We start from the raw sequence: 106,441 nt of genomic DNA on the forward strand, positions 1-106,441 counted from the left end.
CTGCCCGGCCTCGACGCCCGCACGGTCGCGCTGATCCGCACACGGGCGCTGGGCGAGCCGGACGTGGGGTTCGACGACGGGACGGGGAGCGTGCACGGCACCGACGAACCGTGGCGGCCCTGGCGCTCGTACGCCCGTCAGCACCTGCGCGCGGCCGGAGTGTCCGGCTCCGTCGCGTAGGTCGCGTAGGTCGCGCGGGGCGCGGACGGCGTCGGCCGGCGGGCGCGGGGCGGGTCCGTCTGGGAACGTCGGAACATGATCCGTCTCGCCCGTCTGCCCCGGGAGCGGTGGTCGGCGTTCGTGCCCGCGCTCGCCCTGGTGCTGCTCGCGTTCACCTGGGGGCGCTCGCTCCCCTCGGCCCTGGTCGCGCTGGTGGCCTGCTTCCTGGCCGGCGCGGTGCTGGCGGCGGTGCACCACGCCGAGGTCGTGGCGCACCGGGTGGGGGAGCCGTTCGGCTCGCTGGTGCTCGCGGTCGCGGTGACCGTCATCGAGGTCGCGCTGATCGTCACCCTGATGTCGGACGGCGGCGACAAGAGCGCCACGCTCGCCCGCGACACCGTCTTCGCCGCCGTGATGATCACCTGCAACGGCATCCTCGGGGTCTGCCTCCTCATCGGCGCCCTGCGCGGCAGACTCGCCGTGTTCCACCCCGAGGGCACCGGCGCCGCCTTCGCCACGGTGACCACGCTCGCGGGGCTCAGCCTGGTGCTGCCGACCTTCACCACCAGCAAGCCGGGTCCGCAGTTCTCCCCGGCCCAGCTCGTCTTCGCCGCTCTCGCCTCGGTGGCGCTGTACGGGCTGTTCGTCGCCACCCAGACCGTCCGCCACCGCGACTACTTCCTGCCGGTCACCCAGCGGGGCGAGGTGCTGGAGGAGGAGCACGCCGATCCGCCGTCCGCCCGTACCGCCCTGATCAGCGTCGGGCTGCTCGCGGTGGCCCTGGTGGCGGTCGTGGGCCTGGCCAAGGGCGTCTCGCCGACCATCGAGCGCGGGGTGGCCGCCGCCGGGCTGCCCGCCTCCGTCGTCGGTGTGGTCATCGCCCTGCTCGTGCTGCTGCCCGAGACCATCGCCGCCTCCCGGGCCGCTGCCCGCGACCGGGTGCAGACCAGCCTCAACCTGGCGCTCGGCTCCGCCATGGCGAGCATCGGGCTGACCATTCCGGCGGTCGCGCTCGCGTCGGTCTGGCTCTCGGGACCGCTGGTGCTCGGCCTCGGCGCCAGCCACATGGTGCTGCTCGCGCTCACCGTCGGCGTGGGCATCCTCACCGTCGTCCCGGGCCGCGCCACCCCCATGCAGGCCGGGGTCCACCTGGCGCTCTTCGCCGGCTATCTGGTGCTCGCGGTCAGCCCCTGAGACGGGCGGCCGGAGCGCGGCCGCTACTCCCCGTCCAGGCCCCAGCTGTGGATCGTGCCGGGGTGGATGCGGATCAGCTCCTCGCTGAAGTGCGGGCCCAACGCGTGCGGCCCGGTGAGCAGTTCGGCCTCGCCCCGGACCTCCACGCCCCGCACCCGCCACGGCCGTACGCTCACCACGTCGTCGACGACCAGCGCCAACCGGGGGTTCACCAGCAGGTTGCGCCACTTCTTGGTGGTGCCGAGCGCGTACCCCCCGATCAGGATCGTGCCGTCGTCCTGCGGGAAGAACCCCACCGGGTTCGCCTGCGGCTGACCCTTGGGGTCGACGGTCGCCAGCCGCCCCAGCCGCTGGGTCTTCAGATACGCGCGCTCGGCCGCGCTGAATTCGGTCATGCCCCAGCGTCACACGCGGGGCCGCCGGAGGTCATCGGCTCCCGGAAGCAGGGTGTCCGGGTCGCGGGACCCGCGTCCACGGCCCGTTCAGGCCCAGATCACCACGCCCGCCCAGACCCCCACCACCAGCAGGCACGCCAGGAGCTCCACCAGGACCGAGTACCCGCCGGACCGCAGCACCGTGCGGGCCGACGACCAGCCCGCCCCGTGGCTGCCCAGCCGCACCCGTTCCGCCCCGTACAGACCGGCGAGGAACCCGGCGGCCCCGCCGACGACCGGCAGCAGGAAGAACCCGGCGATCGCCGCGAGACCCGCGGTGAGCAGGGAGCGGCGCGGCGCGCCCGCCGCCTTGAGGCGCCTGGGCGGCATCCTCAGCTTGAGCGCCTGGGCGAGCAGCAGCAGGCCCGTCGCCCCGGCGAGCACCGCCCAGGCCGTGCCGCTGGTGTCGGTGAGCGCCCACCACGCCACGGCGGCCCAGACGATCGCCGGCCCGGGCGCCCCGGGCACCAGCACGCCGAACAGGCCGAGGAGCATCACCAGGCCCATCACCAGGAGCAGCCATACGCCCACCTGTTCAGCGTGCAGCAACACAGACGTCCGTGCAGGCCGGGGGAGGGGCGTACGTCCTTCCTCACGCCGGACGCGACCCGCCGCTACCGGGCCACCCAGCCGCGCTCGTAGGCGTGCCAGCCCAGCTGGAGCCGGGTGGTGACGCCGGTCAGCTCCATCAGGCCCTTCACCCGGCGCTGGACGGTCCGCAGCCCCAGGCCGAGCTGCTTGGCCACGCTGGCGTCGGTCATCCCGGCCAGCAGCAGCGACAGGATCTCCAGATCCGTGGCGTCGGGCCCCGACGCCTCCTCCCGTACCGCCGAACCCGCGAGCCGCAGGGGCAGGGCGTCCCGCCACACCGCCTCGAAGAGACCCATCAGCGACTCCAGCAGACCGCTGGCGTGCACCACCAGGGCGGCGGGCTCGGCGTCCCGGCCGGTCAGCGGCACCATCGCCAGGCTGCGGTCGGCCACCATCAGCTTGGTGGGCACCCGCTCGACCGTACGCACCTGCTCCTCGCGCCCGAGCGCCACGGTGACCTCGGTGATCCCGGTCGGCAGCGCGAGCATCTCGCGCTCGATGACCACCCGGTAGGCGACGCCCCGGGCCGCCGCCCGCTCCTCGGACTCGTTGTCCACGCCGGTCACCGCGACCGGATGGCCGGTGACCAGCGCGCACACCTCGTCGGTCGCGCCGAGCTGGAGCTGGTGGAAGCGGTGGGCGACCGCGGAGGCGCCGGTCACCACCTCCACCAGGTCGTGGACGGCGGGCTGGGCGGCCTCGGCCCGGTACTCCTCGGCCAGCACCGCCGCCGCCAGCTCCGCCCGCTCCAGCTCGTGGCGCTGCTGGGTGAGCAGGGCGCCGAGCGCGACACCGGGCGGGGCCGCCACCCACCGCCCGGTCCGTGCCGAGGACTGGGCGGCCAGGCCCTGGCGCTCCAGGCGCCGCAGCGCCCGTTCCGTGTCCGGCTCCGGCAGCGCCAGCCGGTGCGCCAGATCCGCGACCTCGGCCGCGCCCAGCGCCACCAGCGTCCGGTACGCCGACTCCTGCGTCTCGTCCAGGCCTATCGCTCCGAGCACCCTCGTCCGCCCCTCTCACGGCCGCGTCCACGTGTGGCGGGAAACGGCCACGGCGTGAACCCGCCTCACAACATCGTCCCCGCACCTTCCGTCGCTCTGCCAAGCTGGCGCAACCGCAGGACCAACAGCCGTCGGCAACAGGGCATTTGCGCGTTTTGCGCGCGGAGTGCTTTGTTCCGTATTCCTCCGCGGAGAGCGATGCGCCCGTTATGGCGTACGACTCCGGGAGCGGCGACCGCGACCGTCCTGTGAAGGGGCGGGCGGTCGGTGGGCTGCCCCGCGCAGAGCTTCGCCGGGCGGCCCTCTCGTGGGGGGAAGGGCCGCCCGGCGGAGGCGCGTCGACTCGTGTCCCCGTACGGGGTGCGGATTTGTGTGCTGACCACTTTTACCCGTTCCACGGTTTTCGTGCGGCCCGTGCGGTGGACAATAGGGGCATGAGTCAGCAGGGGGAGAGGCGCACCTCGGACGACGACTGGTGGACTCGCCTGTACGACGAGCCCGCCCCTGACAGCGCGCCCGCGACCGCGGGCGACACCCTCGACGACCGCTTCAAGTCCGTTGCCCGGGCGGTGAGTCCGCCCGTACCGGACCCCCGGTCGCCGCAGGACGGTTCCGCGCCGTGCGCGTCGCGCGTGCCGGATCGGCCCGCCGCACGGGACGCGCACGACCCCGCCGGCCCCGCGCCCGACCCGGCGGAGCCGGCCCCCGCCCCCAACGGGCCACCGCCCAGGGCCCCGTGGCAGCCGCCCGGCGGCACGGCGCCGCCCGGCTCCCGCCGAACGGCCGGGTGGTGGGAACCCGCCGACTCCCTTCCCCCCCTGGCCCCGCCCCCACCCGGGTACGAGCCCGCCCTCCCCCCGCCGCCACCCGGACCGGCGGCCGGTGAGAACCCGGGCGAGCCGCCACCGCCGCCTCCACTGGAGCCGTCCACCGCCGAGGCCCCGGCCGGGCCGCCACCGCCACCATCCGATCCGTCCACCGCCGAGGCCCCGGCCGGGCCGCCACCGCCGCTCCCACCCGATCCGCCCGCCGCAGAGGCCGCGGCCGGGCCGCCCCCGGCGCCGCCCGATCCGCCCGCCCCCGCCCCCGCTCCCGCCCCCGTCGCCGCACCGTCCGAGGCGCCGCCCCAGCCTCCCGCGCCGCCCCAGCCTCCCGCGCCCCGGGTGCGTGTCGGTCATGTGGGGGACCGGCCGCCCACCTACGACGCCGAACCCACCGCGCTGCCGGCCGCACGGCCCGACGGCCTCGGTGAGCTGGTCGCGGACACGGTCCTGGACGGCGCCCGGTACGGCGCGTACGTCCTGCGCGCCGCCTCCGTACGCGGCGACTCCGCCCGCTACCGGGGCGAACCCCGGCGCGACGCCCTGCTGACCGCCCGGTTCGGCAACGGCGAGGACGCGCTGGTCCTGGTCGCCGTCGCCAGCGGGACGCGCACCTTCGAGGGCGCACACCTCGCCGCCGCCGACGCCTGCCGCTGGATCGGCGGCGCCATCGGGCGCAGCCACGCCCGGCTCGCCGACGACATCAGGGCCGGGCGCCGGGGCGACCTCAAGTCGGGACTGCACCGGCTCACCGACCGCAGCTACGGCCGGCTGCGCGCCCGCGCCGCCGAACTGGGCGCGGAGCCCGAGGAGTACACGGCGGGCCTGCGCTGTCTGCTGCTCTCCGCCGACCCCGGCTGCCGCACCCGGGTCTTCTTCGGGGTCGGTCCCGGCGGCCTGTTCCGGCTGCGCGGGGGAGTCTGGCAGGACATCGAGCCCGCCGCGCCCGAGCCGGGCGAGATCAGCGGCGCACCCGTCGTCGGCTTCGGCTCACCGCCCTCGGAGACCGCCGAGGGCGACCGGCTCACCATGGACCTGCACACCGTCGAGCCCGCCCGCCCGTACATCGACCCGCCGCCCCCGCCCGCCGAACCCTTCCGCTTCCGTGCCTCCGTCGCCCGCCCGGGCGACACCCTGCTGCTGTGCGGCGGGGGGCTGGCCGAGCCGCTGCGGGGCGAGCCCGCGCTCGCCAAGGAGCTGGCCGAGCGGTGGACCGGGCAGGAGCCGCCCGGGCTCCCCGCGTTCCTCGCCGACGTCCAGCTCAGAGTGAAGGGGTACGCCGACGACCGTACGGCGGTCGCCGTCTGGGAGGCGTGAGACGGCGGCCCGTGGATGAATGGGAGCCATGGCCAAACAGAACGTGGCAGAGCAGTTCGTGGACATCCTCGCCCGCGCGGGGGTGCGGCGGATGTACGGCGTCGTCGGCGACAGCCTCAACCCCGTCGTCGACGCAATCCGCCGCACCCCCGGCATCGACTGGATCCAGGTCCGCCACGAGGAGGTCGCCGCCTTCGCGGCCGGCGCCGAGGCCCAGCTCACCGGCACCCTCGCGGCCTGCGCCGGCTCCTGCGGCCCGGGCAACCTCCATCTGATCAACGGCCTCTACGACGCCCACCGCTCGATGGCCCCGGTCCTCGCCCTCGCCTCCCAGATCCCCTCCTCCGAGATCGGCCTCGGCTTCTTCCAGGAGACCCACCCCGACCACCTGTTCCAGGAGTGCTCGCACTACTGCGAACTCATCTCCAGCCCGCGGCAGATGCCCCGGCTGCTCCAGACGGCCATCCAGCACGCCATCGGCCGGGGCGGCGTCAGCGTCGTCGCGCTGCCGGGCGACGTGGCCTCGGAGCCCGCCCCGGAGAAGGCCGTCGAGCACGCGCTGGTCACCGCGCTGCCGTCGGTGCGCCCTGGCGACGCGGAGATCGACAAGCTCGTACGGCTGGTGGACGGGGCCAAACGGGTGACGCTCTTCTGCGGCAGCGGCACCGCGGGCGCCCACGCCGAGGTCATGGCGTTCGCCGAACGCGTCAAGGCCCCCGTCGGCCACGCGTTGCGCGGCAAGGAGTGGATCCAGTACGACAACCCGTACGACGTCGGCATGAGCGGACTGCTCGGATACGGCGCCGCCTACGAGGCCACCCACGAGTGCGATCTGCTCATCCTCATCGGCACGGACTTCCCGTACAACGCGTTCCTGCCCGACGACGTGAAGATCGTGCAGATCGACGTCCGGCCCGAGCGGCTGGGGCGGCGCTCCCAGCTCGCCCTCGGGGTGTGGGGCGACACCAAGGAGACGCTGCGCTGCCTGACCCCGCGCGTGCGGGAGAAGACCGACCGGCGCTTCCTCGACAAGATGCTGAAGAAGCACGCCGACGCGCTGGAGGGCGTCGTCAAGGCGTACACCCGCAAGGTGGACAAGCATGTGCCGATCCACCCCGAGTACGTGGCCTCGGTCCTCGACGAACTCGCCGACGACGACGCGGTGTTCACCGTCGACACCGGGATGTGCAACGTCTGGGCCGCCCGCTACCTCTCGCCCAACGGCAGGCGCCGCGTGATCGGTTCGTTCAGCCACGGTTCGATGGCGAACGCGCTGCCGCAGGCGATCGGCGCCCAGTTCACCGACCGCCGCCGCCAGGTGATCTCGATGTCCGGCGACGGCGGGTTCTCGATGCTGATGGGCGACTTCCTGACCCTGGTCCAGTACGACCTGCCGGTGAAGATCGTGCTCTTCAACAACTCCTCGCTCGGCATGGTGGAGCTGGAGATGCTGGTGGCCGGGCTGCCGTCGTACGGAACGGCCAACCACAACCCCGACTTCGCGGCCATCGCCCGCGCGGCCGGTGCCTACGGCGTACGGGTCGAGAAGCCCAAGCAGCTCGCGGGGGCCCTCAAGGACGCCTTCCGGCACAAGGGGCCCGCCCTCGTCGACGTGGTCACCGACCCCAACGCGCTCTCCATCCCGCCGAAGATCAGCGCCGAGATGGTGACCGGGTTCGCGCTCTCCGCCGGCAAGATCGTGCTGGACGGCGGAGTCGGCCGGATGCTCCAGATGGCCCGTTCCAATCTGCGCAACGTGCCCCGGCCGTAGACCCGTAGGGCAGGTGTCCACCCGGCGGCCCGGCGATGAGGCGATGCGCCCTGGTCGGCGCGTCTGCCCGCCCAACGGTCGTACGGCGTGCGGGACCGCGGGCGTCGACCGCTCCCCACACGGGAATCGAGGGCGGGCGGCCCCCTTCGCCCTGTGAGTCGCCTGTGGGTAAGGGGCGCTGCCTTGGAGCACCCTCCTCAGCCGCGACCTGGCCGCATCCGGACCCCCGGCCGTGGAACCGCTCCCGGGGTGTATCCCGTCGGTTGTTGCGGAATCACCATGCGTGACGGGGGGTCACCGGGGCATGCATCCCGTGAGGGTGTTCGAGACGGAAAGGGACGTGACGACGTGCGGGTGGGGGCTATGACTGAGCGTCAGGGAGGGGGCGGGCCCGAGACGAGCGGGACGTTCCGCGCCACGGGGGCGCGTGCGCTGCTCCAGGGGCAGCTGCGGCACAGGGTGGGGCGGTCGGACCTTACGGCGGTGGCCGAAGTGCGGCGCGCGCTGAGGGAGTTGCTGGGGCACTGGAAGCACAGCGGACCGGTCGAGGTGGCCGAACTGCTCACCTGCGAGCTGGTGACCAACGCGCTCATACACACCGACCAGGGAGCCGTGGTGACGGCCACCGTGGCTCCGGCGGGGCTGCGCGTCGAGGTGCACGACTCCACCCCGGAACTCCCCGAACCGTACGTACCGTCCGCCGACGACGGTACGCACGGCCGGGGCCTGCTCCTCGTGCAGGCGCTCGCGGACGCCTGGGGCGTTCGCGCGCACGAGGCGGGCAAGGTGGTCTGGTTCGAGCTCGGCAACGGGACGGCCTGAGACCGCTCCCGCCACCGGCGTCCGGCTGGGCCCACGGGCCGGGCTCAGCCGAACTGCTGCTCCAGATCCTTGAGCTTGCGCTCCAGATGGTCCAGGCGCGGCAGCGTCTGGGTGTCGTCCTCGGCCGTGAGGTCGACGGTGCGGGACGCCGCCGTGGACTCAGCGTCCATGACGGCCTGAAGGGAGGGCCGGTTGCGAAGAGGCAGCTGTCCCGGCTCTGGTATGGCGGGCTCCGCGACAGCCTTCGGCTGCCCGGAGCCCGCGCCCGCGGCCATGGACGGGACATCGACCTGACGGCCGCCCGGCCGCACCCGGCCCATGTTCCGGCCCTGCCGGCTCAGCGCCTTCAGATGGGCCCGCTCCAGCTTCTCCTGCTCGCGCCGCCGGAGCCGGTTCTGCTCCTTGGCGCGCCGGTCCTCGCGCACCTCCTCGACCGCCTCGTCCAGCGTCCGCACCCCTTCGAGGAGCATCAGCGACCAGGCGCCGAAGGTCTCCCTCGGGGCCCGCAGCCACCGGACGATCCGGATCTGCGGCAGCGGGCGAGGCACCAGGCCCTGCTCGCGCAGCGCCGCCCGGCGGGTCTGCTTCAGCGCGCGGTCGAAGAGCACCGCCGCCGAGAGCGACATCCCCGCGAAGAACTGCGGGGCGCCCGCGTGGGCCATGCCGCGCGGCGCGTGCACCCAGTTGAACCAGGCCGCCGCGCCCGCGAACGTCCACACCAGCAGCCGTGAGCCGAGTGCCGCGTCGCCGTGGCTGGCCTCGCGCACCGCCAGCACCGAGCAGAACATGGCGGCGCCGTCGAGGCCGAACGGGACGAGGTACTCCCAGCCGTCCGTCAGGCTGAGGTTCTGCCGGCCGAAGCCGACCAGACCGTGGAAGGAGAGCGCGGCGGCGACGGCCGCGCAGCAGAACAGCAGCACATAGGAGGCGGTGCCGTAGACGGCTTCCTTGCGGCGCCGGCGCTCCTCACTGCGTTCCCAGCTGTCGTCGCCGGACGCGCTCTCACCCGCGCGCCTGCCACGCGTGAGGACGACCAACGCCACGACGACCCCCACGATCATCACGCCGCCCGGAAGCAGCCAGTCCAGAGATATGTCGGTCAGTCGCATGCGGTGTCCCTTGAATCACGTAAGGCGTTCCGGGCGCCATAGTGCTCCTGCCGCGCGCGGCCGCAGGCGTTTTCGGGGGAAGAGGCCGCCATTGGCGTCCGGTGGCATACGGATAGGTGCGATCTGCTCGAACTGGCGTCGCCAGGTGGGGAGTTGGGTTCGAATCCGACTCACCCGTACGGGTGGCGTGGGCTCAGGACGCGGCGCTCAGCCTGGCCACTCGGTCCGCGTCGCACGTACGCGGGCAGGTGACGCAGGTGTCCTCGGGGCGCAAGGTGTAGAAGAGGCAGCAGCTTGCCCGGTCGCGGGTCGGCAGCGGCTCGCCGGACGGTCCGCTCAGCTCGCGGAAGCCCGCGGCGCCCACATACGGCCGGGTGGAGCCGGGCAGCAGCCGCTCCAGCTCGGCCATGCCCCGGCGCTCCTCGCCGAGCAGCGCCGCCACGTACCACAGGCCCTCGACGACCTCGTCGGTCGCCATGCCCCACAGCGCCCGCCGGCCGCGCCGCATCCGGGGTCCGAAGCCGTCCAGCACCGGGCCCAGGTGCTCGGCGACGGCCGCGCGGACCTCGGCGCGCAGCGCCTCCTCGTCCGGGACGACCCGGGCGCCGGGCAGCGTCGCCGCCGGGTCCCCGGGCAGGCAGGCGAACTCCCGCACCCGCACGCTCAGCCGTCCCAGCGTGCGCTGGAAGGACACGGCCTCGACGGGCACCCGTGGCACCCGGCGGTGCAGGAACCACGGGACCGTGATCAGCAGACAGGCGGGCCAGGCGTAGCGGTGGAAGCCGAAGGAGGCGATGACGTCGGGGCGGGCCCGCTGTCCGTAGTCGCGCAGGACCTGCTCGTCGTCCCAGCCGAGGAAGGTGTCCAGGGCGTCCCCGCCGGAGGCGAGCTGGTCCGCGCCGACCCAGCCCGAGGACCGGGGTGCCCGCTCGCCGTCCGCCAGCTCCTGGACCCGGACGCCGGGGTAGACGTCGGCGAGGCGGGCGTAGGACGCGGCCAGGGGGCTCGGGAGCAGCGTCGACACAGTCATGCAGGGACCACCGAATCGCGATCGTTTGCAGGTAAGGCTTACCTTAGCGGATGCGCGCGATGTTTGAACTGTCGCTTTGTCCGCCTATGGTGCTGGGGGAATACCGAGCGGTAGGAGGGTCTGGGGTGGAGCGGGGCAGAGCGCGCGAGGCGGCGGCAGCGCCGTCCGGGGCCGCCCGTGTGCCCGCACAGACCCGGGAGGCCTCGGCCGTACGGGCGGTCTCCGCCGTACGGGAGGCGTCCGCGCGCGGTGAGCACACCCACAGCGAGCCGCCCGCGCCCCGGGTCCGCCGGCACTCGGTGCGCGGCCAGATCCTGGAGGCGCTGCGGGCCGCGCTGGTCGACGGCGAGCTGGTGCCGGGCGAGGTGTACTCGGCGGTGGTGCTCGGCGAGCGCTTCGGGGTGTCCGCCACCCCGGTCCGCGAGGCGATGCAGCGCCTGGCCTCCGAGGGGGCCGTCGAGGTCGTCCCGAACCGGGGCTTCCGGGTCACCGAGCGCACTCCGCACGAGCTGGCCGAGCTGGCCGAGGTGCGCGCCCTGATCGAGGTGCCGGTGATGCTCCGGCTCGCCCGGACCGTGCCCGCCGCCCGCTGGGCCGAGCTGCGGCCGCTGGCGGAGGCGACCACGCAGGCGGCGGCGGTCGGGGACCGGGCGGGGTACGCGGAGTCCGACCGGGCCTTCCACCGGGCGGTCCTGGCGCTCGCCGGGAACCGGCAGCTGCTCCAGGTGGCGGAGGATCTGCACCGGCGCTCGCAGTGGCCGCTGACGGCGGCGCCGGTCGCCCGCCGGGCGGACCTGGTCGCGGACGCGGCCGAGCACCTGGCACTGCTGGACGCGCTCACGGCCCAGGACCTGACGGTGGTGCAGGCGCTGGTGCGGGAACATTTCACGGGGTCGGCGCTTTGAGGCTGGGCGCGGCGGGGTGCGTTCCGCTGTGTACCGGCTGCGGGTCCGTCGTGCCTGCTCGCGCAGTTCCCCGCGCCCCTGGGCACCCCGCCGCAGCCGGAACACCCAGCGAAGCCACAGACAGACGTCCGGGGACACGAGAAACTGCGCGCCCAGCCGTCCACCGGGCCGGAGGCGACCGGGGCTTTCAGGGGCGCGGGGAACTGCGCGACCTGCCGCCGCCCGCCCGCAGGCGGACGGGGGTTTTGAGGGGCGCGGGGAACTGCGCGAGCAAGCGGGCACGGTCCGCAGACGACCGGGGGCTTCAGGGGCACGGGGAACTGCGCGACCAGGCCCCGGCCGCCCGCAGGTGAACGGGGGTTTTGAGGGGCGCGGGGGACCGTGTGGCCCAGCCACCCCCGGCCCGCCGGCGAACCGCGCCGCTCAGGTCGTCGCCGGGGACGGGGTCAAGTGGGTGGCCAGCCACGTCGGGACGCCGCCCAGGAGGCGGAACAGCCGTGCCGCCTCCGTGCGCAGACGGGTCGCCTCCGGCTCGGGCTCGGCCTCGGCCAGGGCCGCGAGCGCCGGGGCCGTACCGACCAGGTAGCCCAGCTCCTCCCGGATCCGCAGCGACTCCGCGAAGCCGTGCCGCGCCTCCGCCAACTCCCCGTCCCGCAGGGCGAGTCCGGCCAGATGGCGCCAGGTGAAGGAGAGCAGCAGGGTGTCACCGTGCGCGGTGGCGCCCGCGTGCGCGCGGCGGTACGCGGCACGGGCCGCCTGCGGCGCGTCCGCCACGTTCTCGGCGAGCAGCCCCCGCCGGAAGTCGAGCAGCGCCCTCCCCTTCGCCGCCGGGGCGATCAGCGCGGCCGCCCGGCCCAGCGCCGAGCGGGCCTCGTCGGCCCGGTCGCGCACCCCGAGCAGCGTCGAGGCGTACGCCAGCTGGCCCCGCTCGCACGCCGCCGCGCCGCGCTCCTCGTCGTCCCCGGCCACCGCCTCCGCCCCGCGCAGCGCCTCCTCGGCCTCGGCCCAGCCGTCCCCGGTGTACAGGCACCGCTCGGTGAGCAGCGCGGCCCGCTGGAGCGCCGCGGCGGGCTCGGCGCCGTGCGGTTCGAGCAGGGCGGCCGCGTCGGTCCAGCAGCCGCGCGAGCGCAGCCGCCACACGGCGGTCTGCAGTGGATGGAGCGGATCGAGCGGATCCCCGTTCTCCGCAGTCGTTCCGGAATCAGACATGGCGGAGTACGCCACGTTGCCCTCCCCGAGCGCGCCATCGAGCCGTTGAGTCCGAGCTGTTGGTTCGTGTGGCGAATCTCAGCACGGATTGGCACGCCGGGCCAAGGGCCACGCGTGAATTCCTTCACAAACGGCGAATTGCGGTACGTCGCGGTGGTGTTCCCGGTCCGTCGCGCCGCCCGCGCGCCCCCTCAGCTCATCCGCAGGGCCAGGAAGAAGTCCAGCTTGTCCTCCAGACGCGAAAGATCACGCCCCGTCAGTTGCTCGATCCGGCCGACCCGGTAGCGCAAGGTGTTGACGTGCAGATGCAGGCGCGTGGCGCAGCGGGTCCAGGACCCGTCGCAGTCGAGGAACGCCTCCAGGGTCGGGATCAGCTCGGCCCGGTGGCGCCGGTCGTAGTCGCGCAGCGGGTCCAGCAGACGGGCGGTGAAGGCGCGGCGCACGTCGTCCGGGACGAACGGCAGCAGCAGCACGTGCGAGGCCAGCTCGTGGTGGCCGGCCGCGCAGACCCGGCCGGGGCGGGCGGCGGCGACCCGGCGGGCGTGCCGGGCCTCCTCCAGGGCCCCGCGCAGCCCCTCGGCGGAGTGCACCGCGGCGCTGACACCCAGTGTCAGGCGCCCGTCGTCGGCGAGGCCCGCCGAGAGCGGTGCCTGCACGGCCGCGAGCAGCGCGTCCGCGTGCAGCCCGGCCTCCGTGCCCTCGGGGCCGGCCGCGGGCAGCGGCACCAGCGCGATGGCCTCGTCGCCCGCGTGGGCGACCGCGATCCGGTCGGAGGAGTCGGAACCCGCCACGGCCGGGTCGACGAGGATCTCCTCGAGGAGGGCCTGGGCGACCGGGCCGCCCGCGACCTCCGCGGCGGCTGCCGCCGCCTGGCTCCAGTCGACCCGGGCCACGATGACCTGCCAGTGCGGCGCCGAACCGAGGCCCGGCAGCAGCACGGGGGCGGCGACCCGCAGCCGGGCCGCGATCTCGGCGGGCGCGGCCCCGGTCTGCACCAGCTCCAGGACCTCCTGGGCGAGCCGGCGGCGTACCGTACGGGCCGCGTCGCGGCGGTCGCGCTCCACGGCGATCAGCTGGGTGACGCCCTGGAGCAGGTCGAGCCGGGCGGCGGGCCAGTCGGCGGCGTCGGCCTCGACGGCGAGCAGCCAGTCCGACAGGACCGTCTCGCGCACGTCACGGGCGGCGGGCGCCGCCCCGCGCCCGCTGTGGCGGATGGGGAAGAGCGAGTACGTGGTGCCGTGGACCACGGCCCGGTGCGGGCCCCGGCGGCCGGTGCGGGTCGCGCCGAGGTGTTCACCCGCGAGAGTGGCGGCGACGGCCGGGGCGAGCGGCTCGCCCGCGCCCGCGATCTGCCGGCCGGTGGGGGAGAGCACCCAGGCCCGCAGGTCCAGGTCGGAGCCGAGCAGGTCCAGGACGACCTCCGGGCCGCCCCCCGCGGGCCCCGACGTCATCAGCCGCCGGTGCCGGTCGACCACGGCCGCCAGATCCCCGGCCCGCTCGCCCGACACCTGGCGCACCACGTGCTCGGTGATGGTGGCGAAGGCGACCGACTCGTTCACCGCGAAGAGCGGCAGCCGGTGCTGTGCACACGCACGGATCAGGTCATCCGGGATCGCGCCCAGCTCGGCCTCGCCGGCCGCCAGGCCCACCACCCCGGCCCCGGCTAGGATCCTCACGAATGGCTCGGAATCGTCGGCGTCGCGGCGCCAGGCGAGGCCGGTGAGGACCAGCTCGCCACCGGAGAGATACCGGCTGGGATCGCGCAGGTCGGTGGTCATCACACCGCGTACGGTGCGGTCCAGCTCGTCGTCGCCGCCGAGCAGCCGCAGCCCCAGCGCGTCGGTCTCCAGAAGTGCGCGCAGCCGCATCGCGTGTCGCCGCCGATCTGTCTTGTTGTTGCCGGTGGAAAGCGGTGGGGTTACTGAGCACCGCCTTTCATACGAATCTACAAGACGTAGATGGAGACCAGCCAACTCCTTCATGGTTTCGGTGACTGCACCCGGCGGAGTGAGGCTTGTGTACTGGGGCCACACCGCGTTAACAGCACATGAACGACTTCATCAGCCAAGGGCCGGCCGTCCCCGGGACCCGCGCGAACGACCCCGATTGAGAAGAAGAGAGCCACTCATGGACTTCCTTCGCCCCGCCAGCTGGGAGGAGGCGCTCGCCGCCAAGGCCGAGCACCCCACGGCTGTGCCCATTGCGGGTGGCACCGATGTGATGGTCGAGATCAACTTCGACCACCGCCGGCCCGAGTACCTTCTGGACCTGAACCGCATCGAGCTGCTGCGCGCGTGGGAGACCGGCGAGGAGACCGTACGGCTCGGCGCGTCCGTGTCGTACACCCAGATCATGGAGAACCTGCGGGCCGAGCTGCCGGGCCTGGCGCTCGCCTCGCACACCGTCGCCTCCCCGCAGATCCGCAACCGCGGCGGTGTCGGCGGCAACCTCGGCACCGCCTCCCCGGCCGGTGACGCCCACCCGGCGCTGCTCGCCGCGGGCGCCGAGGTCGAGGTCGAGTCGGTGCGCGGCTCGCGGCTGATCCCGATCGACGCGTTCTACACCGGTGTGAAGCGCAACGCGATGGCGCCGGACGAGCTCATCAAGACCGTCCACATCAAGAAGGCGGACGGCCCCCAGCAGTACTCCAAGGTCGGCACCCGCAACGCGATGGTCATCGCGGTCTGCGCCTTCGGCCTGGCCCTGCACCCCGAGACGCGGACGGTCCGCACCGGCATCGGCTCCGCCGCCCCGACCCCGGTCCGGGCGAAGGCGGCGGAGGAGTTCCTGAACGCCGCGCTCGACGAGGGCGGGTTCTGGGAGAGCGGCAAGATCATCACTCCCTCGATCGCCAAGCAGTTCGCGGAGCTCGCCTCCGCCTCCTGCAACCCGATCGACGACGTACGAGGCACGGCCAAGTACCGCCGGCACGCCGTGGGCATCATGGCCCGCCGCACGCTCGGCTGGACCTGGGAGCAGTACCGCGGCACCGGCCGCTCGCTTGAAGGAGCTGCATAACCATGCGCGTCAATTTCACGGTCAACGGCCGCAAGCAGGAAGCCGACGACGTCTGGGAGGGCGAGAGCCTCCTCTACGTCCTGCGCGAGCGCATGGGCCTTCCGGGCTCGAAGAACGCCTGCGAGCAGGGCGAGTGCGGCTCCTGCACGGTCCGCCTGGACGGCGTGCCGGTGTGTGCGTGTCTGGTCGCGGCCGGCCAGGTCGAGGGCCGCGAGGTCGTCACCGTCGAGGGCCTGGCGGACTGCGCCAAGCACCGCGAGGAGACCCACCCGGGCGGCGCCTGCGCCTCCGGCTCCTGTGGCACCTCCATCGACGCCGCCCAGCGCTGGCAGGCCAAGCCCGCCGACGGCCGCAGCAGCGAGACCGGCGAGCTCTCCCCGGTCCAGCAGGCGTTCATCGACGCCGGAGCCGTCCAGTGCGGCTTCTGCACCCCGGGTCTGCTGGTGGCCGCCGACGAGCTGCTGGAGCGCAACGCCTCCCCGTCCGACCAGGACATCCGCGAGGCACTCTCCGGCAACCTCTGCCGCTGCACCGGTTACGAGAAGATCCTCGACGCGGTCCGCCTCGCGGCCGCCCGTCAGGAAGAGGCGGTCTGACGATCATGGCCACCACTGGTACTCCCACCAACATCACCCAGGGTTCGAAGACCAAGGGCGGCATCGGCGAGTCGACGCTGCGCCCGGACGGCACCCTCAAGGTCACCGGTGAGTTCGCGTACTCCTCGGACATGTGGCACGAGGACATGCTCTGGGGCCAGACCCTGCGCTCCACGGTCGCCCACGCCGAGATCAAGTCGATCGACATCTCCGAGGCCCTCGCGATGCCCGGCGTCCACGCCGTGCTGACCTACGACGACCTGCCGGCCGACGTGAAGAACTACGGCCTGGAGATCCAGGACACCCCGGTCCTGGCCCACGGCAAGGTCCGCCACCACGGCGAACCGGTGGCGCTGGTTGCAGCCGACCACCCGGAGACCGCGCGCCGCGCCGCCGCCAAGATCAAGATCGAGTACGTGGAGCTGCCGGTCATCACGGACGAGGCGTCCGCGACCGCGCCCGGCGCGATCCTGGTCCACGAGGGCCGCGACGACCACCACATCGGCCATGTGCCGCACCCCAACATCGTGCACCGCCAGCCGATCGTGCGCGGGAACGCCGACGAGGCCGCCAAGCGCGCCGACGTGATCGTCAGGGGCGAGTACACCTTCGGGATGCAGGACCAGGCCTTCCTCGGCCCCGAGTCCGGTCTGGCCGTACCGTCCGAGGACGGCGGCGTCGAGCTGTACGTGGCCACCCAGTGGCTGCACTCGGACCTCAAGCAGATCGCCCCCGTCCTCGGCCTGCCCGAGGAGAAGGTCCGGATGACGCTCTCCGGCGTCGGCGGTGCCTTCGGCGGCCGCGAGGACATCTCGATGCAGATCCACGCCTGTCTGCTGGCGCTGCGCACCGGCAAGCCCGTCAAGATCGTCTACAACCGGTTCGAGTCCTTCTTCGGCCACGTCCACCGCCACCCGGCGAAGCTCTCCTACGAGCACGGCGCCACCAAGGACGGCAAGCTCACGCACATGAAGTGCCGGATCGTCCTGGACGGCGGCGCGTACGCGTCGGCCTCCCCGGCGGTCGTCGGCAACGCCTCCTCGCTGAGCGCCGGCCCGTACGTGATCGACGACGTCGACATCGAGGCCATCGCGCTCTACACCAACAACCCGCCCTGTGGCGCCATGCGCGGCTTCGGCGCGGTCCAGGCGTGCTTCGCCTACGAGGCCCAGATGGACAAGCTGGCGGCGAAGCTGGGCATGGACCCGGTCGAGTTCCGGCAGCTGAACGCCATGGAGCAGGGCACGATCATGCCGACCGGGCAGCCGGTCGACTCCCCGGCCCCCGTCGCCGAACTGCTGCGCCGCGTCAAGGCCCGCCCGCTGCCGCCCGAGCAGCAGTGGGTGACCGCCGGCGAGCAGGCCGACGTCCGCGCGCTGCCCGGCGGCCTGTCCAACACCACGCACGGCGAAGGCGTCGTCCGGGGCGTGGGCTACGCGGTCGGCATCAAGAACGTCGGCTTCTCCGAGGGCTTCGACGACTACTCCACCGCCAAGGTGCGCATGGAGGTCGTCGGCGGTGAGCCGGTCGCCACCGTGCACACCGCGATGGCGGAGGTCGGCCAGGGCGGTGTCACCGTCCACGCGCAGATCGCCCGTACCGAGCTCGGCGTCACCCAGGTGACCATCCACCCGGCCGACACCCAGGTCGGCTCCGCCGGTTCCACCTCGGCCTCGCGCCAGACGTACGTCACCGGCGGCGCGGTCAAGAACACCTGCGAGCACGTCCGCGAGGCCGTCCTGGAGATCGGCCGCCGCAAGTTCGGCTCCTACCACCCGGCCTGGGCGACGGCCGAACTCCTCCTGGAGGGCGGCAAGGTCGTCACCGACGGCGGCGAGGTCCTCGCGGACCTCGTGGACGTCCTGGAGGACGAGGCGGTGGAGCTGGAGCTGGAGTGGCGCCACCGTCCCACCGAGGCGTTCGACCTGCGCACCGGCCAGGGCAACGGCCACGTCCAGTACTCGTTCGCCGCGCACCGCGCGGTCGTCGAGGTGGACACCGAGCTCGGCCTCGTCAAGGTCGTCGAGCTGGCGGTCGCCCAGGACGTCGGCAAGGCGCTCAACCCGCTGTCCGTCGTCGGCCAGATCCAGGGCGGCACCACCCAGGGCCTGGGCGTGGCGGTCATGGAGGAGATCATCGTCGACCCGAAGACCGCGAAGGTGCGCAACCCCTCCTTCACGGACTACCTCATCCCCACCATCCTCGACACGCCGACCATCCCGGTCGACGTGCTCGAACTCGCCGACGAGCACGCCCCGTACGGGCTGCGCGGCATCGGCGAGGCCCCGACCCTGTCGTCCACCCCGGCCGTCCTCGCGGCGATCCGGAACGCGACGGGTCTGGAGCTGAACAGGACCCCGGTCCGCCCCGAGCACCTGACGGGCACCGAGTCGTCCTGACCCCCCGAACCCTCCGGGCGGTGCGTGCCACTCGGGAACGTCACACTTCCCGGCCGCCCGCACCGCCCGGAGCACGGAAGTACCGCACCGCTCGCGGTCCTTCACCCGCACCACCTGTATCACCGGCACCACCACCAGCAGCACCCGTACCACCGGCATCACCAGGCAGTACCCGGATGACCAGCACCACCCCGCACTGCGGTACCGGAAGGTACCGGTACCCCCGCAGCCGCGGAAACGTTCGTCTCGGGCCGTCCCCCGGGTCGTGCAGCCCACGCACCATCCCAAATCCCGCAGCTTGTCCGACGGAGGTCTCCGTCCGATGCGGGTGCCCCTGTGAACCTTGGGAGTAGGCACCATGACCCAGCAGTCTGTGGAGCCGAAGACCACCGCCGAGGAGGCGGGCTCCGGCTCGCGCGTCCCCGCCGGCAGGTCTTGGCTCGACCGGTACTTTCACATAACGGACAGAGGATCCACGGTCGCGCAGGAGGTGCGCGGCGGCATCACCACCTTCATGGCGATGTGCTACATCCTCCTGCTCAACCCGCTGATCCTCTCGACGCCCGACGTCGACAAGCACACGCTGGGCCATGCGGGCCTGGTGACGGCCACCGCCCTCGCGGCCGCGGCCAGCACCCTGCTGATGGGCTTCATCGGCAAGGTCCCGCTCGCGCTGGCCGCCGGACTGAACGTCTCCGCGGCCCTGACCACCCAGGTGGTCCCCAACATGACCTGGCCGCAGGCCATGGGCATGTGCGTCATGTACGGCGTGGTCATCATGCTGCTGGTCGTCACCGGCCTCCGCGAGATGATCATGAACGCCATCCCGCTGCCGCTCAAGCACGCGATCACCATGGGCATCGGCATGTTCGTCGCCCTGCTCGGCCTGGTGAAGGCCGGATTCGTGGGCAAGGGCCAGGGCGGCCCCGTCACCCTCGGCGCCACGGGCGAGCTGGTCGGCTGGCCGGTCTTCTTCTTCGCGGTGACCCTGCTCCTGATCTTCGCCCTCCAGGCGCGCAACATCCCCGGCGCGATCCTGATCGGCATCGTGACCGGCACGGTCCTCTCGCTCGCGGTCACCAAGATCGCCGGCCTGGACGACAAGGACTGGGCCGGGCTCGCCCCGGGCCTGGACGGCAGCGCGGTCGCCAAGCCCGACTTCGGACTCTTCGGCGACGTGGAGTTCGGCGGCTGGGACCAGATGGGCGCCATCGGCGTCGGCATGATCGTCTTCACCCTGGTGCTTGCCGGCTTCTTCGACGCGATGGCCACCATCATCGGCGTCGGCCAGGAGGCCAAGCTCGCCGACGACAAGGGCCGGATGCCGGGCCTGTCCAAGGCGCTGTTCATCGACGGCGCGGGCGGCGCGATCGGCGGCGTCTCCGGAGCCTCCGGCCAGACCGTCTTCATCGAGTCCGCGACCGGCGCCGGCGAGGGCGCCCGTACCGGCCTCTCCTCGGTCGTCACCGGCCTCTTCTTCGCGGCCTGCCTCTTCTTCACCCCGCTCACCCAGTTGGTCCCGGCCCAGGTGGCCGCCGCCGCGCTGGTCGTGATCGGCTCGATGATGATGAGCGCGGCGCGGCACGTGGACTGGAACGACCGCTCGGTGTCGATCCCGGTGTTCCTCACCGTGGCCCTGATGCCGTTCACGTACAACATCACCGCCGGTGTCGGCGCGGGTGTCATCTCCTACACCGTCATCAAGGCGGCGCAGGGCAAGTGGCGGGAGATCGGCGGGTTCATGTGGGCCCTGTCCGGAATCTTCCTCGTCTACTTCGCGCTCAGTCCCATCGAGAACTGGCTGGGCGTCAAGTAGGCCACGAGCGGGGCGTACGACCGGACGCCCTCCACCATCCTCTAAGGAGACCGAACATGCTGGACATCGCCGAGGAGCTGAACCGGTGGGTCGAGCAGGGCCGTGACTTCGCCGTCGCCACCGTGGTGGCGGTCGGCGGCAGCGCGCCCCGCCAGCCCGGCGCGGCGCTCGCCGTCGACGGCGAGGGCACGGCGATCGGTTCGGTCTCCGGCGGATGCGTGGAGGGTGCGGTCTACGAGCTGTGCCGACAGGCGCTGGAGGACGGCGAACCCGTCCTCGAACGCTTCGGCTACAGCGACGAGGACGCGTTCGCCGTCGGCCTGACCTGCGGCGGGATCATCGACATCCTGGTGACCCCGGTGCCGGCCGGCTCCCCGTCCCGGGCGGTGTTCGCCGCCGCGCTCGCCACGGCGGCGAGCGAGGGGGCGGCGGCGCTGGCCCGCGTCACGGACGGCCCGTCCGACCTGGTGGGCCGCCCGCTCCTGGTACGGCCCGACGGTACGTACGAGGGCGCCCTCGGCGGCCACCCCGAGCTCGACCGGACCGTGGCGGACGAGGCACGCGCCATGCTGGACGCGGGCCGCACCGGCACGCTGGTGCTGGGCGCGGACGGCCGGCTGTGCGGGCAGCCGCTCACGGTCCTGGTCGAGTCGAGCGTTCCGCCCCCGCGCATGATCGTCTTCGGCGCGATCGACTTCGCGTCGGCGCTGGTACGGGTGGGGAAGTTCCTGGGGTACCGGGTCACGGTGTGCGACGCGCGGCCCGTGTTCGCCACGCCGGTCCGCTTCCCGGAGGCGGACGAGATCGTGGTGGAGTGGCCGCACCGCTATCTGGAGTCGACCGGGATCGACTCCCGTACGGTGCTGTGCGTCCTCACCCACGACGCGAAGTTCGACGTCCCGCTGCTCGAACTGGCGCTGCGGCTGCCGGTGGCGTACGTGGGCGCGATGGGATCGCGCCGCACGCACGAGGACCGCAACGCGCGACTGCGCGAGGTGGGCGTGACGGAGCTGGAACTGGCCCGCCTGCACTCCCCGATCGGCCTCGACCTCGGGGCTCGCACACCGGAGGAGACCGCACTGTCGATCGCGGCGGAGATCGTGGCGAGCCGGCGCGGGGGCAGCGGGGTCCCGCTGACGGGCGCGCACACCCCGATCCACCACGAGGCGGTAGCCCTCCGCAGAGCAATCGGAGCGTAACCTGCGGCCACGAAACGAGGGGGGCCGAAGGCCCTTTTCAGGGGCGCGGGGAACGGCGCGAGCAACCCCCACCGGCCGGCGGGTGAACGCGAAGCGAGGGGGGCCGCAGGCCCTTTTCAGGGGCGCGGGGAACTGCGCGACCAGCCCCACCGGCCCGCAGGCGGCCACGAAGCGGGACGCGGGCCGCAGGACCGGGGGAGCCGGGGTGCCGCGGGGGTCAGTCCTCCGGGTGCGCCACCGCGTCCCCCACCCCCGTCCGCGCATACAGCACCACCCTCCCCGCCCGAGCCCTGCTCACCAGCCCCGTCCGGTACAGCACCGCCAGATGGTGGGAGACCGCGCTCGGCGTGACGGACAGCCGGCGGGCCAGTTCCGTCGTGGACGCGGGGCCGTCCAGGGCCAGCAGCAGCGCCGCCTTGGGCGCGCCCACCAGCGAGGCGAGGGCCCCGGGCGGACGCGGCGGGCGGGACTCCCACAGCGTCCCCACCCCCCGCGCCGGATACGCGATCGTCGGCGGCTCGTCCGGCCCCACCGGACTGATCGCGTGCTGGGCGAACAGCGTCGGCACCAGCCACAGCCCCCGCCCCTCCACCGCCGCCCCCAGCTCCAGGTCCCGGTGGACGAACAGCGTCAGCTCACCGCCCCGCCACTGTGCCGTCCGGTCGAGCGAGGTGAGCACCGCCGCCGCGCCCTCGCGGGCCAGCAGCCGCGCCCTCCACACCATGTCCGCCTCCAGGACCGCCCGCATCCGCGGCCAGTGCGGCGCCATCGCCAGCTCCCAGTACGCCTCCAGCACCCGCGCCACCGCGTCCCGCAACCCGCGCGGATCGGCGGCCAGTTCGGCCAGGCGCGGCGGCAGGGCGCGCCCCGCGTAGGCCCTCCGGACGTCCGCCAGCGCCTTGGCGGGCGCCGTCCGCCGTACCCGCCGCAGCTCGTCCCGCACGTCCGGCAGCGGCGAGTCGGGGCGCGGGGTGAGGAAGTCCGGGATCCAGCCGCTGCCGCGTACGGTCAGCTCCCCGAGCAGCGCGGTGTCCAGGCCCGGGGCATCGGCCAGCGCCGCCCGCGTCCGGCGCACCCACGGCAGGTGCAGCGCGTACTTGTCGGCGCGTCGCAGCGCCCACAGGCTGGTCGCGGTCTCCAGCAGCGGTGAGCAGGCGAAGCGCATGTCGGCGAGGTCGTCGACCCCCAGGCGGTAGCGGAGCATTGAGCCCCAGCCTAAATCTCTGTCGGTGCGCGGCGGAAGGCCGTTGGCTGGGGGGCATGTCCTCCTCCTCTTCCGGGGCGGCAGCTCTGCTGCCGCCCCGCGGTCCGCTGCGCGCCTACGCGCTCACCACCCTCGTCGACTGGATCGGCAACGGCCTCTTCCACACCGGCGCCGCCCTCTTCTTCACCCGGATCGTCGGGCTCGGCGCCACCCAGGTCGGCCTCGGCCTGACGGTCGCCGCCCTGCTCGGTCCGGCCGTCACCGTCCCGGCCGGAAAGCTCGGGGACCGGTTCGGGCACCGCCGGGTGTATCTGGCCACCGTCGTCGTACGGGCCGTCGCCTTCGCCGGGTACCTGTTCGTCGACGGCTTCGCCGGCTTCCTCGCCGTCGTCTGCGCCATCGCGCTCGCCGAGAGCGCGTCCCGGCCGGCCCGCGGCGCCTACCTGGCCCGGATCGCGGACTCCTCGGCCCTGGTCGCGGCCAGCGCGTACACCCGGGTGATGCTCAACATCGGCTTCTCGCTGGGCAGTCTGGGCGCGGGCGCCGCCCTGGCCGCCGACTCCCGTACCGGATACACCGTCCTGGTCCTCGGCAACTGCGCCTCGTACGCGGTCGTCGCCGTCATCGTGGCCCGGATGCCGGACGACGGCCCGCGCCCGGCCGCGCTGCCGGACGCCGAGCGTCCCCCACACCGCCCCGCCGCCCTGCGCGACCGCCGCTTCCTCGCCCTCGCCGCTCTCTCGGGGCTGCTCTACATCAACGCCGACGTCCTCAGCCTCGGCGTCCCGCTGTGGATTTCCACCCATACGCACGCGCCCACCTGGTCGGTCGCGGTGCTGATGCCACTCAACACCGCGCTGGCGATCCTGCTCCAGGTGCGGGCCGCACGCGGCAGCGACACCGTCGCCGGGGCGGCGGTCGCGGGCCGGCGCGCCGGGTGGGCGCTGCTCGCCGCGTGCGCGGTGACGGCCACCACGGCGGCCCTGCCGCCGGTGGCCGCCGTGCTGGTGCTCGCGGTGGGCGTGGCCTTGCTGACGGCGGGCGAGCTGCTCTCCTCGGCGAGCGGCTGGGGCGTCTCCTACGGCCTCGCCGACCCGCACCGCCAGGGCGAGTTCCTGGGCGTCTGGAGCCTCGGCTCGGACCTGGCGAGGGCGGGCGGACCGCTGCTGGTCGCGGCCCTGGTCACCCACGCGGGAGTGGCGGGCTGGCTGCTCCTGGGCACCCTGTTCCTCGTGGCGGGAACGGTCACCGGGCCGATCGCCGCGCGCGCGGAGCACGCCGCGGCTACGCGTCCTCGGGCGGAGTGTCCGACGTCGGCGAATACGGCTTGATGTCGAGCACCGGGGTGCCGTTGACGAGGTCCACCCCGTCGAAGTGCAGGACGTTGCCCTTCACCTCGCGGACGCGGACCAGGCTCAGACCGATGCGGTTGTGCCGGTTGGGCGTCCGGGTGGCGTAGACGCCGGTCGTGCGCCCGCTCCCCTCCCAGCCGCGCGGCACCACCCGCAGCGGTGCGGCCTCCTCGTCGGTCTGGTCGTGCAGCCAGGTCAGCAGCCACACGTACCAGCCCTCGGCGATGCCGTCGAGCCCTCCCGCGTACGGCTCGTAGAGCACGACGCGGCCCTGGTCCCCGTACGCCAACGTCGCCTGCGGCGGCGTCTGCTGGGGGAGGGCGTACTCCGTCACGACATGGCCGATCGGCGACAGCGGCACCACCGCGTCGGCGCCGAGAGGGGTGGTCGGCTGGGACACCACGGATCTCCTCACACTCCGGAACCACGACAACCAAGGAGAACGACAGCACATGCCGAACGACACTCCGCACGGAACCGGCGCGGGATGCCTGAAACGCGCCGGTCGTGCGCGAAGTCGAGAGACAGATGCCTGACAATCAATAACGCTGACAATATAGTGGGCAGCCGGTAGGTACGGCCCGAGCCGTCGGGCCGGTCCGAGGAGGCAGCCCGTGAGACTGAGTCCGCCGTTACCCGACCCGCCGGGCATAGCCGCCGCCGTGCTCTGGCTCCCGTCCCGCCGTCTGGAGACCGCCCGGGCGGTCGCGGCCGGGCGGCTCGACCAGGAGACCGCCGACCGGCTCGGCTACCGCGCGCTGAGCGAGAGCCCGGACCGGGCGGCTCCCGAGATGGCCGTGCTCGCGGCCCAGAAGGCGCTCGCCGACGCGGGCTGGTCGGGCGACGACCTCGGCCTGGTCGTCCACTCCTGGATCTACCACCAGGGCCATGACTTCTGGTCCGCGCCGCACTACGTGGCCCACGGCATCGGAGCCCGCCACGCCACCCCCCTGGGGGTGCAGCAGACCTCCAACGGCGCGGTGGCCGCCCTGGAGGTCGCCGCCGGCCGCCTGGCGCTCGACCCCTCGGTCAACCGGTGCCTGGTGACCACCGCCGACCGATTCGTCCGGCCCGGCTTCGACCGCTGGTCGGGCGACATCGACGTGGCGTACGGGGACGCGGCCACCGCCCTGCTCCTCGACCGCGACGCGGGCCCCTACCGGCTCCTGGCCATCGCCTCGGTGAGCGTCCCCGAGTACGAGGTGCTCTACCGGGGCGACGACGCCTTCACCCCCGCGCCGCGCGCCACGTACCCCACGGTCAGCGCCCGGCGCACCAAACTCGTCTTCCGGGCGGGCGGCGGCTGGCCGAGGTTCGTCGCAGTCCTGCGCCGCTCCGTGCAGCGCGTGGTGCTCGACGCCATCGCGGACGCCGGGCTCACCCCGGCCGACCCCCGGCTGCGCTACCTCGTCCTGCCCCGCCTCAGCACCGGCGCCCTCGGCCAGTTCTACGGGCCCTCCGTGCACGAACTGGCCCTGCCCCACACCGAACTCCTCGACCTGGGCCGCGACACCGGGCACCTCGGTGCCGGGGACGTCGTGGCCAACCTCGCCACCCTCCAGGCCGACGACCGGCTCGCGCCGGGCGAGGTGGCGCTCTTCCTGAGCGCCGGCAACGGCTTCACCTGGTCCTGCGTCGCCGTTTCCCACGAATAGCCCCCGTCCGGTCACACCCGGCGGGCGCGGAACGTCTTTTCCGTGCGGGATTCCCGTACGGGTCTTTCGCGCAGCTTCCCCACTGAGAGGTGCAGTCGAGTGACGATGCGAAACGAGGCCCTGGTCATCGGCGCGGGTGTGGCCGGACTGACCACGGCGGTATGTCTGGCCGAGCGCGGCTTCACGGTCCGGGTCGTCGCCGAGCGCGCGCCCCGGCTGACCACGTCGGCCGTGGCGGGAGCGATCATCGGCGGTCCGGCGATCGCCGACGAGAGCGAGGCGGAGGCCAAGTTCGCGCCGACCGCCATCACCCGCCCCTGGCACCAGGTCAGCCTGGCCGAGTTCGGCGCGCTGGCCAAGCAGCCGGACAGCGGCGTCCGCCTGACCCGGGGCCGCCTGGTGAACCGGCAGGCGGCCGGCGGTCATGAGTGGGCCGCCCATCTGCCCGGCTACACGCCGTGCGGCGAGGAGGAGAGCGGCGGGTTCCCGGTGGCGTTCCGGGTCGATCTGCCGATCGTGGACATGCCCGTCTACCTGGACCATCTGGCCGCCCGGGTCACGGCCGCCGGGGGCGGCGTCGACGTGGGCACGGTGGACTCGCTGGAGGAGGCCGCCGCCCAGGCACCGCTCGTCGTCAACTGCACGGGTGTGGGGGCGCGCGCCCTGGCCGACGACCCCGAGGTGTTCCCGGTCCGCGGCCAGCACGTGATCGTGGAGAACCCGGGCATCGAGGAGTTCTTCTTCGAGCAGAACCCGGGCCCCACCTCCACCAGCTACTTCCCGCACGGGCGCCGCCTGGTGTGCGGCGGGACCGCCGAGCGCGAGGTGTGGAGCATGGACCCGGACCCGGCGCAGACCGAGGAGATCCTGGCACGCTGCGCCGCCGTGGAGCCGCGCATTGCCGGGGCGAAGGTCACCGGCGTCGAGGTCGGCCTGCGGGCGTCACGGCCGCGGACCCGCCTCGAAGTGGAGCCCCTCGGCTCCGCGCGGGTGATCCACAACTACGGTCACGGCGGCATCGCGGTCGGCCTCTCCTGGGGCTGTGCCCAGGACGTCCTGCGGCTGGCGCTCTCCGGCGCCACCGCCGAAGTCGTCTCATGACGGCGGCCCCGGCGGCCGGCCCGGGTCCGCAGACCCTCCCGGCCGGTCCGACCGTCCTGCTGAAACGGCTCGACGCCCTCCTGGAGGGCTGGGGGACCGACAGCGGCGCCACGCCGATGATCATGCCACCGCTGCTCCCGGTCGCCGACCTCTCCCGCCTCGACGTGTACGAGAACTTCCCGCACCAGGCCCTCGTGGTCAGCACCCTGGACCTGACGCGCCATCAACCAGGCGCGGCGTACGAGCGGTTCACCGCCGACGACCTGGAACCGGCGCTCTTCGGCCTCCCCTCGGCCGCCTGCTTCGGCGTCTACCTCCACCACGAGGGCCGCGCCCTTCCCGACGGGACGGCCGTGACCGTACTCGGACGCTGCTTCCGCCGCGAGGAGCACTACGACGGGCTGCGGCGCCTCCTCGGTTTCCACATGCGCGAGATCGTGGCGCTCGGCTCGGCCGACTTCACCCAGGAGCATCTGCGCCGGTTCGAGGAACGCGTCACCGCCCTCACCGCCGCCCTCGGCCTCGCCGTGCGCAAGGAGGCCGCGACCGACCCCTTCTACGACCGGGGCGGGCAGCGGGCGCTGCTCCAGCGCCTCTCGCCCGTCAAGCACGAGTTCCTCGTCGACGACCTGGCGATCGCCTCGCTCAACGTCCACCGCAACTTCTTCGGCGAGCGCTGCCGGATCACCCTGGAGGGCACGGGGAGCCCCGTCCACACCAGTTGCGTGGCCTTCGGCCTGGAGCGCTGGCTGTCCGTGCTGTACACGCGGTACGGGAGCTGGGAGGCGGCGACGGAGGCCGTGGAGAAGGCCGCCGCCGCCCTCGGGACCGGCGGGGGCGAGCGGTGAGGGCGCCGGCCGCCGGGCTGGCGGAGGTCGTCGCCTGGATCTCCCGGCGCCACCCGGAGGCGGGCGGCATCGGCCCGGAGGACGACCTGATCGAGAGCCGGCTCGTCGACTCGCTGGGCTTTCTGGAGTTCATCGCGCTGATCGAGCGGCTCAGCGGGCGGCCGGTCGACATCGAGAACCTCGACCTCGACGACTTCCGCTCGCTGAGCCGGATCGAGCGGGCGTTCTTCAGTGGGCCGGACCCTCGGCCGTCGGGTCGTAGCTCGGCGGGCTGATCAGCGGGTACACCTCGTAGTCCAGGTGCAGCCCGGCGGGGCTGCGGTAGAGCAGCTGCATCAGCTGCTCGTGCGACTCCACGTCGTAGACGTTGAGCCCCGCCGAGGCGCCCACCAGGATCCAGCGGTCCCTGATCAGCCCCTTCTCCTGGAGCTCCTGCGTGTAGCGGAAGCCCTCGGCGAGCTTCTGCTGGAACTCCTCGATGCCGATGCCGACCGGGGCCCGTTTGGCTATCACCGCGAACAGCGCCATGGGTGCTTCTCCTTCAGTTGAGTGGGTTCGGGGCTTCCTGGTCCACGGGCGGCCCCGCGGGCATCCGCTGGGCCCGGTCCGAGCGCTCGAAGCGGGCCCGGGCGAGAGTGCCGACGACCGATGAGATCGCGGTCGCGGCGGCCGCGACGGCGAAGAGCGTCCCGAAGTCGCCGCGCCCCGCGAGCGGGCCGACGGCGGCTGTGCTGACGGCGGCGCCGGTGAAGACCGAGCAGGCGACGAGCGCGGCGGCGCTGCCGCGTGCCTCGGGTGCGGCCGCCTCCAGGACCCATGCCTGGAGCGCGGACTGGCCGACGGCGAGGGCGAGTCCGGCGAGGGCGCCGGCGATCAGGATGCCCGGCACCGACTGGGTGAACGCGGCCGTGAGATAGCCCACGAAGAGCAGACCGGTGCCCCAGCCGAACATGCCCGCGCCGGTCGCGCGGGTGTCGAAGGCCCTGACGACGACACTGCCGCCGATGGCCGCCACCCCGTACGCGCTGGTCACCAGGCCCGACATCAGGGCGCTGCTGCCGTGCTTCTGCAGGGCCGCGTTGAAGAAGTTGAACAGGCCCATCATCGCCGCGCCCTCGACGAAGGCGAACGGGATGAGGAACCGGAACCAGCCGTCCCCGAGCACTTGGGCGAACCGCTCCCGCACGCCGGGGCCCTCGGCGCCCTTCGCCCGGGGCGCCTCCGGCAGCAGGGTGTACACCACGGCGAGCAGGGGCGCGGCCACCGCCGGGATGAGCAGGGGCGAGCGCCAGTCGAACAGTTCGGTGAGCGCGCCCGCGACGACGGTCGCCAAGGCGGCGCCGACCGCGCTGGAGGACATGATCGCCGCCATGGTGCGCTGTCGGCGCTCCATCGGGATGTGGTCGCCCACGTAGGCCACGGTCACCGGGATGAGGGCGGCGGCGAAGCCGCCGGCGACCGCCCGGCCCGCGATCAGCAGCGCCGCGTCGGGCGCCAGGGCCGCCGCCAGATCGGCGAGGCCGAGCCCGAACAGCGCGGTCCGCAGCACGCGCACCCGCCCCACCCGGTCCGAGATCGCGCCGTGCACCGGCTGCATGATGCCGACCATCGCCAGATAACCGGTGAGGGCGAGCGTGGTGGTGCCCAGACTGACGTCGAAGTCCTTGGAGACGGGGACCAGGACCGGGTTGATGACGACGAGGTCGAAGTCGAGCAGGAAGAACCCCGCGCACAGGATGGCCACCACCGCGCGGTCGCCGGGCTTCCCGTCCGTTGGCTGCCCTCTCATCGGGCCACCGCCCGCACCGCGACGCAGGACCAGTTGAAGCCGCCGCCCAGGCTGAGCAGCAGCGCCACCTCGCCCGCCGCGAGCCGTTGGCCGGTGTGCAGGGCCGCCAGGTTGGCGGCGGAGTCCCCGGCGCCCAGATGCCCGGTCCCGCCGCCCAGGTTGAGGATCTCCGCGTGGCGCAGGCCGACGCGGGCGACGGCCGGGTGGAAGAACTCCTCCAGCGGGCCGGAGCCGAGCCGGGGGAGGGCGAGGAAGCGCAGGCGGGGGTCGTCCGGGGCGAGCCCCGCCTCCCCGAGCGCGGTGCCGACCACGTCGAGGACGGCCTCGGTGAGCGCCGCCGTGAACCCGGGCTCGGCCCCCGAGGCGACGAAGGCGCGTTTGGTGCGCCGCACGTCGACCCGGGGCAGGGTGCGGGGCATCGAGCTGAACTCGTCGTCGCCGCGGTGCATCGTCTCGTACTCCGAACGGGCCACGGTGGCCACCGAGAGCAGCTCGTAGGGGCCCTCGGAGCGGTCCAGGAGCAGCGCGGTCCCGGCGTCGCCGTAGACCAGCTCGTAGTCGCCGAGCCAGCGGTCGAAGGCGGGCGGCAGGAAGCGGTCGCCGGTGGTGACGGCGGCGCGGGCCACGGACGGGTCGGCGATCATGCGGGCGGCGGCCACTTCGAGTGCGGCGGCTCCGCCGTTGCACATCTGCTGGACGCCCACGGCGGGCACGGCCGAGGCACCGATGTGGTGGGCGACGTAGTTGGCGGGGGCCCAGAAGTCATGGCCCTGGTGGTAGGTCCAGGCATGCGCGACCAGGCCGAGGTCCGCCCCGTCCCATCCGGCCGCCGCCAGCGCGTCGGTGGCGGCGAGGACCGCCATCTCCGGGGCCGCGTGGTCGGGGCTGACGGTGACCTCGCGGTAGCCGAGGCGGGTCGCGGTCTCCTCGTCGACCCGGCCGGCCGCGAGGGCGGCCTCGGTGGTCTCGCGCCGGTCCGGGAGCCAGAGCGTCGCGGCCGCGATCCGCAGCGGCGTGGTCAAGGGCGGGGACAGACGCACTGGGTCCTCCCGGAAAGGCCCCGGAGGGCATCGTCAGTGATGCGGATTATCAGCGAGAGTCTTCCCCTCCCCGGGATGCCGCGTCAAGGGCCGAAAGGCGCAAGTCGCGGGCCCCGGAAGGCCCTCACGCGCCCCTGCGGGACCCGCTGTGCGCGGAGGGCGAGCACCGGCCCGTTCCCCGGGTCCGCCGCCAGCCCTTTCTGTCCGTATCTGCCAGGTTATGCCCGAAGCCCTCGTCCGCGGCCGATTGTGCGCGGTCCCGGCGGGCCGCGCCGCCCGCTCCCGCACCCCCTCGCGCGCCGCCCGTACGGCGGTCCGCGCGCCCGGCACGCCCCGCCACCCGCGCGATGCCCGTCGGTCGGTGTCCACCTGTGCAACTGGCGGGGAATAGAAGCGTCCGCAGGAAGTCCTGTGTTAAACAGAGCGCAACTCGTCCTCGACTGGCGAGAGTTGACCGGAACAGCACGCATTTACCCGTCCGCTGCCGCAGCGGAGTGTCGCTTACACAGAGGTGATGCATGGACGACCTGGCCGGCACCACGAGCACCGACTTCTCCCTGAGCGCCCGGGAGATCGAGCAGTTCCACCGGGACGGATACATCGGCCCGTTCGACCTCTACGAACCCGACGAGATGGAGAAGAACCTCCGCGCCCTGCGCCCCAAGCTGCTCAACACCAAGCGGGCGATCTACGGGCAGGAGAAGGCGGTCTCCGGCGTCACCAACCTCGCCAACTACGACCGCCACCTCGACGTCGACTTCCTCGCCGACCACATCACCCGCCCCGAGATCGTCCACCGGGTCGCCAGCCTCCTCGGCCCGGACGTGCTCTGCTGGCGCACCGAGTTCTTCCCGAAGTACCCCGGGGACGAGGGCACCGACTGGCACCAGGCCGACAACTTCTCCAACGTGGCCGGATCCAAGCACCCCCAGATCGTCTGGCCCGAGGACTCGGAGTTCGGCGGGACCATCACCGTCTGGTCGGCGTTCACCGACGCCAGCGTGGAGATGGGCTGCCTCCAGTTCATCCCCGGCTCGCACCGGACCATGAACTACGACGAGTCCAAGGTCATGACGTACGACGCCGACTCCATCGGCAAGGTGGAGAAGGGCGGCGTCCGGCGCGGCTTCTTCGGCTACGACTACCGCCAGCTCCAGAAGGACCCCAACTGGAGCCCGGACGAGTCCCGGGCCAAGTCGATGGTGCTCAAGCAGGGCCAGTTCATCGTCTTCTGGTCGACCCTGATGCACGCCTCGCACCCGCACGCGGGCCTGACCGACCACATGCGGCTGGGGTACGCGGCCCGCTATCTGCCGACCCAGGTACAGGTCTACCCGTTCTCGGACGCCCTGGAGGAGTTCGGCGGCGAGGCCAGCCTCGACAAGTTCGGCTGTGTGCTGGTGTCCGGCGAGGACCGGTACAAGCACAACCGGTTCGTCGACCGGACCGTCAACGGCACGCCCTTCCGGCCCGCCCGCTGACCCGGCACGGCCACTCCTGCTCCGACGTCGCCACATCCCGAGGGGTGTCTGCGCTGGAAAGACTCAACGGGACCCGACTCACCGGCACCGAGGAGGCGTTCGCCCTCCACCGCCGGATCAACCGGACCGCCACCGACTATCCGCGGGACAGCTCGGTGCCCGCGCTCTTCGCCGCGAGCGCCGCGCGCCGCCCCGACGCGCTCGCGGTGGTGCAGGACGAGCGCGCGTACACCTACGCCCGGCTCGACCGGCTCTCCAACGGCCTCGCCCGCCGCATGCTCGCCCAGGGCTTCACCCCGGGCTCGACCGCCGGAGTCTGCCTGACCCGCTCGCCCGAGCTGATCGTGGCGCTGCTCGCGGTGCTCAAGTGCGGGGGCGTCTATCTGCCCTTCGACGCCGGCTGGCCCGACGAGCGGCTGCGCGGACCGCTGGCGCGGGCCGACTGCCGCTGGGTGCTGACCGACCGCCCCGGACAGCTCGCCCGGCGGCTCGGCGCGTGCCACGTCCTGCCGGTGGACGAGGGGTTGGAGGAGTGCGGGACCGCCCCGGGTGTCGAGGTCGGCGGCGACGCGCTCGCGTACGTCAACTTCACCTCCGGTTCCACCGGCAGCCCCAAGGGCGTCGCCATCCGGCACCGCAGCATCGCCCGGCTCGTCCTCGGCGCCCGCTTCGCCCGGCTGGAGGCGGACAGCCGGCTGCTCCAGCTCGCGCCGGTCACCTTCGACGCCGCCACCTTCGAGATCTGGGGCGCGCTGCTCAATGGCGGTACGTGCGTGCTCTACCCGGAGGGCCTGGTGCGGCTCTCCCGGCTCGGGCGGGTCATCGACGACCACCGCGTCACGGTCGTCTTCCTCACCACCGCCCTGTTCAACGCCGTGATCGACGAGGCACCCGGCGCCCTCGACGGCACCGAGACCGTCCTCATGGGCGGCGAACTCCACTCGATCCCGCACGTGGCGGCGGCGCTGCGCCGGTACGGGCCGGGCCGCCTCGTCCACGTGTACGGACCCACCGAGGCCACCACCTTCGCCACCTACCACCCGATCGACCGGCTCATCCCCGACTCGGGACTCCTGCCGATCGGCACCCCGATCCAGAACACCCGGCTCTACGTGACCGACGGCACCACCCTGTGCGAACCCGGCCGGACCGGTGAGATCTGCCTGGCGGGCGACGGGCTCTCGCCCGGCTACCTCGGCATGCCCGAGCTCACCGCCGAGCGGTTCGTCGACCGGGAGATCGACGGCGTCCGCGAGCGGCTCTACCGCACCGGCGACCACGGCACCCTGCTCCCCGACGGCTCGCTCGTCTTCCAGGGCCGCGAGGACGACCAGGTGAAGATCAACGGCTTCCGCATCGAGCTGGGCGAGGTCGCCCACCACCTCGACCGGCACCCGGCGGTACGGCGCAGCCACGTCGCGGTGAGCACCGAACGCGGCGAACGGTCCCTGGTCGCCTTCGTGGTGGCGGACGGGGCCGTCACCTCCGCCTCGCTGCGCCACCATCTGCGGACCCTGCTCCCCGCGTATCTGGTACCGGCCCGCATCCACCTGTGCGAGGCGCTGCCGCTGACCGCGACCGGCAAGGTCGACGGCCGCGCGCTGCTCGCCGCCCACGACCCCCACACCCCACCACCCGCCGCCCCGGCCGCCCAGCCGGTGGCCACGCGGGACTGACCGGACGGAGGAGAAGGCCATGACTTCCCAGGACTCCCAGGCGGCGCTCGGCACCGAGCCCATGACCGCGACCGAGGAGGCGATCGCCGACATCTGGCGCGGTCTGTTCGGCATCACCGACGTGGCCGTCGGCGACGACTTCTTCGAGCTCGGCGGCAACTCCCTCACCGCCATCAAGTTCCTGTCCCGGGTGGAGGAGCGCTTCGCCGTCGACGTGCTGCTGCCCGAGACGCTCTACGAGGACGCCCGGCTGAGCAGCCTGGCCAAGGCTGTCGACGAGGCGATGGCGTAGGCCCGCCGTGCGCCCGACGCCCCGTGCCGCCGCGCCGCCCCGGACCCCGGCGGGCGAGCCGTTCGCCCGGTTCTCCGGCGACGCCCCGGCCGCCCTGCGGCTGTTCTGCTTCCCGTACGCGGGCGGCGGCACCCAGGTCTTCCGCGACTGGCGGACACGGGTGCCGCCGAGCGTGGCGGTGACCGGTATCCGGCTGCCGGGACGCGAACAGCGCTTCCGGGAGAAGCCGTTCGACTCCTGGCCGCAGGCGCTCGGGGCGCTCGCCGAGACCCTGGCCCCCGAGACCGCGCGCGGGCCGTACGCCTTCTTCGGCCACAGCCTGGGCGCCCGCCTCGCCTACGAACTCACCCACCGGCTCATCGCCGAGGGCCACCGCCCGCCCGAGCTCCTGGTCGTCTCGGCGTGCCGGGCGCCGGGCGTGCCGGCACGCACCCCGCCCATGCACACCATGGACGGGCCCACCCTGCACCGGCGGCTGCGCGAGATGAACGGCGTCCCGCCCGAAGTCCTCGCCAGCCGCGCCCTCATGACGCTCCTGGAACCGGTGCTTCGCGCCGATCTGCGGCTCGCCGAGACCTGGCAGCCCACGCCCGGGCGGATCTCCGCGCCGATCCTCGCGCTGTGCGGCGAGGACGACGACATCGACCCGTACGAGTCCATGGTGGCCTGGAAGCACCACACCACCGGGGAGTTCACGATCCGCGCCTTTCCCGCCGGGCACTTCTTCCTGCGCGACGAGGAGGAGGCCGTGCTCGCGACGGTCTGCGGACGGCTGGGGCCGGGGGACGTGCGATGACCGACCTGCTGAGCGATCCCTCGGCTCACCTCACCCCCGTGCACGAGGAGTTCCGCGCCTCCGTCCGTACGTTCTTCCGCAAGGAGGTCGTGCCGTACGCGGCGGAGTGGGAGCGGCGCCGCGCGATGCCCCGCTCGGCCTGGCACGCCTTCGCCGCCGAGGGCCTCCTCGGCCTCAACCACCCCCCGTCCGTGGGCGGCGCCGGACTCGACCTCTTCCACTCGGTGGTCTTCCTGGAGGAGCTGGGCCGCGCCGGGTTCGGGGGAGTGCGGTTCGCGGTGGCGCTCCACGCCTACATGGGTACGAGCTATCTCGCCACCAACGGCTCGCCCGAGCTCCAGCAGCGCTATCTGCGCCCGGCCGTGGCGGGCGACCTGATCGCGGGCCTGGCGATCACCGAACCGCAGGCGGGCTCGGACCTCGGACGGCTGGAGGCGACGGCCGTCGAGGACGGCGACCATCTGGTGGTCGACGCCGAGAAGCGCTTCGTCGTCAACGGCGGCTTCGCGGACTTCTTCGTCACGGCGGTACGGACCGGCGAGCCCCGGTCCCGCGCGGGTCGGAGTCATCTGTCCCTGCTGGTCGTGGACCGCGCCGCCGAGGGGGTCCACGTCCGGCCCAACGACTCGATCGCCTGGCGTGCCTGCGCGATGGCGGACGTGAGCATGCGCGGGGTGCGGGTGCCCAAGGAGAACATGATCGGCCGCCGCAACTCCGGCTTCGTCCAGATCATGAAGAACATGCAGCTGGAGCGGCTCGCCGCGGGGATCTCGGCGGTCGGGGACGCGGCCCACTGCCTGGATTTGACGTGGCGGCACCTCAAGGGCCGCGCCATGTTCGGCTCGACGCTCAGCGCCCAGCAGGCCGTCCGCCACACGATGGCCGATCTGCTCACCGAAGTGGAGGCGGCCCGTCGGCTCACCCACCACGCGGCCTGGAGTTACGCCCGCGACCCGCTGTCGATCACGGCCTGCTCGATGGCTAAGCTCAAGGCCACCGAAGTGGCCCGGACCGTGGCCGAGGAGTGCCGCCATCTGCACGGCTCCGAGGGCTTCCGGGAGGGCGCGCCGATCGTCCAGACCGTGCATGACGCCCAAGCCGCCACCGTCGCCGCCGGAGCGAGCGAGGTCATGCGCGACATCGTCGTACAGAGCGGATACGAGGAGTTGCCGTGACCACGTCCGAGACGGAGGCGACGGGCGCCGGCGGTCCACCGAGCCCCGGACCCGGTCCGGTGCGGCCCCCTGGCCTGGCGTCCGAGCTGGTCAGGGCCGGGACGGTCGGGCTGATCGCCGCGTTCGTGGGCTTCTCCAGCTCGTTCGCGATCGTCCTTGAAGGCCTCACCCGGGTCGGCGCGAGCCGCGCCGAGGCGGCGTCCGGGCTGATGGCGCTCTCCGTCGCGATGGGCGCCTGCGCGATCTTCCTCAGTCTGCGGCTGCGGATGCCGGTCAGCGTGGCCTGGTCGACGCCCGGCGCGGCGCTGCTCGCCGGCGCGGCCACGGTCGACGGCGGATTCGCCGCCGCGGTCGGCGCGTTCCTCGTCGCCGCCGCGCTGATCGTGGTCACCGGACTGTGGAAACCGCTCGGCCGTGCCGTCTCAGCCATCCCGAAACCCCTGGCCAACGCCATGCTCGCGGGCATCCTGCTGCCGCTGTGCCTGGCCCCCGCCAAGGCCGTCCAGGAGAAACCGGCGCTGGGCCTGGCGATCGTCGGCGTCTGGGCCGTGGTGGGCGCCTTCCGGAAGCTGTACGCGGTCCCGGCGGCGGTCGTCGTCGCGGTGGTCCTGATCACCGCGACCACCCACATATCCGCCGCCGACCTCGGCCCCCTGTGGCCCGAACCGGTCCTGGTCACCCCCCACTTCACCGCGGCGGCCGTGATCGGGATCGCGCTTCCGCTGTACGTGGTGACGATGGCCTCGCAGAACATCCCGGGCATCGCGGTCCTGAACGTCAACGGCTACGAGCCCGAGCCGGGCCCGCTGTTCGGCTGGACCGGCGCCTTCGGCCTGGTCGCGGCGCCCTTCGGCGGTCACGCCGTCAACCTCGCGGCGATCACCGCCGCCCTGTGCGCCGACGAGAACGCCGGCCCCGACCCGCGCAAGCGCTACCGGGCGGCGGCCATCGGCGGCGGCGCCTACATCCTGCTCGGCCTGGGCGCGGGAGCGGCGGTCGCGTTCGTCGGCGCGGCCCCGCCCACCCTGATCGAGGCGGTGGCAGGCCTCGCGCTGCTGGGCGCGCTCGGCAACTCGCTGGTGGGAGCGGTCACCGACCCGGGCGACCGGGAGGCGGCGGTGGTCACGCTGGTGGTGACCGTGTCGGGCGTGCAGTTCTTCGGGATCAGCGGCGCGTTCTGGGGTCTGCTGGCCGGGGGCGCGCTGTACGCGGCGAAGAGGCGGCTGCCCGCGAAGTGAGGCACCACGGCCGGCGTGCGCTCACCGGTCCGGGAAGAGATGCGCCTCGATCGCCTCGTTGTACTTTTGGAGCGCGAACTCCTGCGTACCGAAGCAGTGTTCCTCGTGGGCGCCGCTGGTCAGGCCGATCTGGATCTCCCGGTAGATCTCCAGGTCCTCGTACTGCACCTGATACGTCAGCTGCCGGTTCTCCTCCCACTGCGCGGCACTGCCCTCGCCCACCGATCCCCTCGGCACGATGAGACGCAGTTTCACGAGCGTACGGGTCGGGCCGAGCGGGTGGCTGGTGATCCACAGGAAGTGGTCCGACTGGTGCAGCACCGTCTCGTTCGGGAAAATCGTGTGGATCACGTTCGCCACCGACAGCAGACGCCGTTCGGAGCGTTCCGTCCTCGTGATGAAGTTTATCGACCGCTTGGGCAGGATCGAGCGGAGATGGGGCCCGAACGCGTCGAAGAAGAACGTGCTGTTCTCGAAGAGCGGGTTGGCGCTCTTCGCATGCAGGAACGGGAAGTGGTAGCCCTCGAGCGTGCCTTCCACGACCAGTTTCCAATTGATCTCCCATTCCTGGCTCTCGGCGCCGTAGATCTCGTACGACGCCAGATCGAGATCCGCGATGTCGGGCCGGAAGTCGCCCAGGAACGCGTCGAGGTCGGCGCGGCCCGGATTCTCCTCGGGCATCAGCCAGACGAATCCGTACGCCTCCACCGCCGGGAGCGCCACCAGATTGCGCTTCCCCCGCTCGACTCCGGGGAAGCAGCGCGGGCTCGGGATCGCGGCGAGGGTACCGTCCAGGTCATAGCGCCAGGCGTGATAACCGCAGGTGAACTGTTTGCGCAAGCCGGACGGCTCCTTCTCCAGACGCGCCCCGCGGTGCCGGCAGGCGTTGAGGAGGACATGCGCCACACCGTCCTGGTCGCGGCTGACGATCAGCGGCCTGCCGAAATGCTCCAGGGTCGTGAAGGCGCCCGGTCCGGGAATCTCCGAGGTGTGCACCAGCATCGAGGGCAACCGGGTGAAAATGCGGTCGAGTTCCGCCCGGTACCACTGCGGGGAGTGATAGCGGTCTACACTCACCCGGGTGTCCGAGTCGGTCAGCGGGAGCCGTTTGTCGCGCAGATGCTCCAGGGCACGGTCGAGAATCCGGAGTTCCTCGTCGCGATCCATCCGTCAACTCCCTCCAAGTCCCGCACGCACAGAGGTGATCATCGGGCGGGGTTCGGGTGCGGCGCAATTCTATAGGGGTTCCTTTGTGGTGACGAGGGTTGTTCAATGTCAAAAAAAGCGCGGTTGAACGGCGGTTGTGCCGATCGGTGAATCGCCGGTAGAACGGCGGGACAGCGGAACACCCTGCGGCCCGACAGGAGTGCCTCGACGTGCCGACGCATCGCGTACTCGCCCAAGCCGGGGCACCCCCCACCGCACGGTTCCTCCTCGCCCTCGCCGTCGTCCTCGCCGTGGCGTTCGCGCTGTCCCGGCTGGCCCGGCGGCTGCGGCAGCCCGCGGTGATGGGCGAGATCGTCGGCGGCATCCTGCTCGGCCCCAGCCTCCTCTCCCTCCTGCCGGGCCACCTGGAGACCAGGCTGGTCCCGCCCTCGACCCTGCCCTCCCTCCACCTCCTCTCCCAACTGGGCCTGGTCCTCTTCATGTTCGGCGTCGGCTACCAGTTCGACCTCCGGCATCTGCGCACCCCCAGCGCGAAACGGCAGGTGGCGGCGGTCTCGCTGACCTCGGTGGCGCTGCCCTTCGGGCTCGGCGTGGGCCTCGGGTACGGGATGCACTCCTGGCTCGACCAGTCCGAGCTCCGGACGCACGGGCCGCTGGGCCCGGCGCTCTTCCTCGGCGCGGCGCTGTCCATCACCGCCTTCCCCGTCCTCGCCCGCATCCTGGCCGAACGCGGCCTGTACAAGGACCCGTTGGGCGCGCTCTCCCTCGCCTGCGCGGCGGTCCAGGACTTCCTCGCCTGGTGCATCCTGGCCGCGGTGGTCGTGGTGGTCCGCGCGAGCGGGCCGTGGCCGCTGGCCCGGATGGTGCTGGAGTCGGCTCTGCTGCTCGCCGCGCTCGTCCTGCTCGTACGCCCGGGCCTGGCCTGGCTCCTCGACCCGGCCAGGCCGTGGGCGGGCCCCGCGCTCACCCACGCCGTCCTCGTCGTCGGCGTCCTGCTGACGGCCGTCGCCACCGAGGAGATCGGCCTGCACGCCGTCTTCGGCGCGTTCGCCTTCGGGGCGGTCGTCCCGCACCGCCACATCGACGAGAGCGCCCCGCAGGTGCCCGAGCGGATCGAGCAGACCAGCCTGCTGCTCCTGCCGGTCTTCTTCACCGTCACCGGCATGTCCGTGGACGTCTCCGGCCTCGGCGCCCGGGGCCTGGTCATGACGGGGGCCGTCGTGGTGGCGGCCTGCGCCGGCAAGTTCACCGGCGCGTTCGGCGCGGCCCGCCTGACCGGCGCGACCCCCCGCGAGGCGACGGCCCTCGGGGTGCTCCTGAACTGCCGGGGGCTGACCGAACTGGTCATCCTCAACGTGGGCCTGGGCCTGGGCGTCATCGATACGCGCCTGTTCACGGCGATGGTGCTGATGGCGGTCGCCACGACCCTGATGACGGGCCCGCTCCTGGAACGGGTCCGCCCGTCGCGGCCCCCGGCCCCCCGGGGCACACCCGCGGACCGACCGCTCCACGACCCGGCCTGACGCCGCCGTCAGGTTCCTCTCCGCCCAGGCCGCGGCGACATCACACAGGCCGGACCATGGGTGTCCGGCTCGCGGCGATCATCACGGAGACCACCATCCGCGCCGCCGGAGGGCGCGTGGGGCGCGGGCTTCGATAGGCTCGGCGCCGTAAGCGCCGGGTAAAGGGATATGCGGGGGCAAACAGTGTCGGATCAGCAGCATCAGTCGAGCCATGGCGGAACGGACGGGCCCGCGGCGGATGCGGGAGTGTTCCAGCCGCTGGCCGAGGACGACCCGCGTTCCGTGGCCGGATATCTGCTCAGCGCCCGGCTCGGCGCCGGCGGCATGGGCAAGGTGTACCTCTCCTACACGCCCGGCGGGCGTCCCGTCGCCATCAAGGTGATCCGGCCCGAGTTCGCCGAGGACCCCGACTTCCGCCGCCGCTTCCAGCAGGAGGTGCGGGCCGCGCAGCGGGTGCAGGGCCTCTACACCGCGCCCGTGGTCGACAGCGACACCGACGGCCCGCACCCGTGGCTGGCCACGGCCTACGTCCAGGGGCCCTCCCTGCACGCGGCCGTCGCCGCCCACGGCGCGATGCCGGTGGGCACCGTGCTGCTCCTGGTGGCCGGGATCGCCGAGGCGCTCCAGGTCATCCACCAGGCGGGCATCGTCCACCGCGACCTCAAGCCGTCCAACGTGCTGCTCGCGGTCGACGGGCCCCGCGTCATCGACTTCGGCATCGCCCGCGCCGCGGACGCCACCGCGCTCACCGGCACCGGCGTCAGCGTCGGCACCCCGTCCTTCATGTCGCCCGAGCAGGCGGCCGGGACGAGCTGCACGGCGGCGACCGACGTCTTCGCGCTCGGCCAGATCGCGGTCTTCGCCGCGACGGGCTCCGCGGCCTTCGGCGACGGTTCCTCGCACGCCGTCCTCTACCGCATCGTGCACGAGGACCCGGACCTGTCCCGCCTCCCGGACGAGCTGCGCGAGATCGTCACCGCCTGCCTCAGCAAGGACCCGGCCCGCCGGCCGTCCCCCGCCCAGGTCATCGAGGCGTGCGGCCGGGCCTCCCAGGACCCGGCGCTGCGCCGCCCGGAGGGCTGGCTGCCCTCCTCGTACGCGGCCGACCTCACCCAGGCGGCCGCCCCGACCCCGCCTCCGCAGCCCGCCCACCCGCCGACGCAGGCGTCCCCGGCCACGCCCCCGGCGTACCCCCCGACGCAGGCCGCCCCGCACACCCCGCCCGCGCACCCGCCGACCCAGCCCGCCTATCCGCGGCCCGTACAGCCCTACCCCGCACAACCCCACTCCGTACAGCCGCAGTACGTCCACCCGCCCGCCCCCGGGACCGTCACGGACCGTTCGCCGGGGGCGGGGCCGGCGCAGCCGGCCCGCAAGCGGAACCGGGCCGTGCTGGTCGTCGCGGTCGCGGTCGCCGCCGCGCTCGTCGGCGTCGGCGGATACCTGGTCAGCCAGCTCTCCGACGGCGACTCGAACGCGGACAAGCCCACCCAGGGGGGCAGCGACAAGAACAGCTCCCAGCCCGGCAGTTCCACCCCGGGAACCGGCGCCGGCGGCGCGAAGAGCAAGCCCCCGGCGACGCCGCAGGGGGCCGTGTACAAGAACATCAGCATCACCCGCGGGTACTCGGTGAAGTTCGCCGACGAGCCGCCCCAGCCGCAGAAGATGGACGTGTTCTACGAGGGCGACTTCGGCTACGCGGAGGACATCATCAACGGGGACGCCCTCGCCACCAACCAGTCCAAGAACACCATGGCCCTGCTGGAGCCCGGCGAGCCCGGAACCCTGGACGGCTGCCGCTCCAACACCCGGTACACCACGTCGATCACGAAGGACAAGGTCGGCAAGGGTGCCCGCATCTGCGTGAAGACCGGCTCCGGGCACTACGGCCTGGTCACCGTGCTCGGCTTCGCACCGAAGGAGTCGGCGAGCCAGTTCGTCGGCGTGGACCTCACGGTGTGGCGCAACGTCCCCACGTCCTGAACGAGCGGGGGCCGGGCGGCGGGCGCGGCCCCCGGCCCCGCGCCCGGGGCCCCTCGCCGTCAGGCCGGGCTCAGCGGATGGGCCGCCGTGGCCGAGCGCGGCGGCCAGGCGCGCGGGGCCAGGATGCCGAGCACATAGGCGCGGGCGACGAGGGCCGGGCGGGTCGCCGCGCCCAGGAGGTCCCGCAGACGGCTGAGGTGGTAGTCGACCGTCTGCCGGGACAGCTTCAGCGAGGTGGCGATCTCGCCGTTGCTGCTCCCCGCCGCCAGCAGCGACAGGATGCGGACCTGCGCGGGGGTCAGTGACGGATGGGCCTCGTGGGCGAGGCTCTGGTGGGTGACGACGGCCCACACGTGCCGGGCCCGCGCGGCGGAGTGGCCGACCGTCGTCAGATGGATCTGCGCGCGGCGCTGCCGGCCCCGGGTGTCGAGCAGCACCGCCGAGGTCTCCACCCGTCTGGTGCGGCGCGCTATGAGCCCGTCCCACCTGCGGTGCAGCCGCTCCAGCCCCGGGTCGGGGGCGAGCAGGGTGTGCGCGCGGCGCCCGACCAGCTCGGGCAGGCTGAGATGGAACAGCTCGGCCGCCGCCGTGCTCGCCTCGACCACCCGCCCGTTCGCCGACAGCAGCGCGCAGGGCAGACCGCTGTGGTCGCGCAGCGCCTGGAGGCTGTCCTCGGCCGCCTGCCACTGGAGCATCGCGCGCAGCCGGTCGGTGATGTCCACGTAGATCCCGGCGACGCAGGTCCGCGCGTTCTCCCGGACGGGGAACCGGTGGCCCACCGCCCGTCCCGCGCTACCGTCCGGACGCCGGTAGTCCAGGGTGTGGCGCACCGGCGTCCCCCGGCTGAGGACCTCCTGGTCCAGGGCGCGGAAGTGGACGGCCTCGGCGGGTGCGTCGAAGTCCTCGATGTACTTGCCGACGAGTTTGTCCGGAACGGTCCCGTAGAGGTGCGCGTAGGCGTGGTTGGCCCACAGGTAGCGGCCCTCGCCGTCGCGGATGAACGCGGCGGCCGGGGCGAGGTCCGCGAGACCCGCGAAGGCGGCGTACCGGCGCGGCAGCCCGGGACGGGCGTCGGCCTGCGCCGTGCCCGGGTCGGCGAAGATCCCGCCGCCCCGCTCCCGCACCTGCCACGGCTCGTCGACCTCCCCCCAGAACACCGGGAAATGTTCGAGCAGCGCCTTCAGACTGGCGTCTTCCACAGCGGTCCCTCCCTCCCTGTGCGACCCGTACGTCACTGGCTGACGCAGAGTCACAACGCGATGCGTATCCCGTCCCGATCCCGCGCATGCTCGGTTCTCGGCCGAAGTGACGGCCGCCCCCGCACCCCTCGCCGCCCCCGTCCACCACCCCGAACAGGAGTCGGTATTCAGGCATTTGCCTGAATACCGGATGGCCCTGATGGCGTTTGGAACGCCGGTCGCGTGGTCCTCTTGAGTAAGCGGGTGAACACGCCCCGAACACGACCGGGCGGCTTTCCCGCACCCGGCACGCATCACCGATCCGTACGACGCCCCGTACGCCCCCCGCGTACAGCCGTTACGGACACGGACGAATGGAGACGAACTTCAGTGAGCAAGGTGCTGTTAGTGCATGCCAAGGGTGGTCCGCCGCTCGGTCACGTCCTGTCCCGGACGGCCGCGAGGGCGGAAGTGCACCTGCTGGCGCTCAGCGCTCTTCCTCCCGTCGTGGCGGACTCCGCCCGGAGACTGTGTGCCTCGGTCGTGACGGCCGACGCGCACCGCTCCGACCTGGTCTCGTTGATCGTCTCACGGGCCCGGACCGTGGGCGCGGACGCGGTGCTCACCTTCTCCGAGTACGCGGTCGTCGCCGTCGCCGAAGCCTGCGAGGCGCTCGGTCTCGCGGGGCCCGGCGCCGCCTCCGAGCTCGCCCGCGACAAGCGCCTGATGCGCCGCACCTGGCGCGAACACGGCTTGTCGCAGCCCGAGTTCCGCTCCGTCGCCACGGAGGCCGACCTCTACGAGGCGGCCCGCGCACTGCCCTTCCCGCTGCTCCTGAAAGCGGCCTGGAGCGCGGGCTCCACCGCGCACCAGATCATCCGCTCCCCGCACGAGGTCTCCGCCGCCTGGCGCCGCTCGCGCGAAGTGATGGCCGAGTCCGCCCAGTTGGGGTACGCGGAGCTGCATGTGGCCGAGGCCCAGGGGCACTACGTCGTCGAGCAGATCGTGACCGGCACCGCCTCCGACTGGTTCGACGACCCCGGCTGGGGCGACTACGTCAGCGTCGAGGGCGTCGTCGCCGGCGGTGTCTTCCACCCGGTCTGCCTCAGCGGCCGGATGCCCACGGTCGAGCCGTTCACCGAGCGCGCGAGCATCACCCCCGCCCTGCTCTCGGCGGACGCCCAGGACCGTGTCGTGGCGTTCGCGCGGCAGGCCGTCGACGCCCTGGGCCTGCGCGACTGCGGCACGCACACCGAGATCAAGCTCGGCGCGGACGGGCGCATGTGGCTGATCGAGACGGCCGCCCGGTTCGGCGGCGCGATGACGGTGCCGCAGATCGAGGACGTCTTCGGACTCGACCTCGTCGGTATGCTCGTCGACCACCTCCTGGGCCGCCCGGTCGCATGGCCCGAGCAGGCCCTCACCCCCGCCGACGCGCACGGCGCGGCCGGCTCCCTCGTCGTCCTCGCGGTCGACGGCAGCGGCGAGGCCTGGCGCGACCGCAGGGTCTGGGACTTCCCGGCCGTCGCCGAGCGGGTGACCCTCAGCCGGGGCAGCGAGCTGTCGGTGGTCGCGGAGAGCTCCCTCCCGGACGGCAGCGTCGTCCCCGTCTACGACCCGGCCGCGGGCGCCAACACCATGGCGGCCCTGTGCCTGCTCTCCGCCACCGACGCGCGCACGGTCCTGCGCGACTTCGAAGCGCTGGTCGACGCGCTGCCGCGGGTCCTGCCCGCCGTACGACCCGAGGAGGTCTCCGTATGACCGCCCTGCTCACCGGAGCCGCCGAACCGGCCCTGGACCGTACGGTCGTCGGCGAGAACCTCTCCCTGCCGCTCTTCCGCACCCTCTCCGGGGTCCTGGCCGGCCACCCCTACCTCAAGGTCGTCGTCGACCGCGCCGAGAACACCTGGCACCTCCTCGACACGGCGGCGCACCCCTTCCACGTCAACTACATCGCCACCCGCGTCCTCGGCATGACCCTGGAAGAGCTGGACGCGGACCTGGACGGCTTCAACGCCTCCGTCTACATGGACCCCGACCGCCGCTTCCTGCTCGGCGTGCTCTCCCTGCACACCGACGAGGACGCCGAGGCCCGGGGGCGCACCTTCCTCGTCCTGGAGACGACCGAGGCCGACACCATGGACGGCCCCCTCCTGGAGTTCTTCTACGAGTACGTGCGCGAACGGGTCGACGGACGGCTCCCCCTCCTGCTCAAACCCGCCAACCACGGCCAGGAGGAGGAGCTGGCGGCGATCAGCGAACGGCGTGTCCCGCGCATCCTGAGCCACGAGCTCTTCGGCTCCAGGACCCGCACCCCGCTCAACCCCGGCGAGGTCACCGGACGGCTGCGCTACTTCCGTACCCACGAGGAGTACGCGGCGGCCGAGGCCGAGCTCGGCTGGGCGGACATCGTGGCCATGCCGTGCCTGCCGGACGACGTGCCCCGGGTGGCCGGGTTCCTCAACACCGCCCCCATCACCCCGCTCTCGCACACCAACGTGCTGGCCTCCGGCTGGGGCATACCCAACGCCATCGTGCTCGACCTCGACCAGCTCGTCGAGCGGGACGGCCTCGACGGCGCCTGGGTGCGCTACCGGGTGGGGGAGGACGAGATAGCGCTGGAGCGGCTGGAGGACGAGCCGGACCTGCGCGCCCCCGCCTGGCACCAGCAGCGCATACGCCTGGCGCCGCCACTGCTCGAAGACGCGCCCGTGCTGTCCCTGCACCGGCTGCGCGCCGCGGACCGCGACCGGTACGGCACCAAGGCGGCCAACCTCGGCGAGCTGCACCACGTCCTGGACAGCCGCACCGCCGACCTGACCGCCTTCTACGGACGCCCCCGCCCGCCCCGCGACGACCTCTACGGCCACCTCGCCACCCGCCTCGGCCTCAGCTCCGCCTCCACGGGCGAACTGCGCTCCGCGGCGGCCGGCTTCGTGGCCCGGACGGTCGGCGCCCCCGAGGGCGTGGCGCTCCCCTTCTCCCTCCAGCAGCACTTCCTCGCCTCCTCGCCCGCCATCCAGCAGGGCATCGGCAAGCTCAAGATGGCCCTCGAACTCGACGCCACCGACGTCCTGGACCCGATCTGCCTGCAACTGCAGCAGCTGATCCGGCACACCCCCGTGCCCGAGTCCGTCACCCGGCAGATCACCCAGGCCTTCGCGATCCCGCCGGACGCCCACGGCCGCCTGGTCGTGCGCTCCTCCTCCAACGCCGAGGACCTCCCCGGCTTCTCAGCGGCGGGCGTCTACGACTCCGTCACCACCGTCCACGGCACCGGCGAACTCCTGGACGCGGTACGCCAGGTGTGGGCCTCCCTGGTGTCGCCCCGCAGCGTGCGCCTGCGCCACCAGGTCGGGATCTCCCTCGACGACACCTACATGGGCGTGATCATCCAGGAGTACGTGCCGGCCTCCATCGGCGGCGTCCTGGTGACCTGCGACCCGACCCGCCGCGAGGACTTCCGCAACGTCTACCTCAACTGCTCGCCCGGCTCCCCGGAGCGCGTGGTCGAGGGCTCGGTGCTGCCGCAGCAGTACCTCTACAACGTGGTGGAGGGCGGTGGCCGCACGGTCGCCCTGGGCTCCTGGGGCGACGGGCTGCCCGCCGCCACCCGCGCCCGGCTCGCGGACCTCTCGCTGACCGGGCGGCTGCTCCAGTCGCACTTCAGCGCGGACGACCTGGACCGGCCGCTGGACATCGAGTGGCTGATGACGGAGCGGGGCGACTTCCGGCTGGTCCAGATCCGCCCCTACGCGCTGTGAGCGCGGGCCTCGCGGACGCGCCCCCCGGCAAGGGGGCGCTGACGCCCGCCGCCCGCCGGATCATCCGCCTCAACTACGGCTTCCAGCTGCTGTTCAACCTGCTGTGGTGGATGCCGGTGTTCTACGCGTACCAGAAGGAGGCCGGGCTCTCGGACGGCCAGATCTTCGGTATCCAGAGCATCTACTACGTGGCGTTCTGCCTGTTCGAGATCCCCACCGGCCTGATCGCCGACCGGATCGGCACCCGCAACTGCCTGCGGGCCGGGGCGGTGGTGATGACGGCGGCGAACCTGGCGCCGGTGGTCGCCGCCTCGTACACCGGCTTCCTGGTCCACTTCCTCGCCATCGCGCTGGGCCGTTCCCTGACCTCGGGAGCGGCGAGCGCCTATCTGTACGACGGGCTGCGGGCCGAGAAGTGCGACGCGCACTATCTGAAGGCGGAGGGCACCGCTCGGGCCCTGGGCCTGGCGGCGAAGGTCGTCTGCTGGCCGCTGGTCGGCCCCCTGATGAGCCTCGCCCACGCGGCCCCGTACGTCCTCAGCGCCGCCAGCGCCGCGGGCTCGCTGGTCTGCGCCGTCGCCCTGCCCCGGCTCGCCGGAACGGGCACCCGTACGGAGAAGGCGACCGGCCGCGGGGACGGCGGGCGCCGGGGCGGCGCGTTCCTGCGGGACGCGGGCGCCGCCCTGCGCTGCGTGGTGTCCTCGCCGTGGCTGGCCCTGGTGATGGTGCAGGGCGTGGCGGTCTTCACGCTCTCCCGGATCTGCCAGGTCAACCTCTTCCAGCCGATCCTGCTGGACCACGGGGTGGGGGAGGCCTCGCACGGCTCGGTGCTGGCGGCGATGACGGTCGCGGAGGCGATCGGCTCGGCGCGCCCCCAGTGGCTGAGCCGCCGGCTGCCCCCGGTGGCCTGGGTGTCGGTGCTCAGCCTGGCGCTGGCGGGCACCCTGGCGGCCATGACGCTCGGCGGCCCCTGGGCGGTCGTCGCCCTGCTCTGCCTGTTCGCCGCGGCGACCGGCTTCGCGTACCCGGTGCAGCGCAAGCTGATGAACGACGCCGTACCCGCCGGCGCCCCGCGCGCCACGCTGCTCTCGATCGAGAGCCTCGTGGACCGCGCGGTGTGCGCCCTGGCGGCGGTGGCGGTCGGCGCCTACGTCTCCGCCGGCCGCCTGGACGCCCTGCTGTGGCACAGCGCGCTGGCGACCGTGGTGCTGCTCGGCGTGGTCCAGCTGCTGCTGCGCAGCCGGGCGGTGGGCCGGGACCGCGCCGGGGCGGGAACCCCGGCGGCGGACCCGAAGGACACGGACAGGTCGGACGACCGCCCTGCCGACGAGGCGGTACGGGTGACGGGAGGAGGCGTACGCAGGCCCCCGGGCGCCTAGCCGTGCCGCGCTCGGAGGCGGCTCAGAGCGGCCACCGCCGAAGGAGTTCGACGAACCCGACCGGCAGGAACGCCGGCCGTCGGGGCTGCCCCACCTGGTAGGGCAGATACCCCAGCGAGCCGGCGACCTGCACCTCCTGGGCCGTCTCCGCCTGGTAGACGACGCGGCACCGTCCCGAGTCGGCCTTCGCGCGCTGCCACAGGGCGGGCGCGGGCTTGCGCTCCGCGTCGGTACGGGGGGTGAGGATCCGGTCGCCGAAGTCGCCCCAGGCGAAGGGCGCGGAGTCCCGCCAGGCGGTGTCGACCTCCTTCTTCAGTCTGGCGGCACGCTCGGCGTCGGTCGCGCCCCACGTGGGCGGGACGTTGGTGATCAGACCGATGCCGATGTGGCGCAGGCGCAGGGAGCGCAGATAGGCGGCCGCGCCGGGCTGGTAGCCGATGCCGCCGTCGTCGGCGGTGTGGACGAGGGTCTCGCCCAGGTCGAACCAGACGACGGGGCAGGCACGCGCGGGACCCAGGGGCGCCTCCGCCCGCACGTCTGTGGGCGCTGCCGCGCTCATGGCCGTGCAGAGCACGGTGGACGCCAGGGCCGCACCGAGCGCGAGGCCCGCTCGGCGGCCCCGGCCGGTGGAGGTGGATCGGTTCATGGCGTCGTCACCCTTCGTTTTCGTCCAGTGCGTACTACGAGGATGCGCGATTGTCCGGTCCATGACACATAAAGACGCGAATTCGCTGGGCCGCGTCCACCGGAACTCCGGTGTGGCTCCGTCCGTGTTCTCGGTGTTCTCGGTGTGATCCGTGTGCTCCGTGTGCTCCGTGTGCTCCGTGAGTGCGTGCCCCGCCTCAGACGAGCTCGGGCTGCGGTCCCGCCACGAGCGCGGGCGCCGCCTTCGGCTCCCACTCCCTGGTGGTCCGCAGGTACCCGTAGACCACGGAGGCCAGCGCCAGAAGGAGGAGGGGCCCGAACACCCATGGATGCGCGGCCATCCGCATCGGCAGCCAGCGGTACGACACGAGGAGCGCGGCGAAGACCGCCGTGCCGTAGGCGACGAGCTGGACGCCGGACCGGTCCCAGCCGCGGTCGTACGTACGCAGCCCCGCCTCGACGGTGAGCGCGAAGACCAGACCGGCGACGAGGTCCACGCCGTAGTGATAGCCGAACCCGAGGGTGGCCGTGAGCGTGGCCACCAGCCAGAACGTCCCCGCGTACCGCATCGGCCGGGGAGCCTGGCGGGAGTGGATGAAGATCGCGGTGGCCCACGCGGTGTGCAGGCTGGGCATGCAGTTGCGCGGGGTGAGTCCGTCGTACAGCACGGGGTGCGGGGTGGTGATCGGCGCGGGGGTGTGCGGCCACAGGTTGGCCACCGCCCACTCCACACCGCCGGTGCCGGAGGCGCCCGGGCCGTAGGCGAAGACCGGCCCGACCACCGGGAAGACCATGTAGACGGCCGGCCCGAGGAGGCCGATCACCAGGAAGGTGCGCACGAGGTGGTGGCGGGGGAAGCGGCGCTCGGCGGCCACGTTGCGCAGCTGGTACACGGCGACGACGATCGCGGCCACCGCGAGCTCGCCGTAGACGAAGTGGAGGAGATGCGAGCCGACCGAGCCGGTGGCCTCGACGGCCCGGCCCACCAGCCACGACGGGCTGCCCAGCGCGTGGTCGGCCATGGCCACGTAGGGGTCGAGCACCTTCGGGCGGCTCTTCGACGTGATGAACAGCCAGGCGTCACCGGTCTTGCGCCCGGCCACCAGCAGCAGCCCCAGGCCGACACCCTTGAGCAGCAGGACGCGTTCCGGCCCGGTCCGCCGCGTCAGCGCGAAGACCGCGCAGCCCAGCATGACCCACAACGCGCCATTGCCGAACAAGTGCCCCTCGGGCACCTCGGCCCCTGCGGCCCACCGCCCCAGGACGAAGAGGACGTCGATCCCGATGGCGGCTCCGAGCGCGATGAACCGCTGCCGCCAGGTGAGCACCACCATCATCAGCGCCAGCCCGCCGTAGAGCGGCCCCGGCTTCGGCGGGAACACGACCTCCCGCGCCTGGACGGTGATCGGCCCCGACGCACCGTAGTGACGTGACATGACCTCCACGGCGAGCAGGAACCCGAGGGTGATCACACCCGCCACGGCCCACAGAACCACGCGCGGCCGGCGCCAGGGGCGCCTGGGGTCGGACGTGGAGCTGCGGTCTATTCGCGAGGACATCTGCGAGATTATAGGTATCAACGGTTCGGCCGACTTTGCTGGTGCTGACGGTGGGGCGCCACCCTCCGCACGGGGCGGATGAGCCGCGGGCTGGTCGCGGGGTCGATCATCCCACCGGGGCGGCGGGCGGTTACGGCCGGTCTCGCCGATCGAAGACGACGTACGGGCTCACGCACCTGCCCCATGGTCGCCGTTACACACCCACGACCTCCTCTTCGCGACCTGGGCGACTTCGGACTCACCCTGTGCCGGACCAGCCCCAGGAGGAAAGAGCCGCATCCCGTGACCGCGATGCCCTTCTCCCGACGATCAGGGCACTCCCGCTCGCGGCTACAGCCAGTCCCGCCGTTTGAAGATGAAGTACAGGCTCACGCACACGGCGGCCATCAGCAGGATCGCGAAGGGGTAGCCGGCTGCCCACTTCAGTTCCGGCATGGTCTCGAAGTTCATGCCGTAGATGGTCCCGACCAGGGTCGGGGCGAACAGGATCGCCGCCCACGACGAGATCTTCTTGATCTCCTCGTTCTGCTCGAAGCCCGCCTCCGCCAGGGCCCGCATCTCCGCGTTCTGCTGCTGGGTCACCAGGGTCGCGTTGACCGTGAGGATCTCCGTGAGGGCCTGGCGGAAGCCGTCGACGCGTTCGCTGGTGTGGGTGACGTGGTCGGCCACGTCGCGGAGGTAGCGTTGGAGTTCCTCGTCCGTGCGGTACTTGGCGAAGCCCGCCATGAGGCCGTGGAGCATGCCGACCAGGGGGCGCGTGGCGCGCTGGAACTCCACCATCTCGCGGGAGAGTTCGTAGATGCGGCGGGACACCTCGGGGTCGCCCCGGAAGACCTCCGTCTCGATCTCGTCGATGTCGTTCTGGACACCGGAGACGACCGGGGCGTACCCGTCCACCACCGCGTCCAGGATCGCGTACAGCACCGCCTCCGGGCCCAGGGCCAGCAGCTCGGGGGTCTCCTCCATGCGGCGCCGTACCGCCGAGAGGTCGGGGGCGGCGCCGTGGCGGACGGTGATGAGGAAGTCGCGGCCGATGAAGACGTGCAGCTCGCCGAAGTCGACCTCCTCCGGCGCGTCCAGATAGCGGGCCGCGCGCAGCACCACGAAGAGGGTCTCGCCGTACCGTTCCAGCTTGGGGCGCTGGTGGGCCTCCAGCGCGTCCTCGACCGCCAGCGGGTGCAGGTCGAACTCCTCGGCCAGGGAGTGCAGTTCGGACTCCGACGGGCGGTGCAGGCCGATCCACGCCATGCCGTCGGGGGTCTCGCGCAGCCGGCGGAAGGTCTCCGCGAGGGTGTCGGGGGACGAGACCCGGCGGCCGTCCCGGTACAGCGCCGAATCCACCACGCTGCGGTGGTCGTTCCGTACGGGATCGGCGGCGTCCGGAGTCGTGGGCGTCGGGGGCGGTGGCGCCGGAGCGCTCGGCGGCGGGGGCGGCTGGCGTCGCCAGGCGTGCTTCCTGCGGGGTGCGGAGCCCTCCGGGCCCCGTCCCCGGCCGGGAGGCTCGGAGGCTGCGGAAGGCGCGGGCCTGTCCAGGTGTCTTCCCCTCTGCGACGCGTCGGACCTTTCCGGGTCCCTTCCCCGGTCGGTCATGGCCCCACCTCCCGCACCGTCCGCCGCCCGAACCGTCTCGTCCCGTCTCGCCCTGCCCGTCCCGGTGCAGAATATACGGACTAAATGGCGCAGGCTTGGCGTTTCGGACACCCATGGGGATGCCATCGGGGGCGCACACATCGCGCTCATCGCGCCCATCGCCCCTACCGCGCCCATCGCGGACAGGATCTGTCCTCCATGCGCGCTAGCGTGCCCGTATGGCCTCACCGACCACCACCCTCCGTGCCCTCAACCGCGCCACTCTCGACCGCCAGCACCTCCTGCGCCGCACCTCCGCGCTCTCGCCGAAGGACGCCGTCGCGCATCTCGTCGGGCTCCAGGCGCAGAACGTGAAGCCGCCCTACTTCGCGCTCTGGTCCCGTCTCGCCGGGTTCCGGCCCGAGCAGCTCTCCGCGCTCATCGAGTCCCGCGAGCTCGTACGGATCGTGACCCTGCGCTCCACCATCCACCTCCACACCGCCGACGACGTCCTCACCCTGCGCCCGCTCGTCCAGGCGGCCCGCGACCGCGAGCTCAAGCAGTTCCGGGGGCAGCTGGAGGGTGTGGACCTGGAGCGGCTCGCCGGGATCGCGCGGGCGCTGGTCGAGGAGCGGCCGTACACGATGAAGGAGCTGCGGGACGTCCTCGGCCGGGAGTGGCCGGACGCCACGCCCACCGCGCTCTCCCTCGCCGCGCGCTGTGTGCTGCCGCTCGTGCAGGTCACCCCGCGCGGGCTGTGGGGCCGCAGCGGCCAGGTCGCGCTCACCACCGCCGAGCACTGGCTGGGTCGGGCGCCGGGGCCGGTCCCGGCGCCCGACGACACCGTGCTGCGCTATCTCGCCGCCTTCGGGCCCGCCTCCGTCAAGGACATGCAGACCTGGGCGGGACTGACCCGCCTGGGCGAGGTCTTCGACCGGCTGCGCCCCCGGCTCCTCACCTTCCGCGACGAGAACGGCGTCGAGCTCTTCGACCTCCCGGACGCGCCCCGCCCCGACGAGGGCACCCCGGCCCCGCCGCGCTTCCTGCCCGAGTTCGACAACCTGCTGCTGTCGCACGCCGACCGTACGCGGGTGATCCCGGCCGCGTACTGGGGGCGTACCTGGAAGGGCAGCCAGGCCTTTCCCACCCTGCTCGTGGACGGCTTCCTCGCCGGGGTGTGGCGCCTGGAGGAGAAGCCGAAGGAGGGGCGTGCCGTGCTCACCGTCCAGCCGTTCGGGACGCTGGGGCGGGCCCGGCGCGCCGAGGTGGCCGAGGAGGGCGAACGGCTGCTCGCCGCGATGACCCCGGCCGGCCTCACCTCGTACGACGTCCGCTTCGAGGAGGAGGAAGGGGAGGCGGGGGAGGCGGGGAAGGAGGGGAGGAGGTGACGGGTGGTTCCCGGTTGCCTCCTCCCTGCGTCCGCGAGGCAGGCGTCAGTTGACCAGAGCCGGGGCCGCCGTGACAGCCGTCCCCACGGGCGCCACCGCGCTCGCCGCGCTCGTCGCACCCGTCGCGCGCCCCGCATCGCCCATGTGCAGGTGGGGGTCCCAGCCGCCCCGGCGCGGGCAGGGCTGGCCGAGCGGTTCGGCGCGTATGGCCGCCGGCGACGGGGCCGTCATGTGCGGGTCGACCGTCACCGTGGTCACGCCGAGCGGCGCCGCCAGCGAGCGCAGCGCGGGCTCCGCCAGCCGGATCCAGCGCTGGCCGGGCCCGAGCACCGCGTACAGCCGCTCGGGACTGGTGAAGCCGACGGCGGTCCGTACGCCCAGCGGGGTGCGCCAGAACCGCAGCTGGCGTCCCCCGGCGGAGCCGAGCCGGACCGGTACGTACAGCGGCGCCGCCGGGCGGCGTTCGTCGGGGTCGGCTTCGTCGAGGGTGAGGGTGTCCATGGTGGTGTCCTCCGGTGGGGAAGTGCGGAGCCGGTCCGCGCGGGCCGGGCCCGTGCGGGGCGAGCCGCGCGGTCCGGGGCCGTGCGGTGCGGTGCGCCGTCGCGCCGCTGTGCGCGACGCGCTTCGACGTTATGCCCGCCCGGACCGCCGGAGGCCGCCTCCTGACGCCGTGTTGACCCCGTTCCGGCTGAATTTGACGGCTTCCTGGCACGCTCACCCGCAGCGCGTCTCCCCCGTTCGGGTTGGGGTCGGGCGGGTGGGCGAGGGGGAGGGGGCGCCAATCCGCCGGGGTCCCTGCCGGTCCCCGGGGGAGGGCGGAAGGGCGCGCGGGCTTCCCCCGCACCCCTCGGCGGGGGTAAAGAGACCTGGTCACGCACCGCACGGTGGTAGAGCGTGGCCAGGCAACGAGGAGGGCACATGGACGCACGTGGCGCCACGGAGGAGTTCCGGGCCGCACGGGACTTCCTGCTGGAGCACCGGGAGGACTACGCGACGGCCTGCCGGGGCTTCACCTGGCCGCGCCCCGAGCGGTTCAACTGGGCGCTCGACTGGTTCGACGTCATCGCCGAGGGCAACGCCGCCACCGCGCTGCACATCGTCGAGGAGGACGGCAGCGAGACCACCCTCTCGTACGCCGAGATGTCCCTGCGCTCGGACCAGGTCGCCAACTGGCTGCGCGACCGGGGCGTACGGGCCGGGGACCGGGTTCTCGTGATGCTCGGCAACCAGCAGGAACTGTGGATGACCGCGCTGGCCGCGATGAAGCTGCGGGCCGTCGTCATCCCCGCCACCCCGCTGCTGGGCCCCGCCGACCTGCGGGACCGGATCGAACGGGGGCGCGCCCGGCAGGTGATCGTACGGGCCGAGGACACCGCCAAGTTCGCCGACGTACCGGGGGATTACACCCGGATCGCCGTGAAGCCGCGCGGCGCCGACCCGGTTCCCGGATGGCTGGACTTCGACGACGCGTTCGGGACGCGGGCGCGGTTCGAGCCGGACGGGGACACCCTGGCCGACGACCCGCTGATGCTCTACTTCACCTCCGGCACCACGGCCCGCCCCAAGCTCGTCGAGCACACTCACGTCTCGTATCCCGTCGGCCACTTGGCCACCATGTACTGGATCGGTCTCCAGCCCGGCGACGTGCATCTGAACATCTCCTCGCCCGGCTGGGCCAAGCACGCCTGGTCGAACCTCTTCGCCCCGTGGAACGCCGAGGCCACCGTCTTCATCCACAACTACACGCGCTTCGACGCCGCCCGGCTCATGGCGGCGATGGACCGGGCGGGCGTCACCAGCTTCTGCGCGCCGCCCACGGTGTGGCGGATGCTGATCCAGGCGGACCTGAGCGCGCTGCGGAACCCGCCACGCGAGGTCGTCGCGGCCGGCGAGCCGCTCAACCCGGAGGTCATCGAGACGGTCCGGCGCGTCTGGGGCCGGGTCATCCGGGACGGCTTCGGGCAGACCGAGACGGCCGTGCAGGTGGCCAACACCCCGGGCCAGCCGCTCAAGACCGGGTCGATGGGCCGCCCGAGCCCCGGCTACCGGGTGGAGCTCCTGGACCCGGTGACCGGCGAGCCCGGCGCGGCCGAGGGCGAGATCGCCCTCGACCTCTCGGCCCGCCCGGTCGGGCTGATGACCGGCTACCACGGCGACCCGGAGCGTACGGCGGAGGCGATGGCCGGCGGCTACTACCGCACCGGCGACATCGGCTCCCGCGACGAGGACGGCTACATCACCTACGTGGGCCGCGCGGACGACGTCTTCAAGGCCTCCGACTACAAGATCAGCCCCTTCGAGCTGGAGAGCGCGCTCCTGGAGCACGAGGCGGTGGCGGAGGCGGCCGTCGTGCCCGCGCCGGATCCGCTGCGGCTCGCCGTGCCCAAGGCGTACGTCGTGCTGGCGGCGGGCTGGGAGCCCGGCCCGGACACCGCGAAGGTGCTGTTCGCGCACTCGCGCGCGGTCCTCGCCCCGTACAAGCGCATCCGCCGCATCGAGTTCGGCGAGCTGCCCAAGACGGTCTCCGGCAAGATCCGCCGCATCGAGCTGCGCGAGGCGACGGCGGCGGGCTCGACGGCCGAGTACGACGAGGGGGACCTGCGATGACCGCGCTCTCCTACGCCCACGGCACCAGCGGAACCCCGCTGCTCGGCGACACGATCGGGGCCGGTCTGGACCGGGCCGTCGCCGCCTGGCCGGACCGCGAGGCGCTGGTCGACGTGGAGTCCGGGCGGCGCTGGACGTACACGGAGTTCGCCGCGGCCGTCGACGAGCTGGCGCGCGGACTGCTCGGCAGCGGGGTCGCCCGGGGCGACCGGGTGGGCATCTGGGCGGTGAACTGCCCCGAGTGGGTGCTCACGCAGTACGCCACGGCGCGGATCGGCGCCGTCATGGTGAACATCAACCCGGCGTACCGGGCGCACGAACTCGCGTACGTCCTGAAGCAGGCCGGGATCTCGCTGCTGGTCGCCTCGCGGGCGCACCGCTCCAGCGACTACCGGGCGCTGGTGGAGCAGGCACGTCCGGAGTGTCCCGGGCTGCGGGCGGTGCACTACATCGGGGACGCTTCCTGGGACGCGCTGACGGCGGCGGGGAGTTCCGTGACGCGGGGTCAACTGGCGGCGCGCGCCGCCGAGTTGTCGTGCGACGACCCCATCAACATCCAGTACACCTCGGGGACCACCGGCTTCCCCAAGGGGGCGACGCTCTCCCACCACAACATCCTCAACAACGGCTACTTCGTGGGGGAGCTGCTCTCCTACGGCGACCAGGACCGGATCTGTGTGCCGGTGCCCTTCTACCACTGCTTCGGCATGGTGATGGGCAATCTCGCGGCCCTCTCGCACGGCGCCTGCGTGGTGATCCCGGCGCCGTCCTTCGACCCGGCGGCGACGCTGCGGGCGGTGGAACGGGAGCGGTGCACCTCGCTGTACGGGGTGCCGACGATGTTCATCGCGGAGCTCAACCTGCCGGACTTCGGCTCGTACGACCTGTCCTCGCTGCGTACCGGGATCATGGCGGGGTCGCCGTGCCCGGTCGAGGTGATGAAGCGGGTCGTCGCCGAGATGAACATGGCGGAGGTGTCCATCTGCTACGGCATGACGGAGACGTCCCCGGTCTCCACGCAGACACGCGTCGAGGACGACCTGGAGCGCAGGACCGGAACGGTGGGACGGGTGCTGCCGCACATCGAGGTCAAGGTGGTGGACCCGGTCACCGGCGTCACGGTGCCGCGCGGCGAGGCGGGCGAGCTGTGCACCCGCGGCTACAGCGTGATGCTCGGCTACTGGGACGAGCCCGGGCGGACCGCCGAGGCGATCGACGCGGGGCGGTGGATGCACACCGGGGACCTCGCGCTGATGCGCGAGGACGGGTACGTCCAGATCGTCGGCCGCATCAAGGACATGATCATCCGGGGTGGCGAGAACGTCTATCCGCGCGAGATCGAGGAGTTCCTCCACGCCCACCCGAAGATCGCGGACGTCCAGGTCGTGGGCGTGCCCGACGAGAGGTACGGCGAGGAGATCCTCGCGTGCGTGATCCCCCGCGACCCCGCGGATCCGCCCACGCTCGAGGAGATCGCGGAGTTCTGCCGCGACCGCCTGGCGCACTACAAGGTGCCGCGGCGGCTGCGGATCCTGGCGGAGTTCCCGATGACGGTGAGCGGCAAGGTGCGGAAGGTGGAGCTGAGGGAGGGGTACGGGGAGTAGCGCGGCGCGCCGGGCCCCCGTCCCGCCGCCGGTCTCGGGGGCACGAGGGGCGGCGGGGGCCCGGCGGCTCCCGCCGCCACTGGCTCAGGGGCCCGTCGCCACCAGCTCGTCCGCCGCGTCGTTGACCGGCTGGGGCGTGCCCGTCAGGTCCATCACGAACAGCGGCAGGGACAGCTCGTCGCCGCGGGCGCGGGCGTCCTTGGTGTATCCGGCGAGCGAGAAGTAGACGCCGGTGCAGGAGGTGCTCAGCGCGTTCAGCCACAGGCACTCGACCGCCCGCAGCGAAGCCGGTCGCGTGGTCGGGTCGACCTGGGCGACCAGGCCGGGGCCGCGCAGATCGATCCCGGAGGCGGGGCGTGCCTCGGACTGAAGGACGTCGCGGAAGCCGAGCCACTTCAGATAGAGCGCGGCGGCCGTCACCGCGTCCCTCGCGGTCCGGATCGTCACCGGCCGGAACGCCGGGCGCGGGGGAGCGGCGGTCGGCGGGACCGGGATGTGCAGGGGCAGCGGGGCGGGCGGGGCGCTGACCGGCTGGACCGGGATCCGCAGCACCGCGCCGCACGAGCACCCGAGCTCCGGCTGCGGCCACTGGTCCTGGCGCCCGCACGCCTCGCAGCGCACGACCACCCAGTCGTCGCTCCAGGTGCGGTGGGTGATCGGCTCGACCGCGCCTCCGCGCTGGAGCGGCGGTACGAGCGGGGCGCCGCAGGGGCAGGGGTAGGTGGTCGCGGCGTACCGGTGCTCGCGGCGGCAGACGGGGCAGCGCACCCCCAGGGTCTCGCGGCCGAGGCCGCCGCGGGGGTGGCCGGAGTCGGCGGGGCCACCGGGATAGCCGGAACCGTCCGCACCGCCGCCGCTGTACCCACCACCGTCGCCGTATCCGCCCCCATCGCCGTGCCCGCCGCCGCCGAGGTGTCCGGACGCGCCGGAGCCTTCCGCGCGTCCGCCGTGGGGCATTCCGCCGCGTCCGCCGCGACGCTCCCCGCCGCCCGGTCCCTGTCGGCCGGCTCCGCCGGTCCCCTCGATATCCATGTCGTCCACCCCGTGCTCGCCGCCCGTCCGGTCCATCGTCCCCCACCCGCGCCCGCCCCGGAGGCGAACGCGGGGATCCCTTGACGCGCCTGCGCACGCCCCCTATGTTACTTCCATATAGCAGAACTAAACTTCCGCATTACGGAATCACGGCTCTCAGGTGGCGCGACAGAGCCCGATCCGCCAGGCCGAAGCAGGAGCACTCCATGCCTCGTATGACCGCTGCCCGAGCGGCAGTTGAGATCCTCAAGCGCGAGGGCGTCACCAACGCGTTCGGCGTGCCGGGCGCGGCGATCAACCCCTTCTACGCGGCCCTCAAGGCCGGCGGCGGCATCACGCACACGCTGGCCCGCCACGTCGAGGGCGCGTCCCACATGGCCGAGGGGTACACCCGGGCCGGCGCGGGGAACATCGGCGTCTGCATCGGTACGTCCGGGCCCGCCGGCACCGACATGATCACCGGTCTCTACTCCGCGATCGCCGACTCGATCCCGATCCTCTGCATCACGGGCCAGGCGCCGGTCGCCAAGCTCCACAAGGAGGACTTCCAGGCGGTCGACATCGCGAGCATCGCGAAGCCGGTCACCAAGGCCGCGACCACCGTCCTGGAGGCCGCCCAGGTCCCGGGCGTGTTCCAGCAGGCCTTCCACCTGATGCGCTCGGGCCGCCCCGGCCCGGTCCTCATCGACCTGCCGATCGACGTCCAGCTCACCGAGATCGACTTCGACCCCGACACGTACGAGCCGCTGCCGGTCTACAAGCCGGCCGCGACCCGCGCCCAGATCGAGAAGGCGCTCGGGCTCCTGCTGGAGTCCGAGCGCCCGCTGATCGTCGCGGGCGGCGGCGTCATCAACGCCGACGCCGCCGACCTGCTCGTCGAGTTCGCCGAGCTGACCGGGACGCCCGTCGTCCCGACCCTGATGGGCTGGGGCATCCTCGCCGACGACCACGAGCTGAACGCCGGCATGGTGGGCCTGCAGACCTCGCACCGCTACGGCAACGCGAACTTCCTGGAATCCGACTTCGTCCTCGGCATCGGCAACCGCTGGGCCAACCGCCACACCGGCGAGCTGGACGTCTACACCCAGGGCCGGAAGTTCGTCCACGTCGACATCGAGCCGACCCAGATCGGACGGATCTTCGCGCCGGACTACGGCATCGCCTCCGACGCCAAGGCCGCGCTGACCCTCTTCGTCGAGGTGGCCAAGGAGCTGAAGGCCGCGGGCAGGCTCCCCGACCGCGGCGCCTGGGCGGCCTCCACGCAGGAGCGCAAGGCGCGGCTCCAGCGCCGCACGCACTTCGACAACGTCCCGCTGAAGCCGCAGCGCGTGTACGAGGAGATGAACCGCGCCTTCGGCCCCGAGACCCGGTACGTCACCACCATCGGCCTCTCCCAGATCGCCGGCGCGCAGATGCTGCACGTCTACCGGCCGCGCCACTGGATCAACTGCGGCCAGGCCGGTCCGCTCGGCTGGACGATCCCGGCCGCGCTCGGCGTCGCGACCGCGTCCCCCGAGACCCCGGTCGTCGCCCTCTCCGGCGACTACGACTTCCAGTTCATGCTGGAGGAGCTGGCGGTCGGCGCGCAGCACAACATCCCGTACGTCCACGTCCTCGTGAACAACTCCTACCTGGGCCTGATCCGCCAGGCCCAGCGCGGCCTGGACATCAACTTCCAGGTCAACCTGGAGTTCGAGAACATCAACTCCCCGGAGCTGGGCGTCTACGGCGTCGACCACGTCAAGGTCGTCGAGGGCCTGGGCTGCAAGGCGATCCGTGTGACGGAGCCGGACCAGCTGCTGCCGGCCTTCGAGGAGGCCAAGAAGCTGGCCGCGGAGTACCGCGTCCCGGTCGTGGTCGAGGCGATCCTGGAACGGGTGACGAACATCTCGATGGGCGTCAGGATCGACGCGATCAACGAGTTCGAGGAACTGGCCACCGAGCCGGGCCACGCCCCGACGGCTGTCCGCCCCCTCCAGGCCTCATAACGCCTGCTGAACCAAGGGCTCCGGTGCTTCCCGTGGGGGGTGGCGCCGGGGCCTTTCGGCGTTCACTCTTTCGGGTCCGTCCCGCGGCGTTCCACGGCTCCCGGCCCAATCGTGTCGAATCCGAGACGAGTGGAGGCAGGTGGTACGGGCCGGGACGGCGCATACTGGTAGGACCATGACGCAGTCGTCCGCGCCGAGGCGCCACCTGCCCACCAGTCCCTTCAAAGCTCCGGTCGAGCCGCAGGCCAAGACCTTCGCCCTGGGCGACCGGGTCTCCCACGACCAGTTCGGCCTGGGCACGATCGTGGGCGTCGAGGACGGAGTCGCCATGCTCGTCGACTTCGGCTCCCGACGCGCCCGCATCCTGAGCCCCTACACCCGCATGCACCGCCTTTGACCCCAGCACCACCCACACCCAGACCGAGGCCCCGCCCACGATCAGCTGATCTGTGGACGGGGCCTTTGTCATTCAGGCCGTGCGCGTGCCGGTCGCTGAGGCCGTTGGCCCGTAGCGGCAGCCAGGGCCGACGCCGCCACGTCCGTCGGCACGTCCAGTTCCCGCAGGAGTGCCAACTGAGCGAGGCAGCACTCGGCGAGGCGTCGCGCGTGCGCGTACTGGCGGACCGGAACGGCCTCCTCCCGGGCTTGACCCAGCTGACGGTGCGCCTCGGTGACGCCCAGCAGGACGCGGCTGCGCGCGGGGGCCTCGGCCGGCATCCGGGCGGCGGCGTCATCGAGGACCGGCAGCGCCACCATGAGGTAGCCGCGGGCGCGCTGTGTGGCCTCCGTCGCCGCGCTCAGATCGTGCGCCAGGTCGGCCGGCCCGGTGAGGAGCGTGCGACACCTCTGCTCGATGGCCTCCAGATCGGGGCCGACCGGGCCGGACGCCGGGTCGTCGATCCGCTGACGGCCGAGGCGGATCAGCCGGTCCACGCCCGCCGGCGTGCAGAGGTCCCCGACGCCTCGGGGCGGCAGGAGCCAGTAGGGTCCGGGCCGGGCGGTGCGGTGCACGTCGGGGACGCCGACGTAGGTCCCGTGAGCGAGGACTGGGGCATCGGCGCCGGTGTGCTCGATACGAGCGCCGACGGGGAGGAGGACATAGTAGGAAACTCCCACGCCGTAGGCGTCGTGGATGACCGGGCCGTCCACGAGGCGGTCGAGACACGGGCGGACGACGTCCGGATGTCCGCTCTGCGCGACAGCGTGGATGATCTCGGCGGAGATGCGCACCGCGTCGAACGCGCGGCCGGTGGGCAGCATCGCGGTGCCACCTCGCTCCCACTCCAGCCACGCCTTCGACGGGGTGTCGAGTGCGGATGCGAGCCACTGCGCGATGCGGGGGTGTTCCGTCATCCCGACACCGCCCCCACCGCGGCAGCCACGGTGCAGCCGCGGTGCGCATGCGTCGAGGCCTCACCGCCCTCGCCGATGACCACGAGGGTCACGATGTCCGCGCCGGTCTCGTGGCATGCCTCGCACCGCGGGCCCTGTGCGGGGTCGTCCAAGGACTGCTGTTCAGCAGGGGGTTCTGGGGTCATGGCCAGCACGGTAGGGCGACCGATTGCGCGAGGTCCCCGCGATTGCGCCGGATTGCGACTACAGATCCGCGGTTGGCTGCGGTTGCGAACCGCGCTCCATGGAGGACCGGGCGCGACCGATCAGACGGCGGGCCTGCGGGCCGTACACCGCGCCTTCGGACAGCCACTCCCACGCCCGGGTGTAGAGGGCGAGGCTGTCCTCGTCGTCCAGCCACAGCTCGGCGTTGATCGTCTCGACGATGACGAGCCGCTGATCATAAATCCAGAACCCATGCGCCGGTGACCTCTTCAGCGGGGCTCCGAACGGGATGATGCCGAGCTCGATCGTGTCCAGGCCGATCAGGCTCGTCAGCCGGTCCAGTTGTTCAGCCATCACCTCGTACGGGCAGGTGACGACGTACAGGGCGGCCTCCCACACCAGAAAACGGAAGCGTCGCCCGGGTTGGTACAGCGCCTCCTGGCGTCGGACCCGTGTGCGTACGGCCTCCTCGATGTCCCGGGGGAGCTGCCGGAAGTCGGCGTTGGACCGGAAGGTGGAGCGGGCGTACTCCGGTGTCTGGAACAGGCCCGGGATGCGCGCCACTTCCATGCCCCGGATCATCCGGGTGGCGGCGGTCTCCACGATGGCCTGCTCCTGGCGGGCGGCGCGGCCGCCGGCCCACTGGCGACGCCAGGACCGGTAGTGCGTCTCCAGCCCGGTCAGCCGTCCCGTCAGCTCTGCCGCGAGGTCGGAGCGGCCGACTGCCTGGGCCCACTGCGTGAGATCGCCCTTCGAGGGGGTCTGCTTCCCGGTCTCCAGACGGCTCACCTTGGAGCGCTGCCACCCGAGGGCCGCCGCGATGCCCTTGCCGTCGAACCCTGCCTCGACGCGGAGTTCGCGCAGGCGCGCGCCGAGGGCGATGCGGGCGGATTGGAAGTCGCTGCTCACACGACGGAACGTACAGCCCCGACGCCTCGGCGGTACGGGCCGCATGGTGCCTGACAGGCAGCGAGGACTTCAGCCGGGTCCTCGGTGACGTACACCCCCAGGGTGGTGTCGGCCTCGTCGAACGCGAACCTGGCGAGGAAGCGGGAGTCGAACAGCCAGAAGTCGAAGTCGGGCAGACGCAGCTCCTGGGCGCGGGCGCGGGTGAGGTAGCGGATGTCCTCACCGGCCGCCACGTTGCTGGGCGCACTCGCGAGAAGGAAGCGCTGCCCCTCCGTGATCGGGTCGTCGAGGAGCCGTACCCGGCCGAAGAGCTTGCCGGCCGCTGTCTGCTCGGCCACGTTCCGCCGCCACGGGTTCTCGGACTCGGCGGCGACGATGTCCTCGCCCGCCTGCCAGCGCCGCCACTTCTCGCTGGTGCGGTCGGTGGCGTAGCCGCGGCGCGTCTCCAGCCGCCAGGCGGTGTGCCGGAACTCGCGGAAGAGGTGAGCGATGGAGGGGAAGGGCTGAAGCTCGGGCGCGGCAGCACGAGGCGCGTAGCGAGTCATCAGAGCGCGTGGCACGCGTACGAACGTCTCACCGGGCTTCACGTCACGCAGCCGCACCAGATGCTGCGGGTCGGTCTCGCGGACGCCCTGGACGAGGATCTCGTCGGTCTCGGGGATCTCGTACAGGGTGGGGCAGTCACCTTCGTCGCTGGTGGTGCCGATGAAGCGGAGCGTCACGGAGCCCTCCATCTGCTGAACGGAGGACCAGGATGCGGCGGATCGCGCGCGAGCGGGGACGGATTGCAGCAGATTGCGAATGTGGACGGGCTGGAGGTGGCGGCACCTAGAGGCGGACCTTGCCCAAACGCACCGACGGATCGAGCAGGAGCGGGCCCGCGTTGCTGAGGAGACGGCGCGCCACCCACCGAAGACTGGGTGATCGCCTACGCGCGACGCGGCGCGGACAGCCGCAGCCCCCGAGGGCGTGCACGTCGGAGGCGGCCGCACAGTGCCCGCCTGCCCACGGCTGTCAGATGAGGGCAGGCGCTCGCCGCGCTGGGTGAGAGCGACCGGGCTTGCCTGTTCTGTCGTCCGACGTGGCTACACCCAGGTAGCAGCGCCTCGGCCCGGCAGCGCCCGGGAAAGTGGCCGGGCGGCCCGATCGTTACCCGCCGAGGAGCCGGGCCTTCTGCGCCGCGAATTCCTCGGGCGTGAGGACGCCTTGCTGGAGCAGTTCGTTGAGCTTGGTCAGCTCGTCGGCGACCGAGACGGGAGCAGCCGGGACGGGCTGGGGAGCGTGTTGCGTGGCGACCGCTGCGTCCAGGGCTGCACGGAGCTTCTCGAACTCGGGCTGCTGTTTACGCGTGAAGATCACCGAGTTCTCGTCCTTGGCTGCTGTGTTGGTCTGGGTGCCGAAGCGCCCCCGAACCTCGTTGCCGCCAGGGACGGTGAACTGGATGAAGCCGTTCATCACGGGCCCGGCGGGTTTCCACTGCACGGCGCTGATCTGGCTGACGTGGAGCCGCTTTTCGCCTTTACCCAGAGTGGCCCGGGCGAGGAAGCCATGCCGGTTGATGGTGAGGTACTGGCCGTCGAAGGTGACGGCGGTGCCACCGTGCGCGTTGATTGTGATCATGGGGCCCCCGCTCTTGGTAGGGGCATGGTGGCACGGGGGTAGGCGTGGTGAGGGGAAAATGGCGAAGCCCGGCACTCGGCGAGGCTTTGTCCGGGCACGCCGGACGTGGGGCCCGGCATGAGGGCTGATCGTCCGGTATGTGACTACGGCAGGACGGCGGCCCCGCCCGGACTCCGGAACGGGGCCGCTCCACGTCCGGGTTCAGCCCGGGTAGTCCTCGCCGAGCACCTCACGCCGCGCCGCCGTGGCCCGCCGGTTCAGCGCGCCCGTCATCCGGAACAGTGCCACCGTTAGGGCGAGGAACACGACGACGAGCAGCACCTGTGTGATGACGCTGATGACTGAGACGTCCTGGGTGGCGACGGCGATCATCAGCATGATGACGTTGCCGCACAGCCACGCGAACCAGATCCGCAGCTTCTCCACCCGGACCGCCCGCTGTACATCGGAGTACTCCGCCATCCCCACCACCCCGCACTCGATGTGCGCGGGAGCATAGCGCCCGTCAGTGGATGCGTGCCCTGAACTCACGGCCCATAGCTGGGGTCCATGAGGTAGATGGTGACGCGATCTCCGGAGCCTTGAGTACGGGCGAGGCTGAGCCAGCGGTTGCGATGTCCTTCTCGAAGGTCTGCTCATGCTTGCTTGTTTGGAGGGCCGGTGGGTGAACTGCTTGTTGGGCGTGTTGGCGGTGTAGCTGATCCGTGACATGCCGCCTTGGGCGTCGAGCGGGTGGAAGCCCCGTCCCTGTTCCCGTGACGTTCCCGCGGTCGCGAAAAGGATCAAGGCTCCACCCATACGTACAGGTGAAGCCTTGATCAACGAGCGCTCGATTCGGGACCGTAAACCGAACCCAGCACCCGTGCTCCGAAGTGGTGACCGCCCGACGGAACGAGGCTGGGCGCGACAGGACGTTCGCGCCGCCGGGCGGAGCTTGGTGGAGGAGGTGGCCCGGCGGACGGAGTCCGACGCAGCCGGGCGAAGCCTGCGGAGCAGTGCGAGGGCGGCGGGATGGGAGTGGTCGTTCGCGCCGCCGGGCGGAGTTCAGAAGGGGAGGTGGCGGGATCGCGGCGGCGGGCGATTGGTTTGGTCCCGGCTTCTTCCTTCAGGTCAAGAAGGAGCCGGGGCAGACCTTGACCACCGCACTGGCATCGACACGCCGCCGCGATCACCGAGTCGTCCGAGACCACCGGCCACCCCTCATCCGGGCCGATGGTTCGGACTGCGTACGGCACCCGACCTCCCGTCAGGGGCCGTACGCGGTCTGGGGGTTGTGAGCGGAGGATCAGTCCTCGCGCAGGGCGCGGACCGCCTCCTCCACGCGCTTGCCGTACTCGGCGTCCGCCGCGTGGAAGTGGGCCAGATTCTTCTCGATCACGTCGTCGCGGGTCACCTGGGACAGGCCCCCGGCGATGTTCGCGACCAGGCGGGACTTCTCGTCGTCCGACATCAGGCGGTACAGCTCGCCCGCCTGGAAGAAGTCGTCGTCCTTGACGTGGGTCGGGGCCGCGTGGGTGCCGGTCCAGCCCGCGATGGCCAGCGGGGCGGAGAGCGCCTCGTCCGTCTGGGAGGGGCCCGCGTAGGAGTTCGGCTCGTAGTTCTTGTCGTGGCGCGAGCCGTAGCGCGTCGCCATCAGACCGTCGCGGCCGTAGTTGTCCGCCACCGTCGCCCTCGGCGCGTTCACCGGCAGCTGGGTGTGGTTGACGCCCAGGCGGTAGCGGTGCGCGTCCGCGTACGCGAACAGGCGGCCCTGGAGCATCTTGTCGGGCGAGGGGCCGATGCCCGGAACGAAGTTGTTCGGGGAGAAGGCGGCCTGCTCGACCTCGGCGAAGACGTTGTCGGGGTTGCGGTCCAGGACCAGGCGCCCCACCCGCTGGAGCGGGTAGTCGGCGTGCGGCCACACCTTCGTCAGGTCGAAGGGGTTGAAGCGGTAGTCGGGCGCCTCGGACGCCGGCATGACCTGCACGTACAGCGTCCAGGACGGGTTCACGCCGCGCTCGATCGCCTGGAGGAGGTCGGTCTGGTGCGAGTTGGCGTCCTTGCCGGCCAGCTCCGCCGCCTGCTCGGACGACAGGCAGCGGATGCCCTGGTTGGTCTTGAAGTGGTACTTGACGAAGAACGCCTCGCCCGCCGCGTTCGTCCACTGGTAGGTGTGCGAGCCGTAGCCGTTCATGTGGCGGTACGACGCCGGGATGCCGCGGTCGCCCATCAGCCAGGTGATCTGGTGCGTAGCCTCGGGGGAGTGCGCCCAGAAGTCCCAGACGTTGTCCGGCTCCTGCCGGCCCGTGAACGGGTCGCGCTTCTGGGAGTGGATGAAGTCGGGGAACTTGATCGGGTCCTTGATGAAGAACACCGGCGTGTTGTTGCCGACGAGGTCGTAGTTGCCGTCCTCGGTGTAGAACTTCAGCGCGAAGCCGCGCGGGTCGCGGACCGCGTCCGCGCCGCCGAGCGAGTCCGCCACCGTGGAGAAGCGGATGAACGTCTCGGTGCGCCTGCCGACCTGGGAGAGGAAGTCGGCCTTGGTGAAGCCGGTGACGTCGTCGGTCACCTCGAAGTAGCCGTACGCGCCGGAGCCGCGGGCGTGGACCACGCGCTCCGGGATCCGCTCACGGTTGAAGCGCGCCAGCTTCTCCAGCAGGTGCTGGTCCTGGAGGAGGATGGGGCCACCGACGCCGGCGGTGGCGGAGTTCTGGTTGTCGGCGACGGGGGCGCCGGACTCGGTCGTAAGCACGCGCTTCGACATCGTGACCTTCCGTACGGAGCTGCACTGCTGAGCGGTCTGCGGTGTCAGGAGCGTAGGTACGCCCCGAAGCGAACGTCAACAGTTTGTTGAAAAAGAAGTGGGGTGTTCCGGGCGGCGGCGACGCCTGGGCGCGACAGGACAGGTGTCGGCGCCACCGCCGCCCGGAAGTCTGAGGAGCCGGAAGGCTCAGACGCGGGCGCCGGACAGGCGCTCGACCGCGCGCAGCAGCGCCGAGTGGTCGAGGCCGCCATCGCCCTGGGCGCGCAGCGAGGCGACCAGCTGGGCCACCACGGCGCCGACCGGGAGCGCCGCGCCGACGTTGCGGGCGGCGTCGGTGACGATGCCCATGTCCTTGTGGTGCAGGTCGATGCGGAAGCCCGGCGCGAAGTCCCGCTTGAGGAAGTTGTCCTTCTTGCGGGTCAGCACGGTCGAGCCGGCCAGACCGCCGTTGAGGACGTCCAGGGCCGCGGCGAGGTCCACGCCCGACTTCTCCAGGAAGACCACGGCCTCGGCGCACGCCTGGATGTTGACCGCCACGATGAGCTGGTTGGCGGCCTTCACCGTCTGGCCGGAGCCGTGCGGGCCGCAGAGCACGATGGTCTTGCCCAGCGCGTCGAAGATGTCCTTGGCCGCGTCGAAGTCGGCCTTGTCGCCGCCCACCATGATGGAGAGCACGGCCTCGATGGCGCCGGCCTCGCCGCCGGAGACCGGGGCGTCCAGGACGCGGATCCCCTTCTCCTCGGCGTTCTTGGCGAGGTCGACCGAGGTCTGCGGGGTGATCGAGGACATGTCGATCAGCAGGGCGCCCTTGCGGGCGTTGGCCAGGATGCCGTCCTCGCCGTAGGCGATCGCCTCGACCTGCGGGGATGCCGGGACCATCGTGATGATGACGTCCGCGTCCCTGACCGCGTCGGCGATCGAGGAGGCGGCGGTGCCGCCGGCGGCGGCCAGCCGGTCCAGCTTGTCCTGCTCCAGGGTGAAGCCGGTGACCGGGTAACCGGCCTTGATCAGGTTCTCGGACATGGGGGAGCCCATGATGCCGAGGCCGATCCAGGCGATCGTCGGACGGGCGGACCGGGAGGAGTCTGCGAGCGTGCTCATGGGGGGCCTCTCTCAACTGCGGTGGTGCGTCAGGAAGTTCGGGGGGCGTCGGAGCCGGGGGGCCTCAGCGCGCCGCGCGGGCCTCGGCCGGCAGCCACGCGAAGGACGCGGCGGTGTCGGCGGCCTTGTACTCCAGGCCGACCCAGCCGTCGTAACCGGCCTTGGCCAGCTGGTCGAGCAGGGCGCCGAGCGGCAGCGAGCCGGTGCCCGGCGCACCGCGGCCCGGGTTGTCGGCGATCTGCACATGGCCGGTCTTGTCCGCGTAGGCCTCGATGACCTGGGAGACGTCCTCGCCGTTCATCGACAGGTGGTAGACGTCGAGGAGGAACTTGGCGTTGCCGAGACCGGTCGCCGCGTTCACCTTGTCGACGACCTCGATCGAGGCCGGGGCGCTCACCAGCGGGTAGAGCGGCGACTCCGGCTTGTTGAGCGCCTCGATCAGGAGGATCGCGCCGATCCGGTCGGCCGCGCGGGCGGCCAGGACCAGGTTCTCCAGCGCGAGCGCGTCCTGGACCCGCGGGTCGGCGCCCTCCACCCGGTTGCCGTAGAGCGCGTTCAGCGCCCCGCAGCCCACCGAGGCGGCGAAGTCGGCCGCGACCTCGATGTTGGCGCGGAAGCGGTCCGACTCCTCGCCGGGTACGGAAAGGGCTCCGCGGTCGGGGCCCGGCAGGGCGCCCGCGTAGAAGTTCAGTCCCACGAGCCGGGTGCCGGCGTCGTCGAGCGCCTTCTTCAGGGCGTCGAGCTCGGCCTGCGCCGGGGTGGGGGTTTCGATCCAGGGCCACCACAGCTCGACCGCCGTGAAGCCGGCCGCGGCGGCGGCCGCGGGGCGCTCCAGGAGCGGGAGTTCCGTGAAGAGGATCGAGAGGTTCACATCGAAGCGCTGGTCCGAGCCGCGTCCATGCTCAAACAGGGGGGCCATGGGGTTCGGCTCCTTCCGTATTGCGGAAGTTAGTTTCTGCTTGATGGAAGGTTGCAGGGCAGGTGGCGGGCTTGTCAAGAGGGCCCGTCCGATTGACCTCCCGGATCCGGCGATCCGGGCAGTAGGTTGTGCGCGTGCGATTGAGAGTGGAGTTCACGACCGAGCCCTTCGACCTCGACGAGGCGCCGCCGCACGCGGTGGCCGCCCGTGAGGTCCTGCAGACGGCGGCGCTCGACGCCGTGGACGTGGGGCCCTTCGGCAACACCGCCGAGGGCGGCGCCGACGAGGTGCTCACGGCCGTCGACGCGCTCCTGCGCCAGTCCCTGGCGGCCGGCGCCACCCGCGTCTCCCTCCAGGTGAACGTGGTGGGGGAGGGCGAGAAGTGACCGAACCCGCCGACCACCCGCTGGTCACCGCGGTCAAGCCGCTGGTGGACGCCATGGGGGCGGAGATACTGGGCCCCGACCAGGCCCAGCCCGACGACGTGCTGCTCAGCTGGGAGGGCGAGGACGTCATCGCGGTGCGGCTGCCCCAGCTGTCGGACTCCCTCGACCACATCCTGGCCGCCCTGGAGCGCCGCCACGGCAGACCGCTGGCCGAGCTCGACCGCAAGGCCAAGCAGTCGGTCGTACGGACCCTGGAGGCGCGCGGAGCCTTCTCCGTACGCCATGGGGTGGAGACCGTCGCGTCCGCCCTCGGGGTCAGCCGCTTCACCGTGTACAACTACCTGAACAGGGAAAAGATGCCGTGATTGTGGACGCCTCATCCACTGAGGTGGAACGCCCGGAGGTTAAGAAACAGCAGCTCAGGGCCCTTCCGGGCCCTGAGTCAATGTGATGTGAAGTGATGTGCGCAGATGTGGGCGAGTGGACGGGATGTGGATTCCATGCGGACCGGGCTAGGACACGCCCCGGCTCAGCTGGTCACCGTCGAGAGCGTCCCGCACCCGGGTCAAGGAGTCGGCTCGCGCATGCGTGTACAGCCACGTGATCTTCGCGCCTCGCTCGTGCCCGAGGATCCTCTGCGCGTCAGCCTCCGGCACCCCGTTCGCATGCAGCCGCGACGCGAACGCGTGACGGACATCATGCACATGCGGCCACCGCTCGACCCGGCCCGTCGTCGGGTTCTTCACCCTGCGCGCCACCCCGGCCGCCTCCGTGGCGTCGTTCCACAGCCGCCAGAAGTTCGACCGGCCCAGCACGCCCTCGACCGTCTTGCCCTTCAACTTCTCGCCGGCCCGCGGTGAGCGGAAGACAAGCTCTTCCGGGTGCATGCCGCTCTCGGGCGATGTGCGGGTACCGGCCGCGGGGTTCTGCTCCAGGTGCTTCTTCAGGATCCTGGCCGCCCGCGCGGACAGGGGCACGGTGCGGCAGCTGGCGGTCGACTTCGGGTACCGCTTGCGCTGCGGCTTGCCGTGCACCTGGATGACCGTCTCGCGCACCTGGATACAGCCGGCCTTGAAGTCCACGTGACACAGGCGCAGTCCGACCAGCTCGCCCCAGCGCAGCCCGGTCTCCTCGGCGAAGATCAGCATGGGATGGTGGTGCTCGGGCATGTGGGAGCGGATGTCGGCAAGCTGGTCGTAGGTCGGCGGCAGCATGTCATCGGGGTGCTTGGGCTCGGCCTTGGGGAGGCGGACACCGTCACAGGGGTTGTGGGCGATCCGGCGGTCTCGCACGGCAGCGGTCATCATCCGGTCGAGCATCTGGAAGGCCTTGTCGATGGTGGCCTTCCCGACGACCTTGGTCAGTTTGGCGATCCACTCCTCGACGTCGAGGTTCCCGATCGAGACCAGCGTCCATGACCCGAAGTAGGGCTGGACGTGGTTGAGCCAGACGCTGCCTGCCGTCTCGCCGGTGTTCTCGCCGATCCGCTGCGTCACCCGCCACTTCTCGTGCCAGGCATCGACGGTCAGCTTGCCGCGGTCGAGGTCGACGAAGGAGCCGGTGCGGACCTTGTCGCGCATGCTGTCCAGGTGCGCCTCGGCCTTCGCCTTCGCGTTCTTGCCCTTGAAGTTCTTCGAGCGCTGGCGGCCGGCCGGGTCGCGGTAGCGGGCCTGCCAGGGGCCGGTGCAGTCCTTACGTGTTGCTTTGCTGTCCGGCCTGAACTTCTCGGTGCAGTGCTTGCATCCGCACGCTTTGATGCGGATCTGCCGGGGATTGTTCTTGGCCCTAGCCGGCATGGTGAACCTCCTGGCGTTCGGCGGCAGTTCTCTGCCGTGGGACGCGCGAGAGGGCCCGGGGGATGGGGACGTTCTCGCCGCACCAGCATGTCGCACCGCGGTCCGGCTGGGGGGCGCCGAGCCAGGAAAGGAGGGCTCGTACTTGCCGGATGGCCTCGCTGCGGGGGAGGCCGGGGGCGATCACGATGGCGACGCGGTTGCGGTCCCACCGGGGTGCCGCTGGGTTGATCTTCTCCACAACAACGGTTGCGCACATGGAGCCCCCTACAGACGCAGCTAACTGAGCCCGACCGCAGGTGGAGGGTACGGCGGAGGTAAGACGGTACCTCCGTCAACTATCGTTCGTGAAGCGGCAATACGGGGTTGATGCCGCATAGATGCAAGTTGCGCAATGGTTGTACTGGCTTGCCAAGATCTTTTATCAGGAGCGCTGGCGCTCGCTCATGGCGCGCATGGTTGCCATGAGGATCGTGCGGTCCGTTCCGTCGAGTGTGCGCAGCAGGTGAAGGAACTGCCGCTCTTCCTCGTCATCCATGGGGGCGGGGACGTGGCGTCCGGCGGCTTCGAAAACCTCTGCCACGGGCAGGCCGGCACCTTCGGCGAACTTCCGGAGCAGGGCGGGGCTGGGGCCGCGGCTGCCGGTTGCGCGGTCGCCGCTCTTCCAGGAGTGGATCGTGGACGTGGAGATGCCGGAGCGACGGGCGAGGGTCGACAAGGTCCAGTCCTTGTCTCTCATTACGCGCTCGATCAGAGCCGCCAGGTCATCCACATGTAGAAGCATCCGGCATCGTCCACATTCACTACAAGTCGCTGCCCCCCATGTGACCTGCATTGATTTCCGCATGTGGATGCAACGCATATGCCAAAACCCCGGCAAACGGCACAACCTCGCCTTAGATCCCTTGACATCCATCCACATTCGGCGTTGAATGTGGAAACGAAGCCGCCGCTGAGGTTCCACATTCGGCCACGCGGCATCACCGGACGGCCACGAAGGGGCACCACATGCACCGACTGGACAACGGCCACCCGCTCCGTGACGCCATGACGGCGGCCGGACTGTCCATCGAGCGCCTCGCAGAAAAGACCAAGCAGGTCGACCCGGCCGGCTACGGCATCAGCCAGTCCGCCATCGGCAACATGGTCTCCACCGGCACCAGTGGACGCGACCGGTTCTCACGGCGTTCGTGTGACCTGGTGGCGCGAGCCCTCGAAAGACCCGCAGAAGACTTCTTCACCGAAAGGCCCATCTGATCTTTCTGTGGAGCGCGTTTCCACATTCACCGGAAGATCGTCCGCCCTCACTGAAAGGAGGTGCCATGACCCAGCGCAACACCCCCACGCCACTGCTCACGAAGGCCGAGCTGAAGGACTGGCTCAAGGTCAGTGACTTCTGGGTGCGCGACCGCATGGAGAACGACCCCGTCTTCCTTGAGCGGTGCGTAGTCGACCTCGCTCCCGAGACCAGCGACCGCAGGACGCTCCGCTTCAGCGTCCACGCCACCGCCGAACACCTCGGCATCCCCGTCGACTCGACGCCCGCCGTGGCCCCTGCCGCTTAGCGGCTATGCGGCCCCAACCGCCGGGGGCCTAAGCCCGGCAGCCGGGGCCTGGATCCACCTCTCACCATCCCTAGAGAGCGAGGCAGACCTTGTCTTCCATCATCCCAGATCGAGTCGCTGACTTGATCGCTTCGAGTCTTCCGTCGCGGGTGCAGCTCGCGGTCGGGAACGCGGCTTCCGCTGAGTACGCCGTCCGCTTGTCGCGCGGCCCGCGGTACACGGTGGCCCGTGAGTACGCGTTGGCTGATCTGGCCCGCGCCAACAAGATTCTCGCCGCCTGTGACCCGGGGCTGCGGGTCATTCAGGGCGGTGTGCGATGACCTGTGATTGCGGCACTGAGCGTCCGGGCTTGCACTACTCGGGCTGTGTCTCCTTCTCGCTGCCGGTCGTCGACGACGTGGCCGCCCAGGTCGCGGCGGAGGACGGGTACCGGCCGCCGCGCGGCGCCTCGGAGATCCGCCACCCGTCGATGGCCCGTACCCGCCGCTACCTCGCGGCCAACCCGCTGCCCACGCAGCAGGACCGGAGGGCATCGTGAAGACGACCGCCACCGAGTACCGCGTCACCTTCGACCGCATCGGCCGCCGTGGCGGCCGGGACGGCAGTACGCCGCCTTCCCCCATCATCCGCTCCTTCGGCGGCGAGCAGCTCGCCAACAGCATCGCCCTGCATGCCCGCCCGTTCATCGCCTCGCGTGCCTTCGAGGTGATCGTCGACATGGACGCGATGAACGGCTTCATCCTCGCCGGGTTCCACACCGCCGGGACCTTCACGATTGAGGCGCTCTCGCTGCCGACGCAGCAGGCGACGCGGCCCGTCAGGTGGTGGCGTCGTGAGTGCTGAGGATCGTCTGCAAGTCCTGCGGTCGGCGGTGGCGGAGCAGCCGTCCTTCCGGTGGACGTCGGGTGTGGTGCAGCGGCTGTATCAGCAGCACGGGCATGACGTGCCGCATCAGCGGACCGCGAAGAACGATCTCGCGTTGCTGGCTCGTCAGGGGCTGCTGCTGGTGTGCGGTCCGGAGGACGGCCGCTACTACCTGCTGGACCGTCGGTCGGGGGGTGCGTCATGACGACTCCGACGAATCCGGTGCCCCGCTCGATCGCCGATCTGGACCCGCCGCTTGCGGCTCTGGACCGGGACCTGTGGCTGCTGGCAGTGCGCCGACGAGGTACGTGGCTGGCTGAGCATCCGGCGGAGGCCGAGCAGGAGCACGCGGTCGACCAGGTCGACAAGTCGTGGGCCGATCTGGCGGCGACCCATCCCGAGGCGTGTTCGACGCCCGCTTCCTATCCCGAATGGTCTGCGGCCCTGGCGGCGCGGATCGCAGACGACGAGCGCGCCCGTGGAGGTGCAGCGTGAGTAACGAGACCCGTGTCGCGAACGCGACGGTCTTCCTGGCAGGGACCCCACACGTGTCGCTGCATCGCGGCGAGAACGGCATCGACGTCATCCAGATCGGCGCCGAGTTGACGCTGGTCATGGACGGCACGCCGGCCGAGACGCTTCGGATCCTCGCCGACGCGTTCACCCAAGCCGCCAGGCTGAGTGCCCCGAAGGCGGTGGCGTGATGACCCCCGACAACATGGTCCGCGCCGAGGACCTGGAAGAGCGTGACCTGGCCGCCGTGGATGAGGAGTTCCACGACTACTACGGGCCGGAACGCCACTGGCAGCCGTGGATGCGCGAGACGTACCTGGACGCAATCCAGAAGGTCCACGACCAGTACAGCCCGAAGCAGGTGGCGGCGTGAGTGGCATGGAGACCGCCGAGCGGCGGGCACGGGCCTCAGACGATCCGCAGCTGTTCATGCTGGCGTTTGCGATGGGCCGGGCTTGTGCGGCTGACGGTGGCGACGACCACCAGCGGATGCGGGATCTGCCGGATCCTGCGTGGGTTGCGGGCTTCATCGAGGGGATGGCTGCGCATCGGGCCAGGACGGCGAAGCCGCGGGACTACGTGAAGTACAGCGTCAGCCACGCGAAGGCGGTGGCGTCGTGACTCTCCCCGTATCAGCAACAGCGATCAGCGTGATCCGCGAGCTCCGTCAGGGGCAGGGTCTTTCGGCGCAGAATCTGGCCGACCAGATCAGTGAGGCGGGCTATCCCATCCAGCGTGGCGCCCTGGCGAATATCGAGTCGGGGCGCCGCAAGGAGATCCCCATCGACTTTCTGGTTGCGACGGTCCAGGCGCTGAAGGTCGACCTGACCGGGTTCCTGGTCATGTGCGGCCTCGTGATCTGTCCGTCATGCAAGGGCCGGCCGCCCGAGGGCTTCACCTGCAACTCGTGCGGAGGTGCCGCATGATCCGCCTCTTTGGCCTGGGCTCCGCCCTCGCGGCCGTGCTGCTCACCGTCTCCGCCGGGCTGATCCGCCTCACCGTCTCCGCCGGGCTGATCCGCCTCGGCGTCCGACTCTCCTGGGGGACCCGATGACCGAGCCGACTGTCGACGCCGTCGCAGAGCAGGCGGATGTCCGTGAACTGGCGTCTCGCCTGCGCATCGTTGAGCGGCAAAACGAAGAGCTCGACGCTCACCTCGAAGCCGCTCGGGCTCAGGTCAACACGTTGCGTGAGGACCGGGACCGCCTCGGGATCCTGGCGTCACGGCTCGCGATCCTCCGCTACCACACCACCACGCCGGACGGCTTGCGCGCCGAGATGGAACGGCTCATCAGCATGCAACTTCCGCTGCTGTCGATCCGCACCGGGGCGCTGGCCGCGGTACGCCTGGAGGAGATCCGGGACTGTCAGCTTGGCGACTGGTATCAGGCGCCGTGGGACACGGCGTTCGTCGAGGGGGACGGCGAGGCGGACCCGTCCTACTGGAAGGTCGTCGAACGGGAATCGGGCCACGTCGTTGCGACGCTGCCGGACTGGGCTGGCGGTATTGCCCTGTGGATCGCTGATTCCCGTGAGGCGGTGCCGGAACTGCTGGCTGAGGTCGACCGGCTGACGCTGGAAGGTGAGCTGACCGTGACCGACGTCGACCCGGACGAAGCGGGGGTCCCGGTATGAGCGCCAGTGCCACCAACGTGATCGTCCTGGTGATCCTCGCCGCGTTCGTAGTCCTCATGGTCGCTGCCAGCCAGATCACTACCTGGCTCGACCAGCGGGCCGCCAACCGTATCCGCCAGTCCATCAAGGGGGACCAGTGAGCATGACCCAGCTGTGGCGGGGTGGAGGCAGTCGGCGTGCTGTCGACAAGGTCGCCGAGCTCCGCGCCGAGAACGTGAAGCTCTTGACCCGGCAGGCCGCGGCCGACGACTACTTCGCGCTGCTCACCGCGGACCGCGACGACGTGTACGCCGCGTGGCGGGCAGCGAAGCAGCGGGCGGCCGAGGCTGAGCTTGTCGCGGTCTGCGTAGCGGCGGACCTTGACGACATGACTGCCGAACGCGACCAGCTGGCGGTGGAAAACACGGCCCTTCGTGCCCGCCTCGCCAACGCTCAGGCGCTCACCGTCCCGGCCCCGCACCGCGACATCGACCCCGACGACCAGCCCACCGACCCCATGGGCATCCAGGTCACGACCCTGTGGGATGCGCTCGCCGAGCACGGCCCGGTCATCCCTGTCACGCCCATCGAACCTGCAGTCGACCAGCCCCGCGAGGACGTGGCGTCGTGACGGACCGGGACCGGCATAGCTGCCGACTGCCGCCGCCACCCGCGAACCACGAGCCGCGCAAGATCCAGCCCGGTCAGATCGATGAACTCCGCGACCGGCACGCGGCGGGCGAGAACGTCCGCGACCTGGCCCTCGCCTACCAGGTGAGCGTCCACACGATCCGCCGCTACCTCCCCGGCTGACCCCACCTTCTCCCGCCGCGCCGTCGGATGTCGCCGTACCCACGGCGCGGCGGGCACCACGAGAAACGCCCCGCCAGTCGAAGTGGCGGGGCATCCCAACCCGATCATCTCAAGGAGCCCCCGTGTCCCTGTTCCGCAAGAACACCGCGACTGCTGTCGCCGAGCGCACGAGCATCGTCGACCTGACGAAGAAGGCCGCCGTCAGCCTCACCAAGGCCGGGCTCGTGGATGCCAAGGCTGCTGTCTACCTGGTGCTGGACCACTCCGGCAGCATGCAGGGCTTCTACCGGGACGGCAGCGTCCAGCGCCTCGCCGAGCAGGCATTGGGCCTGTCCGCGAACCTCGACGACGACGGCACCGTCCCGATCGTCTACTTCGGCTCCCGCGCAGAAAGCCCGGTCGATGCGCGGCTCGACTGCTACACCGGGATCATCGACCGGACCCACTCGCAGGTGCGGTGGGGGTCGACGAACTACGTCGCTGCAATGCAGGAGGTTATCGACGACTACCAGTACCAGGCGTCTGGTGTCCAGGTGCCCGGGCTGGTGATCTTCCAGACGGACGGGTCGCCTGATGACAAGCGCGCCGCCGAGCAGATGCTGCGTGAGGCGTCCTCACTGCCGATCTTCTGGGCGTTCGTCGGATTCGGCGACAGCATCAGCTTCCTGGAGCGCCTCGACGACCTGACAGGCCGGGCCGTCGACAACGCCGGCTTCTTCCACGCCCGTGACCCGCGCAGCGTCAGCGACGAGGAACTGTACGACGGCATCACCCGCGAGTACGCCAGCTGGCTCACCGCAGCGAGGAATGCGGGAATCCTTCGGTGACGCGCCACCCGATCGCCCTGCTGGCCGCCGTGGCCGTCGCCTCTGCCCTCACACTGACGGGCTGTTCCAACGACTCGGACTGCGGCAGCGCCCCGGCCAGCGTGTCGACCGTGCAGGCCCGGGCCGTGACTGGTCCAAAGCCCAAGCCCGGCAAGGCCGCTAAGCCGAAGACGGTGAAGCCGAAGCCCGCGGCTACGAAGACCGTCCACCACTACCACCACGATCACGACGGCTGCGAGGACGACTGATGGCCCGCTTCCTGATCAGCCTGATCCTCGGGTCCGGTACCGCTGTCATCACCTACGCGATCAGCCACCACATCGGCCTCGCCATCGTGATCGGTATCGCAGTCGCGCTCCTCGCCTGGATCGGCCACCGCATCATCGACGACCTCATCGAAGCCGTCGGCGACCTCTTCTAACCCCGCCCTAGACCGGCCGTTGAGCATTCCACCCCCTGGTGCTCCGGCCGCCGCCAGGCCCGCCCCAACCCCCGTGAACCGGAGCGGGCCTGGCACCCGACATCTGAAAGCGAGCCACATGAGCACCAACAGCACCATCAAGCAAGGGCCGCCGCTGGCCTTCGTCGACACCGAAACCGTCGGCCTCGACCCCTTCCTGCACGACGCCTGGGAGTACGCGGTCATCCTCCGTCAGCCCGGCCAGTCTGACGTCGAGCACGTCTTCCGTGTGCAGCCCGACCTCACCAACGCCGACCCGAAGGCCCTGGAGGTCAACCGCTACCACGAGCGGACCTCGGCGCCAGGCTGGACCTGGGACGACCGGCAGACCGCAGCCCACCGTCTGTACGCCCTCCTGAACGGCGCCGTCATGGTCGGCTCGAACCCCGCCTTCGACGCCGAGATGATCGCCCACCTCTTCGGCCGCTACTACGAGCAGCCCAAGCCGTGGCACTACCGCACCATCGACGTCACCACCCTCGCCGTCGGCGCCTTGTACGGGCGGGCCAGCGAATGGACCCGGAAGCACTGCGACGCCTCCTGGTACGAGAAGGTCGCCGGCGCGGTCGGCTGGCCCTGGAAGTCCTACGAGGCATCCCGGCACGTCGAAGTCGAACCGCCCGCTGAAGCCGTCGCCCACACGGCACTCGGTGACGCCCGCTGGGTGCGCGACGTGTGGGATGCCACCACCGTCCCCGACGCTTTCTACACAGCCAGCGACGCGCAGCTTGCCCACATGGCAGGCGACGCGCTGCGGGACTTCCACGGCGGCACCCGATGACCAGCCCCCGCCACGCCCACGAGACCGAGAACGGCCGGTACTACACCGACCCGGCCGGGGGCCCCGACCTTGTCTCCGTCACCAACGTCCTCGACACGTCCGTCAACAAGACACGCGCCCTCATGCCATGGGCCGTCAAGGTCACCCTGGAATGGGTTCTTGACCACCGCATGGAGGTCGCTCGTCGAGCCATCACCGACCGTGCCGAACTCACCAAGCAGCTCAAGGAAATCCACAAGCAAGCCCGCGATGAGGCCTCCGACCTCGGAACGCTCATCCACCAGGCCGCCGAGAAACGACTCCTGCGAGCCCCATTCGCGGTCAGCCGGGAGGTTGCCCCGTACCTCCACCAGCTGGAGCTCTTCCTCGGCTACTGGGGTGTCGACATTGACAAGCACGTCGAAGCCGCCGAGATCACCTGCTTCCACCGGCGCCTCGGCTACGCCGGCACCGCAGACCTCATGATCTGGCTGCCCACCGGCGAAGACCGCTCCCTCGAACTGTGGCTGATCGACTTCAAGACCTCGGCTACCCGCTCCGCCAAAGCCGTCTACCCGGAGAACACGCAACAGCTCGCTGCCCTCCGCTACTGCCAGACCGTCCTGCTCCCCGATGACACGGAGCAGCCGATGCCGAAGATCCAGCGGGCCGGTGTCCTCAACCTACGGGCCAAGTCTCACGCCCTCGTCGAAATGCCGGCCGACCGCAGCGCCCACAAGGCCTTTCGCGGCGCCCTCATCAACGCCCTCTGGCACCACGCCGCCCCCTCGTCCTATCCGGCGCTCCTCGCCCCCGACCAGCCCGTCCCGGCGCGGTGGCGCAACTACCGAAAGGTGGCCTGACCGTGGGCTCCCGGCTCCTCAACATCCAGCGGCGCACCGCCGAACATGGCCGGCTACGTACCGGCTACACCAACGGCAACCGGCCGATGCGGTCGGCGACCTGGGTCATCACCTCCCACTCCGAAGAGCACGTCCAGACCGCCGCCACACTGTGGGGCGGAACCCCGGAACCCTGGACGCCGCTCAACTCCACCCTCGCCCAGTGGCGGGTCATCACGAAGGCCTCCTCGATCGAAGCCCTGATCACACCCGGGGACCCACTCAACCAGTACAACGAGATGTGGTCTGCGGGTGGCTGCCAGCGGCGTTGCGACGGCGAGACCGAGCTCCTCACGCGCCAGCCCTGTATCTGCCTGCGCCAGTTCGGCGAGGAGTGGCACCAGCGCAAGAAGGGGACCGTCTGCTCCGCCACATCCCGGCTCAACGTGATGCTGCCGGACCTGTCCGGGATGGGCATGTGGCGGGCCGAGACCCACTCGTTCTACGCCGCCTCGGAGTGGGGCGGCATGGTCGACATGGTCCTCGCCGGAACCGACGGCCGCGGCTTCGTGCCGGTGACGCTGCGCATTGAGCCCCGGCAGGTCATCCGCGAAGGGAAGACCAAGAAGTTTCCGGTCGTCGTCGTGGAACTGCGAGGCGTGACTCCGCGGCAGGCGCTTGCCGGGCCGATGACGGCCGCAGTCGCCCTCGATCCGGCAGCAGGCCGTGCTGTGGCTGCGATTGAGGCATCCCGCCCGGACTACCTGGCTCTCGCTGCGGGGGCGCTGACGTCCGACGACGTGCGGGACGTGTGGCGCCAGGCCCTCGACGCAGGCCACGTCGACCGCAAGGGAACCGACGAACTGTCGCAGCAGCTCATGGCGATCGCCGCAGAGAAGGACGCCGAAACCGCACAGGCAGATGTGCCCCGCGCGCCCGAGCCGGACGAGGACGGCGCATACGACGCCGAGATCGTCGACGATCCGGCGCCCGCGCCATGGCCCGCAGCAGCCCAAGTCCCCGCCCCGTAACCGCTTCCGGGGCCGCCCGTACCCGAAATACGGGCGGCCCCGCTACAGACAAGGAGACCACACGTCATGACCACCCCCCTGTACGAGGTCGTCACCCGTGAGGGCACCGACGGTGCCATGCATCCCGACGAGGCCCTGTGGACCCCGACCGCCGAGAACGCTGTCGACGCCGGGTTCCTCCACCGCGACGGCCTGTACCTGACCGGCGTTGGTGAGGAAGGCGAGCCGCCCATCGAGTTCGTTGCTCTCGGGCACGGCCACACCTGGACCGCCCTGTGCGCGGCCGGCGCCGCCTACCTGAAGGACCGCGACTACGAGCCGGACGACGCCACGCTCCGCCAGCCACTCCCCGAACGCCGGCACGCCGTGTTCCTTCGGCACCCGCACCCCGACCACCCGTGCAGCTGCGCATGGGACGACTCCTGGCGCCTCGTGTACGTTCCCGAGGGCACACCCGGCGCGATCCCCGTCACCGTCCTGCGACGGCCGGGAGGTGGGCGGTGATGCGCGCCCTCACGATCAAGCAGCCCTATGCGGGCGCGATCGCCCATCAGACGAAGCGGGTCGAGAACCGTACATGGAAGCTGCCCGCGAAGCATGAGGGCGCCCGCATCCTCATCCACGCCGGAGCGGAGCGCGACAAGTGGGCCGTCGTGTATGGCGACCACCTCGACGTGTACTCCGCGGTCGTCGCCGTCGCCACGATCACCGGCTGCCACTGGTCCGACGACGGCACCTGCTGCGGGCCGTGGGGCCAGGACGCCGTCTACCACTGGACGCTCGCTGACGTCATCGCCCTGCCCCAACCCGTGCCCGCCAAGGGGCGCCTCGGGATCTGGACGCCCGACGAGGAGACCGTCAACGCCGCCCTCCGGCAGGAGACGGGGGTGGCGTGGTGAGCAAGCTCCCCGAGACGACGCTGCTGGTCTGGTACTGCGGTCGCTGCCGTAAGTCCTGCAAGGTCCAGCCGCCGACCCCAGACCAGGTCGCCTGCCGCTGCCAGAACCCGGTGCCGGGCCTGCGCCCCACCCGCGTCACCGTCATGCACGCGCCGAAGCCGCGTCCCATGCACGCCCTCAGCAACGAGGAAGGCCGACTACGGGCACTGGCCCGCAAGGGCACCAAGGTCTGCGTCACGTTCGTCGGCGAGATCGCCGACGCCTGGCAGTGGTCCAGCGCAGGTAACCGCGGCCTCGGCTTCATCGTCAAGGCGCCCGACGGACGCACCCACAGCGTCCACACAGAGCAACCCGGCCTGCGCATCGAGGCCATCCCCGCCGATGAGGAGGCCGAGTCGTGACCCACATCCAGCCCGCGTTCGACGGCACCGAACTCGCCGCACCGGCCCCATCCGTCAGCCGCCGAATCATCGACGACTACGAAGCGTGGCTCGACGCGGTCACCTCCGCATTCGAGGCCGCCGCCGACACCGGCCTCCCCTTCACCGTCGCCGAGGTCGCCGCCGCCAAGAACCTCCCCGACCCCCCGCGCCCGGCCAGCCAGTGGGGCGGACTACCCCGCCACCTCCTCGACGCCGGGATCATCCGCCACCACGGCTACGGCGGCAGCAGCCGCGCCAACGGCAGCCTCGTCCACATCTGGATCGGCGTTCCCGCCGACCGCCGTGAGGCTGTTGCTCGGCGACGCCGCGAGGACAGGGCAGCCGCCCGCGCCGAACGGAAGGCCGCGTGATGGGGGCGATCGTGTACTCCTCCAGCGGAGGCCGCAAGTACCACTTCGACCAGGCATGCAAGCACTTCGAGGGCGCCCAGCAGCTCAACGACCTGGACTGCGGCTGCGACACGTACTGCACACACCGGATGCCCATCCTTCACCGGCTGCGCCGAATGAGCGCCACCAAAGCCGCCATCGACGGCAAGCTGCCCTGCCTCGCCTGCGTACCCGAGCACCTGCGGGAACTTCCGGGCGCCGAGCCTTTCGGCCACGAGCCCGTCTGGATCAACGACGGGTACTGCGGAGGCTGCGAACACTGCGGCGATATCGAGGAGCGCGAGGTCTGCATCCGATGCATGCGCCTCATCCCCGCAAGCCCGGGCCCCTGGCTTCGCCACAGCGTCGACTGGCCCTGCACCTCCGCCATCGTCCTCGGACTCGCCCCGCGCAGCGGGAGGGCCGCATGAAGGGCCCCCTGATCGTCATCGTTGCCGGTTCGCGCAACCACCCCGACCCGGGATTCGCCAGCTACACACTGGCCCGACTGATCCTCGAAGAGATCGTCCGCAACGTGCCAGTCATCGTCAGGCACGGCGCCTGCCCTGGCGAAAAGTCCGTCGACCAGGAAATCCACCGCTGGATCGGTGCCGTCGGGCAGTTCGCCGGCGTCACCGAAGAGCCGTACCCCGCCGACTGGGACCACTGCACAACCGACTGCCCGGCCGATGCAGCCCATCGCCGCCGCAAGAAGCCTGGTGACGTCCACCATCCCGGTCTCCTCGCAACGTACTGCCCGGCCGCCGGACCCCGCCGCAATGCCGAGATGGTCGCCACGCTCCCGCGCGCTCACCAAGCCCTCGTCTTCCCCAGCCCGCGCGGACCCTCCTACGGCACCCGCAACTGCGCGCGCCTGTGCCGCCAGGCCCGCATCGAGGTTCGGGAGATCAAGCCGTGAGCGCCCGCAGCACGATCATCCTCGCCGCCCAGGGACTCGCCGTCATCCTCTGGCTGACCATCCTGTCCACCATCACCGCGGCCCTCTGGTACACCGCCGACCGCATCCACACGAGCCGCACCCGACGCCGGCAGCAGCAGGCCGTCGACCGCGAGATCGCTCGCCGCTTCCGCGCCAACAGCCTCGACCTCCACAACCGCGAGGAGGGACGCCAGCCGTGACCCTCCTCGACCAGATGACCCTCACCGGGCAAGTCCTCGCCACGAACGCGACGGTCGTTGACCACCTCGCCGACGCCCTGCTGTTCCTCGCACCCGCACTCATCGTCGCCGGGCTCTTCCACGCCGCTCGCCGCGGCCTGCGCTGGGCCCTCGCCCGACACCACGCCACCCGCAACCTACGCGAAGCCCGGCAGCGCTCCATCCACCAGCTCGACGAGATGTACAACCTGCCCGCCTACAACCCCGAGAGGAGGCAGCCGTGACCAGTATGAGGCCCACGACCCGCGAGGCGCGCGTCTGCGGCACCAGGGCCATCCCGACCGGAATCCGCTTCACACCCCCCGCCGAACCGTCCGAAGACACCATCGACTGGATCGCCGTGGAACGCGTCCTCCGCAAGGAAATCGCACCCGCATCACTCGACTGGCGAGAACTCCGCGAAGCCGCCCTGCACCTGCGCCGCACCGGCGTGCCACGCGCCACCGTCTCCGTCCAGCTCTGCCTGTACGAGCGACTCGTCAAACAGTACGAAGCCGAAGAAGGACTCCTCAGCCCGAACGAACTGTGCACACAGCCCGGATGCCGCAGGGCACGGGCAGGCCGCGGGCTATGCGCACCCTGCCTCGGCAGCCTCCGCCTCCGCGAAAAGCAGCAGAACATGGAGGCAGCCGCATGAGTACCGCAGCCATCACCGAACTCCTCCACGCGGGCTACTCCGACAAGGCCATCGAACGCCAGCTCCACGTCAGCCGCCGCCGCGCACGCGACCTGCGTACCCAACTCGGCCTGCCCCGCCACAAGCCCGGCATGACCCCCGCAGCCAGCCCCGAAGACCTCTTCTGGCGGCGCGCCGAACCCACCGACGACGGACACCTGACCTGGCCCGCAGGCCGCCCCGGAGAAAGCGTCAGCATCCGCCACGGCGGGCGCAAGCACAGCGTCCACCGCATCGCCTTCAACGTGGCCCACCAGCGGCCACCCGTCGGAAAAGTCACCACCGGCTGCGGACATGCCGGCTGCATCCACCCCCGGCACGTCGAAGACCGGCTCATGCGCCAGCAGTACACAGCGATCTTCGGGGAGGCGGCGTGACCAGCACCTGGCGCGACAACGCCGCCTGCCTCGACGAAGACCCCGAGCTGTTCCATCCACGCGGCACCGAAGGCCCCTGGGCCCTCGTCATCAGGCAGGCCAAACACATCTGCCAACGCTGCCCCGTCGCCGAAGCCTGCCTCCAGTTCGCCCTCGACGAGAACATCCCCGCCGGCATCTACGGCGGCCTCACCGAACGGCAACGCGCCAGCATCAAACGGGCAGCAAAGCGCTACAAAGAACCGCGAGAAGCCCTCCTCCAGCGAGTCGAACGAGTACGCCAGCCACGGAAGCCGCGCACCCTCCAAGAGCTCGTCGACACCCACACCACGCCCCTGTACGGCGGACACCTGGCCTGGACCGGACCCCAGCACATCTACGTCAACGGTCACAAGTACACGCCGAAACAGGCTGCCTTCATCGCCGGCCGCGGCCACGAACCCAACGGAAACGTGACATCCGACTGCGGACGCGAATGCTTCCTGCCCGCCCACCTCGCCGACAAGACCGAACGCGCGGCCTGCGGCACCAGCGACGGATACCTCCGCCACCAGCGGCACCACGAAACCGCCTGCGAACGGTGTCATCAAGCGCACACCAACAGCACCGGAGCCGCCGCATGAGCTTCCATGCCTTCCTCGTCTGCGACGCCGCCCACCCGGTCCGCGGCCGGTGCGGAAACGAACACAGCCCCGAAGGCCGGCTAGCCGTCACCGTCCGACGGCGACTCCGACGGCAGGGCTGGCGACGAACACGCGACGGACGCGACATCTGCCCGTCGTGCTGGCAGGACGGCCGGCGCTAACCCCACACACGACACAGCCCCGCAGGAAACCGCGGGGCCGGGAGACAGGGAGGAGGAGGGATGTCAGGAATCGGAGACGCGCTGTTCTGTGGCGAGACGGCGCTTGTGCGCAGCGATCTCCCGGTTGATGTAGACGCGCAGGTCAGCGGCGCGCGACAGGCCCTTTGCGGCGCAGGCCTCGCCGTAGGCGGCCCACGTCTCCTTCTCGACGCGGACCACGCGGCCGGTCGTTCCCTTCGTCGTCATGAGCCCAGCGTAGCTGACCGTGCGATCGATGGGCACCTGGCCTGGTCTGTGAAGCAGCAAGGTGCCCATCGCTTTGACGGGCACCCAGGAGTAGGGTGGACCTGCATCCAGGGCCCCAGCCGGGCCCTGCTGAAGCCTCCATGAGGGCTGTCCCAGAACCACCAGCAGCCAGCCGAGACACCCCTCCCGAGAAGAGAACGAAGTGAGCACTGAGGCCATGGACTGGGCACTCGAACTCGCGCCACCAATGCCCGCGCAACTCGTCGCCACGCTCAGCGGGCTGGCCCGCCATGCTGACAAGAAAGGCCGCGGGGCCTACCCGTCAGTTGCCCGGCTGGCCGCGTACACCTGCAAGGCCGAGCGCTCCGTCCAACGCGACCTCAAGCAACTCCGTGATCTCGGTCTGATCCGGCTAGGCGACCAGTCGAAGGCGGCCCACCTTCCTGAGGGGAAGCGTCCGGAGGTCTACGACCTCGCCCTAGAGCGAGTCGTTCCAGGGGGCCGTGCGGGTTCGGATGAGGTGACGCGGGCGTCACGGGTGACGCTGACGTCATCCCGTCGGCGCGGCGGACAAAAGACCAGCTCAGATGGTACCTGGGGTGACGTCCACGTCACCGGTGACGTGGACGTCACCGGTGACGCCGATGACACCCCCGACGTGGGCGTCACCCCTAGGCCGCCGCATAGAAGTGCAAACGGGAAAAGGGGCAGCTCAGAGGGCGCGGGCACGCTGGGGACGGGTGACGTGGACGTCACCCCTGACGTCCACGTCACCGGTGACGTGGACGTCGCGGATGGGGTGACGTCCACGTCACCCAAACCAAAAGATGAACCTAACTACAAGAGAGAGACACATACGTCCCGCGCGAACACGCGGGCCTCGGCCGCCTCTGGCGCCACATCCGATGAGCGCAACTATCACTGGCCCGCCTTCGGCGAGTTCTGGGTCTACTACCCGAACTGCATGCAGCCCGAGAAGACGAAGCGCGCCTGGCGCGACGCCCTGGACCGCGGAGCAGACCCCGGCCACATCGTCAAGGCAGCCAAGGCCTACGCCGACCATCTCGGCGGCAAGGCCAACCGCTTCACGCCGTACTCCGCCACGTGGCTCAACAACGGCAGCTACGACGACCCGCTGCCGGCGAGCCCTGAAGCGCCTGCCGTCAACGGCGGCCCCCAGCACCAGACCTACGACACCGAGGAGTTCTACCGTGGCTTCGCCAGCTAGCTTCGACCCCGCCGACGAGCAATGGCTCCGCGACCGCAGCGCCGCAGCCCTCGCCCGCATCGACACGGCCACCCCCGCCCGCTACCGGCGCGCCGTACCCGTCCCCGACACCACCGCCCTGTGGGCGAAGAACGGCTTCGACGCCGCCGGCCTCGCCATCGTCGGCCCCATGGGGCGCGGCAAGACACACCTCGCCTGGCAGGCCGCCAAGCTGTGGGCAGCCGCCTGCCTCGCCGACCCAGCCTGCCGCTACCTGCCGACCGTCACCGCCCACCGGGCCACCGAACTCTTCGACGCCCTGAGGCCCGACGCCCCCGCCAGCCCGTACACGGTCCTCGAAGCCGCCAAAACCTGCGGCCTGTTCATCCTCGACGACGTCGCCGCGGCCAAGCCCACCATGTGGACCCAAGAACGGCTCTACGAACTCATCGACGAACGCTACGTCGAAGAACGCCCCATCCTGATCACCGCCGACGTGCCGCCCAGCAAGCTCGCCGACTGGACCGGACCCCGCGTCGCCTCCCGCCTCACCGAAATGTGCACCGTCCAAGTCCTCGACGGCACCGACCACCGTCAGGCAGGCCAGCGATGAACGACAGCCCCTGGGACGACGCCCCCGCAGACCCCGAGACAACGCGGCGCCGGCCCCGCGACATCCTCGGCGAGCGCATCATCGCCGCCTCCGTCATGGCCAACCCCGACCTCATCGACACCCTCGCCGACACCTTCGACCCCGTCGACTTCACCGAACAGCGCCTCGCCTGGGTCTGGTACGCCGTCGACGAGATCCGCAACAGCCTCACCGACGCCTCCATCCCCTGGCACGAAGTCGACCGGCAACTCCAGAAATGGCGCGCCGACAAGTACCTGCCCATCACCCCCTACGGCAGCGTCGAACTCTGCCGCCTCTACGACGAAGCGCTCCCCGCATCCGCCAGCTGGTACGCCGACCGCGTCACCCGCACCGCCGAAGCCAACCGCGCCATCGACGCCGGCGAACGCCTCCAGGACGCCGGATACTCACCCGCCTTCGACCCCGACAAAGACCTCGCCGCCGCCCAGGCCGACCTCGACAACGTCGTCCGCGGGCAGACCGGCAGCCTGGCGCGCCCCGTCGCTGACCTCCTTGCCGCAGCCGTGGAACGGGCCATCACCCCGAGGACCAAAGACGACCGCATCCCGACAGGCCTCGTCGACCTCGACAAGCTCACCGGCGGCGGCTTCGCCCGCCGGCGCCTCATCATCACCGCCGCCCGCCCCGGCGTCGGCAAGACCACCGTTGGCCAGGGCTTCGCCCGCGCCGCCGCCATCGCCAACGGCATCCCCACCCTGTTCACCTCGCTGGAAATGGGCGAAGACGAACTCATGGCCGGGCTTCTGTCCGCCGAATGCCAAGTTCCCCTGCATGACGTCAGCCACGGCACCACCAGCGACGAAGGCGCCGCCAAGCTGATCAATGCCACCCAGCGCATCGCCGCCGCCCCGCTCTACATCGACGACGCCACCCACGTTTCCCTGCCGTCCCTGCGTGGCCAGGTACGCCGGCTCGTCCGCACTGCGGGCCTACGCCTGGTCATCGTCGACTACCTGCAGCTGATGAACGCACCGAGAGCAGAGAACCGGCAGGTCGCCGTGTCCGCCCTGTCCCGCGGCCTCAAGCTCATGGCCAAAGAGTTCGGCATCACCGTCATCGTCCTCTCCCAGCTCAACCGCGGCCCCGAACAGCGCACCGACAAGCGGCCCACCATCGCCGACCTCCGCGAATCCGGGGCCATCGAACAGGACGCCGACATGGTGATCCTCATCCACCGGCCCGACATGTACGAACCCGAATCGCCCCGGGCTGGTGAAGTCGACCTCATCGTCGACAAGCACCGCGGCGGCCAGCGCACCACCATCACCGCCGCCTGGCAGGGCCACTACGCACGAGTGCGCGACATGGCCCACATGCCGTTCAACCCGTTCGCCGACAAGAGCAGCGGCCTCCACACCCAGCCCCGCGACGACCTTCCGGAGGCGTCATGACCGACCACAACCCGCTATACGCGGATGCGTGCGAGAACTGCCCGACCTACGACGTGTTCCCCGAGTCGGCGCTCCGCGACGGCGCGGAGGGGATCATCGCGGGCTACAGCTGCCCCAACTGCCGTCACGTGTGGACGTGCGGCTGGCAGATCGTTCCCGGCCGCGCCATCCCGCCCGAGCCCGCCCCCAACTCAACGGTCTTCAACAAGCACGTGTCGGCGCAGGTCAGTGAACAGGTCGCGATAGCCCGGGCCCGCAAGCACCTCAGCAAGGAGGACCCCTCGTGATCGCCGCCGCGCGGAGCCCCCGCTTGAAGGAACCAGCCTCATGTCCCTGACCATGATCGGCGCTGCGTTCGCGGTCTGCGCTGTCGCCGGCTTCCTCACCGGCAGCCTTCGTGCTCATCACGTCGACGGGGTGCTGGCCCTGTGCAACATCGCCTACTGGATCGACAGCACCCTGGACGGCGATCAGCTATGGGCGGCAGTCGACGCCACATGTGTCGCCTGGTTCGGCTGGCGCTGGTGGAACGGCGGGGGCGGTGACGACACGAAGCGCCGCTTCCGGGAGTGGAGGCGCCGTTTCACCGCAGTACGGCGTACCGCCCCGCAGGCCGTGTGACCCGTGATGCGCCCCATCGGCCCGACGGAACGCGTCCTGCGGCCAGCTCCCACCTTCGTGATCAGTCTCCATTGAGAGGACCAGAAATGACCGAAGTGCTAGTGAACGACGTTCACGTCTTCCACTGCCCCGATGGCTGGCTGGCGCCCGACTACAGCGACTGGGCGGACTGCACCACGAACTACCGCCGCGAGCAGGCTGGTCAGCCGGCTTGTACCAGCACCGCCGTCTGGAAGGTCGTCGAGCACCACGGCCTGTGCGTGACGATCGGCTTCTACTGCGACGCCGATCTCCCAGAGGAGCACCGCGTCGCCGCCGGGCTGGGGGCTCCGTCGTGACAGAGACCCCCGAGCCGATCGTCACGATCACCCGCTACACCGTGTCGCTGCCGCTGGACCGCGTCCACAAGGGGTTCGCCCTGTTCGTCGAGTTGAAGCCTGGCGGCTGGATCGTCCATGACGGCGCGGACTACTACGGCGGGGATGGCATCTGGCAGCCCAGTGAGTGGCAGGCGACGCACTTCAGCGACTACGACGACGCGCTGGCCGTCGCCCGCAGGCTCGCGCCCGCAGTGACCGTCAACGGCTGTACCGCGGCCGAGGTCTACCACCGCACCCACACCTGACCCGAAGGAATCCCCCATGTCCAACGACCCTTACGCGAACGAGCCCTGCGGGGAGTCCGGCTGCTTCTGCACCGGCTCCGGTCCCGAGCATGCCGACTGCGCTTGCGGCTGCGACTGCCCGCGCTGTGACGACTGCATGCAGAAGACCGACAACTGCGACTGCTGACCCGACCGAACCCGAAGGAGCTCCGCATGCCCGAGACCATCACCCAGCCCCTCGATGTCGACGCGATCGAAGCCCGCGCCAGCGCAGCCACCCCCGGCCCTTGGGGTACCTACGAGTACGGCGGCAACAGCCTGATTGAGATCGCCGCCGATCTTCAGGAAACCGGTTGCGGCTACAGCGCCCGCCGGACGGTCGCCCGCTTCGACGAGGAGCCCCTCGATAACGACCCCACCCACCGCGAGTGGACGGCCGAGGAGGACTGGGCGCAGGTCCAGGCCGACGCCGAGTTCATCGCCCGGGCTCGCGGCGACGTGTCGGCCCTGGCCGCCGAGATCCGCCGCCTGCGGGCCGAGTTGGCTCGCCGTGTCCAGTGCAACGACTGCGGTGCTGTGGGTGAGGTCTTCATCGGCGATGACGGGCTGGCCTACCTCGACCCGTCCGGCCAGATCTGGCACGGGACTCCCGCCCGGTCGTGACCCGCTCCTCGCAAGTCCAGCCCGGGCGGCGTGTATCCGCCCGGGCTGGGATCCCAGAACACCACAACCCACCGGAGATGACCATGACTGATCGCATCACCGCCGACATTCTCGTCGAAGCGTTCGATCTGGCGAGGCCTGACTTCGATGATCTCAAGGACCGCATCGAGGAGGCGGCAGCCGCGCACAAGGCGACCGTGACTGCCGATGGCCGCCTCTCCCTGGCGCAGCAGCCCACCGAACCCCCGGTCGCGCTGCCCGCGCCCGCCGACGTGACCATGTGCATCTGCGGCCACCCCGTGCGGCTGCACTTCGAGGACGCGTGCCAGGACTGCGACTGCGGCGACTGCATGGAGCCCGCAGAAGCCCTGGAGACGATCAGGCGACTCGTTCGAGCGGCACGGGAGAACCGTCTCGCCTTGTCGCAGGCTCTCAATCTCGGCACCGGCGCACCCTGGGACGCCATCCACGAGCGCGTCGACGAGCTGCGCCGCCTGGCCGCTGAGGCGCAGCAGCAGGACGCCCCGGCCAAGCGCCCGCCGATGGACCCGGTGTACCTCCTCGGCATCGACGCCAGCAGCGACCAGGAGGCGGCGGACGATGCGAGCATCGTCGAGTCCAGCGAGACCGTCGGGTACGTCGTCCTGTCCCGGCAGCCGGACGGCACCTGGGAGGGCGCCAGCGGCCCTATGGACGACCCGGACGTCGCCCGGGAGCGGATGGCGCGGCGGCGGGCGCTGATGCCCGACCTGACGCTCCGCCTCGCACAGCGCACCACGAACTCCGTGCTGCGGATCCTCCCCGAGGCGGGGGAGGCGTCGTGATGATCCACCACCCGGAGCCGATCTACGACGATCACTGGGAGGGCTACGAGCTCGCCGCCGATGACGGTCACCGGTATCTGTGGCTGTGGCAGGGCTTCAACATCCGCTTGATCGCAGTCCCACGCGAGGAGACCGGCAGCTTCGGCTACGACCACGGTTGGTGCTACCCCCGCGACCCCCAGGTCGTGGCGAGCGCCGTGGCGGCCTGGGACTCGGACACGCAGGACGAACCAGATGGCTGGCACAAGCGGCCCACCATGCCCGTCCGTCGAGCCCCACGCCGTGACGAGGAGCCGCACTACAACCGGCCGCGCTGCGTCCACGGCTGCTACATCGACGCGGGCTGCCGCACCGTCGCCTGCTCCGAGACCTGCTGATGCGCGCCTTGATCCCGTGGCTGGTGGTGGCTGCCGTGATCTGCCTGAGCGTCGCAGCCGCCACCTGCCTCCAGCCCGCCTAGCCCGAACACCTCAACCCCGAGAGGACCTTGATTGCTGATGTCCCGCCTCATTCGTGCCCGCGACGTGGACGCCATGCTCGCCTACGCCGGATTCGAACTGTCCGCCTTCGACCAGCAGACCGGCTGGGCTCCCGGCTATCGCGTGACCCAGGGGGACCGCCGCCTGGTCCGGGTCTTCCACGATGGCGACGGCGAGCAGGAGCAGCTGGCCGTCTATGCCGCGCTCCTGGAATCCCGCGGCTACAGCGTCGTACACGAGCAGCAGCCCGGCGGCGGCCGTCGCCGTCTCGCCGTCACCAAGCCCTGAACCCAACCCCGAAAGGAAGATCCATGACGAATGACCTGTGGCCGACGATCCGCGCCCTGACCGCGTGGCTGGATGCCGAGAACGGCCGCGACCCGCACGAGATGGCGATGCGCATCATGAAGATCGCCGAGGAGGCGGGGGAGGCCAGTGCCGCGTACATCGGCATGACCGGCCAGAACCCCCGCAAAGGCACCACCCACACCCAGGCCGACCTTGAGGCCGAACTCGCCGATGTCGCGGTCACCGCGCTCGTCGCCCTCGCCAGCCTCACCACCGACGCCGAAACCGTGTTCACCACGAAGGTCGGCAGGATCGCGGCGCGGGTTGGCGTCGAACCCGAGCCCGCCGCCGAGACCCGGGTCATTGAGATCCACCCCAACTCCAGCACGCTTGAGCAAGCGGTCCGCCGCCTCGCCGTCCAGGCCGCAGCCTGGCCGGGGAGGGCCTGATGCCGACCCGTATCCAGCGCAAGCGCACCGCTGGCTGGACCGCGCCACTCGACGCCCAGGGCCGCAAGCCCGTGTACGTCGGCCGCGGCACCCGATGGGGCAACCCGTTCGCCGTCGACCGGAACGGCGACCGCTGGCGGGTCGTCGACACCGGCGACCGCAGCCGCAGCCTCCGCGACGAACCGCAGACGTTCGCCCGCAACGACAAGCCCATGGCGCTCTTCTTCGCCAGCCGTCTCTTTGACCTCCACACCGGGCCGCTCGGCCTCTACGAGTACGACCCGGCAACGCTCACCGAACTCCGCGCCGAACTCGGCGGACGGGACCTCATGTGCTGGTGCCCGACACCCGAGCCCGGCGAACCCGACTACTGCCATGCAGTTGTGCTGCTGCACCGAGCCAACCAGTCCGAGGAGACGACCCGATGACCACCACACCCACGCCCGCCGACGAACTCCGCACCGCAGCCGAGAAGCTGCGGGTCCTCTCCGCTACGGCCACGCCTGGCCCATGGCGCAGCCACGACACTCACCTCGGGCAGTACGGCCACGCCGCGACCGTCCTCTCGGGGGAGGGCAACGACACCGACCTCCGGGCCTGGCTGCCGTCCATGAGCCAGCAGCCTTGGGATGAGGCCCGCAATGTGTGGGCGGACGCCTCGTACATCGCCGCCATGCACCCCGTGGTCGGGGCGGCGCTCGCCCGGCTGCTGGAGCGCGTCAACGTCGAGATGACCGAGGCAGGCGGATTCGCCGCCAGTGCCGTAGACGGACCCATGGACGACCGGGACCACAACACCTGGTCCGCCGCCCTCGCCGTCGCCCGCCTGATCAACGGGAGCCAGCCGTGAGCCGGGCCCTGATCGAGGTCCGCCTGACCGTCCAGGTGATCGACATCCTGGCCGGGCGCCCCGGACGCGGCACCGGGATCCGCCGCAGCAGCCCCCACTGGACCACAGCCCGAGTGCCTGAACGGCCCGTCGGTGAACGCGGCTGGGTTCTGCAGGCTGCTTGCCGAGAGGAGGACCCGGAGCTGTTCTACGACGCCACCGAACCCGGCATCGCCGCCGCCAAGGCCGTGTGCCGGCACTGCCCGGTCTGGCGGGAGTGCCTCGACGACGCCGGTGATGATCCGTGGGCAGTGTGGGGCGGCCTGAGTGCACGCGACCGCCGCCGCAGGAGGACGTCATGAGTGGCCCGTCGTCCGCCCCGCGTGGCGAGAAGGCCGGCAAGCCTGGCACCCACTGGGAGACCGAACTCCGCATGGTCGAGCGGGTTGTCGACGACGACGCCCCTGACCTCAAGCCCAACCGGGCTGCGCGCAGGAGGCAAGCCCGGGGCACGCCCAGCAAGACCCTCACCGAGCGGCGCCGGGCCGCGCTGACGGAGCTCGCCAGCCGTCAGCCGACCCTGTGCCTGGGGGAGACCCGGCCGTCCGGGGATCTGGCCGAGGACGCCGACGCGGTCGAGGTGCAGCCGGCCCGACGCCTCCCGCCGGCCGCGACGTTCCTTGAGCCGATCAGCAGCGAACAGGAGTCCTGATGGCTACGTACACGAGCCGCACGATCACGTCGACCCGCCGCGAATGGATCGTCCCGGCCGCCGAACCGTGGGGCGCTTTCCTCGGGGACGTTCGGGCTGCCCTCAACGCTGCCGCAGCGGAGTACCAGCGGCAGCACGGGCTGACGGAGTCGGTCTCGCTCGCCGATGACGCGCTCCGCTTCAAGGTTACGGACGACGAGATCGTCATCTCGTTCACCGTCGAGACGGAGGTGAAGCCGTGACGGCACGCCCCGGGAACCTGAAGCGCACCCCGCGCGAGGCCACAGACGGCCCTCAGGGCGCCTCAACGCCCGCCAGTGGGTCCCCGGGAGGGTCAGGAGGCTGTACGTCCCTCCTGGGGGCCTTCACGGGCCTCGCGCCATGATGGCGCCCCGTGACCACCCCGCAGCCCTGCCAGGGCGTCGAATCCTGCCGCCTCCCACGCGGCTGCAGGGAATGCCCCTACGCCGACGACACGCAACTCGACGCCGACGAGCGCGCCTTCCTCTACCTGCACCGCCTCAGCGACAACGAACCCGAGACCAGCTACGACGTGCCCGGCTACGTCTTCTGGCTCGCCGCAAAACACGGCTCCTGGCCCGCCACCCGACGAGCCCAACACATCGCGTGGCCCAACGAGATCACCGACATCGAGAACGAGAGGTACCTGTGAGCGACAAGACCGCCCTCGGCGACAGGATGAAGGGCTACGAGACCGCGCATCGCAACTTCCTGCCCCGCCGCACTTACACGCTGCTGCGCGTTGACGGCCGCGCCTTTCACAGCTACCTGCGCGGCGCCGACAAGCCGTTCGATGAGGGCTTCATGGCCGACATGGACGCGGTCGCCGCGGCCCTCTGCACGGAGATCAGTGGTGCGGTCTTCGCGTACACGCAGTCCGACGAGATCAGCGTCCTGATCACCGACTTCGCCAGCCTGAGCAGCGAACCGTGGTTCGGCGGGGTGATCGCCAAGCAAGTCTCGATAGCCGCCTCCCTGGCGACCGCCGTCCTCAACGAACGCCGCCCCGGCCGACGCGCCCTCTTCGACGCCCGCGTCTTCACCATCAACGACCCGGTTGAGGTCGCGAACTATTTCCTGTGGCGGCAGCGCGACGCCGTCCGGAACAGCATCTCCATGGCCGCCCAAACTCACTTCCCGCACAAGCGCCTCCACGGCGTGAACAGCAGCGCCATGCAAGGCCTCCTCTGGGCGGAGAGGGAAATCAACTGGAACGACTACCCGGACGGCTGCAAGCGCGGCCGGACCACCGTCCGCGAGACCGGCGAACGAGACGTTCAGTACGTCGACAAGCGGAGCGGCGAGACCGTCACCACCCGCGCCGTCCGCTCCTGGTGGACGACCAGCCCCGCCCCGCACTTCACCACCGAGCCCGGCTCCTGGCTCTCCCGCACGATCCCCGCACTACCGAGCCTCCGAGCCGAGGCCGAGCCCGACGCGCCCGAGGAGGCGGCATGACCGACCAGCCCGAGACCGTCCACGCTTGCCCGCCTGATGGCAGCGGCCTGCTGCCGTGCTGCCAGCGAACCCCGTTCGAAGTGCCGCGCACGGACCGGATCACCGAGGACCCGGCCGCCGTCACCTGCCGCCCCAGCCAGCCCGACCGTGACCAGACCCGCCAGCTTGTGCACCTCGCAGTCGAGCAGGCCCTCGACGCCCACCACCGGACCCTGCCGTTCCCGGCCCGCATGGACCTGATCAGCCGGGTCGTCGACGCGATCCACCCGCCCAACACAGCCGCCGTACTCAACCAGCAGGCGATTCTCGGGTTCTTCGGAGCGCTCGACCAGGCCGAAGATGCGGCGGCTGGCAGCTTCATGGCGGCAGCCCCGAGCAATGCGCCGACCAGCACGGATGCAGCCGCGCGACCCGGCGAACATCCGCCCGCCGACTGCCTGTTCTGCCGTCAGGCCGACCCCGAGGCGAACCGGATCATGGCCGAGAACGCGACGTGCTTCGCCCGCTGGGACAACTACCCGGCCGCCCCCGGCCACGCCGAGATCGTCCCGAAACGCCACGTCGAATCGTTCTTCGCCCTCACCACCGACGAGATCACCGACATGCACTGGCTCCTCAAGGCCATCCGTGCGCGCATCGACGACCAGCACCACCCCGACGGCTACACCATCGGCGTCAACGAAGGCCGGGCCGCCGGACGGACCATCGACCACGCCCACCTGCACCTCATCCCGCGGTGGCACGGCGACGTCGACGACCCGCGCGGCGGCATACGGCACGTCCTGCCCGGCACAGACTGCGACCAGTGGACGGTGGCGAACAAGCCCGCGGCCAGCGTTGATCGGATCGGATGCGACCCCGGCTGCGACAACGCCGACCCCTGCGCCGATTGTGCGGGCGGCGGACAAGCCACACAAGCAGGGCAGCCCGACATTGCCTGGGGCTATGCCGACGCCCGGATTCGGCATCACTTCACTGCGGCTCGGATGGACCCCGAAGCTGAGTGCGCTGCCGAAATCCGTGCGGCACAGGCGGCTATCAACAGCGAGAACGCCGCAGCCTGGATACCCCAGCACACAGCAGCCGGATCGATCGAACTGCCACCCTGCAGCGGCAAGGAGGGCTTCTGTCGTGAACACGGATTCCACCGACACCCGGTGACCAGCGCTCCGTTCCGCCAGCGGGTCGCCGAATCCCTCGCCGGGCATGCAGGCTCGAAGGCGTTCCTCGCTGACGGCCGGGAATGGGATCACCTACGGTCCGTGTGGCTCGCCCACGCAGACGCCGCGCTAGACGCCCTACGGCCCGAGCTGGCGGCGCTCACCGAGTACGAGAACACGATCAACTGGGAGACCACCTGCGTCTCGTGCGCCCGCATGCTCGACGCCAGCCACCGCGACCACGAACGCGCCGAACAGGCCGAAGCCGACCTAGCTGAGGCCCGGTCCTGGGCGCGGCACGGCTACGAGATCGGGCAGCGCCACTGCAGCTGGACCGACCACGGTGTCGCACCGGCGTGGCTGACCGAAGGCTGGCCGCCGCACTTCGACAGCTGCGAACACCTCCAGGCCGCCAGCGACATGGACACCCGGCTCACCCGGGCCCGCGCAGCCGCCCAGGACTACCTCCACGACCACGAAGACGGCACCGACGCCTGCGCGGCCGCCGTCCTCGACGCCCTCAACGGAACGGCAGCCACATCGTGATTGACCAGCCCGAACAGGACCCCGGCTGCCCGCACTGCCCCGACGGTCACCGACGCCCGGACGGGGGCAGCCAGCCCTGGAGTGCCTGGGTCGCCGAGGCGCGAGACGGCGACGGCCAGCCGATGCACATAATCGTCGCCCGCAGTGCAGGCGCGCACGTCGCCGAATCCGATGCCGAATGGATCCGACAGCGGCTCAACGGACGGGACGGGACGCCGTGACCACCGAGGACGACCTCCGCACCCAGGTCCGGGCCGCACTCAACAATGCCGGGATCAGCCAGGCCGAAGCCTGCCGCCAGCTCGGCGTGTCCACCAAGCACATGTCGATGATGCTCACCGGGCGTTCCCCGATCAGCCTCGACTGGGCCGACCGGATCCTCGACCTCTGCGGCGAGCAGATCGTCATCGGCATACGGCGAGGGGGCGCCTCATGATCGCCCGCCTGGTCGGCCGTGCCGCTGTCGCCCTCACCCGCTGGGCCCACCGACACGGGCACCACGCCGGGCATGCGGTCGCGCACGTTCGCTAGCCGCCTATCACTCCAAGAAGGAGATCTAATGTCTCAAGCCGAACGTACTCTTGGTGCATACGTCGCGCTCCTCGCGGGACACGACGTTGGCGATCATTGGATTCTGACGGACCGACTGGCCCTGGCCAAGGGCCGGCCCGGTCCCGAAGGCGTCCGTGCCTGCGCCGCCCACGTCGCCACCTACACCGCCACCCAGGCCGCAGCCCTGTACGCCACCAACCGGCTCCTCGGACTCCGCCTCAACTGGCGGCGCGCCACCCTCGGCCTCGCCATCTCCGCCGCCACCCACTACATCGCCGACCGGCAAGGCGGCCACTGGCGCGACCCCGAACCCCGAAGCATCGTCAAGCTCGCCGCCAACACTGGGCACGCAGGCTGGCTCCAACGCGATCCCGGCGCCGGCTACCTCATGGACCAGTCCTGGCACAAGGGATGGATCGCCGTTGCAGCCGCGATCATCGGTACGGGCGAAGGAAGGTGATCCATGTCCCGAGCTGACCTGACAGCCCGAACCCTCGCCGACGAGCTCGGCCTCACCGACCTCCCCATCAACCCCGACAAGGCCGCCAAAGCCCTGGGAATCATGGTCGTCCGCCAGCCCGGAGCCATGGAACTGTCCGGCATGCTCCTGCGCCGCGACGGGCAGCTAGCGATCGGCCTCAACCCACAACGCCCACGCGCCAGCCAGCGGTTCGCGCTCGCCCACATCATCGGCCACGCCCGCCTCCACCGCCGCCGCGACCTGATCCTCGACATCACCGACCGCACCGCCCACGGCCCCCTCACCAGCCTGCCCACCGACCGCGAAGAGGCGGAGGCCAACCGGTTCGCCGGCGCCCTCCTGATGCCGGAGGCCGCCGTCCGCCGACACGCCGCCGACACCCAGTTCGAGACGGCCGCCCAGCTCGTCACCATCCTCGCCGACCAGTTCGACGTCAGTGAGATGGTGATGGGCTACCGACTCCTCACCCTCGGGATCATCGGCGACAGTTGAACCGCCACCCGCATACCCCCACCGCGCCCCGGAAACACCCCGTTCCGGCGCTGGCTGTACGCGAGCGTCTCACCGCAGCCGACAATGCGTGCGCCGCGGACCTGTCGGACGGCACCATCGACGGCCTGGCCCTCCTTCAACAACTACGCGACCACCCCGACCTGGCGGTCCTCGACGCAGACCTCGACCACATCCGCCACCGGTCCTGACCGGGAGAGAGCCGGCCGCGGCCAACGAACTCCCCCGGTCGCGGATTGGTTCAAAACCGCGCGAGAACCCCGGCCAAGCCCTGCGGCGGCATCAAGGGCCGCTACCGTGGATGCGGGTACCTCGCTCGATGCCCCTGGCTGATGGCTCCAGCCGCGCGCCTGCTGCGGCAGCCGCGCAACAGCGCCCCCGACCACACGGTCGGGGGCGCTTCGCTGTATCCAGGGGGCGTTACGGCACGTCGATCGCGGTGATCTTCCACTTGCACTCGGAGTTGATCTCCAGGAAGCGGGTGCCGCCATCATGCAGATGCGTCGTGTCCGCACCCGACTTCCCCAGCTCATTCAGGTAGATCGCCCCCAGCGCGCCGCCACCTTCCTGGACAACGAAATTCCCCTGCATACCGAAGCTCGAACAGTCGTAGCTGTACTTCAGGTCCCAGTCGCCGTCGACGTGGAACTTCGCCGTCGACTTGACCCCGCTACCTGACTCCGACAGAACGACCTTCGCCACCGGCTTCGCCTTGGGCTTTGGCTTCACCGAGGCTGACGGCTTCACCTCCGGCGCCGGCTTCGACGCAGCCGCCGACTCAGACGGCGCGGCCACCGTCCCCGCAGGCGCCGGCTTCGCGTCATCGCCCTTCTTCCCGCTGTCCGTCGCCGCCCCGATGATCCCGACCACCACGAAGAACGCGACGATCCCACCGACAATCCACGGCCACCTGCGCCGCCTCCGAGGCGGTCTCGCAGCCTGCCCATCCGGATCCTGAAAAGCCATGTTGCCCCCAGAGGCTCACCTTGTTGAGACCCGGAGCATCCCAGTGACACCGGCACATCACGCACGCAGTTGCCTACTCGTGACAGATCATCACCCGGTCGAGGGACAGGACTTCCCTGCCGCTAAGCCCGGACCGCGGCCAGCAGCTCCTCGAACCGCCGATTGCTCGGCAGGCAGTCCACCGGCCCGACAATCGCCTCCCACGCCCGGCAGGTCCCCACAACGAACGCGGCCACCGCAGCCGGATCAGCCTCCCGCCAGACCGGGAACTGCTCCAACCACTCCAGCGCCTCGACCGGCGCCGTACCGTCCTCCATCAGCCGCACCGCCGTGTACGCCGCATCCACCCACGCCGGACCCTTCGCGGGCATCGCCCAGTCCACCAGCCACGCCCTGGCGCCGTCGACCAGCAGATTGTGCGGGTTCGTATCCGTATGCAACAACGTGTCCCCCCACAGCAGAGCCGCCTCCGCCGTCTCCAGGTGCGGAGCCAGACGAGCTGCAAGCCGCGGCACCGTCAGCCACTCCGGCACCCCCACCGCCGACGCGGCCACCAGCACCTCGCCAACCAGCGCGGCATCCGACGACCCCGGACCCAGCTCAGCATGCCGCCCCTCGACCCAGTCGAAGCCCAACAGCTCCCAGCCACCCGCCCGCACCCGCCAACGCAAACCGGGACTCAGGCCTTGCACCAGGGGATGAACGACCCGCTCCATACGCTGACCCGCCATGCCCGCCGCGTCGCCAACCCGAACACCCTTCACGAACAGCCGGCCCGAGCTCGTCCGCAGTCCCGCAGCGAACGAACACGTCAACCCAGCCGTCACCGGCACGACATCCGCCACCAGACCAGTACGGTCCTCCACCGCAGCCCGCACCACACCCGGCAGCCCATCCCACTCCCAGCGCTCCATGGCGCCACCCTCCAACGACAATGGGGGACTGCACAAGCAGCCCCCCACCCGGTCACCGAACGCAATCAGCCCTGCGTCTCACCACACTTCCGACACCGAGGCTGACCACTCCACGGAACCCACTCATGATCACAATTGCTGAGCATGAACACCTCCACCTTGAGACCCGGCACGAGCCCACCCCGCACCGACAAGCAGCCCCAGCCACAATGAACCGGGGACAACCAGGGGGAACATCAAGCCCCAGCAGCCCGGCCCAGAGCCCGCACCGCCACCGCGAACGCGATCAACCGATCGGCGAACTCCTCCGCCTCCCCAGGCGACAGGTGATGCCCCTCCGACCCGTCATCGATCACCACCACCGGCACCCGGTCCTCAGGACGCGGCGCGAAGTTGTCCGACCAGAGGCAGGCATGCGCCAACAGCCGATAATCCGGCTCACCCCCCGGCACCACCAGATCCGTCATCGGCCCCGCATGCGCGACATCCTCCAGATGCCGCTCATTCTCAGCGACATGATCCAGGACGCACCATGATTCGCATTCCAGCCAGACCCGCTGGCCGTGAACCAAGGCGGGGACAAGGCGGACGCCGGGGGACAGAGAGGGCTGCGCTAAGGCAGCACGGGTCGTAGACTCCATGACGACTCCTTCTTTCACTGGATGGATCACAGATCAGCGGTGACAGCCACTGGTCGAACTGGCCGGGCGGGTGATGACCGCCCGGCCTTTCACGTGCGCGGATGAGCGCAGAGGCGCCGAGATCTCTAGAACTTCGGAGACCGCAGGACCGTGATCCTCCTGCGGAGGCTGGTGAAGCAGCCCTCGTTCCCGCGCTCCATTTCCGACAGCACGGTTCGCACGGAGACTTCGTACCGCTCGGCGAGTGCAGCGCTGTGCACTGTGCGTCCGATGTAGAAGTAGTTCTTCTTCGCGTCCCTCCGAAGCAGTCGTTTCACCCGGCGCCGGTCGGCAGTGTCGTCGTAGTTGTCTCGGCCGTACCGGGGGTTCCGTGCGTGGTCGATGTTGAAGCGGGGTGACTCATCTTGGATAGCGGTCACTTCGGCAGCTTCTGCGGCGCGCCGGTGCGGGAACCACTCGACGTGCTGTCCTGCGACGAGATGCCACCAAGACTGGTTGTTGCTGTGGATCTCGCTTCGCCGCCTGAGGTCGTTAGTGACCCCGACGTACAGCAGCGTGCCGCCGGTGTCGTAGAGGCGGTAGAGCGCGGTGCGCTCAGGGGGTGCGCTCACGGGCATCCCTTCGCATGTAGGGGTTGTCCCTCTACGCTTCTCCGTAGAGCGGTGATTCTCTGGAAGTCTGCCCGCTTCTCCGTAGAACCACAAGCGTTTCGCACAGTTCGCATTCAGCCAGAGGTCGCGACTAGCATCTCTGGAGAAGCCGATCAAGGAGGTGCTTTGCCTACCAAGCCGCAGCGCGAGCCGCGCCGCTACCAGGAGATCGCGGACGAGTTGCGCGCGAAGATTGAGAGTGGCGAGCTGCCCCCAGGGGCTACCGTCCCGGGCGAAAACACGCTCATGAAGACGCATGACGTGGCCCGCTCCACGGCCCGCCAGGCCCTCGATGTCCTCCGCTCCGAAGGGCTTACCGAGAGTCGCCAGGGCGTCGGCATCACTGTCCGCGAGTTCCGTCCCATCAGACGGCCGGCCGTGCAGCGCCTCTCCTCCGAGGTCTGGCACGCCGGGCGGTCCATCTGGGATATCGATCTAGAGGACCGCCCGCGACGCGTGGAGGTAGACGTTGCCGAGGTGGACCCCCCTGAGCATGTGGTCCGGCTCCTTGGCGTCAATGAGCCGATGTGCTGCCGTAGCCGCCGCTTCTACGTCGAGGGCAAGCTGATCCAAACCGCTGTGTCGCATCTGCCCATGTCGCTAGCCCGAGGCACGCGAATCATGGAACCAGACACCGGCCCCGGCGGCATGTATGCCCGACTGGAAGAGATCGGGCATAGGCCGACGCGCTTCAAAGAGGAGGTGCGCACCAGGATGCCCAGCCCGCAAGAGGCAGCTGATCTTCAGCTTGGCCCCGGGACTCCAGTGTTCCAGATCCTGCGCCTAGCGGCGGACCAGGATGGTCGTGTCGTTGAGGTCAATGAGATGACCCTGGATGGTTCCAACTACATCCTGGAGTACGTCTTCTCCTCCTGACCTTGGCTGCCTCCTTCGGCCCCTAGCCCTATTGGGCTGGGGGCTTCTTCGTACCCGGATGGGCCCGCGAATCGTGCCCGTAGAGCGAGCTTGTCTTCTCCGGAGAAGTAGGCTTCACTGGGTTCAACGGGATGGTTCTCCGGAGAGGACATTCCGATACAACCCACCCATGCCCGAAGGAGATCTCGTGTGCCGCGAAGCACCCGCCGTTGAGGACGAACCTGCTGAGCCGATGCTGCGCGCCAAGCAGGTAGCGGAACGACTGGACGTCCACGTCTCAACCGTCTACCGCCTCGCGGACTCCGGAGCGCTTCGTGCCCACCGGATCGGCGAGGGACGACTCCGAAAGCGCGGACTCCGTATCCCTGCCTCCGCCGTCGCGGCATACCTCAACGACTCCCTCATCACCCCGACTGAAGAGGCGGCTTGATCATGAACACCCTGACTCTCGCCCGTGCTGCCGCGCATGAACCTTTGCGCCGCGCGACTGGCGCCCCGGCCCCGGACGCCGCGTCGCTGGCCCCGAGCCGCGCTCTGTCCCGTCAGTTGCGTCACGCCTTGGCCGCCCTCGACGGCATGTCGTCGGGGCGTCGCGAGCAGCTGCGGGAGGCGGCTGAGGGCTACCTCGCCCAGGTGGACCGGCGTCGTCTGCCGGTCGGCTGTGACCGGGCGATCGGCTGGGATCCGGCGAACCGTGCGGACGCGTTCAGGATGCGGGGCGGTCAGACGTTCGCCCGCATGCTTGGCCTCGGTGTCCGTCCCAATGACCCGCACCTGCCCGACGTCGCCCGTGCGGTCCTCGCGCAGCTCGATATGGTGCCGTCCGAGCTTGCCGCCCTGGGTTCGGCCAGCGGGGACCCGGTGACGGTCGGCGTCCTGTGGATGGCGACCGCCGTACAGCAGACGTTCCCCGCCGACCCGGACGCGGACCGGCTGCGGCTGTTGACTGAGTTCCGTGCCGCCTGGTCGGCCGGGAACCGTGACGCGATGACCGAGGTCATCCTCGCTGCGATCGACCTGGACTGGGCCACCCCCGACGGTCCGCGCCTGATGGATGAGATCCGCGCGTTCAGCACCCCTGCGGTGGTGGCGTGATGGCGACCGTGACTGTGTCTCCGTCCATGTCGGCGGCGGATGTCCGTGCCCATGATGAGGCGACCTATGTCCGTCGTCCGGCCCTGTCGATGTCGGATGACTTGTGGCACGCGCTGTTCCAGGACACGCCTGCTGCCTGCCGCGTGCACCGCTGCTGGGCGGACCAGTGCCCGGCCGGGTCGCATGACGGGGCAGGTGAGGCGTGATGGCCACCTTGGACCACGACGAGCGGCCTGCGATCGAGCTGCATGAGGCGCTGCGGTCGATGAGCCCCGACAGCGACCGGGCCGTCCGGTTGACCGTCCGCGCGATGAGTGGGCGTCTCGTTGGCGAGGTCGTCCTGTCGCGCGCCGATGTCGACAGGCTGCGGCTCGCCGCGACCTGCCACCCCGAGTCCGACGACGACGTCGACACCAGCGACGCCGCCCTCGTGATCGCTGAGGCGGAGGCCGTCATTATCGCCGCGGAAATGGGCGGCGTCAGCGACTCGGATCCTCAGCGACGCCGGTCCTGGCGCCGGCTCTTCCGTCGCTGACTCTGTTCGATCCCTGACCAGACCCCGAGAGGAATGATCGACATGACCCGCACTCTCACCGATGCCCAGACTGACGCCCTGCACTGGGCGGCTGTTGCGATCGGCCTGAAGGAGGCCCGCGAGCGGCAGGGGCACCCGCTGACGGCCACCGAGCAGGCCTGCTTCGACGGCTACCAGGCCAACGCGCACGGCCACGGCCTCAGCGACGCCGAGATCCGCGACTACCTCGCGCAGCTGCCTGCCGGGGAGGTCTGACCCGTGGTCTACGTCCTGATCGTCGCGTCGATGCTCGCGATCGTCGCGCTGATCGCCTTCACCGTGTTCGTGCTCGTCGCCAACCCGCGCTGACCGTCGATGACAGACAACCTCCAAGGAGTGATCATGTTCGGTTCCCAGTACTACTCCGTGACCTGGCCCGTCAAGCCCGAAGGCCTGGTCAGCCGTTACTTCCGGGCCGCCAGCCCCGACGAGGCCGTTCAGGCATCGCGCGACCTGTACGTCCGCATGAACGACGGCTACACGATCGACTACACGGCCGAGCCCGAGGTGTGGCTGCTGCGCCGCCCCTACGGCGTGCGGTCCAAGCATGTCCAGGGCCCCTGCTACGACGACCGCCTGCCCGCCACCCCTCACTGACCCCTGTCCGCCCGCTGTGCTCCACACGCCTGCCCGGGTGTGGGGTGCGGCGGCCGGACAGCCCGGCTGGAGCTGAAAGGAGCGCCCGTGTCCTCTGCCCGCCACTTCTTCAAAGCCGGAACCTTCTCCGACGAGCAGCTCAAGACCGACATCAAGGCCGACGTGGCATCTGCCCGCGGCGCACAGCGTGACCTGAAGGCTGCTGGTCAACACGGGATGGCCGCCCGCATGGGTGACACCGCCGACGAAGCACTCGACGAACTGAACGCCGCGAACAACGGCACCTGGAAGCCCAAGCACGCCTGACCTGCTGCCCGATCCGCCCGTCTCGCACGGACGGTGAGGGGAGCCGGGACAGTCCCGGTCATCGTGAAGGGAGCCCGCCATGGGCTGGTTCAGCAAGATCGCCGGTGATGCGGAGGATCGCGCCGCCTACCGGGACGCGAAGGACAACCTCGCTCGCATCAGCCGCCGGGACCGCCCCGAGTCCGACGACTACCTCGCCGCCCACGACCGTGTCATCGCCGCCGAACAGCACCTGCCCCGCTGGCGGCGCCCCCGCAGCTGACCCGGCGGGCACCCGATATCCGCTCCAACCTGAGAGGACACAGATCACCGTGACCGCCGCATCCGTCGAGAAGAAGGTCAACGGGGCGCCGAAGACCTCGCCTGAGCCTCGGTTTGACCCGGTGGCTCTGGCTGAGGCGGAGGCGATCCGGAAACGCGCCGACGCCGAAGCGGAGGCCGCCCGTATCAAGGCGCAGGGGGAAGCTGACGCGGCCCGGGTGCTTGCCGCCGAGGAGGCCGAGAAGCTGCGCCTCGCCAACGAGCGGACCCGGCTGGTCCAGGAGCGCAAGCAGGTCGACCACGCTGCTTACGTCGCGAAGAAGACCGCCGAGACTGCTAAGGCTGAAGCTGACCGCGAGAAGGCCGAGCAGGCCGACGCC

At 71.2% G+C, this 106,441-nt stretch carries 135 protein-coding genes and 1 pseudogene (2 of these 136 running past the window's edge); 101 read left to right on the forward strand and 35 right to left on the reverse strand.

Annotation, left to right across the window (positions count from 1 at the left end; genetic code table 11):
* A protein-coding gene (locus ABZ404_RS03870) for an AlkA N-terminal domain-containing protein (protein WP_358990105.1) crosses the window boundary here: on the forward strand, positions 1–180 show its end. 1,257 nt of this gene lie to the left of the window's left edge; the window shows 180 of its 1,437 coding nt (coding positions 1,258–1,437); its start codon lies beyond the left edge, outside the window; its stop codon occupies positions 178–180.
* 75 nt (positions 181–255) lie between these two features.
* Entirely contained in the window at positions 256–1,353 is a 1,098-nt protein-coding gene (locus tag ABZ404_RS03875) for an ionic transporter y4hA (protein ID WP_358990108.1), read from the forward strand.
* Between the two features lie 23 nt (positions 1,354–1,376).
* Here the strand turns inward: ABZ404_RS03875 and ABZ404_RS03880 are convergent, their stop codons facing one another.
* From ABZ404_RS03880 to ABZ404_RS03890, 3 genes are all read right to left on the reverse strand, one after another.
* Positions 1,377–1,748, reverse strand: coding sequence for a PPOX class F420-dependent oxidoreductase (locus ABZ404_RS03880; protein ID WP_358835588.1), 372 nt, complete (start codon positions 1,746–1,748; stop codon positions 1,377–1,379).
* Between the two features lie 87 nt (positions 1,749–1,835).
* Positions 1,836–2,318, reverse strand: coding sequence for a DUF456 domain-containing protein (locus tag ABZ404_RS03885; protein WP_358835590.1), 483 nt, complete (start codon positions 2,316–2,318; stop codon positions 1,836–1,838).
* Positions 2,319–2,401: 83 nt separating this feature from the next.
* Positions 2,402–3,376: a helix-turn-helix domain-containing protein gene (locus ABZ404_RS03890; RefSeq protein ID WP_358835587.1), complete on the reverse strand. Its 975-nt coding sequence runs from the start codon at positions 3,374–3,376 to the stop codon at positions 2,402–2,404.
* Positions 3,377–3,810: 434 nt separating this feature from the next.
* On the opposite strand from ABZ404_RS03890, the gene ABZ404_RS03895 reads away from it, so the two are divergent.
* The 3 genes from ABZ404_RS03895 (at position 3,811) to ABZ404_RS03905 (ending at position 8,107) form a co-directional block, all read left to right on the forward strand.
* Positions 3,811–5,514: a protein phosphatase 2C domain-containing protein gene (locus tag ABZ404_RS03895; protein WP_358835586.1), complete on the forward strand. Its 1,704-nt coding sequence runs from the start codon at positions 3,811–3,813 to the stop codon at positions 5,512–5,514.
* A gap of 28 nt (positions 5,515–5,542) precedes the next feature.
* Positions 5,543–7,285: a pyruvate dehydrogenase gene (locus ABZ404_RS03900; RefSeq protein WP_358835585.1), complete on the forward strand. Its 1,743-nt coding sequence runs from the start codon at positions 5,543–5,545 to the stop codon at positions 7,283–7,285.
* A gap of 363 nt (positions 7,286–7,648) precedes the next feature.
* Positions 7,649–8,107 (forward strand): ATP-binding protein, encoded by a 459-nt coding sequence (locus ABZ404_RS03905; RefSeq protein ID WP_358835584.1) that lies wholly within the window; start codon positions 7,649–7,651, stop codon positions 8,105–8,107.
* A gap of 44 nt (positions 8,108–8,151) precedes the next feature.
* Here ABZ404_RS03905 and ABZ404_RS03910 read toward each other — a convergent pair whose 3' ends face one another.
* Positions 8,152–9,216 carry a DUF2637 domain-containing protein gene (locus ABZ404_RS03910; RefSeq protein ID WP_358835583.1) on the reverse strand — a complete coding sequence of 355 codons (1,065 nt, stop codon included), beginning with the start codon at positions 9,214–9,216 and terminating at the stop codon, positions 8,152–8,154.
* A 193-nt stretch (positions 9,217–9,409) separates the two neighbouring features.
* Complete coding sequence (locus ABZ404_RS03915) at positions 9,410–10,246, reverse strand: (2Fe-2S)-binding protein (protein ID WP_358835582.1); 837 nt, start codon at positions 10,244–10,246, stop codon at positions 9,410–9,412.
* Between the two features lie 125 nt (positions 10,247–10,371).
* Between ABZ404_RS03915 and ABZ404_RS03920 the strand changes: the two genes are divergently transcribed.
* Entirely contained in the window at positions 10,372–11,151 is a 780-nt protein-coding gene (locus tag ABZ404_RS03920) for a GntR family transcriptional regulator (protein WP_358835581.1), read from the forward strand.
* 423 nt (positions 11,152–11,574) lie between these two features.
* Here ABZ404_RS03920 and ABZ404_RS03925 read toward each other — a convergent pair whose 3' ends face one another.
* Positions 11,575–12,360 (reverse strand): hypothetical protein, encoded by a 786-nt coding sequence (locus ABZ404_RS03925; RefSeq protein ID WP_358835580.1) that lies wholly within the window; start codon positions 12,358–12,360, stop codon positions 11,575–11,577.
* A 191-nt stretch (positions 12,361–12,551) separates the two neighbouring features.
* Positions 12,552–14,228 carry a PucR family transcriptional regulator ligand-binding domain-containing protein gene (locus ABZ404_RS03930; protein ID WP_358990111.1) on the reverse strand — a complete coding sequence of 559 codons (1,677 nt, stop codon included), beginning with the start codon at positions 14,226–14,228 and terminating at the stop codon, positions 12,552–12,554.
* A gap of 259 nt (positions 14,229–14,487) precedes the next feature.
* On the opposite strand from ABZ404_RS03930, the gene ABZ404_RS03935 reads away from it, so the two are divergent.
* From ABZ404_RS03935 to ABZ404_RS03955, 5 genes are all read left to right on the forward strand, one after another.
* Positions 14,488–15,378 carry a xanthine dehydrogenase family protein subunit M gene (locus ABZ404_RS03935; RefSeq protein ID WP_358836191.1) on the forward strand — a complete coding sequence of 297 codons (891 nt, stop codon included), beginning with the start codon at positions 14,488–14,490 and terminating at the stop codon, positions 15,376–15,378.
* 2 nt (positions 15,379–15,380) lie between these two features.
* Positions 15,381–15,974, forward strand: a complete 594-nt coding sequence (locus ABZ404_RS03940; protein WP_358836190.1) for a (2Fe-2S)-binding protein — start codon at positions 15,381–15,383, stop codon at positions 15,972–15,974.
* 5 nt (positions 15,975–15,979) lie between these two features.
* Complete coding sequence (locus ABZ404_RS03945) at positions 15,980–18,373, forward strand: molybdopterin cofactor-binding domain-containing protein (protein WP_358836189.1); 2,394 nt, start codon at positions 15,980–15,982, stop codon at positions 18,371–18,373.
* 358 nt (positions 18,374–18,731) lie between these two features.
* Positions 18,732–20,189 (forward strand): NCS2 family permease, encoded by a 1,458-nt coding sequence (locus tag ABZ404_RS03950; protein WP_358836188.1) that lies wholly within the window; start codon positions 18,732–18,734, stop codon positions 20,187–20,189.
* A gap of 56 nt (positions 20,190–20,245) precedes the next feature.
* Positions 20,246–21,388: an XdhC/CoxI family protein gene (locus tag ABZ404_RS03955; RefSeq protein WP_358836187.1), complete on the forward strand. Its 1,143-nt coding sequence runs from the start codon at positions 20,246–20,248 to the stop codon at positions 21,386–21,388.
* A 217-nt stretch (positions 21,389–21,605) separates the two neighbouring features.
* On the opposite strand, the gene ABZ404_RS03960 is transcribed toward ABZ404_RS03955, so the two are convergent.
* Positions 21,606–22,592: a DUF5937 family protein gene (locus ABZ404_RS03960; protein ID WP_358990114.1), complete on the reverse strand. Its 987-nt coding sequence runs from the start codon at positions 22,590–22,592 to the stop codon at positions 21,606–21,608.
* 56 nt (positions 22,593–22,648) lie between these two features.
* On the opposite strand from ABZ404_RS03960, the gene ABZ404_RS03965 reads away from it, so the two are divergent.
* Complete coding sequence (locus ABZ404_RS03965) at positions 22,649–23,923, forward strand: MFS transporter (RefSeq protein ID WP_358831630.1); 1,275 nt, start codon at positions 22,649–22,651, stop codon at positions 23,921–23,923.
* On the opposite strand, the gene tsaA is transcribed toward ABZ404_RS03965, so the two are convergent.
* Positions 23,877–24,344: a tRNA (N6-threonylcarbamoyladenosine(37)-N6)-methyltransferase TrmO gene (tsaA, locus tag ABZ404_RS03970; protein WP_358831631.1), complete on the reverse strand. Its 468-nt coding sequence runs from the start codon at positions 24,342–24,344 to the stop codon at positions 23,877–23,879. The two genes, ABZ404_RS03965 and tsaA, sit on opposite strands and share 47 nt — an antisense overlap.
* A 214-nt stretch (positions 24,345–24,558) precedes the next feature.
* Here tsaA and ABZ404_RS03975 point away from each other — a divergent pair, with 214 nt between their 5' ends.
* The 4 genes from ABZ404_RS03975 (at position 24,559) to ABZ404_RS03990 (ending at position 27,823) form a co-directional block, all read left to right on the forward strand.
* A complete protein-coding gene (locus ABZ404_RS03975; protein ID WP_358831632.1) occupies positions 24,559–25,599 on the forward strand; it encodes a ketoacyl-ACP synthase III family protein in 1,041 nt (346 codons plus the stop codon).
* 105 nt (positions 25,600–25,704) lie between these two features.
* Positions 25,705–26,700, forward strand: a complete 996-nt coding sequence (locus ABZ404_RS03980) for an FAD-dependent oxidoreductase (protein WP_358831705.1) — start codon at positions 25,705–25,707, stop codon at positions 26,698–26,700.
* Positions 26,697–27,548 carry a hypothetical protein gene (locus ABZ404_RS03985; RefSeq protein ID WP_358831633.1) on the forward strand — a complete coding sequence of 284 codons (852 nt, stop codon included), beginning with the start codon at positions 26,697–26,699 and terminating at the stop codon, positions 27,546–27,548. The genes ABZ404_RS03980 and ABZ404_RS03985 overlap by 4 nt, the downstream gene beginning before the upstream one ends.
* The gene (locus tag ABZ404_RS03990) at positions 27,545–27,823 is read left to right on the forward strand and encodes an acyl carrier protein (RefSeq protein WP_358831634.1); all 279 of its coding nucleotides are present in this window, start codon (positions 27,545–27,547) and stop codon (positions 27,821–27,823) included. Before ABZ404_RS03985 ends, ABZ404_RS03990 begins: the two co-directional genes overlap by 4 nt.
* Here the strand turns inward: ABZ404_RS03990 and ABZ404_RS03995 are convergent.
* From ABZ404_RS03995 to ABZ404_RS04005, 3 genes are read right to left on the reverse strand one after another with little or no spacing between them, the layout of a single operon-like run.
* Positions 27,777–28,076: a muconolactone Delta-isomerase family protein gene (locus ABZ404_RS03995; RefSeq protein ID WP_358831635.1), complete on the reverse strand. Its 300-nt coding sequence runs from the start codon at positions 28,074–28,076 to the stop codon at positions 27,777–27,779. The genes ABZ404_RS03990 and ABZ404_RS03995 overlap by 47 nt on opposite strands.
* A gap of 13 nt (positions 28,077–28,089) precedes the next feature.
* The gene (locus tag ABZ404_RS04000; protein WP_358831636.1) at positions 28,090–29,337 is read right to left on the reverse strand and encodes an MFS transporter; all 1,248 of its coding nucleotides are present in this window, start codon (positions 29,335–29,337) and stop codon (positions 28,090–28,092) included.
* Positions 29,334–30,377 (reverse strand): 3-oxoacyl-ACP synthase, encoded by a 1,044-nt coding sequence (locus ABZ404_RS04005; protein WP_358831637.1) that lies wholly within the window; start codon positions 30,375–30,377, stop codon positions 29,334–29,336. The genes ABZ404_RS04000 and ABZ404_RS04005 overlap by 4 nt, the downstream gene beginning before the upstream one ends.
* A gap of 518 nt (positions 30,378–30,895) precedes the next feature.
* On the opposite strand from ABZ404_RS04005, the gene ABZ404_RS04010 reads away from it, so the two are divergent.
* From ABZ404_RS04010 to ABZ404_RS04035, 6 genes are read left to right on the forward strand one after another with little or no spacing between them, the layout of a single operon-like run.
* A complete protein-coding gene (locus ABZ404_RS04010) occupies positions 30,896–31,858 on the forward strand; it encodes a chlorinating enzyme (protein WP_358831638.1) in 963 nt (320 codons plus the stop codon).
* 44 nt (positions 31,859–31,902) lie between these two features.
* Positions 31,903–33,534 carry an amino acid adenylation domain-containing protein gene (locus tag ABZ404_RS04015; protein WP_358831639.1) on the forward strand — a complete coding sequence of 544 codons (1,632 nt, stop codon included), beginning with the start codon at positions 31,903–31,905 and terminating at the stop codon, positions 33,532–33,534.
* A gap of 19 nt (positions 33,535–33,553) precedes the next feature.
* Entirely contained in the window at positions 33,554–33,826 is a 273-nt protein-coding gene (locus tag ABZ404_RS04020) for a phosphopantetheine-binding protein (protein ID WP_358831640.1), read from the forward strand.
* A 7-nt stretch (positions 33,827–33,833) separates the two neighbouring features.
* Complete coding sequence (locus ABZ404_RS04025; RefSeq protein ID WP_358831641.1) at positions 33,834–34,622, forward strand: alpha/beta fold hydrolase; 789 nt, start codon at positions 33,834–33,836, stop codon at positions 34,620–34,622.
* Positions 34,619–35,797 (forward strand): acyl-CoA dehydrogenase family protein, encoded by a 1,179-nt coding sequence (locus ABZ404_RS04030; protein ID WP_358831642.1) that lies wholly within the window; start codon positions 34,619–34,621, stop codon positions 35,795–35,797. Before ABZ404_RS04025 ends, ABZ404_RS04030 begins: the two co-directional genes overlap by 4 nt.
* A complete protein-coding gene (locus ABZ404_RS04035; RefSeq protein ID WP_358831643.1) occupies positions 35,794–37,035 on the forward strand; it encodes a benzoate/H(+) symporter BenE family transporter in 1,242 nt (413 codons plus the stop codon). Before ABZ404_RS04030 ends, ABZ404_RS04035 begins: the two co-directional genes overlap by 4 nt.
* Positions 37,036–37,056: 21 nt before the next feature.
* On the opposite strand, the gene ABZ404_RS04040 is transcribed toward ABZ404_RS04035, so the two are convergent.
* Positions 37,057–38,202 (reverse strand): SRPBCC family protein, encoded by a 1,146-nt coding sequence (locus ABZ404_RS04040; RefSeq protein ID WP_358831644.1) that lies wholly within the window; start codon positions 38,200–38,202, stop codon positions 37,057–37,059.
* Between the two features lie 209 nt (positions 38,203–38,411).
* Between ABZ404_RS04040 and ABZ404_RS04045 the strand changes: the two genes are divergently transcribed.
* Both ABZ404_RS04045 and ABZ404_RS04050 read left to right on the forward strand, forming a co-directional pair.
* A complete protein-coding gene (locus ABZ404_RS04045) occupies positions 38,412–39,725 on the forward strand; it encodes a cation:proton antiporter (protein WP_358831645.1) in 1,314 nt (437 codons plus the stop codon).
* A gap of 246 nt (positions 39,726–39,971) precedes the next feature.
* Complete coding sequence (locus tag ABZ404_RS04050) at positions 39,972–41,708, forward strand: serine/threonine-protein kinase (protein WP_358831646.1); 1,737 nt, start codon at positions 39,972–39,974, stop codon at positions 41,706–41,708.
* A 59-nt stretch (positions 41,709–41,767) separates the two neighbouring features.
* On the opposite strand, the gene ABZ404_RS04055 is transcribed toward ABZ404_RS04050, so the two are convergent.
* Complete coding sequence (locus tag ABZ404_RS04055; protein WP_358831647.1) at positions 41,768–42,907, reverse strand: PAS domain S-box protein; 1,140 nt, start codon at positions 42,905–42,907, stop codon at positions 41,768–41,770.
* Positions 42,908–43,276: 369 nt separating this feature from the next.
* On the opposite strand from ABZ404_RS04055, the gene ABZ404_RS04060 reads away from it, so the two are divergent.
* From ABZ404_RS04060 to ABZ404_RS04070, 3 genes are read left to right on the forward strand one after another with little or no spacing between them, the layout of a single operon-like run.
* Positions 43,277–44,647, forward strand: coding sequence for an ATP-grasp domain-containing protein (locus tag ABZ404_RS04060; protein ID WP_358831648.1), 1,371 nt, complete (start codon positions 43,277–43,279; stop codon positions 44,645–44,647).
* Positions 44,644–46,650 carry a PEP/pyruvate-binding domain-containing protein gene (locus ABZ404_RS04065; protein WP_358831649.1) on the forward strand — a complete coding sequence of 669 codons (2,007 nt, stop codon included), beginning with the start codon at positions 44,644–44,646 and terminating at the stop codon, positions 46,648–46,650. Before ABZ404_RS04060 ends, ABZ404_RS04065 begins: the two co-directional genes overlap by 4 nt.
* A complete protein-coding gene (locus ABZ404_RS04070; RefSeq protein WP_358831650.1) occupies positions 46,647–48,029 on the forward strand; it encodes an MFS transporter in 1,383 nt (460 codons plus the stop codon). Before ABZ404_RS04065 ends, ABZ404_RS04070 begins: the two co-directional genes overlap by 4 nt.
* 22 nt (positions 48,030–48,051) lie before the next feature.
* On the opposite strand, the gene ABZ404_RS04075 is transcribed toward ABZ404_RS04070, so the two are convergent.
* From ABZ404_RS04075 to ABZ404_RS04085, 3 genes are all read right to left on the reverse strand, one after another.
* Positions 48,052–48,675, reverse strand: coding sequence for a hypothetical protein (locus ABZ404_RS04075; protein ID WP_358831651.1), 624 nt, complete (start codon positions 48,673–48,675; stop codon positions 48,052–48,054).
* 196 nt (positions 48,676–48,871) lie between these two features.
* Positions 48,872–50,233 (reverse strand): phosphatase PAP2 family protein, encoded by a 1,362-nt coding sequence (locus ABZ404_RS04080; RefSeq protein WP_358831652.1) that lies wholly within the window; start codon positions 50,231–50,233, stop codon positions 48,872–48,874.
* A gap of 330 nt (positions 50,234–50,563) precedes the next feature.
* Positions 50,564–51,766, reverse strand: a complete 1,203-nt coding sequence (locus tag ABZ404_RS04085; protein ID WP_358831706.1) for a magnesium and cobalt transport protein CorA — start codon at positions 51,764–51,766, stop codon at positions 50,564–50,566.
* Between the two features lie 275 nt (positions 51,767–52,041).
* Here ABZ404_RS04085 and ABZ404_RS04090 point away from each other — a divergent pair, with 275 nt between their 5' ends.
* A complete protein-coding gene (locus ABZ404_RS04090; protein ID WP_358831653.1) occupies positions 52,042–53,190 on the forward strand; it encodes a winged helix DNA-binding domain-containing protein in 1,149 nt (382 codons plus the stop codon).
* A gap of 45 nt (positions 53,191–53,235) precedes the next feature.
* Here ABZ404_RS04090 and ABZ404_RS04095 read toward each other — a convergent pair whose 3' ends face one another.
* Entirely contained in the window at positions 53,236–53,691 is a 456-nt protein-coding gene (locus tag ABZ404_RS04095) for an SAV_915 family protein (RefSeq protein ID WP_358831654.1), read from the reverse strand.
* Between the two features lie 417 nt (positions 53,692–54,108).
* Between ABZ404_RS04095 and ABZ404_RS04100 the strand changes: the two genes are divergently transcribed.
* Both ABZ404_RS04100 and ABZ404_RS04105 read left to right on the forward strand, forming a co-directional pair.
* The gene (locus ABZ404_RS04100) at positions 54,109–55,797 is read left to right on the forward strand and encodes an AMP-binding protein (protein WP_358831655.1); all 1,689 of its coding nucleotides are present in this window, start codon (positions 54,109–54,111) and stop codon (positions 55,795–55,797) included.
* The gene (locus ABZ404_RS04105) at positions 55,794–57,401 is read left to right on the forward strand and encodes an AMP-binding protein (RefSeq protein ID WP_358831656.1); all 1,608 of its coding nucleotides are present in this window, start codon (positions 55,794–55,796) and stop codon (positions 57,399–57,401) included. Before ABZ404_RS04100 ends, ABZ404_RS04105 begins: the two co-directional genes overlap by 4 nt.
* Positions 57,402–57,485: 84 nt before the next feature.
* Here the strand turns inward: ABZ404_RS04105 and ABZ404_RS04110 are convergent, their stop codons facing one another.
* Positions 57,486–58,175, reverse strand: a complete 690-nt coding sequence (locus ABZ404_RS04110; RefSeq protein ID WP_358831707.1) for a hypothetical protein — start codon at positions 58,173–58,175, stop codon at positions 57,486–57,488.
* A 464-nt stretch (positions 58,176–58,639) separates the two neighbouring features.
* Here ABZ404_RS04110 and gcl point away from each other — a divergent pair, with 464 nt between their 5' ends.
* A complete protein-coding gene (gene gcl, locus ABZ404_RS04115) occupies positions 58,640–60,421 on the forward strand; it encodes a glyoxylate carboligase (RefSeq protein WP_358831657.1) in 1,782 nt (593 codons plus the stop codon).
* A gap of 175 nt (positions 60,422–60,596) precedes the next feature.
* Positions 60,597–60,818, forward strand: a complete 222-nt coding sequence (locus tag ABZ404_RS04120) for a hypothetical protein (RefSeq protein WP_358831658.1) — start codon at positions 60,597–60,599, stop codon at positions 60,816–60,818.
* Between the two features lie 68 nt (positions 60,819–60,886).
* Here ABZ404_RS04120 and ABZ404_RS04125 read toward each other — a convergent pair whose 3' ends face one another.
* From ABZ404_RS04125 to ABZ404_RS04165, 9 genes are all read right to left on the reverse strand, one after another.
* Complete coding sequence (locus tag ABZ404_RS04125; protein ID WP_358831659.1) at positions 60,887–61,774, reverse strand: DUF6415 family natural product biosynthesis protein; 888 nt, start codon at positions 61,772–61,774, stop codon at positions 60,887–60,889.
* The gene (locus tag ABZ404_RS04130; RefSeq protein WP_358831660.1) at positions 61,771–61,959 is read right to left on the reverse strand and encodes a hypothetical protein; all 189 of its coding nucleotides are present in this window, start codon (positions 61,957–61,959) and stop codon (positions 61,771–61,773) included. Before ABZ404_RS04130 ends, ABZ404_RS04125 begins: the two co-directional genes overlap by 4 nt.
* Positions 61,960–62,017: 58 nt before the next feature.
* A complete protein-coding gene (locus tag ABZ404_RS04135; RefSeq protein WP_358831661.1) occupies positions 62,018–62,887 on the reverse strand; it encodes a helix-turn-helix transcriptional regulator in 870 nt (289 codons plus the stop codon).
* On the reverse strand, positions 62,884–63,609 hold the full coding sequence (locus tag ABZ404_RS04140; RefSeq protein ID WP_358831662.1) for a DUF6879 family protein: 726 nt from the start codon (positions 63,607–63,609) through the stop codon (positions 62,884–62,886). Before ABZ404_RS04140 ends, ABZ404_RS04135 begins: the two co-directional genes overlap by 4 nt.
* A gap of 427 nt (positions 63,610–64,036) precedes the next feature.
* On the reverse strand, positions 64,037–64,507 hold the full coding sequence (locus tag ABZ404_RS04145; protein WP_358831663.1) for a DUF4429 domain-containing protein: 471 nt from the start codon (positions 64,505–64,507) through the stop codon (positions 64,037–64,039).
* Between the two features lie 201 nt (positions 64,508–64,708).
* Complete coding sequence (locus ABZ404_RS04150) at positions 64,709–64,969, reverse strand: hypothetical protein (RefSeq protein ID WP_358831664.1); 261 nt, start codon at positions 64,967–64,969, stop codon at positions 64,709–64,711.
* 823 nt (positions 64,970–65,792) lie between these two features.
* On the reverse strand, positions 65,793–67,250 hold the full coding sequence (locus ABZ404_RS04155) for a catalase (protein WP_358831665.1): 1,458 nt from the start codon (positions 67,248–67,250) through the stop codon (positions 65,793–65,795).
* 186 nt (positions 67,251–67,436) lie between these two features.
* Positions 67,437–68,351: a 2-hydroxy-3-oxopropionate reductase gene (locus tag ABZ404_RS04160; protein ID WP_358831666.1), complete on the reverse strand. Its 915-nt coding sequence runs from the start codon at positions 68,349–68,351 to the stop codon at positions 67,437–67,439.
* Between the two features lie 64 nt (positions 68,352–68,415).
* Positions 68,416–69,270, reverse strand: a complete 855-nt coding sequence (locus ABZ404_RS04165; protein ID WP_358831667.1) for a TIM barrel protein — start codon at positions 69,268–69,270, stop codon at positions 68,416–68,418.
* 134 nt (positions 69,271–69,404) lie between these two features.
* On the opposite strand from ABZ404_RS04165, the gene ABZ404_RS04170 reads away from it, so the two are divergent.
* Positions 69,405–69,656 carry a hypothetical protein gene (locus ABZ404_RS04170; RefSeq protein WP_358831668.1) on the forward strand — a complete coding sequence of 84 codons (252 nt, stop codon included), beginning with the start codon at positions 69,405–69,407 and terminating at the stop codon, positions 69,654–69,656.
* Positions 69,657–69,709: 53 nt separating this feature from the next.
* Positions 69,710–70,021, forward strand: a complete 312-nt coding sequence (locus tag ABZ404_RS04175) for a helix-turn-helix domain-containing protein (protein ID WP_358831708.1) — start codon at positions 69,710–69,712, stop codon at positions 70,019–70,021.
* 147 nt (positions 70,022–70,168) lie between these two features.
* Here the strand turns inward: ABZ404_RS04175 and ABZ404_RS04180 are convergent, their stop codons facing one another.
* Together ABZ404_RS04180 and ABZ404_RS04185 are read right to left on the reverse strand one after the other, a co-directional pair.
* Positions 70,169–71,452: a site-specific integrase gene (locus tag ABZ404_RS04180; RefSeq protein WP_358831669.1), complete on the reverse strand. Its 1,284-nt coding sequence runs from the start codon at positions 71,450–71,452 to the stop codon at positions 70,169–70,171.
* Between the two features lie 421 nt (positions 71,453–71,873).
* Positions 71,874–72,221 carry a helix-turn-helix transcriptional regulator gene (locus ABZ404_RS04185; protein WP_358831670.1) on the reverse strand — a complete coding sequence of 116 codons (348 nt, stop codon included), beginning with the start codon at positions 72,219–72,221 and terminating at the stop codon, positions 71,874–71,876.
* A gap of 236 nt (positions 72,222–72,457) precedes the next feature.
* Here ABZ404_RS04185 and ABZ404_RS04190 point away from each other — a divergent pair, with 236 nt between their 5' ends.
* The 33 genes and pseudogenes from ABZ404_RS04190 to ABZ404_RS04350 form a co-directional block, all read left to right on the forward strand.
* A complete protein-coding gene (locus ABZ404_RS04190) occupies positions 72,458–72,706 on the forward strand; it encodes a helix-turn-helix transcriptional regulator (protein WP_358831671.1) in 249 nt (82 codons plus the stop codon).
* Between the two features lie 65 nt (positions 72,707–72,771).
* Positions 72,772–73,014: a hypothetical protein gene (locus ABZ404_RS04195; protein WP_358831672.1), complete on the forward strand. Its 243-nt coding sequence runs from the start codon at positions 72,772–72,774 to the stop codon at positions 73,012–73,014.
* 89 nt (positions 73,015–73,103) lie between these two features.
* Positions 73,104–73,334: a hypothetical protein gene (locus ABZ404_RS04200; RefSeq protein WP_358831673.1), complete on the forward strand. Its 231-nt coding sequence runs from the start codon at positions 73,104–73,106 to the stop codon at positions 73,332–73,334.
* A 29-nt stretch (positions 73,335–73,363) separates the two neighbouring features.
* The gene (locus ABZ404_RS04205) at positions 73,364–73,552 is read left to right on the forward strand and encodes a hypothetical protein (protein ID WP_358831674.1); all 189 of its coding nucleotides are present in this window, start codon (positions 73,364–73,366) and stop codon (positions 73,550–73,552) included.
* Positions 73,549–73,857: a hypothetical protein gene (locus ABZ404_RS04210; RefSeq protein ID WP_358831675.1), complete on the forward strand. Its 309-nt coding sequence runs from the start codon at positions 73,549–73,551 to the stop codon at positions 73,855–73,857. Before ABZ404_RS04205 ends, ABZ404_RS04210 begins: the two co-directional genes overlap by 4 nt.
* Entirely contained in the window at positions 73,847–74,083 is a 237-nt protein-coding gene (locus tag ABZ404_RS04215) for a hypothetical protein (protein ID WP_358831676.1), read from the forward strand. The genes ABZ404_RS04210 and ABZ404_RS04215 overlap by 11 nt, the downstream gene beginning before the upstream one ends.
* Positions 74,080–74,373, forward strand: coding sequence for a hypothetical protein (locus ABZ404_RS04220; protein WP_358831677.1), 294 nt, complete (start codon positions 74,080–74,082; stop codon positions 74,371–74,373). Before ABZ404_RS04215 ends, ABZ404_RS04220 begins: the two co-directional genes overlap by 4 nt.
* On the forward strand, positions 74,370–74,582 hold the full coding sequence (locus ABZ404_RS04225) for a hypothetical protein (RefSeq protein WP_358831678.1): 213 nt from the start codon (positions 74,370–74,372) through the stop codon (positions 74,580–74,582). The genes ABZ404_RS04220 and ABZ404_RS04225 overlap by 4 nt, the downstream gene beginning before the upstream one ends.
* Positions 74,582–74,764 (forward strand): hypothetical protein, encoded by a 183-nt coding sequence (locus ABZ404_RS04230; RefSeq protein ID WP_358831679.1) that lies wholly within the window; start codon positions 74,582–74,584, stop codon positions 74,762–74,764. Before ABZ404_RS04225 ends, ABZ404_RS04230 begins: the two co-directional genes overlap by 1 nt.
* A 5-nt stretch (positions 74,765–74,769) precedes the next feature.
* Positions 74,770–75,012 (forward strand): hypothetical protein, encoded by a 243-nt coding sequence (locus tag ABZ404_RS04235; protein WP_358831680.1) that lies wholly within the window; start codon positions 74,770–74,772, stop codon positions 75,010–75,012.
* Positions 75,013–75,041: 29 nt separating this feature from the next.
* The gene (locus ABZ404_RS04240) at positions 75,042–75,317 is read left to right on the forward strand and encodes a helix-turn-helix domain-containing protein (protein WP_358831681.1); all 276 of its coding nucleotides are present in this window, start codon (positions 75,042–75,044) and stop codon (positions 75,315–75,317) included.
* Positions 75,314–75,445, forward strand: coding sequence for a hypothetical protein (locus tag ABZ404_RS04245; protein WP_358831682.1), 132 nt, complete (start codon positions 75,314–75,316; stop codon positions 75,443–75,445). The genes ABZ404_RS04240 and ABZ404_RS04245 overlap by 4 nt, the downstream gene beginning before the upstream one ends.
* Positions 75,442–76,026: a hypothetical protein gene (locus tag ABZ404_RS04250; RefSeq protein WP_358831683.1), complete on the forward strand. Its 585-nt coding sequence runs from the start codon at positions 75,442–75,444 to the stop codon at positions 76,024–76,026. The genes ABZ404_RS04245 and ABZ404_RS04250 overlap by 4 nt, the downstream gene beginning before the upstream one ends.
* A complete protein-coding gene (locus ABZ404_RS04255; RefSeq protein ID WP_358831684.1) occupies positions 76,023–76,166 on the forward strand; it encodes a hypothetical protein in 144 nt (47 codons plus the stop codon). The genes ABZ404_RS04250 and ABZ404_RS04255 overlap by 4 nt, the downstream gene beginning before the upstream one ends.
* Positions 76,163–76,636, forward strand: a complete 474-nt coding sequence (locus ABZ404_RS04260) for a hypothetical protein (RefSeq protein WP_358831685.1) — start codon at positions 76,163–76,165, stop codon at positions 76,634–76,636. The genes ABZ404_RS04255 and ABZ404_RS04260 overlap by 4 nt, the downstream gene beginning before the upstream one ends.
* Positions 76,633–76,818: a helix-turn-helix domain-containing protein gene (locus ABZ404_RS04265; protein WP_358831686.1), complete on the forward strand. Its 186-nt coding sequence runs from the start codon at positions 76,633–76,635 to the stop codon at positions 76,816–76,818. Before ABZ404_RS04260 ends, ABZ404_RS04265 begins: the two co-directional genes overlap by 4 nt.
* A 122-nt stretch (positions 76,819–76,940) precedes the next feature.
* Positions 76,941–77,645 carry a VWA domain-containing protein gene (locus ABZ404_RS04270; RefSeq protein WP_358831687.1) on the forward strand — a complete coding sequence of 235 codons (705 nt, stop codon included), beginning with the start codon at positions 76,941–76,943 and terminating at the stop codon, positions 77,643–77,645.
* On the forward strand, positions 77,642–77,893 hold the full coding sequence (locus ABZ404_RS04275) for a hypothetical protein (RefSeq protein ID WP_358831688.1): 252 nt from the start codon (positions 77,642–77,644) through the stop codon (positions 77,891–77,893). Before ABZ404_RS04270 ends, ABZ404_RS04275 begins: the two co-directional genes overlap by 4 nt.
* Positions 77,893–78,066, forward strand: coding sequence for a hypothetical protein (locus ABZ404_RS04280; protein WP_358831689.1), 174 nt, complete (start codon positions 77,893–77,895; stop codon positions 78,064–78,066). The genes ABZ404_RS04275 and ABZ404_RS04280 overlap by 1 nt, the downstream gene beginning before the upstream one ends.
* A gap of 118 nt (positions 78,067–78,184) precedes the next feature.
* A complete protein-coding gene (locus ABZ404_RS04285; protein ID WP_358831690.1) occupies positions 78,185–78,886 on the forward strand; it encodes an exonuclease domain-containing protein in 702 nt (233 codons plus the stop codon).
* Positions 78,883–79,728 carry a hypothetical protein gene (locus ABZ404_RS04290; RefSeq protein WP_358831691.1) on the forward strand — a complete coding sequence of 282 codons (846 nt, stop codon included), beginning with the start codon at positions 78,883–78,885 and terminating at the stop codon, positions 79,726–79,728. Before ABZ404_RS04285 ends, ABZ404_RS04290 begins: the two co-directional genes overlap by 4 nt.
* A gap of 2 nt (positions 79,729–79,730) precedes the next feature.
* A complete protein-coding gene (locus ABZ404_RS04295; protein WP_358831692.1) occupies positions 79,731–80,738 on the forward strand; it encodes a hypothetical protein in 1,008 nt (335 codons plus the stop codon).
* 66 nt (positions 80,739–80,804) lie between these two features.
* Positions 80,805–81,242: a hypothetical protein gene (locus ABZ404_RS04300; RefSeq protein WP_358831693.1), complete on the forward strand. Its 438-nt coding sequence runs from the start codon at positions 80,805–80,807 to the stop codon at positions 81,240–81,242.
* Positions 81,242–81,637, forward strand: a complete 396-nt coding sequence (locus ABZ404_RS04305; protein WP_358831694.1) for a hypothetical protein — start codon at positions 81,242–81,244, stop codon at positions 81,635–81,637. Before ABZ404_RS04300 ends, ABZ404_RS04305 begins: the two co-directional genes overlap by 1 nt.
* Positions 81,631–82,038, forward strand: coding sequence for a hypothetical protein (locus tag ABZ404_RS04310; protein WP_358831695.1), 408 nt, complete (start codon positions 81,631–81,633; stop codon positions 82,036–82,038). The genes ABZ404_RS04305 and ABZ404_RS04310 overlap by 7 nt, the downstream gene beginning before the upstream one ends.
* Entirely contained in the window at positions 82,035–82,430 is a 396-nt protein-coding gene (locus tag ABZ404_RS04315; protein ID WP_358831696.1) for a hypothetical protein, read from the forward strand. The genes ABZ404_RS04310 and ABZ404_RS04315 overlap by 4 nt, the downstream gene beginning before the upstream one ends.
* Positions 82,430–82,879 (forward strand): hypothetical protein, encoded by a 450-nt coding sequence (locus ABZ404_RS04320; protein WP_358831697.1) that lies wholly within the window; start codon positions 82,430–82,432, stop codon positions 82,877–82,879. Before ABZ404_RS04315 ends, ABZ404_RS04320 begins: the two co-directional genes overlap by 1 nt.
* Positions 82,876–83,367 (forward strand): hypothetical protein, encoded by a 492-nt coding sequence (locus tag ABZ404_RS04325; RefSeq protein ID WP_358831698.1) that lies wholly within the window; start codon positions 82,876–82,878, stop codon positions 83,365–83,367. Before ABZ404_RS04320 ends, ABZ404_RS04325 begins: the two co-directional genes overlap by 4 nt.
* On the forward strand, positions 83,364–83,588 hold the full coding sequence (locus ABZ404_RS04330) for a hypothetical protein (RefSeq protein ID WP_358831699.1): 225 nt from the start codon (positions 83,364–83,366) through the stop codon (positions 83,586–83,588). The genes ABZ404_RS04325 and ABZ404_RS04330 overlap by 4 nt, the downstream gene beginning before the upstream one ends.
* Positions 83,585–83,851: a hypothetical protein gene (locus ABZ404_RS04335; protein WP_358831700.1), complete on the forward strand. Its 267-nt coding sequence runs from the start codon at positions 83,585–83,587 to the stop codon at positions 83,849–83,851. Before ABZ404_RS04330 ends, ABZ404_RS04335 begins: the two co-directional genes overlap by 4 nt.
* Positions 83,848–84,264 carry a hypothetical protein gene (locus ABZ404_RS04340; RefSeq protein WP_358831701.1) on the forward strand — a complete coding sequence of 139 codons (417 nt, stop codon included), beginning with the start codon at positions 83,848–83,850 and terminating at the stop codon, positions 84,262–84,264. Before ABZ404_RS04335 ends, ABZ404_RS04340 begins: the two co-directional genes overlap by 4 nt.
* Positions 84,261–84,680: a hypothetical protein gene (locus ABZ404_RS04345; protein WP_358831702.1), complete on the forward strand. Its 420-nt coding sequence runs from the start codon at positions 84,261–84,263 to the stop codon at positions 84,678–84,680. The genes ABZ404_RS04340 and ABZ404_RS04345 overlap by 4 nt, the downstream gene beginning before the upstream one ends.
* Positions 84,677–84,919, forward strand: a pseudogene (locus ABZ404_RS04350) (WhiB family transcriptional regulator); the annotation flags it as partial. The gene ABZ404_RS04345 and the pseudogene ABZ404_RS04350, both read left to right, overlap by 4 nt.
* Before the next feature lie 629 nt (positions 84,920–85,548).
* Here the strand turns inward: ABZ404_RS04350 and ABZ404_RS04355 are convergent.
* Complete coding sequence (locus ABZ404_RS04355) at positions 85,549–85,731, reverse strand: hypothetical protein (protein ID WP_358831703.1); 183 nt, start codon at positions 85,729–85,731, stop codon at positions 85,549–85,551.
* Between the two features lie 202 nt (positions 85,732–85,933).
* Here ABZ404_RS04355 and ABZ404_RS04360 point away from each other — a divergent pair, with 202 nt between their 5' ends.
* The 25 genes from ABZ404_RS04360 (at position 85,934) to ABZ404_RS04480 (ending at position 99,372) form a co-directional block, all read left to right on the forward strand.
* Positions 85,934–86,959, forward strand: a complete 1,026-nt coding sequence (locus ABZ404_RS04360; RefSeq protein ID WP_358990118.1) for a helix-turn-helix domain-containing protein — start codon at positions 85,934–85,936, stop codon at positions 86,957–86,959.
* Positions 86,943–87,551 carry a DnaA/Hda family protein gene (locus ABZ404_RS04365; protein ID WP_358831317.1) on the forward strand — a complete coding sequence of 203 codons (609 nt, stop codon included), beginning with the start codon at positions 86,943–86,945 and terminating at the stop codon, positions 87,549–87,551. The genes ABZ404_RS04360 and ABZ404_RS04365 overlap by 17 nt, the downstream gene beginning before the upstream one ends.
* On the forward strand, positions 87,548–88,984 hold the full coding sequence (locus tag ABZ404_RS04370) for a replicative DNA helicase (RefSeq protein ID WP_358831318.1): 1,437 nt from the start codon (positions 87,548–87,550) through the stop codon (positions 88,982–88,984). The genes ABZ404_RS04365 and ABZ404_RS04370 overlap by 4 nt, the downstream gene beginning before the upstream one ends.
* Positions 88,981–89,271, forward strand: a complete 291-nt coding sequence (locus ABZ404_RS04375; RefSeq protein ID WP_358831319.1) for a hypothetical protein — start codon at positions 88,981–88,983, stop codon at positions 89,269–89,271. Before ABZ404_RS04370 ends, ABZ404_RS04375 begins: the two co-directional genes overlap by 4 nt.
* A gap of 40 nt (positions 89,272–89,311) precedes the next feature.
* Positions 89,312–89,605 (forward strand): hypothetical protein, encoded by a 294-nt coding sequence (locus ABZ404_RS04380; RefSeq protein ID WP_358831320.1) that lies wholly within the window; start codon positions 89,312–89,314, stop codon positions 89,603–89,605.
* A gap of 86 nt (positions 89,606–89,691) precedes the next feature.
* Positions 89,692–89,943, forward strand: a complete 252-nt coding sequence (locus ABZ404_RS04385) for a hypothetical protein (RefSeq protein WP_358831321.1) — start codon at positions 89,692–89,694, stop codon at positions 89,941–89,943.
* Positions 89,940–90,230, forward strand: a complete 291-nt coding sequence (locus tag ABZ404_RS04390; protein WP_358831322.1) for a hypothetical protein — start codon at positions 89,940–89,942, stop codon at positions 90,228–90,230. Before ABZ404_RS04385 ends, ABZ404_RS04390 begins: the two co-directional genes overlap by 4 nt.
* Before the next feature lie 16 nt (positions 90,231–90,246).
* A complete protein-coding gene (locus ABZ404_RS04395) occupies positions 90,247–90,396 on the forward strand; it encodes a hypothetical protein (RefSeq protein ID WP_358831323.1) in 150 nt (49 codons plus the stop codon).
* A 26-nt stretch (positions 90,397–90,422) separates the two neighbouring features.
* Positions 90,423–90,872: a hypothetical protein gene (locus ABZ404_RS04400; protein ID WP_358831324.1), complete on the forward strand. Its 450-nt coding sequence runs from the start codon at positions 90,423–90,425 to the stop codon at positions 90,870–90,872.
* Positions 90,873–90,955: 83 nt separating this feature from the next.
* Positions 90,956–91,696, forward strand: coding sequence for a hypothetical protein (locus ABZ404_RS04405; protein ID WP_358831325.1), 741 nt, complete (start codon positions 90,956–90,958; stop codon positions 91,694–91,696).
* Complete coding sequence (locus tag ABZ404_RS04410; RefSeq protein WP_358831326.1) at positions 91,696–92,073, forward strand: hypothetical protein; 378 nt, start codon at positions 91,696–91,698, stop codon at positions 92,071–92,073. The genes ABZ404_RS04405 and ABZ404_RS04410 overlap by 1 nt, the downstream gene beginning before the upstream one ends.
* Positions 92,074–92,193: 120 nt before the next feature.
* On the forward strand, positions 92,194–92,463 hold the full coding sequence (locus ABZ404_RS04415) for a hypothetical protein (protein WP_358831327.1): 270 nt from the start codon (positions 92,194–92,196) through the stop codon (positions 92,461–92,463).
* A 23-nt stretch (positions 92,464–92,486) separates the two neighbouring features.
* The gene (locus tag ABZ404_RS04420; protein WP_358831328.1) at positions 92,487–92,912 is read left to right on the forward strand and encodes a MazG-like family protein; all 426 of its coding nucleotides are present in this window, start codon (positions 92,487–92,489) and stop codon (positions 92,910–92,912) included.
* Positions 92,912–93,340: a DUF4326 domain-containing protein gene (locus ABZ404_RS04425; protein ID WP_358831329.1), complete on the forward strand. Its 429-nt coding sequence runs from the start codon at positions 92,912–92,914 to the stop codon at positions 93,338–93,340. Before ABZ404_RS04420 ends, ABZ404_RS04425 begins: the two co-directional genes overlap by 1 nt.
* Positions 93,337–93,762: a hypothetical protein gene (locus ABZ404_RS04430; protein ID WP_358831330.1), complete on the forward strand. Its 426-nt coding sequence runs from the start codon at positions 93,337–93,339 to the stop codon at positions 93,760–93,762. Before ABZ404_RS04425 ends, ABZ404_RS04430 begins: the two co-directional genes overlap by 4 nt.
* A 149-nt stretch (positions 93,763–93,911) precedes the next feature.
* A complete protein-coding gene (locus tag ABZ404_RS04435; protein WP_358831436.1) occupies positions 93,912–94,103 on the forward strand; it encodes a WhiB family transcriptional regulator in 192 nt (63 codons plus the stop codon).
* On the forward strand, positions 94,100–94,453 hold the full coding sequence (locus ABZ404_RS04440; RefSeq protein ID WP_358831331.1) for a hypothetical protein: 354 nt from the start codon (positions 94,100–94,102) through the stop codon (positions 94,451–94,453). The genes ABZ404_RS04435 and ABZ404_RS04440 overlap by 4 nt, the downstream gene beginning before the upstream one ends.
* Positions 94,453–94,695, forward strand: a complete 243-nt coding sequence (locus ABZ404_RS04445) for a hypothetical protein (protein ID WP_358831332.1) — start codon at positions 94,453–94,455, stop codon at positions 94,693–94,695. Before ABZ404_RS04440 ends, ABZ404_RS04445 begins: the two co-directional genes overlap by 1 nt.
* Before the next feature lie 152 nt (positions 94,696–94,847).
* A complete protein-coding gene (locus ABZ404_RS04450) occupies positions 94,848–95,126 on the forward strand; it encodes a hypothetical protein (protein WP_358831333.1) in 279 nt (92 codons plus the stop codon).
* Positions 95,123–95,932, forward strand: coding sequence for a tRNA(His) guanylyltransferase Thg1 family protein (locus ABZ404_RS04455; RefSeq protein ID WP_358831334.1), 810 nt, complete (start codon positions 95,123–95,125; stop codon positions 95,930–95,932). The genes ABZ404_RS04450 and ABZ404_RS04455 overlap by 4 nt, the downstream gene beginning before the upstream one ends.
* Complete coding sequence (locus tag ABZ404_RS04460) at positions 95,929–97,638, forward strand: HIT domain-containing protein (protein ID WP_358831335.1); 1,710 nt, start codon at positions 95,929–95,931, stop codon at positions 97,636–97,638. The genes ABZ404_RS04455 and ABZ404_RS04460 overlap by 4 nt, the downstream gene beginning before the upstream one ends.
* A 217-nt stretch (positions 97,639–97,855) precedes the next feature.
* On the forward strand, positions 97,856–98,074 hold the full coding sequence (locus ABZ404_RS04465; protein WP_358831336.1) for a helix-turn-helix transcriptional regulator: 219 nt from the start codon (positions 97,856–97,858) through the stop codon (positions 98,072–98,074).
* 123 nt (positions 98,075–98,197) lie between these two features.
* Complete coding sequence (locus ABZ404_RS04470; RefSeq protein ID WP_358831337.1) at positions 98,198–98,650, forward strand: hypothetical protein; 453 nt, start codon at positions 98,198–98,200, stop codon at positions 98,648–98,650.
* A 3-nt stretch (positions 98,651–98,653) separates the two neighbouring features.
* On the forward strand, positions 98,654–99,163 hold the full coding sequence (locus ABZ404_RS04475) for an ImmA/IrrE family metallo-endopeptidase (RefSeq protein WP_358831338.1): 510 nt from the start codon (positions 98,654–98,656) through the stop codon (positions 99,161–99,163).
* Entirely contained in the window at positions 99,160–99,372 is a 213-nt protein-coding gene (locus tag ABZ404_RS04480) for a hypothetical protein (protein WP_358831339.1), read from the forward strand. Before ABZ404_RS04475 ends, ABZ404_RS04480 begins: the two co-directional genes overlap by 4 nt.
* A 229-nt stretch (positions 99,373–99,601) precedes the next feature.
* On the opposite strand, the gene ABZ404_RS04485 is transcribed toward ABZ404_RS04480, so the two are convergent.
* The 4 genes from ABZ404_RS04485 to ABZ404_RS04500 all read right to left on the reverse strand — a co-directional run bounded on the left by ABZ404_RS04485 (position 99,602) and on the right by ABZ404_RS04500 (position 102,313).
* Positions 99,602–100,054, reverse strand: a complete 453-nt coding sequence (locus tag ABZ404_RS04485) for a hypothetical protein (RefSeq protein ID WP_358831340.1) — start codon at positions 100,052–100,054, stop codon at positions 99,602–99,604.
* 215 nt (positions 100,055–100,269) lie between these two features.
* Entirely contained in the window at positions 100,270–101,061 is a 792-nt protein-coding gene (locus ABZ404_RS04490; protein ID WP_358831341.1) for a phosphotransferase, read from the reverse strand.
* Positions 101,062–101,297: 236 nt separating this feature from the next.
* A complete protein-coding gene (locus ABZ404_RS04495) occupies positions 101,298–101,702 on the reverse strand; it encodes a hypothetical protein (protein WP_358831342.1) in 405 nt (134 codons plus the stop codon).
* A 125-nt stretch (positions 101,703–101,827) separates the two neighbouring features.
* Positions 101,828–102,313, reverse strand: a complete 486-nt coding sequence (locus tag ABZ404_RS04500) for a hypothetical protein (RefSeq protein WP_358831343.1) — start codon at positions 102,311–102,313, stop codon at positions 101,828–101,830.
* Positions 102,314–102,478: 165 nt separating this feature from the next.
* On the opposite strand from ABZ404_RS04500, the gene ABZ404_RS04505 reads away from it, so the two are divergent.
* From ABZ404_RS04505 to ABZ404_RS04545, 9 genes are all read left to right on the forward strand, one after another.
* Positions 102,479–103,228: a GntR family transcriptional regulator gene (locus ABZ404_RS04505; RefSeq protein WP_358831344.1), complete on the forward strand. Its 750-nt coding sequence runs from the start codon at positions 102,479–102,481 to the stop codon at positions 103,226–103,228.
* A 169-nt stretch (positions 103,229–103,397) separates the two neighbouring features.
* Positions 103,398–103,658: a helix-turn-helix domain-containing protein gene (locus tag ABZ404_RS04510; protein WP_358831345.1), complete on the forward strand. Its 261-nt coding sequence runs from the start codon at positions 103,398–103,400 to the stop codon at positions 103,656–103,658.
* A 2-nt stretch (positions 103,659–103,660) separates the two neighbouring features.
* Positions 103,661–104,323 (forward strand): hypothetical protein, encoded by a 663-nt coding sequence (locus ABZ404_RS04515; RefSeq protein ID WP_358831346.1) that lies wholly within the window; start codon positions 103,661–103,663, stop codon positions 104,321–104,323.
* A gap of 205 nt (positions 104,324–104,528) precedes the next feature.
* Positions 104,529–104,858 carry a hypothetical protein gene (locus ABZ404_RS04520; protein WP_358831347.1) on the forward strand — a complete coding sequence of 110 codons (330 nt, stop codon included), beginning with the start codon at positions 104,529–104,531 and terminating at the stop codon, positions 104,856–104,858.
* Positions 104,859–104,900: 42 nt separating this feature from the next.
* Positions 104,901–105,113, forward strand: a complete 213-nt coding sequence (locus tag ABZ404_RS04525) for a hypothetical protein (RefSeq protein WP_358831348.1) — start codon at positions 104,901–104,903, stop codon at positions 105,111–105,113.
* Positions 105,114–105,239: 126 nt separating this feature from the next.
* Positions 105,240–105,494 carry a hypothetical protein gene (locus tag ABZ404_RS04530; protein ID WP_358831349.1) on the forward strand — a complete coding sequence of 85 codons (255 nt, stop codon included), beginning with the start codon at positions 105,240–105,242 and terminating at the stop codon, positions 105,492–105,494.
* Between the two features lie 87 nt (positions 105,495–105,581).
* Positions 105,582–105,800 (forward strand): hypothetical protein, encoded by a 219-nt coding sequence (locus tag ABZ404_RS04535; protein ID WP_358831350.1) that lies wholly within the window; start codon positions 105,582–105,584, stop codon positions 105,798–105,800.
* A gap of 79 nt (positions 105,801–105,879) precedes the next feature.
* Positions 105,880–106,062, forward strand: coding sequence for a hypothetical protein (locus ABZ404_RS04540; RefSeq protein WP_358831351.1), 183 nt, complete (start codon positions 105,880–105,882; stop codon positions 106,060–106,062).
* Positions 106,063–106,111: 49 nt separating this feature from the next.
* Positions 106,112–106,441 carry the beginning of a hypothetical protein gene (locus ABZ404_RS04545; protein WP_358831352.1) on the forward strand. Its footprint extends 1,026 nt past the window's final position, so the window shows 330 of its 1,356 coding nt (coding positions 1–330); it begins with the start codon at positions 106,112–106,114; the stop codon falls past the right edge of the window.

Origin of the sequence: Streptomyces sp. NPDC005878 (assembly GCF_040629815.1) — a bacterium.
In the GTDB taxonomy this organism is placed as follows: Bacteria; Actinomycetota; Actinomycetes; order Streptomycetales; family Streptomycetaceae; genus Streptomyces.

What these genes read in the sequence shown, in the direction of transcription:
- ABZ404_RS03875 (WP_358990108.1), top strand. Translation starts at nt 256, where the DNA reads ATGATCCGTCTCGCCCGTCTGCCCCGGGAGCGGTGGTCGGCGTTCGTG.
- ABZ404_RS03880 (WP_358835588.1), bottom strand. Translation starts at nt 1,748, where the DNA reads ATGACCGAATTCAGCGCGGCCGAGCGCGCGTATCTGAAGACCCAGCGG.
- ABZ404_RS03895 (WP_358835586.1), top strand. Translation starts at nt 3,811, where the DNA reads ATGAGTCAGCAGGGGGAGAGGCGCACCTCGGACGACGACTGGTGGACT.
- ABZ404_RS03900 (WP_358835585.1), top strand. Translation starts at nt 5,543, where the DNA reads ATGGCCAAACAGAACGTGGCAGAGCAGTTCGTGGACATCCTCGCCCGC.
- ABZ404_RS03905 (WP_358835584.1), top strand. Translation starts at nt 7,649, where the DNA reads ATGACTGAGCGTCAGGGAGGGGGCGGGCCCGAGACGAGCGGGACGTTC.
- ABZ404_RS03910 (WP_358835583.1), bottom strand. Translation starts at nt 9,216, where the DNA reads ATGCGACTGACCGACATATCTCTGGACTGGCTGCTTCCGGGCGGCGTG.
- ABZ404_RS03915 (WP_358835582.1), bottom strand. Translation starts at nt 10,246, where the DNA reads ATGACTGTGTCGACGCTGCTCCCGAGCCCCCTGGCCGCGTCCTACGCC.
- ABZ404_RS03925 (WP_358835580.1), bottom strand. Translation starts at nt 12,360, where the DNA reads ATGTCTGATTCCGGAACGACTGCGGAGAACGGGGATCCGCTCGATCCG.
- ABZ404_RS03930 (WP_358990111.1), bottom strand. Translation starts at nt 14,228, where the DNA reads ATGCGGCTGCGCGCACTTCTGGAGACCGACGCGCTGGGGCTGCGGCTG.
- ABZ404_RS03935 (WP_358836191.1), top strand. Translation starts at nt 14,488, where the DNA reads ATGGACTTCCTTCGCCCCGCCAGCTGGGAGGAGGCGCTCGCCGCCAAG.
- ABZ404_RS03940 (WP_358836190.1), top strand. Translation starts at nt 15,381, where the DNA reads ATGCGCGTCAATTTCACGGTCAACGGCCGCAAGCAGGAAGCCGACGAC.
- ABZ404_RS03945 (WP_358836189.1), top strand. Translation starts at nt 15,980, where the DNA reads ATGGCCACCACTGGTACTCCCACCAACATCACCCAGGGTTCGAAGACC.
- ABZ404_RS03950 (WP_358836188.1), top strand. Translation starts at nt 18,732, where the DNA reads ATGACCCAGCAGTCTGTGGAGCCGAAGACCACCGCCGAGGAGGCGGGC.
- ABZ404_RS03955 (WP_358836187.1), top strand. Translation starts at nt 20,246, where the DNA reads ATGCTGGACATCGCCGAGGAGCTGAACCGGTGGGTCGAGCAGGGCCGT.
- ABZ404_RS03960 (WP_358990114.1), bottom strand. Translation starts at nt 22,592, where the DNA reads ATGCTCCGCTACCGCCTGGGGGTCGACGACCTCGCCGACATGCGCTTC.
- ABZ404_RS03965 (WP_358831630.1), top strand. Translation starts at nt 22,649, where the DNA reads ATGTCCTCCTCCTCTTCCGGGGCGGCAGCTCTGCTGCCGCCCCGCGGT.
- ABZ404_RS03980 (WP_358831705.1), top strand. Translation starts at nt 25,705, where the DNA reads ATGCGAAACGAGGCCCTGGTCATCGGCGCGGGTGTGGCCGGACTGACC.
- ABZ404_RS03985 (WP_358831633.1), top strand. Translation starts at nt 26,697, where the DNA reads ATGACGGCGGCCCCGGCGGCCGGCCCGGGTCCGCAGACCCTCCCGGCC.
- ABZ404_RS03995 (WP_358831635.1), bottom strand. Translation starts at nt 28,076, where the DNA reads ATGGCGCTGTTCGCGGTGATAGCCAAACGGGCCCCGGTCGGCATCGGC.
- ABZ404_RS04000 (WP_358831636.1), bottom strand. Translation starts at nt 29,337, where the DNA reads ATGAGAGGGCAGCCAACGGACGGGAAGCCCGGCGACCGCGCGGTGGTG.
- ABZ404_RS04010 (WP_358831638.1), top strand. Translation starts at nt 30,896, where the DNA reads ATGGACGACCTGGCCGGCACCACGAGCACCGACTTCTCCCTGAGCGCC.
- ABZ404_RS04020 (WP_358831640.1), top strand. Translation starts at nt 33,554, where the DNA reads ATGACTTCCCAGGACTCCCAGGCGGCGCTCGGCACCGAGCCCATGACC.
- ABZ404_RS04030 (WP_358831642.1), top strand. Translation starts at nt 34,619, where the DNA reads ATGACCGACCTGCTGAGCGATCCCTCGGCTCACCTCACCCCCGTGCAC.
- ABZ404_RS04040 (WP_358831644.1), bottom strand. Translation starts at nt 38,202, where the DNA reads ATGGATCGCGACGAGGAACTCCGGATTCTCGACCGTGCCCTGGAGCAT.
- ABZ404_RS04065 (WP_358831649.1), top strand. Translation starts at nt 44,644, where the DNA reads ATGACCGCCCTGCTCACCGGAGCCGCCGAACCGGCCCTGGACCGTACG.
- ABZ404_RS04075 (WP_358831651.1), bottom strand. Translation starts at nt 48,675, where the DNA reads ATGAACCGATCCACCTCCACCGGCCGGGGCCGCCGAGCGGGCCTCGCG.
- ABZ404_RS04080 (WP_358831652.1), bottom strand. Translation starts at nt 50,233, where the DNA reads ATGTCCTCGCGAATAGACCGCAGCTCCACGTCCGACCCCAGGCGCCCC.
- ABZ404_RS04090 (WP_358831653.1), top strand. Translation starts at nt 52,042, where the DNA reads ATGGCCTCACCGACCACCACCCTCCGTGCCCTCAACCGCGCCACTCTC.
- ABZ404_RS04095 (WP_358831654.1), bottom strand. Translation starts at nt 53,691, where the DNA reads ATGGACACCCTCACCCTCGACGAAGCCGACCCCGACGAACGCCGCCCG.
- ABZ404_RS04100 (WP_358831655.1), top strand. Translation starts at nt 54,109, where the DNA reads ATGGACGCACGTGGCGCCACGGAGGAGTTCCGGGCCGCACGGGACTTC.
- ABZ404_RS04105 (WP_358831656.1), top strand. Translation starts at nt 55,794, where the DNA reads ATGACCGCGCTCTCCTACGCCCACGGCACCAGCGGAACCCCGCTGCTC.
- gcl (WP_358831657.1), top strand. Translation starts at nt 58,640, where the DNA reads ATGCCTCGTATGACCGCTGCCCGAGCGGCAGTTGAGATCCTCAAGCGC.
- ABZ404_RS04120 (WP_358831658.1), top strand. Translation starts at nt 60,597, where the DNA reads ATGACGCAGTCGTCCGCGCCGAGGCGCCACCTGCCCACCAGTCCCTTC.
- ABZ404_RS04125 (WP_358831659.1), bottom strand. Translation starts at nt 61,774, where the DNA reads ATGACGGAACACCCCCGCATCGCGCAGTGGCTCGCATCCGCACTCGAC.
- ABZ404_RS04130 (WP_358831660.1), bottom strand. Translation starts at nt 61,959, where the DNA reads ATGACCCCAGAACCCCCTGCTGAACAGCAGTCCTTGGACGACCCCGCA.
- ABZ404_RS04145 (WP_358831663.1), bottom strand. Translation starts at nt 64,507, where the DNA reads ATGATCACAATCAACGCGCACGGTGGCACCGCCGTCACCTTCGACGGC.
- ABZ404_RS04150 (WP_358831664.1), bottom strand. Translation starts at nt 64,969, where the DNA reads ATGGCGGAGTACTCCGATGTACAGCGGGCGGTCCGGGTGGAGAAGCTG.
- ABZ404_RS04155 (WP_358831665.1), bottom strand. Translation starts at nt 67,250, where the DNA reads ATGTCGAAGCGCGTGCTTACGACCGAGTCCGGCGCCCCCGTCGCCGAC.
- ABZ404_RS04160 (WP_358831666.1), bottom strand. Translation starts at nt 68,351, where the DNA reads ATGAGCACGCTCGCAGACTCCTCCCGGTCCGCCCGTCCGACGATCGCC.
- ABZ404_RS04165 (WP_358831667.1), bottom strand. Translation starts at nt 69,270, where the DNA reads ATGGCCCCCCTGTTTGAGCATGGACGCGGCTCGGACCAGCGCTTCGAT.
- ABZ404_RS04175 (WP_358831708.1), top strand. Translation starts at nt 69,710, where the DNA reads ATGGGGGCGGAGATACTGGGCCCCGACCAGGCCCAGCCCGACGACGTG.
- ABZ404_RS04180 (WP_358831669.1), bottom strand. Translation starts at nt 71,452, where the DNA reads ATGCCGGCTAGGGCCAAGAACAATCCCCGGCAGATCCGCATCAAAGCG.
- ABZ404_RS04190 (WP_358831671.1), top strand. Translation starts at nt 72,458, where the DNA reads ATGCACCGACTGGACAACGGCCACCCGCTCCGTGACGCCATGACGGCG.
- ABZ404_RS04195 (WP_358831672.1), top strand. Translation starts at nt 72,772, where the DNA reads ATGACCCAGCGCAACACCCCCACGCCACTGCTCACGAAGGCCGAGCTG.
- ABZ404_RS04220 (WP_358831677.1), top strand. Translation starts at nt 74,080, where the DNA reads ATGACGACTCCGACGAATCCGGTGCCCCGCTCGATCGCCGATCTGGAC.
- ABZ404_RS04230 (WP_358831679.1), top strand. Translation starts at nt 74,582, where the DNA reads ATGACCCCCGACAACATGGTCCGCGCCGAGGACCTGGAAGAGCGTGAC.
- ABZ404_RS04235 (WP_358831680.1), top strand. Translation starts at nt 74,770, where the DNA reads ATGGAGACCGCCGAGCGGCGGGCACGGGCCTCAGACGATCCGCAGCTG.
- ABZ404_RS04245 (WP_358831682.1), top strand. Translation starts at nt 75,314, where the DNA reads ATGATCCGCCTCTTTGGCCTGGGCTCCGCCCTCGCGGCCGTGCTGCTC.
- ABZ404_RS04250 (WP_358831683.1), top strand. Translation starts at nt 75,442, where the DNA reads ATGACCGAGCCGACTGTCGACGCCGTCGCAGAGCAGGCGGATGTCCGT.
- ABZ404_RS04255 (WP_358831684.1), top strand. Translation starts at nt 76,023, where the DNA reads ATGAGCGCCAGTGCCACCAACGTGATCGTCCTGGTGATCCTCGCCGCG.
- ABZ404_RS04280 (WP_358831689.1), top strand. Translation starts at nt 77,893, where the DNA reads ATGGCCCGCTTCCTGATCAGCCTGATCCTCGGGTCCGGTACCGCTGTC.
- ABZ404_RS04285 (WP_358831690.1), top strand. Translation starts at nt 78,185, where the DNA reads ATGAGCACCAACAGCACCATCAAGCAAGGGCCGCCGCTGGCCTTCGTC.
- ABZ404_RS04290 (WP_358831691.1), top strand. Translation starts at nt 78,883, where the DNA reads ATGACCAGCCCCCGCCACGCCCACGAGACCGAGAACGGCCGGTACTAC.
- ABZ404_RS04300 (WP_358831693.1), top strand. Translation starts at nt 80,805, where the DNA reads ATGACCACCCCCCTGTACGAGGTCGTCACCCGTGAGGGCACCGACGGT.
- ABZ404_RS04305 (WP_358831694.1), top strand. Translation starts at nt 81,242, where the DNA reads ATGCGCGCCCTCACGATCAAGCAGCCCTATGCGGGCGCGATCGCCCAT.
- ABZ404_RS04320 (WP_358831697.1), top strand. Translation starts at nt 82,430, where the DNA reads ATGGGGGCGATCGTGTACTCCTCCAGCGGAGGCCGCAAGTACCACTTC.
- ABZ404_RS04325 (WP_358831698.1), top strand. Translation starts at nt 82,876, where the DNA reads ATGAAGGGCCCCCTGATCGTCATCGTTGCCGGTTCGCGCAACCACCCC.
- ABZ404_RS04345 (WP_358831702.1), top strand. Translation starts at nt 84,261, where the DNA reads ATGAGTACCGCAGCCATCACCGAACTCCTCCACGCGGGCTACTCCGAC.
- ABZ404_RS04355 (WP_358831703.1), bottom strand. Translation starts at nt 85,731, where the DNA reads ATGACGACGAAGGGAACGACCGGCCGCGTGGTCCGCGTCGAGAAGGAG.
- ABZ404_RS04370 (WP_358831318.1), top strand. Translation starts at nt 87,548, where the DNA reads ATGAACGACAGCCCCTGGGACGACGCCCCCGCAGACCCCGAGACAACG.
- ABZ404_RS04375 (WP_358831319.1), top strand. Translation starts at nt 88,981, where the DNA reads ATGACCGACCACAACCCGCTATACGCGGATGCGTGCGAGAACTGCCCG.
- ABZ404_RS04380 (WP_358831320.1), top strand. Translation starts at nt 89,312, where the DNA reads ATGTCCCTGACCATGATCGGCGCTGCGTTCGCGGTCTGCGCTGTCGCC.
- ABZ404_RS04385 (WP_358831321.1), top strand. Translation starts at nt 89,692, where the DNA reads ATGACCGAAGTGCTAGTGAACGACGTTCACGTCTTCCACTGCCCCGAT.
- ABZ404_RS04395 (WP_358831323.1), top strand. Translation starts at nt 90,247, where the DNA reads ATGTCCAACGACCCTTACGCGAACGAGCCCTGCGGGGAGTCCGGCTGC.
- ABZ404_RS04400 (WP_358831324.1), top strand. Translation starts at nt 90,423, where the DNA reads ATGCCCGAGACCATCACCCAGCCCCTCGATGTCGACGCGATCGAAGCC.
- ABZ404_RS04405 (WP_358831325.1), top strand. Translation starts at nt 90,956, where the DNA reads ATGACTGATCGCATCACCGCCGACATTCTCGTCGAAGCGTTCGATCTG.
- ABZ404_RS04410 (WP_358831326.1), top strand. Translation starts at nt 91,696, where the DNA reads ATGATCCACCACCCGGAGCCGATCTACGACGATCACTGGGAGGGCTAC.
- ABZ404_RS04415 (WP_358831327.1), top strand. Translation starts at nt 92,194, where the DNA reads ATGTCCCGCCTCATTCGTGCCCGCGACGTGGACGCCATGCTCGCCTAC.
- ABZ404_RS04420 (WP_358831328.1), top strand. Translation starts at nt 92,487, where the DNA reads ATGACGAATGACCTGTGGCCGACGATCCGCGCCCTGACCGCGTGGCTG.
- ABZ404_RS04425 (WP_358831329.1), top strand. Translation starts at nt 92,912, where the DNA reads ATGCCGACCCGTATCCAGCGCAAGCGCACCGCTGGCTGGACCGCGCCA.
- ABZ404_RS04430 (WP_358831330.1), top strand. Translation starts at nt 93,337, where the DNA reads ATGACCACCACACCCACGCCCGCCGACGAACTCCGCACCGCAGCCGAG.
- ABZ404_RS04440 (WP_358831331.1), top strand. Translation starts at nt 94,100, where the DNA reads ATGAGTGGCCCGTCGTCCGCCCCGCGTGGCGAGAAGGCCGGCAAGCCT.
- ABZ404_RS04445 (WP_358831332.1), top strand. Translation starts at nt 94,453, where the DNA reads ATGGCTACGTACACGAGCCGCACGATCACGTCGACCCGCCGCGAATGG.
- ABZ404_RS04460 (WP_358831335.1), top strand. Translation starts at nt 95,929, where the DNA reads ATGACCGACCAGCCCGAGACCGTCCACGCTTGCCCGCCTGATGGCAGC.
- ABZ404_RS04470 (WP_358831337.1), top strand. Translation starts at nt 98,198, where the DNA reads ATGTCTCAAGCCGAACGTACTCTTGGTGCATACGTCGCGCTCCTCGCG.
- ABZ404_RS04475 (WP_358831338.1), top strand. Translation starts at nt 98,654, where the DNA reads ATGTCCCGAGCTGACCTGACAGCCCGAACCCTCGCCGACGAGCTCGGC.
- ABZ404_RS04490 (WP_358831341.1), bottom strand. Translation starts at nt 101,061, where the DNA reads ATGGAGCGCTGGGAGTGGGATGGGCTGCCGGGTGTGGTGCGGGCTGCG.
- ABZ404_RS04495 (WP_358831342.1), bottom strand. Translation starts at nt 101,702, where the DNA reads ATGGAGTCTACGACCCGTGCTGCCTTAGCGCAGCCCTCTCTGTCCCCC.
- ABZ404_RS04510 (WP_358831345.1), top strand. Translation starts at nt 103,398, where the DNA reads ATGCCCGAAGGAGATCTCGTGTGCCGCGAAGCACCCGCCGTTGAGGAC.
- ABZ404_RS04515 (WP_358831346.1), top strand. Translation starts at nt 103,661, where the DNA reads ATGAACACCCTGACTCTCGCCCGTGCTGCCGCGCATGAACCTTTGCGC.
- ABZ404_RS04520 (WP_358831347.1), top strand. Translation starts at nt 104,529, where the DNA reads ATGGCCACCTTGGACCACGACGAGCGGCCTGCGATCGAGCTGCATGAG.
- ABZ404_RS04525 (WP_358831348.1), top strand. Translation starts at nt 104,901, where the DNA reads ATGACCCGCACTCTCACCGATGCCCAGACTGACGCCCTGCACTGGGCG.
- ABZ404_RS04530 (WP_358831349.1), top strand. Translation starts at nt 105,240, where the DNA reads ATGTTCGGTTCCCAGTACTACTCCGTGACCTGGCCCGTCAAGCCCGAA.
- ABZ404_RS04540 (WP_358831351.1), top strand. Translation starts at nt 105,880, where the DNA reads ATGGGCTGGTTCAGCAAGATCGCCGGTGATGCGGAGGATCGCGCCGCC.